The sequence below is a fragment of the Nonomuraea sp. 3-1Str genome, assembly GCF_031570565.1.
Taxonomy (GTDB): domain Bacteria; phylum Actinomycetota; class Actinomycetes; order Streptosporangiales; family Streptosporangiaceae; genus Nonomuraea.
Window position 1 is genome coordinate 1 of the sequence record NZ_JALHBK010000035.1, and the last position, 93,375, is coordinate 93,375.

At 72.3% G+C, this 93,375-nt stretch carries 84 protein-coding genes, 1 tRNA gene and 5 pseudogenes; 58 read left to right on the plus strand and 32 right to left on the minus strand.

Going from position 1 to position 93,375, the window contains the following annotated elements:
* From MTP10_RS36675 to MTP10_RS36685, 3 genes and pseudogenes are all read left to right on the plus strand, one after another.
* Window positions 1–104 (plus strand): annotated as a pseudogene (locus MTP10_RS36675) (IS5/IS1182 family transposase); the annotation flags it as partial.
* 460 nt (window positions 105–564) lie between these two features.
* Window positions 565–744, plus strand: a pseudogene (locus tag MTP10_RS36680) (glycosyl hydrolase-related protein); the annotation flags it as partial.
* Window positions 745–814: 70 nt separating this feature from the next.
* The gene (locus tag MTP10_RS36685) at window positions 815–1,438 is read left to right on the plus strand and encodes a hypothetical protein (RefSeq protein WP_310715789.1); all 624 of its coding nucleotides are present in this window, start codon (window positions 815–817) and stop codon (window positions 1,436–1,438) included.
* Window positions 1,439–1,534: 96 nt separating this feature from the next.
* On the opposite strand, the gene MTP10_RS36690 is transcribed toward MTP10_RS36685, so the two are convergent.
* Window positions 1,535–2,875 carry an OmpA family protein gene (locus MTP10_RS36690; protein ID WP_310715791.1) on the minus strand — a complete coding sequence of 447 codons (1,341 nt, stop codon included), beginning with the start codon at window positions 2,873–2,875 and terminating at the stop codon, window positions 1,535–1,537.
* Window positions 2,876–3,603: 728 nt separating this feature from the next.
* Between MTP10_RS36690 and MTP10_RS36695 the strand changes: the two genes are divergently transcribed.
* A complete protein-coding gene (locus MTP10_RS36695; RefSeq protein ID WP_310715792.1) occupies window positions 3,604–3,963 on the plus strand; it encodes a DoxX family protein in 360 nt (119 codons plus the stop codon).
* 264 nt (window positions 3,964–4,227) lie between these two features.
* On the opposite strand, the gene MTP10_RS36700 is transcribed toward MTP10_RS36695, so the two are convergent.
* On the minus strand, window positions 4,228–4,839 hold the full coding sequence (locus MTP10_RS36700; protein WP_310715795.1) for a TetR/AcrR family transcriptional regulator: 612 nt from the start codon (window positions 4,837–4,839) through the stop codon (window positions 4,228–4,230).
* Between the two features lie 101 nt (window positions 4,840–4,940).
* Here MTP10_RS36700 and MTP10_RS36705 point away from each other — a divergent pair, with 101 nt between their 5' ends.
* On the plus strand, window positions 4,941–6,473 hold the full coding sequence (locus tag MTP10_RS36705) for an FAD-dependent monooxygenase (protein WP_310715797.1): 1,533 nt from the start codon (window positions 4,941–4,943) through the stop codon (window positions 6,471–6,473).
* Between the two features lie 373 nt (window positions 6,474–6,846).
* On the opposite strand, the gene MTP10_RS36710 is transcribed toward MTP10_RS36705, so the two are convergent.
* Window positions 6,847–7,443, minus strand: a complete 597-nt coding sequence (locus MTP10_RS36710; RefSeq protein ID WP_310715799.1) for a helix-turn-helix domain-containing protein — start codon at window positions 7,441–7,443, stop codon at window positions 6,847–6,849.
* Window positions 7,444–7,538: 95 nt separating this feature from the next.
* Between MTP10_RS36710 and MTP10_RS36715 the strand changes: the two genes are divergently transcribed.
* The gene (locus MTP10_RS36715; RefSeq protein ID WP_310715801.1) at window positions 7,539–8,498 is read left to right on the plus strand and encodes an NADP-dependent oxidoreductase; all 960 of its coding nucleotides are present in this window, start codon (window positions 7,539–7,541) and stop codon (window positions 8,496–8,498) included.
* A gap of 139 nt (window positions 8,499–8,637) precedes the next feature.
* Here the strand turns inward: MTP10_RS36715 and MTP10_RS36720 are convergent.
* A pseudogene (locus MTP10_RS36720) lies at window positions 8,638–9,116 on the minus strand (hypothetical protein); the annotation flags it as partial.
* Window positions 9,117–9,206: 90 nt separating this feature from the next.
* Window positions 9,207–10,157: an SDR family NAD(P)-dependent oxidoreductase gene (locus MTP10_RS36725; protein WP_310715803.1), complete on the minus strand. Its 951-nt coding sequence runs from the start codon at window positions 10,155–10,157 to the stop codon at window positions 9,207–9,209.
* Between the two features lie 105 nt (window positions 10,158–10,262).
* Between MTP10_RS36725 and MTP10_RS36730 the strand changes: the two genes are divergently transcribed.
* From MTP10_RS36730 to MTP10_RS36740, 3 genes and pseudogenes are all read left to right on the plus strand, one after another.
* Window positions 10,263–10,928, plus strand: a complete 666-nt coding sequence (locus tag MTP10_RS36730; protein ID WP_310715805.1) for a TetR/AcrR family transcriptional regulator — start codon at window positions 10,263–10,265, stop codon at window positions 10,926–10,928.
* A 422-nt stretch (window positions 10,929–11,350) separates the two neighbouring features.
* Window positions 11,351–11,758 (plus strand): hypothetical protein, encoded by a 408-nt coding sequence (locus MTP10_RS36735; protein ID WP_310715807.1) that lies wholly within the window; start codon window positions 11,351–11,353, stop codon window positions 11,756–11,758.
* A gap of 608 nt (window positions 11,759–12,366) precedes the next feature.
* Window positions 12,367–12,489: pseudogene (locus tag MTP10_RS36740) on the plus strand (IS3 family transposase); the annotation flags it as partial.
* A gap of 47 nt (window positions 12,490–12,536) precedes the next feature.
* Here the strand turns inward: MTP10_RS36740 and MTP10_RS42160 are convergent.
* A pseudogene (locus MTP10_RS42160) lies at window positions 12,537–12,938 on the minus strand (Tn3 family transposase); the annotation flags it as partial.
* Window positions 12,939–13,077: 139 nt separating this feature from the next.
* Here MTP10_RS42160 and MTP10_RS36745 point away from each other — a divergent pair.
* On the plus strand, window positions 13,078–14,472 hold the full coding sequence (locus tag MTP10_RS36745) for an AMP-binding protein (protein WP_310715808.1): 1,395 nt from the start codon (window positions 13,078–13,080) through the stop codon (window positions 14,470–14,472).
* On the plus strand, window positions 14,472–15,443 hold the full coding sequence (locus MTP10_RS36750) for a hypothetical protein (RefSeq protein WP_310715809.1): 972 nt from the start codon (window positions 14,472–14,474) through the stop codon (window positions 15,441–15,443). Before MTP10_RS36745 ends, MTP10_RS36750 begins: the two co-directional genes overlap by 1 nt.
* Window positions 15,444–15,449: 6 nt before the next feature.
* On the opposite strand, the gene MTP10_RS36755 is transcribed toward MTP10_RS36750, so the two are convergent.
* Entirely contained in the window at window positions 15,450–18,638 is a 3,189-nt protein-coding gene (locus MTP10_RS36755; protein WP_310715811.1) for a BTAD domain-containing putative transcriptional regulator, read from the minus strand.
* Between the two features lie 552 nt (window positions 18,639–19,190).
* Here MTP10_RS36755 and MTP10_RS36760 point away from each other — a divergent pair.
* The 7 genes from MTP10_RS36760 to MTP10_RS36790 all read left to right on the plus strand — a co-directional run bounded on the left by MTP10_RS36760 (window position 19,191) and on the right by MTP10_RS36790 (window position 30,320).
* Window positions 19,191–21,998 (plus strand): AAA family ATPase, encoded by a 2,808-nt coding sequence (locus MTP10_RS36760; protein WP_310715813.1) that lies wholly within the window; start codon window positions 19,191–19,193, stop codon window positions 21,996–21,998.
* 49 nt (window positions 21,999–22,047) lie between these two features.
* Window positions 22,048–22,173, plus strand: a complete 126-nt coding sequence (locus MTP10_RS36765; protein WP_310715815.1) for a hypothetical protein — start codon at window positions 22,048–22,050, stop codon at window positions 22,171–22,173.
* Entirely contained in the window at window positions 22,170–24,422 is a 2,253-nt protein-coding gene (locus tag MTP10_RS36770; RefSeq protein WP_310715817.1) for a hypothetical protein, read from the plus strand. The genes MTP10_RS36765 and MTP10_RS36770 overlap by 4 nt, the downstream gene beginning before the upstream one ends.
* On the plus strand, window positions 24,419–25,546 hold the full coding sequence (locus MTP10_RS36775) for a hypothetical protein (protein ID WP_310715819.1): 1,128 nt from the start codon (window positions 24,419–24,421) through the stop codon (window positions 25,544–25,546). The genes MTP10_RS36770 and MTP10_RS36775 overlap by 4 nt, the downstream gene beginning before the upstream one ends.
* 9 nt (window positions 25,547–25,555) lie before the next feature.
* On the plus strand, window positions 25,556–26,746 hold the full coding sequence (locus tag MTP10_RS36780) for a hypothetical protein (RefSeq protein WP_310715821.1): 1,191 nt from the start codon (window positions 25,556–25,558) through the stop codon (window positions 26,744–26,746).
* Between the two features lies 1 nt (window position 26,747).
* Window positions 26,748–29,477 (plus strand): S8 family serine peptidase, encoded by a 2,730-nt coding sequence (locus MTP10_RS36785; protein ID WP_310715824.1) that lies wholly within the window; start codon window positions 26,748–26,750, stop codon window positions 29,475–29,477.
* 126 nt (window positions 29,478–29,603) lie between these two features.
* The gene (locus tag MTP10_RS36790; protein ID WP_310715826.1) at window positions 29,604–30,320 is read left to right on the plus strand and encodes a nuclear transport factor 2 family protein; all 717 of its coding nucleotides are present in this window, start codon (window positions 29,604–29,606) and stop codon (window positions 30,318–30,320) included.
* A gap of 438 nt (window positions 30,321–30,758) precedes the next feature.
* Here the strand turns inward: MTP10_RS36790 and MTP10_RS36795 are convergent, their stop codons facing one another.
* Window positions 30,759–31,502, minus strand: a complete 744-nt coding sequence (locus tag MTP10_RS36795; protein WP_310715828.1) for a TetR/AcrR family transcriptional regulator — start codon at window positions 31,500–31,502, stop codon at window positions 30,759–30,761.
* A gap of 85 nt (window positions 31,503–31,587) precedes the next feature.
* Between MTP10_RS36795 and MTP10_RS36800 the strand changes: the two genes are divergently transcribed.
* Genes MTP10_RS36800 through MTP10_RS36825 form a run of 6 tightly spaced genes read left to right on the plus strand, consistent with a single transcriptional unit; the run spans window position 31,588 to window position 35,855 of the window.
* Window positions 31,588–33,081, plus strand: a complete 1,494-nt coding sequence (locus tag MTP10_RS36800) for an MFS transporter (RefSeq protein WP_310715830.1) — start codon at window positions 31,588–31,590, stop codon at window positions 33,079–33,081.
* 22 nt (window positions 33,082–33,103) lie between these two features.
* Entirely contained in the window at window positions 33,104–33,718 is a 615-nt protein-coding gene (locus MTP10_RS36805; protein WP_310715832.1) for a DsbA family oxidoreductase, read from the plus strand.
* Complete coding sequence (locus MTP10_RS36810; RefSeq protein WP_310715834.1) at window positions 33,715–34,302, plus strand: NAD(P)H-dependent oxidoreductase; 588 nt, start codon at window positions 33,715–33,717, stop codon at window positions 34,300–34,302. Before MTP10_RS36805 ends, MTP10_RS36810 begins: the two co-directional genes overlap by 4 nt.
* A gap of 18 nt (window positions 34,303–34,320) precedes the next feature.
* Window positions 34,321–34,815 carry an SDR family NAD(P)-dependent oxidoreductase gene (locus MTP10_RS36815; protein ID WP_310715835.1) on the plus strand — a complete coding sequence of 165 codons (495 nt, stop codon included), beginning with the start codon at window positions 34,321–34,323 and terminating at the stop codon, window positions 34,813–34,815.
* Window positions 34,788–35,066, plus strand: coding sequence for an SDR family oxidoreductase (locus tag MTP10_RS36820; protein ID WP_310715836.1), 279 nt, complete (start codon window positions 34,788–34,790; stop codon window positions 35,064–35,066). The genes MTP10_RS36815 and MTP10_RS36820 overlap by 28 nt, the downstream gene beginning before the upstream one ends.
* Window positions 35,067–35,117: 51 nt before the next feature.
* A complete protein-coding gene (locus MTP10_RS36825) occupies window positions 35,118–35,855 on the plus strand; it encodes a site-specific integrase (RefSeq protein ID WP_310715838.1) in 738 nt (245 codons plus the stop codon).
* A gap of 457 nt (window positions 35,856–36,312) precedes the next feature.
* On the opposite strand, the gene MTP10_RS36830 is transcribed toward MTP10_RS36825, so the two are convergent.
* Together MTP10_RS36830 and MTP10_RS36835 are read right to left on the minus strand one after the other, a co-directional pair.
* Window positions 36,313–36,386: transfer RNA gene (locus MTP10_RS36830), tRNA-Ile, on the minus strand.
* 285 nt (window positions 36,387–36,671) lie between these two features.
* Window positions 36,672–37,604, minus strand: coding sequence for a LysR family transcriptional regulator (locus MTP10_RS36835; RefSeq protein ID WP_310715841.1), 933 nt, complete (start codon window positions 37,602–37,604; stop codon window positions 36,672–36,674).
* A gap of 96 nt (window positions 37,605–37,700) precedes the next feature.
* Between MTP10_RS36835 and MTP10_RS36840 the strand changes: the two genes are divergently transcribed.
* The 3 genes from MTP10_RS36840 to MTP10_RS36850 all read left to right on the plus strand — a co-directional run bounded on the left by MTP10_RS36840 (window position 37,701) and on the right by MTP10_RS36850 (window position 39,030).
* Window positions 37,701–37,925 (plus strand): DUF6158 family protein, encoded by a 225-nt coding sequence (locus tag MTP10_RS36840; RefSeq protein WP_310715843.1) that lies wholly within the window; start codon window positions 37,701–37,703, stop codon window positions 37,923–37,925.
* Window positions 37,925–38,161, plus strand: coding sequence for a hypothetical protein (locus MTP10_RS36845; protein ID WP_310715845.1), 237 nt, complete (start codon window positions 37,925–37,927; stop codon window positions 38,159–38,161). Before MTP10_RS36840 ends, MTP10_RS36845 begins: the two co-directional genes overlap by 1 nt.
* 89 nt (window positions 38,162–38,250) lie before the next feature.
* A complete protein-coding gene (locus MTP10_RS36850) occupies window positions 38,251–39,030 on the plus strand; it encodes a putative hydro-lyase (protein ID WP_310715847.1) in 780 nt (259 codons plus the stop codon).
* Here MTP10_RS36850 and MTP10_RS36855 read toward each other — a convergent pair.
* The gene (locus tag MTP10_RS36855) at window positions 38,993–41,212 is read right to left on the minus strand and encodes an excinuclease ABC subunit UvrA (protein WP_310715849.1); all 2,220 of its coding nucleotides are present in this window, start codon (window positions 41,210–41,212) and stop codon (window positions 38,993–38,995) included. The two genes, MTP10_RS36850 and MTP10_RS36855, sit on opposite strands and share 38 nt — an antisense overlap.
* Window positions 41,213–41,260: 48 nt before the next feature.
* Here MTP10_RS36855 and MTP10_RS36860 point away from each other — a divergent pair, with 48 nt between their 5' ends.
* Both MTP10_RS36860 and secY read left to right on the plus strand, forming a co-directional pair.
* Window positions 41,261–41,881: a TetR/AcrR family transcriptional regulator gene (locus MTP10_RS36860; protein WP_310715851.1), complete on the plus strand. Its 621-nt coding sequence runs from the start codon at window positions 41,261–41,263 to the stop codon at window positions 41,879–41,881.
* A gap of 95 nt (window positions 41,882–41,976) precedes the next feature.
* Window positions 41,977–43,266 carry a preprotein translocase subunit SecY gene (gene secY, locus MTP10_RS36865; RefSeq protein WP_310715853.1) on the plus strand — a complete coding sequence of 430 codons (1,290 nt, stop codon included), beginning with the start codon at window positions 41,977–41,979 and terminating at the stop codon, window positions 43,264–43,266.
* 12 nt (window positions 43,267–43,278) lie between these two features.
* On the opposite strand, the gene MTP10_RS36870 is transcribed toward secY, so the two are convergent.
* From MTP10_RS36870 to MTP10_RS36880, 3 genes are all read right to left on the minus strand, one after another.
* Window positions 43,279–43,935 carry a response regulator transcription factor gene (locus MTP10_RS36870; RefSeq protein ID WP_310715855.1) on the minus strand — a complete coding sequence of 219 codons (657 nt, stop codon included), beginning with the start codon at window positions 43,933–43,935 and terminating at the stop codon, window positions 43,279–43,281.
* The gene (locus tag MTP10_RS36875) at window positions 43,932–44,900 is read right to left on the minus strand and encodes a histidine kinase (protein ID WP_310715857.1); all 969 of its coding nucleotides are present in this window, start codon (window positions 44,898–44,900) and stop codon (window positions 43,932–43,934) included. Before MTP10_RS36875 ends, MTP10_RS36870 begins: the two co-directional genes overlap by 4 nt.
* Window positions 44,901–44,998: 98 nt before the next feature.
* On the minus strand, window positions 44,999–45,895 hold the full coding sequence (locus MTP10_RS36880) for an aryldialkylphosphatase (protein ID WP_310715859.1): 897 nt from the start codon (window positions 45,893–45,895) through the stop codon (window positions 44,999–45,001).
* Window positions 45,896–46,055: 160 nt separating this feature from the next.
* Here MTP10_RS36880 and MTP10_RS36885 point away from each other — a divergent pair, with 160 nt between their 5' ends.
* Together MTP10_RS36885 and MTP10_RS36890 are read left to right on the plus strand one after the other, a co-directional pair.
* Window positions 46,056–46,511: a TIGR02611 family protein gene (locus MTP10_RS36885; protein WP_310715861.1), complete on the plus strand. Its 456-nt coding sequence runs from the start codon at window positions 46,056–46,058 to the stop codon at window positions 46,509–46,511.
* 78 nt (window positions 46,512–46,589) lie between these two features.
* Window positions 46,590–47,663: a hypothetical protein gene (locus MTP10_RS36890; RefSeq protein WP_310715863.1), complete on the plus strand. Its 1,074-nt coding sequence runs from the start codon at window positions 46,590–46,592 to the stop codon at window positions 47,661–47,663.
* A 48-nt stretch (window positions 47,664–47,711) separates the two neighbouring features.
* On the opposite strand, the gene MTP10_RS36895 is transcribed toward MTP10_RS36890, so the two are convergent.
* Window positions 47,712–48,032, minus strand: a complete 321-nt coding sequence (locus MTP10_RS36895) for a co-chaperone GroES (protein WP_310715865.1) — start codon at window positions 48,030–48,032, stop codon at window positions 47,712–47,714.
* 83 nt (window positions 48,033–48,115) lie between these two features.
* Between MTP10_RS36895 and MTP10_RS36900 the strand changes: the two genes are divergently transcribed.
* On the plus strand, window positions 48,116–49,369 hold the full coding sequence (locus MTP10_RS36900) for an ArgE/DapE family deacylase (protein WP_310715867.1): 1,254 nt from the start codon (window positions 48,116–48,118) through the stop codon (window positions 49,367–49,369).
* Here the strand turns inward: MTP10_RS36900 and MTP10_RS36905 are convergent.
* The 3 genes from MTP10_RS36905 to MTP10_RS36915 all read right to left on the minus strand — a co-directional run bounded on the left by MTP10_RS36905 (window position 49,366) and on the right by MTP10_RS36915 (window position 52,550).
* The gene (locus tag MTP10_RS36905) at window positions 49,366–50,283 is read right to left on the minus strand and encodes an ABC transporter ATP-binding protein (RefSeq protein WP_310715869.1); all 918 of its coding nucleotides are present in this window, start codon (window positions 50,281–50,283) and stop codon (window positions 49,366–49,368) included. The genes MTP10_RS36900 and MTP10_RS36905 overlap by 4 nt on opposite strands.
* Window positions 50,284–50,384: 101 nt before the next feature.
* Complete coding sequence (locus MTP10_RS36910; RefSeq protein ID WP_310715871.1) at window positions 50,385–51,425, minus strand: iron chelate uptake ABC transporter family permease subunit; 1,041 nt, start codon at window positions 51,423–51,425, stop codon at window positions 50,385–50,387.
* 42 nt (window positions 51,426–51,467) lie between these two features.
* On the minus strand, window positions 51,468–52,550 hold the full coding sequence (locus tag MTP10_RS36915) for an iron chelate uptake ABC transporter family permease subunit (RefSeq protein ID WP_310715873.1): 1,083 nt from the start codon (window positions 52,548–52,550) through the stop codon (window positions 51,468–51,470).
* Window positions 52,551–52,635: 85 nt separating this feature from the next.
* On the opposite strand from MTP10_RS36915, the gene MTP10_RS36920 reads away from it, so the two are divergent.
* Window positions 52,636–53,655 carry an ABC transporter substrate-binding protein gene (locus tag MTP10_RS36920; protein ID WP_310715875.1) on the plus strand — a complete coding sequence of 340 codons (1,020 nt, stop codon included), beginning with the start codon at window positions 52,636–52,638 and terminating at the stop codon, window positions 53,653–53,655.
* Here the strand turns inward: MTP10_RS36920 and MTP10_RS36925 are convergent.
* A complete protein-coding gene (locus MTP10_RS36925) occupies window positions 53,639–56,077 on the minus strand; it encodes a helicase-associated domain-containing protein (protein WP_310715877.1) in 2,439 nt (812 codons plus the stop codon). The two genes, MTP10_RS36920 and MTP10_RS36925, sit on opposite strands and share 17 nt — an antisense overlap.
* A gap of 77 nt (window positions 56,078–56,154) precedes the next feature.
* Window positions 56,155–56,658, minus strand: coding sequence for an ATP-binding protein (locus MTP10_RS36930; protein ID WP_310715879.1), 504 nt, complete (start codon window positions 56,656–56,658; stop codon window positions 56,155–56,157).
* A 223-nt stretch (window positions 56,659–56,881) separates the two neighbouring features.
* Here MTP10_RS36930 and MTP10_RS36935 point away from each other — a divergent pair, with 223 nt between their 5' ends.
* From MTP10_RS36935 to MTP10_RS36950, 4 genes are all read left to right on the plus strand, one after another.
* Window positions 56,882–57,703 carry a helix-turn-helix transcriptional regulator gene (locus MTP10_RS36935; RefSeq protein ID WP_310715943.1) on the plus strand — a complete coding sequence of 274 codons (822 nt, stop codon included), beginning with the start codon at window positions 56,882–56,884 and terminating at the stop codon, window positions 57,701–57,703.
* Window positions 57,704–57,940, plus strand: a complete 237-nt coding sequence (locus MTP10_RS36940; RefSeq protein ID WP_113703532.1) for a DUF397 domain-containing protein — start codon at window positions 57,704–57,706, stop codon at window positions 57,938–57,940.
* A 170-nt stretch (window positions 57,941–58,110) separates the two neighbouring features.
* Window positions 58,111–58,365: a hypothetical protein gene (locus tag MTP10_RS36945; protein ID WP_310715881.1), complete on the plus strand. Its 255-nt coding sequence runs from the start codon at window positions 58,111–58,113 to the stop codon at window positions 58,363–58,365.
* 82 nt (window positions 58,366–58,447) lie between these two features.
* The gene (locus MTP10_RS36950; RefSeq protein ID WP_310715883.1) at window positions 58,448–59,191 is read left to right on the plus strand and encodes a hypothetical protein; all 744 of its coding nucleotides are present in this window, start codon (window positions 58,448–58,450) and stop codon (window positions 59,189–59,191) included.
* Between the two features lie 7 nt (window positions 59,192–59,198).
* Here MTP10_RS36950 and MTP10_RS36955 read toward each other — a convergent pair whose 3' ends face one another.
* Window positions 59,199–59,789, minus strand: coding sequence for a histidine phosphatase family protein (locus MTP10_RS36955; protein WP_310715885.1), 591 nt, complete (start codon window positions 59,787–59,789; stop codon window positions 59,199–59,201).
* 58 nt (window positions 59,790–59,847) lie between these two features.
* Between MTP10_RS36955 and MTP10_RS36960 the strand changes: the two genes are divergently transcribed.
* Complete coding sequence (locus MTP10_RS36960; protein ID WP_310715886.1) at window positions 59,848–60,816, plus strand: zinc-binding dehydrogenase; 969 nt, start codon at window positions 59,848–59,850, stop codon at window positions 60,814–60,816.
* A 68-nt stretch (window positions 60,817–60,884) separates the two neighbouring features.
* Here the strand turns inward: MTP10_RS36960 and MTP10_RS36965 are convergent, their stop codons facing one another.
* On the minus strand, window positions 60,885–61,796 hold the full coding sequence (locus MTP10_RS36965) for a TIGR03621 family F420-dependent LLM class oxidoreductase (protein ID WP_310715888.1): 912 nt from the start codon (window positions 61,794–61,796) through the stop codon (window positions 60,885–60,887).
* A 111-nt stretch (window positions 61,797–61,907) separates the two neighbouring features.
* Here MTP10_RS36965 and MTP10_RS36970 point away from each other — a divergent pair, with 111 nt between their 5' ends.
* The 10 genes from MTP10_RS36970 (at window position 61,908) to MTP10_RS37015 (ending at window position 70,761) form a co-directional block, all read left to right on the plus strand.
* Window positions 61,908–62,675, plus strand: a complete 768-nt coding sequence (locus MTP10_RS36970) for a phytanoyl-CoA dioxygenase family protein (RefSeq protein WP_310715889.1) — start codon at window positions 61,908–61,910, stop codon at window positions 62,673–62,675.
* Window positions 62,660–63,616, plus strand: a complete 957-nt coding sequence (locus MTP10_RS36975; protein ID WP_310715891.1) for a phosphotriesterase-related protein — start codon at window positions 62,660–62,662, stop codon at window positions 63,614–63,616. Before MTP10_RS36970 ends, MTP10_RS36975 begins: the two co-directional genes overlap by 16 nt.
* Entirely contained in the window at window positions 63,613–64,806 is a 1,194-nt protein-coding gene (locus MTP10_RS36980) for a cytochrome P450 (RefSeq protein ID WP_310715894.1), read from the plus strand. Before MTP10_RS36975 ends, MTP10_RS36980 begins: the two co-directional genes overlap by 4 nt.
* A complete protein-coding gene (locus tag MTP10_RS36985) occupies window positions 64,803–65,588 on the plus strand; it encodes an SDR family oxidoreductase (protein ID WP_310715896.1) in 786 nt (261 codons plus the stop codon). Before MTP10_RS36980 ends, MTP10_RS36985 begins: the two co-directional genes overlap by 4 nt.
* A 66-nt stretch (window positions 65,589–65,654) precedes the next feature.
* On the plus strand, window positions 65,655–66,500 hold the full coding sequence (locus MTP10_RS36990; protein WP_310715898.1) for a Gfo/Idh/MocA family oxidoreductase: 846 nt from the start codon (window positions 65,655–65,657) through the stop codon (window positions 66,498–66,500).
* 199 nt (window positions 66,501–66,699) lie between these two features.
* Window positions 66,700–67,662 carry an ABC transporter substrate-binding protein gene (locus tag MTP10_RS36995; RefSeq protein ID WP_310715899.1) on the plus strand — a complete coding sequence of 321 codons (963 nt, stop codon included), beginning with the start codon at window positions 66,700–66,702 and terminating at the stop codon, window positions 67,660–67,662.
* A gap of 80 nt (window positions 67,663–67,742) precedes the next feature.
* The gene (locus MTP10_RS37000) at window positions 67,743–68,741 is read left to right on the plus strand and encodes an iron ABC transporter permease (RefSeq protein ID WP_310715945.1); all 999 of its coding nucleotides are present in this window, start codon (window positions 67,743–67,745) and stop codon (window positions 68,739–68,741) included.
* A 5-nt stretch (window positions 68,742–68,746) separates the two neighbouring features.
* Window positions 68,747–69,616: an ABC transporter ATP-binding protein gene (locus tag MTP10_RS37005; protein WP_310715901.1), complete on the plus strand. Its 870-nt coding sequence runs from the start codon at window positions 68,747–68,749 to the stop codon at window positions 69,614–69,616.
* Window positions 69,613–70,299, plus strand: a complete 687-nt coding sequence (locus tag MTP10_RS37010) for an adenosylcobinamide amidohydrolase (RefSeq protein WP_310715903.1) — start codon at window positions 69,613–69,615, stop codon at window positions 70,297–70,299. The genes MTP10_RS37005 and MTP10_RS37010 overlap by 4 nt, the downstream gene beginning before the upstream one ends.
* Before the next feature lie 126 nt (window positions 70,300–70,425).
* Entirely contained in the window at window positions 70,426–70,761 is a 336-nt protein-coding gene (locus MTP10_RS37015; protein WP_310715904.1) for a Uma2 family endonuclease, read from the plus strand.
* Here MTP10_RS37015 and MTP10_RS37020 read toward each other — a convergent pair.
* Window positions 70,745–72,451 (minus strand): hydantoinase B/oxoprolinase family protein, encoded by a 1,707-nt coding sequence (locus MTP10_RS37020; protein WP_310715905.1) that lies wholly within the window; start codon window positions 72,449–72,451, stop codon window positions 70,745–70,747. The genes MTP10_RS37015 and MTP10_RS37020 overlap by 17 nt on opposite strands.
* Window positions 72,444–74,480 carry a hydantoinase/oxoprolinase family protein gene (locus MTP10_RS37025; protein ID WP_310715907.1) on the minus strand — a complete coding sequence of 679 codons (2,037 nt, stop codon included), beginning with the start codon at window positions 74,478–74,480 and terminating at the stop codon, window positions 72,444–72,446. Before MTP10_RS37025 ends, MTP10_RS37020 begins: the two co-directional genes overlap by 8 nt.
* A gap of 103 nt (window positions 74,481–74,583) precedes the next feature.
* On the opposite strand from MTP10_RS37025, the gene MTP10_RS37030 reads away from it, so the two are divergent.
* From MTP10_RS37030 to MTP10_RS37055, 6 genes are all read left to right on the plus strand, one after another.
* On the plus strand, window positions 74,584–76,074 hold the full coding sequence (locus MTP10_RS37030) for a hypothetical protein (protein ID WP_310715909.1): 1,491 nt from the start codon (window positions 74,584–74,586) through the stop codon (window positions 76,072–76,074).
* A complete protein-coding gene (locus MTP10_RS37035; RefSeq protein ID WP_310715911.1) occupies window positions 76,074–77,624 on the plus strand; it encodes a serine/threonine-protein kinase in 1,551 nt (516 codons plus the stop codon). Before MTP10_RS37030 ends, MTP10_RS37035 begins: the two co-directional genes overlap by 1 nt.
* 88 nt (window positions 77,625–77,712) lie before the next feature.
* Complete coding sequence (locus MTP10_RS37040) at window positions 77,713–78,369, plus strand: response regulator transcription factor (protein ID WP_310715913.1); 657 nt, start codon at window positions 77,713–77,715, stop codon at window positions 78,367–78,369.
* Window positions 78,370–78,456: 87 nt separating this feature from the next.
* Window positions 78,457–80,520 (plus strand): DUF6421 family protein, encoded by a 2,064-nt coding sequence (locus MTP10_RS37045; protein WP_310715915.1) that lies wholly within the window; start codon window positions 78,457–78,459, stop codon window positions 80,518–80,520.
* Window positions 80,517–81,146, plus strand: a complete 630-nt coding sequence (locus tag MTP10_RS37050) for an SDR family NAD(P)-dependent oxidoreductase (RefSeq protein ID WP_310715917.1) — start codon at window positions 80,517–80,519, stop codon at window positions 81,144–81,146. Before MTP10_RS37045 ends, MTP10_RS37050 begins: the two co-directional genes overlap by 4 nt.
* Window positions 81,143–82,219, plus strand: a complete 1,077-nt coding sequence (locus MTP10_RS37055; RefSeq protein ID WP_310715919.1) for a low specificity L-threonine aldolase — start codon at window positions 81,143–81,145, stop codon at window positions 82,217–82,219. The genes MTP10_RS37050 and MTP10_RS37055 overlap by 4 nt, the downstream gene beginning before the upstream one ends.
* On the opposite strand, the gene MTP10_RS37060 is transcribed toward MTP10_RS37055, so the two are convergent.
* Window positions 82,216–83,652 carry an NAD(P)/FAD-dependent oxidoreductase gene (locus tag MTP10_RS37060; protein WP_310715921.1) on the minus strand — a complete coding sequence of 479 codons (1,437 nt, stop codon included), beginning with the start codon at window positions 83,650–83,652 and terminating at the stop codon, window positions 82,216–82,218. The two genes, MTP10_RS37055 and MTP10_RS37060, sit on opposite strands and share 4 nt — an antisense overlap.
* A gap of 28 nt (window positions 83,653–83,680) precedes the next feature.
* Window positions 83,681–84,340: a DUF305 domain-containing protein gene (locus tag MTP10_RS37065; protein ID WP_310715923.1), complete on the minus strand. Its 660-nt coding sequence runs from the start codon at window positions 84,338–84,340 to the stop codon at window positions 83,681–83,683.
* A 149-nt stretch (window positions 84,341–84,489) separates the two neighbouring features.
* On the opposite strand from MTP10_RS37065, the gene MTP10_RS37070 reads away from it, so the two are divergent.
* Window positions 84,490–85,203, plus strand: a complete 714-nt coding sequence (locus MTP10_RS37070) for a DUF3105 domain-containing protein (RefSeq protein WP_310715925.1) — start codon at window positions 84,490–84,492, stop codon at window positions 85,201–85,203.
* A gap of 15 nt (window positions 85,204–85,218) precedes the next feature.
* On the opposite strand, the gene MTP10_RS37075 is transcribed toward MTP10_RS37070, so the two are convergent.
* Window positions 85,219–85,947 (minus strand): amino acid racemase, encoded by a 729-nt coding sequence (locus MTP10_RS37075; RefSeq protein ID WP_310715927.1) that lies wholly within the window; start codon window positions 85,945–85,947, stop codon window positions 85,219–85,221.
* Window positions 85,948–86,062: 115 nt separating this feature from the next.
* Here MTP10_RS37075 and MTP10_RS37080 point away from each other — a divergent pair, with 115 nt between their 5' ends.
* The gene (locus tag MTP10_RS37080; RefSeq protein WP_310715928.1) at window positions 86,063–86,632 is read left to right on the plus strand and encodes a helix-turn-helix domain-containing protein; all 570 of its coding nucleotides are present in this window, start codon (window positions 86,063–86,065) and stop codon (window positions 86,630–86,632) included.
* Window positions 86,633–86,644: 12 nt separating this feature from the next.
* On the opposite strand, the gene ald is transcribed toward MTP10_RS37080, so the two are convergent.
* Both ald and MTP10_RS37090 read right to left on the minus strand, forming a co-directional pair.
* Window positions 86,645–87,769: an alanine dehydrogenase gene (gene ald, locus MTP10_RS37085; RefSeq protein WP_310715930.1), complete on the minus strand. Its 1,125-nt coding sequence runs from the start codon at window positions 87,767–87,769 to the stop codon at window positions 86,645–86,647.
* 42 nt (window positions 87,770–87,811) lie between these two features.
* Window positions 87,812–88,009, minus strand: coding sequence for a hypothetical protein (locus tag MTP10_RS37090; protein WP_310715932.1), 198 nt, complete (start codon window positions 88,007–88,009; stop codon window positions 87,812–87,814).
* Window position 88,010: 1 nt separating this feature from the next.
* On the opposite strand from MTP10_RS37090, the gene MTP10_RS37095 reads away from it, so the two are divergent.
* Window positions 88,011–88,922, plus strand: coding sequence for an excalibur calcium-binding domain-containing protein (locus MTP10_RS37095; RefSeq protein WP_310715933.1), 912 nt, complete (start codon window positions 88,011–88,013; stop codon window positions 88,920–88,922).
* Here the strand turns inward: MTP10_RS37095 and MTP10_RS37100 are convergent.
* The 3 genes from MTP10_RS37100 to MTP10_RS37110 all read right to left on the minus strand — a co-directional run bounded on the left by MTP10_RS37100 (window position 88,919) and on the right by MTP10_RS37110 (window position 92,878).
* Complete coding sequence (locus MTP10_RS37100) at window positions 88,919–90,298, minus strand: NCS2 family permease (RefSeq protein WP_310715934.1); 1,380 nt, start codon at window positions 90,296–90,298, stop codon at window positions 88,919–88,921. The genes MTP10_RS37095 and MTP10_RS37100 overlap by 4 nt on opposite strands.
* 59 nt (window positions 90,299–90,357) lie before the next feature.
* A complete protein-coding gene (locus tag MTP10_RS37105) occupies window positions 90,358–90,591 on the minus strand; it encodes an EF-hand domain-containing protein (protein WP_310715935.1) in 234 nt (77 codons plus the stop codon).
* A 70-nt stretch (window positions 90,592–90,661) separates the two neighbouring features.
* Window positions 90,662–92,878, minus strand: coding sequence for a molybdopterin cofactor-binding domain-containing protein (locus MTP10_RS37110; RefSeq protein WP_310715937.1), 2,217 nt, complete (start codon window positions 92,876–92,878; stop codon window positions 90,662–90,664).
* A gap of 95 nt (window positions 92,879–92,973) precedes the next feature.
* Between MTP10_RS37110 and MTP10_RS37115 the strand changes: the two genes are divergently transcribed.
* Window positions 92,974–93,375, plus strand: a 402-nt coding sequence (locus MTP10_RS37115) for a PucR family transcriptional regulator ligand-binding domain-containing protein (RefSeq protein ID WP_310715938.1), incomplete at its 3' end; no start/stop codon positions are given.

Consider the following 93,375-nt stretch of genomic DNA (forward strand, 5'->3'; position numbering starts at 1 on the left):
ACCGGCTCAAACAGTTCAGAGGCATCGCCACCCGCTACGACAAGCTCGCCGTTCACTACCAGGCAGGTGTCACCATCGCCTGCCTGCTGCTATGGCTCTTATGAGATCCACAAAACAGGCCCTAGCGCCTGTACGGACTTCGGATCTTCAGATGGGTTGAAGGCTTCGGATCCAGCCGGGAAGGATCAGGGGGCGCGGCGCGCCGCGGCGCCGCCTACCGCGGCGAGCACGGACCTCGCCGCCTGATTGCCTTGGCCCACCCAGTGCGGGTCAAATCTAGCGCCCTGCTCGATCGACCAGTACCACGACACCTCAGCCAACAGCGCGCCGCGGGCCGCGACGACCGTCGCTCGCCCGGCTGTAGCCGAAGGCGATCAGCAGAAGGAGGGCTGCCGCCGCCGGTCCGAGCCGTTTGACGCGATCCATATCGGTAGGACGTGACAAGAGTCCGTCCAGGTTCGATCAACTTCGTGCCCTACTGGGACCGGCGAGCACCAGCAGGCGAATCCGTAAACGCATGATCCGAACTCAGAACAGGCCTTAGCTGGCACGGAGGCTCACGGCGGCCGGGCCGCGGCCACCCTGACCGCGCGCTTCCCGGTCAGCCAGGTCACGATGACCGACCTGCTCGAACGGCCTCTGACCGAGGCCCCGCGAGTGGGCGGCGTCACGTGGCGCGAGGGCGGCACGGTCGCGCTGAGCCTGCGGCCGTTCGAGCTGGTGACGCTGCGGCTGCGCCGCTGACCAGCTACTCGGCCAGGGTCCTGGCCGCCTTCTTCAGGGAGGCGGCCTTGGCCTTGGCGCTGATGTGTGGGTGGTCTGCGACGCGTGCGAGGGCCGGCGCCACCAGCCGGAGGCCTCGGAGATCAGGTATCAAGGGCTGGCCATCGATCAGGTGCTGGAGCTGACCGTCGCTGAGGCCGTGGAGCGGTTCTCCGAGCCCCGACAACTCGCGGAAACCCTGGGAGCCTCGGACATCCAACTCGGCCAGAGCGCCACAGAGTTGTCCGGCGGCGAGGCGCAGCGGCTGAAACTCGCGTCGGCGATCCAGCGCGGTGCTGCGAGCCGCAGGGCCGGTCTTGTCGTTCTCGACGAACCCGTCTCGGGCCTGCACCCGTCTGACATCCAGCGGGTGGTGGATGCGTTCGATGTGTTGCTCGACTCGGGCAACACCGTCGTCGTGGCCGAGCATGACATCCTCGTCGCCGCGTCCGCGGACTGGGTGATCGACCTGGGGCCCGGAGCCGGTCCGGACGGGGGCGCGGTGGTCGCGGAGGGCACCCCGGACACCGTCGCGGCCGCGGACACCCCGACCGCGGCTTTCCTTCGGCGGTACGCGGCGGGCCTGCCGCTCCTGGGAACGTGGGAAGACGCGCGCAGATGTAGGGCCGGGAGCGCGTCTGGCGTGTGTCCGCCGGCTACGTCAAACGACCTCTGAGGTCTGGGAAGGCGCTCCCATCGTGGGGCGGTCCTTGGGATCGGCTGCCGGACCTCCATGAGCGAGGGATGGCCTGGCTCTAATCTCCGGATGCCGTCACTGGATGGGGACCTGGAGGTCGCGGAACGGGCCGATCTGGACCTTGACAGTGTCGGCGGTGTCGGGCAGAGCGAAGAGGCTCCAGAACTCGCGGGTCTGGCCGGGTGCGAACTTCTCGGTGCTGATGCGGACGCCGGAGACGTCCGTGCATGCGCAGTAGAAGTCCACGCCGTCGTCGGTGGGGACGTCCAGGCGGCCGGGCAGGTACTGGCGGCCGGCGGCGACGTCGGTCACCCGGACGTTGCTTGCGGCCTGGTACTTGTACGCCTCCCAGTCCTGGGCGTGGTGAAGGTCCCTGAACCAGGTCTCGGCCGGTCCCTCATTGGTGATCTTGTAGGTGAGCAGCCCGAGGCCGCCGGGCAGTCGGCGCAGGCCGGCGATCTCCATGGCGATGGGCCGGCCGTCCGCCTTGGTGGTGGCGGTCAGGCCGGTCGCGCCGGGAGCGGTCGTGGCCGCCGGCTCCTGGGCAGCGGGCTGAGGTTTGGGGAAGGTCACGGTGACGCGGCGGTTGCGGCGTTTGCCCTCGTCGCTGTCGTTGTCGTACAGCGGGCGGCGCGAGCCGTACCCCTTGGCCTGGAAGCGGACCCCGCCCCTGGGCAGCAGTGCCGACAAGGCGCGCTGTACCGCCTGAGCACGGCGCAGTGACAGCGGGTCGTTGATGGCGTCGTTGCCGGAGGAGTCGGCGTGGCCCGCCACCGTCACCACTGCGGCGGGGGAGGCGTCGATGAGCTTGGCCGTGCGGGCCATGATCGACTTGGCATCGGGGGTGAGGGTGGCCTTGTCCACCGCGAACAGCATGTCGGAGGAGAGGTTGACCTGCAGGTCCTTGCCGTCGTCGGCGGTCTCCTCCGATTTGTCCAGGGACTCGGAGGGGAGGATGAGGCGGCGGGTGACCGGGGTGACGGGTTCGGCATCGGGGTCGGGAAAGTCGCCGGGCGAGGCTTCGTCGCTGATGGGCACGTTGAGCATCGGGGGGCCCACGGGGGTGACGACGGTGGTCGTCGCAGGATTGCCCGACGGTGCGGGCAGCACCGCGTAGACGGTGATCGACCGGCCAGGGTCGATGAAGCGGCCGAGGCCGTCGCGGTCGAGGTCGCTGCAGAGGCAGGGGGAGCCGGCGGGTTTGTACGGCAGGATCCAGGTGCGGGCTTGCGCGTCGAGGACGCCGATGCCGGAGGCCCACTTGATCGCGCCGAGGGGGCGGGTGCGGTCACCCATCTCGCCGGGCCAGGACAGGTGCTTGTCGGTGCCGGTGTTGGACAGCCGGATCTGGGCGATGAGGTGCTTGCCCTTGACGCGGTTGAGGCCGACGACCTCGACCTTGAGGTTCTCGGTCATGGTGCTGCGGGTTTCGGCCAGGGCCGGTCGGGTGTCTTGATCCGATGCCGTGGCGGTGGCGGGTGGAGCGCTGGTGGCCGGGGGACTCGACGTCGGTGCGGTGGTGGTGGGCGGGGGCGCGGCTTCCTTCGTCGGCAGCCCCCTGCACCCGGCCGTGGCCAGCGTGAGTACGGCGGTCAGGGCCAGGATCCGATGAGGAATGGGGGAGAATACATCCCGTCCGACATGTTGGCGCTCAGGCCGCGTGAGAGCGATGCGCACACCCCGGTCTGAGGTGTGCCGTCCGTCAGCCGCGCTCATGCGACACCACCAGGAACGAGCCCGGAGCTACCACGTCCATCACCGGCTTGACGATCGCGTGCGGGCCATACGCCCGCGCGCTGGAGCCGGTAGGGATTGCACCGGCGAGGCCTACGGCAACTCCTGCAGTCCGTAGTTTTCTTTGCATGAGAGACCCCTTCTCGGATGGCCTTGGGTAATACGTGCAGGGTGGCCGCCGGCGAGTTGCGGTCTTTCGATCGCGGTCCTTACTTGCTCAACGCGAGCCCGTGGCAACCATGCGGGGCTGTCCCAGGCGCACGTGTAGCCGATGACGACTCCAGCACCCGTCCTGCCGCCCACACGCTGAGGCAGGATCGCCCACGCCGGCTCCGGCAGAGCCAGGACCATACTATACCGTATAGTACGGAACTAGCTCGTCGTGATCAATCCACTGCCTGGAGAGAGACGTGTCAGCATTGCCCGATCCGGTTTGGCCGGGCGTCGTCCTAGCGATCATCCAGGCCGGTGACGCCGTCATGTGCATCAAGCCCGTTCCGTTCATCGCCCAGTGCTTCGAAGACGTGAAGTGGCCGCGGCGTTACTGGTGGATCATGCCGCCGCTGAAGTTCGCCGCCGCGGCCGGTCTGATCCTGGGCATCTGGCTGCCGTATCTCGGTGCCGTGACCTGTGCCGCGCTCGTCCTCTACTTCATGGTCGCCATCGTGATGCACATCGCGGCACGAGGCTTCGGCCGCAACCTCTTCCTCAACGCCACCGCCATGCTGCTGATCTGCATCGCAGTCGGCGTCTACAGCTTCATGGCATGAAGCTCGCATGTGCCTCGGCGAGCGCGGAACACCTGCTCGCCTTCATCGGCCCGGAGTACCGGCGACGCACGGCTTGCTCCGCATGAGCAGAAGAGGGCAGCTTGGTCGGCGTTGGCATGGATCACTGCGCTGGTCGTTGTCGGCGTTCTCGTCCGGCCGCGCCGGTCCGGGGCGTGGGCCTGGCTTGAACGGCCCGCGTCGGCGAGGAGTCAGGCCCCAGTGGTTCGGAGCACCACAGTGAGAGTCACTGAAGCCGCCTCATGATCACTCACCGGTCCCCAGACAGAGCGGAAGCGCCTGGATGATCAGCTTGCTCGTCGCTTCGACGGAGGAGTCGTCGATGGTCCGGCCGGTGTTGAGGACACGCCACTGCGTGAGCCCGACCAGTAGATCAAGGGCCAGGTCAAGGTCCAGGTCGGCGGGCAACTGACCACGCTCCACCGCGCTCCTCAGAAACCGCTCGCACGCGATCCTGCGCGGCTGCCGGATCGCGGTGTCGAATGCCGCGGAAAGCCCGGGATTGCGAGCGGCCTCGGCTGTCAGATCGAGCACGATGCGCATGACCACGGGATCCGACAGCGTATCCGCCACCGCTCGGACGTAGGCGCGCACGTCGCTACTCAGGTCACCAGCCCCGCCTGCCGGGACCTGCCGGGACGCGATGACGTCGATGAGGTCGACCACCATCGCCTCTTTCGAGGGCCACCGCCGGTAGAGCGCGGCCTTTCCCGTACCGGCCCGCCGGGCCACCGCGCCCATTGACATGCCGGCGTAACCTGCCTCCGCCAGCTCGGCGACCGCCGCCGCGACGATGGTGTCGGTGACTGTCTGGCGCAGCACGGCGGCGCCACGACCACGCGGGTGGATCTCAGTCATATCGGCGATAGTACCCGAGACGGAACGGTTGCGTCTCGACTTCATGGCCGCCTATCCTCCAAATGGAACGGATTGGTTCCGTCCTGAATTGAGGGAAGACATTGACCGACGTAGAGGTCCTGATCGTCGGAGGCGGACCGACCGGGCTGACGCTGGCTTGCGAGCTGGCCCGGCGCGGCGTCACCTTCCGAGTGATCGACAAATCTCCCGAATTCCACCGCCAGTCTCGGGGTAAGGGCATACAGCCACGCAGCCTGGAGGTGTTCGACGATCTCGGCGTGGTCCAGGACTTCCTGGAGGCGGGGACGTCCGAGATGCCGGCGCGGATTTACATGGACCGCCGGTTCGTCGCGGAGCTACACCTCCTGGCCGGTGTCCACTCGCGGCCGGATGTGCCGTACCCGACGCTCGTCCTGCTGCCGCAGTGGCGCACCGAGCAGATACTCCGCGCCCGCCTGACCGAGCTGGGCGGTCACGTGGAGCGCGGCCTGCAACTGGCCGACCTCAAGCAGTCCGACAGCCAGGTCGTCGCGCAGCTCACCACGGGTGAGGTGATCCACGCCTCCTACCTCGTAGGCTGCGACGGCGGAAGCAGCGCCGTGCGCGAGGCCGCCGGGATCACCTTCCCCGGGCTGGTATCGGAGACCGAGCACTATCTGCTCGGCGACGTGGAGGTGGACGGCCTGCCGCGCGACGGCTCCTATGTCTGGTACGCGGCGGATGAGTCCTCCGTGGGCCTCGCGTTGCTGCCCGGTACGCAGTCGTGGCAGTTCGGCCTCACCGTACGCCCCGGCGAGGAGGGCGCCGGTCAGGAACCCTCACTCGAGCTTTTCCAGCGCCTGTTCGCGCAGCGAACCGGCCGGACGGATGTGCGCCTGCACAACGCCACCTGGCTGTCGCGCTTCAGCTACAAGGTACGGCTCGCCGACCGCTACCGTGCCGGCCGCGTCTTCATCGCCGGAGACGCCGCCCACGTCCACCCGATCGCGGGCGGTCTCGGCATGAACACCGGCATCCAGGACGCCTACAACCTGGGCTGGAAGCTGGCCCTCGCGGTACGCGGCCAAGCCCCCGACAGCCTGCTCGACACGTATGAGCGGGAGCGCCGCCCGGTGGCCGAATCCGTGCTCAAGACCAGCGGCGCCGGCATGACCGCGCTGTTCTCCACCAAGCCTCTGATGACCTTCCTTCGCGACCGGATCATCCTGCCGCTGATGCGCAGCCCCGCGGCGACCAAGGCGATCGTCGGCAAGACCTCTCAGCTCAGCGTGAACTACCGCGACTCCGAGCTGTCGGTCGGCGACAAGGGCAAGGTCCGTCCCGGCGACCGGGCACCCGACTCGCCGTGCCGGCATCCAGTGACCGGCGAGCAGTCGCGGCTGTTCGACCTCTTCCGCGGCCCTCAATTCACGCTGCTCCAGTTCGGCGCGGTGGTGCCAGGTCTGGCCGAGCGCCTGGACGCCCTCTACGGCAACGACATCCGCGTCTACCATCTGGAGCCAGGGCCCCCGAGCAAGCGCTATGGCGCCAACAAGGGGACGCTCGTCCTCGTCCGGCCCGACGGCTATGTGGCCGTACGGACCCGGTCAGGCGACGCAGTGGTCGACTACCTGAGGACAATCTCAGTCACCTGAATCGGGACGAGCCGCTGCCAGATCCGCTCGAGTCCAGCTCTGCAGGAGCGCCTGCAGAAGTGCGCTACAGGCGGTCAGCTCCGCGGCGAGCCGGCGGGTGTTGTGATGGAACTGGTCGTGGGTCAGCCGGGCCACGATGGTGGCGGTGTCGCCGATGCCGGTGCTCCACTGCGCGAGCAGCGTGTTGTGGGCACGGTCGATGGCAGACCGCTGCGCCAGGACGGGTCAGAAGTCGTCGCGGGACGCTTGGCCTGCTGGTGGACCTGATGCAGCGGACGTGCCGACGATCCGGCGGCACGACCTGCGCCACGGAGCAGTCACGAAAGCGTTGGCGTCGCGTACCGAGCTCAAGATGGTGCCGCGATCTTCACTCTCACTCAGCCGCCTTGGGTTGGCCGCAAGCGCAAGGCCGGAGTCCGTCCATCAGGAGGTCCAGCAGGCGAGCCGCCATCGCTTCGTGCTCGGGCGGGCCAGCCACGGTGAAGATACCGATGAGAGCGGCAGCGATGTCTTCGGCGGGGACGTCGGCGCGGAGTTCCGCGCTCGTGCGGCCGGCTTGGAGGATGTCGTCGATGGCTCCGAGCAGCTCGGTCCGGGTGTGGGCATGGGCGATCTCGCCCGATTCGACCATCGCGAGCAGCGTGTCGAGCATCCCGTTCTTGGTTGCGATCCACTCCCCGAACAGGTCCATCCAGCGTCGCAGTGCCGCGGGCGGATCGAGCTGGGTGAGTAGCTCACGGGCACCGGCGGTGAGCCGCGAGACCTGGTCGCGGTAGACCGCGTCGACCAGCGCCTCGCGGGTGGGAAAGTGCCGGTAGAGAGTGGCGATGCCGACCCCGGCTTCGTTGGCGATCGCGCGCATCGACGGCTCGGCCTCGGCTGAAGCGAACAAGCGGGTCGCCACGGCCAGCAGCTGTTCGCGGTTGCGGGTCGCGTCGGCTCGCGGTCTACGGATCTCTGCGGCGGCCAAAACGGATCACGCTCCATTTGTGCTAACTTGGGTCACTCAAACGGAGCATAATCCGTTTACGTTGCTTCACGAGCCGCTCCAGGGGACAGGTGAGCATGAAAGAACCGAGCCTCAACACGTCGGCGACCACAAGCCGGGCGGTCCAGTTCGAGTCGTTCGGCGGACCGGACGCCTTGAGCGTCCGCGAGGTACCCGTGCCGCGCGCAGGCTCGGGGCAGATCCGCGTGCGGGTCACCGCGGCGGGTCTGAACCCGATGGACTGGTTCATGACCTCTGATGCAGTGACCGCCGCGCGATTCGGCTTGAGCCTGCCGTGCGGGTTCGGCACCGACTATGCCGGGGTGGTGGATGAGGTCGGTGACGGCGTGAGCGAGTTCGTGGTCGGTGACCGAGTGTTCGGTGGCGCCCTGTCCCGCGCGGTCGCCGACTATGTCGTCGTGGACGAGGCGGGGACCATCGCGGTGGGCGGCCAGGCGCACCGTACCCCTGACGGCGTCGACGACCCCACCGCTGCCACTCTTGCCATTGCGGGCTGCACGGCGGCCGCGGCTCTGGCCGTGGTCAACCCGGGCCCGGGCGACACGGTGCTCATCGGCGGCGCGGGAGGCGGCGTGGGCGTGTTCGCTGTTCAGCTCGCGCGCCTCGCGGGCGCGCGAGTGATCGGGACCGGATCGGCGACCTCGGCCGATGCCCTGCGAGCCCTGGGGGCCGAGCCGGTCGCCTATGGCGATGGTCTGGTCGACCGGGTCCGTGCGCTGGCTCCCACTGGCGTCACTGCTGCCATGGACCTGCACGGGACGGACACGGCGCAGGCGGCACGCGAACTTGGCGTGCCTGACGAGCGCATCACCACCATTGCCGCCCAGGTCGACGGGATCATGCCGGCGAACGGCGCCAACGCGGCCCCGGGTGCCATCGAGGAGATCGCCGGCCTGGTTGCGGCGGGTCAGCTTCGGGTGCCGATCGCGGCACGTTTTCCGGTCGAGCGGATCCGTGCTGCGGTCGAGCTCCAGGCGGGGCGGCACGTGCACGGGAAGGTCGTCATCGACCTCTAGGAGCAACGCCGTTCAGTTAGGGCTTGCAGATCATTAACACGCAGCTTTGATCGTCGATGGCGGGGTGGCAGGGCCGGGCCAGGTCGGGGCTTGGCTGGTCGAACGGGTCCGGGACATCGTTGACCTGGGTGTATGCCTGTGGGCGCAGCGTGTGGTTCCAGTCGCCGTGCCAGTCGTGAAGCTGCAACGGTAGGGCGTCCATCCGCCTGTCGCTGACGGTGATGCCGGTCGGGTAGATGCTGGTGTCGAGGTGGGCGTGCACCCGAAGCCCGGTGCGGGTGGTGGTGGGCACGATGGTCTGCACGGTGACCTCGTGGCTGCTCAGCGGCCGGCTCGCCGGTCGGTCGCCAGATCCGTCCCGCGTTTTCGAACTCCCCGACGAGTTCCTTCTTCTTGGTGTCCACGCTGGTCACCGGATCATCGGTGTGCTGATAGCTCGTGATCTGCTCGTTGATATAGCGGAACTGGCCATCGCGGTCTGAATGCTGCTTGCGTTCGATGGTCCTGGCGTTGGCCTGCAGGCTGAATCCTTCCTCTCGCAGCAGGTCCTGCGACGACATCGGCGCTGACCCGATGACCTTGCCGAGTCAGCCCGGTGGCCAATCGTCCCGAACTTCGCCCTCAGCCTCTCCACCGTCTCCTGCGTCACGCTCACACCATCTCAACGAACGCGAACCTGGCAAGCTACGGCTTATTTCTCTGCGAGCCCTAACCGAACGGCGTTGCCTCTGGAGAGGAGAGCGAGGTCCGCCTGGACTGAACGACGGGGAACGTCACCCCGGTGAGGTCTTCGGACGCGGCCCACAGCCGCTGCTGGACGGCCATCTCATAGGATTCCGGGCTGGAGGGAACGAGCCGGGGATGACCCATGATCTCGTTGCGTCCGCCGGGACCGTAGTACTGACCGCCGAGAATGGCGGGGTCGGTAGCGGCGCGCAAGGTTGGCAGCGCGCCCATCGCGGGCGTCTGGGTGATCAGCGGCGCGAGCCACGTGAGCGGAAGCCGGAGGGCCGCGGGGGTGTTGCGGGCGAGCTCGGTGCTGGACATGCCGGGGTGCGCGGCCACCGAGACGGTGGTGCCGTGTGGGGCGAGCCGGCGCTGCAGCTCGTACGTGAACATGAGGTTGGCCAGCTTCGACTGGCCATAAGCGGCGACCCGGCTGTACGACCGCTCCCACTGCAGGTCGTCGAAATGGATCGCGGCCCGGATGCGGTGGCCGGTGCTGCTGACCGTCACCACGCGCGAGCCGGGCACCGGCAGCATCAGGTCCAGCAGCAGCCCGGTGAGCGCGAAGTGGCCGAGGTGATTGGTGCCGAGCTGCATCTCGAAGCCGTCGCGGGTGGTCTGCTTCGGGGTGTACATAACGCCGGCGTTGTTGATCAACAGGTCGATGCGGTCGAGCCGGGACCGCAGCGTCGCCGCGGCGGCGCGGACGGAGTCGAGCGAGGTCAGGTCCAGCGCCTGTACGCTCACGTGCCCGGTCATGCGGGCCGCGGCCTGCTCGCCTTTGCCGACGTCGCGCACGGCGAGGACCACGGACGCCCCGCGCTCGGCCAGCGCCTTGGCGGTCTCGTATCCCAGTCCGGTGTTGGCTCCGGTCACCACGGCCACCCGCCCGCGCTGGTCCGGAATGTTCGCCGTCGTCCACTTCTCGCCCATGCCGGGCTCCCATCTAACGTACCGAAGGTATCTTCTGTCCGCAACGGTAAGGTGCTCGCGGTACATTGTCAACGTACCGCGGGTACTTAAGTTAGGCTGGCGATCGTGAGTTTCCAGCGGGCGCGAACCGAAGAGCAGCGGGAGATCCGCCGTCGGGCGATCCTCGACATGGCGTCGGCGATGCTGGACGAGATGCCTGTGGCCGCGGTCACCCTGAACGAGCTGAGCCGCCGGGTGGGCCTGGCGAAGCCGAATGTGCTGCGCTACTTCGAGTCCCGGGAGGCGGTGCTGCTGGAACTCCTGGATCGCTTCCTGCGGGAGTGGCTGGCGGAGCTGGCGGGCGAGCTGGCCGCCGGGGGCGACGAAGATCTGCCCATGGCCGAGCGGGCGGCAGCGGTGGCCGAGATCCTCAGCCGCTCGCTCTCGGGCCGCATGGTGCTGTGCGACCTCTTCGGCGCGCAGGGCAGCGTCCTGGAACGCAATGTCTCCGTTGAGGCCGTGGCGCGCTACAAGCGCGCCTCCCTGCAGCGCCTGGCGACCATGGCCGCCCTGATCCAGACGTACCTGCCGGAGCTGGGCGAGAACGCGACGCTGTTCAGTCTGCAGACCATGGTCCTGGCCGGCGCGCTGTCGGCGTACAGCACGCCTCCGCCCAGCCTGCAGGCGGCCTACCAGGCCGAGCCCGATCTGGCCCGCTTCCACTTGGAGCTGAAGGACAGCTTGAAGCTGGCCCTGACCGCGACCCTCTTGGGCGTACTGCCCCGCCCCTGACCTGCATTGCGCCGGGCAGGCGCAAACCTCTGGTTTCTCGCGCTCGGCGCTGGAGGGACCGGGGCGTCCAAGCTCTGGCGGCCGGCCCTGTCCTGCTGGTTCGGTGGCCAGGCGAGGGGTCGGCCTGCACGTGGGCCCGGCGCGGCAACGGCATCACTTGTGTCACTAAGACATCATCAATGTCGTAAGGGATAGGGGCGGCCCGCTACCGGAGACCTGCTCCATCAGGTGATCAGGCGCCTGTGGCCGCCGTACTGATCGGTGGTGCGAGCCTGGAGCGGGACCTGGACGGCACGGGCGTCGCTGCGGCGTAACACGCCGTCCTGGCCGCGCTCGCAGCCGCAGGGTGTACGACTCTGCTGGTTAACTCCCGCGGTGTCGGTTGGTTCGTGATCAGATGGCCTCTGCCCTTGCTCATGTCCGTGGAAGCAGTCGTCGTCATTGCCCTGGCTGCGGGATGGATAGAGGTGGCCATGTCAATGCAGCCGATGCCGTGGCCGGAGCCGGTGCCTGAGGTCGCCGTGGCGATCCGGGCCATCTACCGGGGCAAGCGGCAGGTGCCGTTGCCGGTGCGGGCGCATGATGAATGGGGTGATGTGTTCGCTGATGAGGTGTTCGCGGGCGCATTCGGCAAGGAGGGCAGGCCGGACTGGTCAGCTGAACACCACCGCGGCGGTCAAGGCCCGCTGAGTCCCGCCTCCGCAGGAGCGGGCTGCCGAAGGGGAGCGCGCGGACGTGGTAACCCACTGCCGCCGATCGCCGCGCACTTCGCGTCCTCGGCATCGCGTATTGCGCGAGCGGTATCGAGGATCGTCTCAGCCACTTGCTGATGTTGCCCGGCCGCAGCCAGGCGTCGAAGGACGCGGAGATCATAGTGTTGCGTCACGAGGTGACGGTGTTGCAGCGTCAGGTCGGACGGCCGAAGCCGGATTGGGTCGATCGGGCCGTTCTCACGGCGTCGGCCCGACGACTGCGGGCGGTACTGCGCGCTCACTGGCTTTGGTCTTTTGTTGGTCGTCTGTGGAGTCTGAGTTGCGGGTGCGCGCCTAAACGATCTACCGCGATACACGATCCGTATACAAGAGTAAACCGCCGAGCAACCAAACATGATCAACAGCATGACCCGAGGGTGGCGACAACCAAGAAACCCCGTCGGACGCGGCATTGAAGAGTAGGGCGGGTGGGACTTGAACCCACGACCCACGGATTATGAGTGGGCTTGGGTCACGTCCACGGACGTGGTGTATGAATCGATCTTCGCCTGATCCTGTTTCTGCAGGTTAAGCGGTAAGTGTCTGCGGGAGGGGCTGCGGGGCCGGTGTGTCGCTCGCCACGAGACGGACGCGGGCTTTGGCCAGGATGTCCAGGCCTATGTAGCGGCGGGCTTCGGTCCATTCGTCGGTCTGTCCGCTTCACCGCCCATCTGATGAGCGCGGGCATCGACGCCTCCATCGGCACGGTCGGGGACGCGCTGGACAATGCGCTGATGGAATCGCAGATCGGCCTGTTCAAGACCGAGCTGATCAAACCCCGCGGGCCCTGGCACAGCCTGGCCGAAGTCCACCGATCGGCCGGCAGCGGCCCGGCGTGGGGATAGAGCGTGTCGGTGGCGGTCGGGTTGTCGACCCGCAGCATCGTGATCCTTCCCAGGTCGCGGATCCGGGGCGTCAGGGCTTTGCCGACGAGGTCGAACAGCCCGACGTTCACCGAGGTGGCGCCGTGGGTGTCGGTGGCGTGCTCGTGGATCGGCAGGTCGGTCCCGTTACCGAGGAGCTCGTCCAAGGTGTAGTTGGCCTCGCGGGCGGTGGGGATGATCTGCTTGGTGCCGTAGATCGACCACTGGTCGGACACAGGCTGTAGGCCGCAGGCGTTGTAGCGCGGACGGGACCCGCCACCAGCTGTTTGTACTGACTGTGTAGCCCCTGTGTAGTGGATCTCTGGCAGCGGCTCCCACTCTTGATCGCAGAGGGCGCGATCGGTGCGCCCCCTGAGGAACTGGGAGTTCGTCATGGTCAAGACCGCCCGTCGTTACGCGAAGTACGCCGTCAGCACCCTGTCCAGCGCCATCTTCGGGCTGCAGGTCTGACGAACAGCGAGTGATCCCCCGGGAGCCCTCTCCCGGGGGACACCACGACGGGAGGAATGCGGCGTGTTCGGCACCGCGGTACGCCAGCTCGGCTACGCCTGGTCGATGATGTCGGGGCGCAGGTTCCGGCTGCGGGACGTCTACACGCTGGTCGACGACATGCGCGAGACGCTGGAGACGTTCGGCTCGCCCGGCGAGGGCGCCGACGACCTGATCGCGGGCAACGACCCCGAGCTCCAGGAGGACCTCACCCGGCGGCGGCTGCGGCGCACGGTGGCCCACGCGGCGGCGGAGAGCCCTTACTACCGGCGGTGGTTCGCGGAGCACGGCGTGGACCCGGCCTCGATCACCCCGCAAACCCTGTCCTCGATCGCCCCCACCTCCAAGGCCGACCTGCGCGGCAGGCCGGCGGCGTTCGTCTCCGACCGGGCCAAGCCATCCGTGCTCGCGCACACGACGGGCACGACGGGCACGCCCACGCTCGTGTGGTTCTCCGCCTACGAGATCGAGCTGCTGTCGTGCCTGTCGGCGCTCTCGCTCATGATGTCCGGGAACGTGCGCACGGACGACGTGTGGGCCAACGCGAGCAGCTCGCGGTCCGTCGCGCAGATCCTCACCGAACGGGCCGTCACCCGTACCGGGGCCGTGTTCGCCCACCTGGGCACCATCGACCCGGCCGCCACGCTCGACCGGCTGGCCACTCCGCTGCACGTTCCGGGCAAGCGCGCGCAGATGTCTCACCTCAACGTGCCGGCCTCCCACCTCGCGGCGCTCGTGCAGGAGGCCGAGCGGGGCGGCTGGCGGGCCGCCGACTTCGCACTGACCACCATCTGGTCCGGCGGCGAGGTCCTCACCGACGCGCTGCGCGAGCGGGCGGAGCACGCGTTCGGGGCCGAGGTCCGCGACGGGTACGGCATGACCGAGATCGCCCCGGTGTCCGGCCGCGTCTGCCCCGACGGTCATCTGCACCTGTCCGCTGACCAGGGCCTGGTCGAGATACTCGACCCCGAGACCCTGGCCACCGCCGCTCCTGGCGAGATCGGCACGATCGTCGTGACGCCGTACTCCGCGTTTCGCGACACCACGCTCCTGCTCAGGTACGTCACCGGCGACCTCGTCCAGGTTCTGGCCGAGCCCCCGACATGCGCCCTCGCCGCCCTGCCCGCCACCTCGCGGGTGCTCGGCCGCAGGTCACCCGGCGGGCTGACCACGCGTGACGTGCTGGACCTGTTGCAGGCCGAGCACGCGCTGCCGCTGCCCACCCGGTACGCCCTGGAGGGCACCATCCTGTACGTCGTCGCGGGCAAGGCCGAGCAGGGCCTGCTCGGCCGGCTGGAGGAGCGCGCCCACGGGCTGCCCCTGACCGGCATCGTTCTGGTCGAGACCGCCGAGGACCTGCCCACGCCCTGCCGGCTGCGCACGGACCTGCTGGAGATCAGCTTCGAGCGAGGACTGTGATGACCCCGTACGTGCTCGCCCTGTACGCCCTCGTCGCTCTGGCCGTCGCGCTCACCGCCGCGTACCTGCGCCGTTACGTCATGCCCAGACCGCCGGTCGGCCGGATGGTGGGCGCGGACATCGCGGTCATGGTGGTGACGCTGGTCGTGATGCCGTTCGCGTACCTGCACCTGCCCACGGGCGTCGTCGTGTCGATCTTCGGGCTCGTGGTCCTGACGTTGACCCAGCTCACCCTCGCCCCCGTGCTGGGCGGCCGGTGGGGCATGATCGCCGCCCTGCTCCTGTGCGCCGCCGACGTCACCGCCTTCGCGCTGGGATGGCCGGCCGCGCTCCTTGTGATCAACGACGCCCTGCTGATCCTGCTCGTCGTCGGCGTGGTGAACATGTGGGTGCAGGCGGCGATCACCCCTGCGCAGGTGGCCGCCCTGGCCGCCGCCCTCACCCTGTACGACACGCTGGCCACCGGGCTGACGTCGCTCACCGCCGACTTCGTCCAGCGGATGCAGGGGCTGCCGTTCGCGCCCGTGCTGGCCTCCTCCTATGGCGACGATCCCGCCCTCATCGGGCTCGGCGACTGCCTGATGTTGTCGATCTGGCCGGTGGTGGCGCTGCGGGCGTTCGGGAAGGCGGCCGCGTGGTGTGCCGCCGGTCTGGAGGCCGTCCTGCTGGCTCTGTCCATCGGCTTCGTGCTGTCCCATGGCCGGCTGCTGCCGCTGCTGACCGTGCTCGGGCCGCTGATCGTCGTGCAGTGGCTGTACTGGCGGCGGTGGCAGGCCCGCCGGACGCCCGCCCCGGCCCGGCCGGAGGTGAACCGGGCGCTGGAGGTGGCCGACGCGCCCGCCGGGATGTGGGCCGCCCTGTCGCCTGAGGGCGTGCTGGTCGCCGAGGGCGCCACCCCGGGGCTGGCGCGCAAGGAGGCCAGGCTGGCGGGAACGCAGGGTGTGCCGGTCGTATGGCGGCTCGGCGAATAGCGTCGGTCAGGGCGCCAGGAACGCGGCCACCTCCCGTCCCTCCGCCGCGTCGCCGAACAGGGCGAGGGAGCCGCGCCACGCCGCCGCCGACTCCTCGTGCCGCCCCAGCAGGGCGTAGGCCCGGCCCAGCTCCCTGAGAACGCGGGCTCGCCACACCGAAGGCCCGTCGCCGCCGAGCCGTTCCAGCGCGGCCCGCAGGTCCGCCACCGCCCGGCGGGGCTCGCCCTGGCGCAGGTGCACGACGCCGAGCGTGTGCCCGGCCAGCGCCTCGCCCAGGGTGTCGCCGCTTTCCACGAACAGCCGCAGGCTCGCCGCCAGTGTCTCGGCCGCCTCGTCGAATCGGCCCAGCGCACCCAGTGCCTCCCCCAGCCGGCGCAGCGCCTTGCTCGTCTCGGCGCGATCGCCGAGCGCCTGCGCCGTCAGCAGGCCCTCCCGGTAGCGGACGACGGCCTCCGCAGTCTCGCCCCGGTGGTACAGGGCGGTGCCGAGGCCGCGCAGCAGGTTGCCGCGGATGGCGTAGTCGTCCTTCTCGGTCACCTCCAGCCGCGCTCTGGCGATCTCCACGGCCCGCCCGTGCTCACCGCGCTCGACGTGGATCCAGACAGGCCAGGTCCACGCGTACGCCAGCCCGGCGGCGTCACCGTGAGCCGCCATCAGGTCGAGGCAGGCGTACGCGTCGGCCAGCGCCTCGTCCAAATGGCCCATGCCATGCCGCGCGGCGGCCCTGACGATCAGCGCGTACGCCGCTCCGTGCCTGTCGCCGGCGCGGTCGAACTCCGCCAGCAGCACGCCGCACATGGTCTCGGCCGATGGGAACCGACCCCATTCGATCTCCACCGTGGCCAGCAGCAGCCGGGCCCGCAACGCGGCGCGCCCATCGCCCAGCCCGATCACGATCCGCTGGACCCGCTCGGCGTCGGCCAGGAACCGATCCATGATCAAATAGCTGGTGAGGTGGTGACCCAGCTCGGCCGCCGCGTCGTTCAGGCCCAGCTCGGCGGCGGTGCTGAGGGCGAGCATCAGCGTACGCCGCTCGGCCGCCAGCCACATCTCGCTCACCCGTACGTCGGGCGCCTCCCCCTCCTCCGGCTCGCACTCGTACGGCGGGGCCAGCAGGATCGGCAGGCGGCGCGTGGCGGCCCGGGTACGCCGCAGGCATTCCAGCACGTGGCAGGTGAGCGCCGCACGCCGACCCTCGGGGGTCTCCTCCGCCTGCGCCCGTTCCCGCGCGTACACCCGCAGCAGGTCGTGCAGCCGGTAGCGGGGCTGTCCGGCCCCGTCCACCTCGGTCGAGGTGAGCATGCCCCGCGCGACCAGCGTCTCCAGCGCCGCATCCGCCTCCAGCGTGGCCGTCCCCAGCTTGTCCGCATCCCCGTCTGAGCCAGGCGGTCTGGCGGTCGCCGCGTCCGTTTCCGTGGCGGGTGGTCTGAGGAGGGCCGCGACCGACCACTCCGCCACGCTGTCCAGCCCGGCCAGGCCCAGCAGCCGGAACGCGCGCCTGGCCGGGTCCGGCAGCGCCGCGTAGCTCGGCTCGAACGTCGCGCGCACGTCCAGCCCGCCGACGACCAGCTCGTCCAGGCCCCGTCCGGCCAGCCGGGTGGCGAACTCGCTGACCGGCCAGACCGGCCGGGTGGCCAGGCGGGCTCCCGCGACCCGGATGGCCAGCGGCAACCGGCCGCAGGAACGCAGGATCTGCTCGGCCGCGCCGGGCGCTGAACCGATGCGGTCCGGGCCCGCCACGCGTTCCAGCAGGAGCCTGGCGTCCTTCTCGTCAGGGACGTCGAGCCTGAGCCGTACGGCACCTTCCAGGGCGGGCAGCGGAGAGCGGGAGGCCACCAGGACGGCGCCGCGTGCGGTGCCCGGCAGCAGGTGGCGGACCTGGTCCTCCTCGACGGCGTCGTCCAGCACGAGGAGCACCGCCCGGTCGGCCAGCCGCTGACGCAGCAGTCCCGCGCGTTCCTCGACCGGGATGGGGATGAGCGCGCCGTCGAGGCCGAGCGAGCGCAGCAGCACGTCCAGCAGCTCGCCGGGCTCCCGGGGGCCGCGCGCGTCCCGTCCGAGCCGGACGAAGAGCTGCCCGTCGGGATAGTCGGCTCGCAACAGGTGCGCCAGTCGTACGGCGAGCGTGGTCTTGCCCACGCCGGGCAGACCGGACACGACCACGATGGGCGGACCGAGCCGATCCGCGCCCGCCCGCAGCAGCCCCAGCAGCTCGGCGATCTCTCCCTCACGCCCGACGAAGTCCGCGGTATCGCCGGGTAACTGGCACAGCCCCCGGAACGCCATCGGCCGAGCGCCCGCTTCGGCGTCCGCGGACGGCGGCATGCCGTGCGGGTCGGCGTCTGCGGCCGGGGGCGGCGGCGAATGACGACCGCCCTCTCCTGTCGGTGACGGCGAGTGGCGCCCGGCCTCTCCGGCTGATGGCGAGTGATGATCGGTCTCGCCGGGGAGCAGCGGCGAACGGCGATCGGCGTCGCCGGAGAGCAGCGCGGCGTGCAGGCGGCGCAGTTCCGGGCCCGGCTCGATGCCCAGCTCGGCCACCAGCAGCTCACGCGCCTCGCGGAAGGCGTCGAGGGCCTCGTCCCGCCGCCCGCTGCGGTGCAGGGCGACCACGAGCTGCTCTCGCAGCCGCTCACGCAGCGGGTGGGCGGCGACGAGAGTACGCAGTTCGGCGGCGAGGCCGTCGTGGCCGAGCGCGAGCCGTACGTCGATCCACTCCGATCTGGCCACCGCCAGCTGCTCCTCCAGCTCGGTGATCCGCGGCGCCACGGCCCCGCTGAGCGGTACGTCCTCGGCCGGGGTTCCGCGCCACAACGCGACTGCGGCCGCGTACTCCCGCTCGGCCGCCACCAGGTCGCCGTTCGCCCGTTCCCTGCGCGCCCGGCGTACGCCCTCCTCGAACACCAGCAGGTCCAGACGCTCCGGCGGGACCTCGCAGGCGTACCCCGACCCCTCGGTCCCCAGCCACAGGCCGCTGCCTTCCAGGGAGCGGCGGAGCTGATGGACGTAGGTCTGGACGTTGGACAGTGCCGAGCGGGGCGGGTCGTCCCAGAGGGCGCCGATCAGGCGTTCGGTGGAAACGGTCACGTTCGGGTGGAGCAGCAGGACCCCGATCACGGCCCGCTGCTTGCGGCTGAGACGGATCCGGCCGCCGGGTCCATTGAGGCGAATGGTGCCCAGGATCGCGAAGTCCACCGGTCCTCCCTCGTGCGTGATCGGATGATCAGCTTTCCGGAAGGCAGTACACCTCTGGTGACGCCCATTTGACAAACGCGGCAAGCCGGACGATCAGCGATGGCCGGTGTCGGGCGCCGGTAGCCGTGATCGGCCCCGGGAGGCTGTCGCAATCGGTGCGCGGCGGGTAGCCCACCGCCACCTCCAGCCGGGCACCCCGCTCGGCTCTCCTCCAGTTGAGAAGTTGAGGCTCACAGGTGGTCACGGAGGTCAGAGCCTGCGGGAATTCCTGCACTTTGGGCTGCCGCGGCCACCGGACACGCGGATGCGTGTCCAAGGGCTTCAGCTCGGCCATGGCGCGCCCGGCCGCTGGTCCCCGGCGTCACCGGTCATTGTGCGAGACATCGGCGCCGTGGATCACCGGCGCCGCTTCGGCCAGCCACCCGCTTCGTCCTCGGCCTCGGCCGCCGGAAGCCGTCCGTCGTCGAGGAGAAGTCCGAGAAAGGGACGGGCCGGAAAGGGGAGTTTGTGGTATTTGTGTGATCTAGGCATTGGGTCGAGCAGGGAACAGACGTGATCCATAAGCGGCTGATGATCTCGCCGACACTCGTCGGCCGCGCCGGTGAGCTGGCCCAGCTGACCGAGACCGTCTCCAACACCCCAGCGGTCGCCGTGGTCGAGGGCGAGGCGGGCATCGGCAAGACCCGCCTGGTGGCCGAGCTGTCCCGGACCGGTCTCCGTATTTTGACCGGCGGCTGCGCCAGGATCAGGGAGCCGTTCCCCCTCGGCCCGATCGTCGAGGCGCTGCGCGAGGTGCCCGATGACCTGACCGGCCTGTCAGCGGTCGCGGGCGCGCTGCGCCCGCTCCTGCCCGAGCTGGCCGAACGCCTGCCGGAGCCCCCCGAGCCCCTGGACGACCGCGCGGGCGAGCGCCACCGGGTGTTCCGCGGCCTGAGTGAGCTCCTGCGCGCGCTGGGCCAGGCCGTGCTGGTCGTGGAGGACTTGCACTGGGCCGACGAGCAGACCGTGGAGTTCCTCGGCTACCTGCTGTCCGACCCGCCCCGGGACCTGGCCGTGGTGCTGACCTACCGCGCCGATGAGGCCTCCGCCGACCTGCGTGCGGTGACGGCCCGCCTGCCGCGCGCCGTCGCCCACGCCCGCGTACGACTGGCGCCCATGGACGTGGCGCAGACCAGGGAGCTGGCGGCGGCGATCCTGGGCACCGAGGAGATCTCGCTCGACTTCGCCGAGCACCTGTGCGAGCGGGCCTCCGGCGTTCCGCTGGCGGTGCAGGAGCTGGTGGCGCTGCTGCGCCAGCGCGGGACGCTCATGCACCGGGGCGGAGAGTGGGCGCGCAGGACCATCGCCAGGCTGGACGTGCCGGCGGGCGTGCGCGACCCGGTGCTGGAGCGGGTGGGCCGCCTGTCGCCGCAGGCCGAGGCGGTGGTCAGGGCGGCCTCGGTGCTGCAGGAGCCGATGCCGGTCGAGGTGCTGGCGGCCACCGCCCGCCTGCCGTATGAGAGCGCGCTGGACGGGCTGGACGAGGCGGTGGAGCACGGCCTGCTGACCGCGCGCGGTGAGACGGCGGCGTTCCGGCACGTGCTCGCGGCGCAGGCGGTGTACGAGGACATTCCGGCGGCCAGGCGGCGCGACCTGCACGCCAGGGCCGCCGCCGCGGTGGAGGCGATGCCGTCGGTGCCGCTGGGGCAACTGGCCCACCACCACCGGCGCGCCGGGCACATGGCGGCCTGGGTGGAGGCCGCCGAACGAGCCGCCGACCAGGCGCTGCGGCTGGGCGACGACGCCGAGGTGGTCAGGATCCTGGAGGCGGTCCTGCGGCACGCTCCGCTGGAGGCGGAGCACCGCGGGCGGCTGACGGTCAGGCTCGGCTGGGCGGCCGAGGGGCTGCTGCACATTCCCGACGTCATCGACCTGCTGGCCCTGGCATTGGACCAGGGCCCCTCGCCGGTGCTGCGCGCCGAGCTGACCCTGCTGTTGCTCTATCTGAAGGATGCGACCGGACAGGGGCCCGGCCCCTGGTTCGAGGCGCTGACCTCGGCCGTGGCGGACCTGGACATCGAGGCCCAGCCCGAGCTGGCGGTGCGGATGATGACCGTCCTGAGCATGGGGCGGGATGCCAGAACCGCCGACCGGCACTGGATGGACAGGACGCTGGCCGTCCTGCCCGCGGTCAAGAACGCGCCCCTGCAGATCTTCGTGCTCGGCAAGATCACAAGCAGTATGGTGCTGATGGGCGACCCGCGCTGGGCCGAGCTGATCGAGGAGGTGCGCGGGAGCCTCGGGCACCGGTCCTGGCACCGGGCGAAGGTCAACGCCTACTACTCGATCGGCTCGGCGCTGGCCTTCGTCGGTGACCACGTCCAGGCGCAGACGATATTACGGGTGGCCCTGGAGGGCGCGGCCCCCCTGGTCGAGGTGAGCGGCGGGGACATGATCGACCGGTGCCGTTCCGCGCTGGCGGTGGCCGACTACTGCGCGGGTTCCTGGGACGGGCTGACCACCGAGACGGCCATGCTGGCCGAGCGGCTCAGCGAGCGGCCCAAGGACAGGTACGCGGCGGCGACCGTGACCGCCTGCCTGGCGCTGGCCCGCACCGACGCGGCTGGCGCCGAGTTCGGGATCCGCCAGGTGATGACCGAGGTCCCGGGCACCATGGACGAGACGGCGCTGCTGATCACCGCGCTGCTGCGCCAGGCCGTCGCGCGCGGCGAGCCGGACCGGGCGGTGGCGGAGGTCCTGCCGCTGATCGAGTCGTGGTTCGAGCGCGGCCTGCGGCCCTCGGAGGTGCGGACCGTGCCCGCCCTGGTCGAGGCGATGGTGGCGGCCGGGCGCGCCGCGGAGGCCGCGGACCTGGTGAACCGCTCCGAACGGGCGATGGCGGGCCTGCACGCGCCGCTTGCTCCCGCCGCGCTGCGCCACGCCCGCGGCGTCCTGGACCCCTCCGGCGGTCACTTCACCGCCGCGGCCGAGCTCTACGAGGCCATCCAGTGCCCGTACGAGGCGGCCCAGGCCAGGGAGCAGGCCGGGACCGATGAGCAGCTCAGGCGGGCCATCGAGACCTACGAGGCGCTCGGCGCCCGCTGGGACCTGGACCGCGCGGCCCGCCTGGCGCGCGAGCGCGGCCTGTCGCTGCCCGCCAGGCACCGGGGCGGCACCCGCGGCTACGGCGACGCCCTGTCACCCCGCGAGCGGGACGTCGCGCGGCTGGCCGCCTCCGGGCTGACCAACAAGGAGATCGCGCAGGAGCTGTTCCTGTCGGCCAAGACGGTGGAGCGGCATCTCAGCGCCGTCCTGCGCAAGCTGAACCTGCGCTCGCGGATCGAGCTGGCCCTCATGGGGGACGCCGCCACGGCGGAATGAGGGATCTCCCGCATAGCTAGCTGAATGTCCCATTCGTCACGCTCTTCGCATGTCCGACGTACACGAGGCCGAGGACGAGGCCGTCGAGGACGAGCTCACCGAGGACGAAGGCGCGGAGATCGCGCCTGAAGAAGGCGGAAGCGAAGACGACAAGGACGGCTGGGTCAAGGCATGAACAAGTTAACCTCCCGGCTGGGCGCGGCCTGCCTCGCGCTCACGCTGGTCACCGGGCTCGGCACCGCCGAGGCCACGACAGGACCCCCGCCGAAAGCCGCGACCGGGCCCGGCGCCACGGTCACGCTGGTGACCGGTGACAAGGTGCAGGTGGACCTCACCGGCAGCGCCACCGTCATCGACCCGGGCAATGGCGTGTTCGCCCAGCTCACCCTGAACGGCGACGAGTACGTCATTCCCGCCGAGGCCGCCCCGTTCCTGGGCACCACGCTGGACGTCCGCCTGTTCAACGTCAGTTACCTGGTGCGCGCCGGGCTGGACGACGCGCACGCCGACGCCCTGCCGGTCAAGGTCGAGTCGGGCGGCGTGGCCACGCTCGGCCCGCAGTCCAGGACCCTGGCCAAGAAGGACGCCGAAGGCTTCGGCCAGGAGCTGGCCGGCAAGTGGAAGGCCGGGCAGAAGCCGGGCACCGGCCGCATCACGCTGGCCCAGCCCGAAGGCGCCCCGGCCCTGCCCGCCGATCCGATGGCGGCGCCGGCCGACTATCCCGAGTACCACACGGTCACCGTCGACTCCATCGACCGCACCGGCAAGCCCGGCGTCATGCTCGGCTCCATCCACAGCCTGGACGACCCGACGTTCACGCTGTTCCAGGTGGGCGACGGCGTGGAGGGCACCTCCCAGGCCGTCTTCAGCGTGCCGGCGGGCCACTACAGCATCGAGGCCAGTGTCCTGACCGGACCGGTCCTGGACATGGGCTCCACCGGCGCCCTGGTGATCGAGCCGGAGTTCTCCGTCACCGAGGACATGTCGCTCACGCTGGACGCGCGCAAGGCCGTGCCGTACGAGACGACGATCGAGGGCGTGCCCGAGACCGCCGACACGCAGTACGACCTCATCACCTACAACCGCACCACCGTCCAGGGCGACCAGGTCGGCAACCCGCCCTTCGGCAACTCGGTCACGGCGCTGTTCCTCATGCGCCTGGTCTCCGGAGGGGACTTCGGGGTCCACACCCTGTACGCCACGCCGACCAGGCGCGTGACCAAGGGCAGCCTGGACTTCCTGGCCATGACCTCGATCGGCGGTCCCACCGGGGCCGATCCCACGTACAAGGTGGCCTTCCACGAGCCCGGCGGCGTGCCGGCCTCACTCACCCGCACGGTCAGGCGCTCGGACCTGACGACCGTGGACTCCACGATCCACAACACTCCGGGAGCCACCTCCCAGCACCCGGAGCTCCTGAGCACGGTCTACCTGCCGTGGACGCAGACCACCTTCGGCGTCACCGCCCCCCTGTACGGCGGCAAGCGCACCGACTACTGGTACAGCAACGCCCCCGGCAAGGTCTCCTGGGAGCCCATCTTGCGACCGGACCTGGGGCTGCGCCTGTTGGGGGAGCGCCGGCTGATCCGGCCGGGCCAGCACCTCACCGAGACCTGGAACAAGGGACCGCAGGTGCCCTCCAGCAGTGCACCGTACGTGCAGGAGGCCCTGATCGGGGTCCAGAACACCCCTGACACGAACGTCACCAGCGCGCTGCAGCAGGTGTGCGTGGCCTGCCGGCAGGACGATCTGGGCCTGCTGTACCTCAACCCGTACGCCGACTCCACCGCCGGCCACTACCGCTCGGCCCTCGACGGACTCGCGAAGGTGGAGTTCTACCGCGACGGAGCGCTCGCCTTCACCTCGGCGACCCGGGGCGACGGCACACGCCTCACGCAGCTGCTGGACCTGCCGCTGCTGCCGCAGCCCGCCGAATACCGGCTGAAGGTGACCGGCGACAACCCTGGTGTGGAGGACGCCACCAGCACCACCGACTGGACCTTCCGCACCACGAACCGCGACCGGTCGGCCGATCTGCCCGACCAGGCGATGTGCGCGCCCGACCCCACCCGCCGCTGCTCGTTCCTGCCCCTGCTGTTCGTACGGCCCGACCTGCCGCTGGACATCGACAACGCCACCCCCGCCGGCGAGCCGTTCGAGGTGGCCTTCACGGTGCGGCACCAGCAGTACCAGGACGACCCCAGCAGGGTGAACGCCACCGTCTCCGTCTCCTACGACGGCGGCACGACGTGGTCGGAGCCCCAGACCGCGAACCGGGGACGCGACGGCCGCTTCACCACGACCCTCACCAGCCCCAGCAGCGGCGAGTACGCCGCCCTGCGGATCAAGGCCGTGGACCGCGACGGCAACGCCGTCGAGCAGACCAACCTCCGCGCCTACCGGCTCGCACCGAAGGACCAGTGACCGTGATCATCTCCCGGCTGCTCCCCGCGATCGTGCTCGGCCTGACCCTGCTGGTGCCGGCGTCGGCTCAGGCCGCCGGCGACTGCTCCACCCCCGACTGCCTGCTGAAGGTCACCTCCAAGTCCGACGCGAACGTCAGCGACGGGCTCAAGGCGGCCGACCTGCAGGACGCCTACAAGCTGCCTTCGTCCTGGCTGGGCGGTGGCCAGACCCTCGCGGTCGTGGTCCCGTACGGCCATCCCAGCGCCGAGCGCGACCTGAACGAGTATCGCAAGGGCAACGACCTGCCGCTGTGCGATGAGATGTTCCCCTGCTTCCGTCACGTGGACCAGCGCGGCGGCACCACCAGGCCACCGACCCACAACGGCTACGCGCTGCACACCGCGGCCGGGCTCGACCTGGGCTCGGCCGCCTGCCCCAACTGCAAGCTGCTGCTGGTCGAGGCCGACGACGAGACGCCGGCCAGCATAGGCGCCGCGGTCGACCAGGCGGTAGTCCAGGGCGCCGACGCGGTCTCGGTGATGACCGGCTTCTACGAGTACGCCGGCCAGCGGGCCGACGCGGTGCACTACGACCACCCCGGTGTCCCGATCGTCGCGGGCGGCGGCAGCGGGTTCGGCAACGGCGTGGGCAGGCAGATGGTCCCGGCCGCCTACGGATCGGTGATCGCGGTGGGCGCGACCATCCTGTGGCGTGACCCGGGCAACGCGCGCGGCTGGAGCGAGATGGCCTCCTCGGGGTCCGGCTCGGGCTGCTCGGTGTACGAGGCGCGCCCGGCCTGGCAGCCGAAGGGGCAGTGCGGCGCCAAGCGCACGGTCGCCGACGTGGCCGCGGTGGGCGATGCCCGCTCGCCCGTGCAGCTCTACGAGAGCACCACCTGGGGCGGTTGGATCGGCGTCAGCGGCACCCCGATCAGCGTCGCGCTGATCGGCGGCGTGTACGCGCTGGGCGACAACGGCCAGAAGATCGTGCCCGGCCAGAAGCTCTACGGCTCCGGCCAGTACCTGTTCGACATCACCACCGGCGCCAACGGGTCCTGCGGCGGCTCGCCGCTGTGCACCGCCAGGCGCGGATACGACGGGCCCACCGGCATGGGCGTACCCAACGGCATCGGCGCCTTCTGAGGAGCATTCGTGCGCAGCATACGCAGAACCGCGGTCGCCCTGGCGGCGACGGCATTGACCACCGCGCTCACGACCGGCGCGGCGACGGCGGCCTCGGCCGCCGCCTGCACCCCCACCTGGAAGTTGCTCGACGTGCCCGCCATCCCCGACGGCGGCGTCTCGGTGGCCCACGCGTCGTCCGTCTCATCCAAGCAGGCGGTGTTCACCACCGAGGGTGACCGCACCTCCGCCACCCTGACCTCGGACGGCAGGTCGGTCAAGCTCCTGCCCAAGCAGATCCCGCACGCGGCCATGGCCACTGGCGGCGCCTGGGAGACGACCTTCGACTCGACGTCCAGCGGGTGGGCGCGCTACCAGTTCCGCTACGGCGACACCTACGGCAGCGGCGTCCCGGTCTTCGCGCGCCTGAACGGCGGGCGGTGGGCCTTCGTGCCCACCGCGATCTCCCCCGACCCCACCGCGACCAGGCCCACCCTTCAGTCCATCGACTCGGTCTCACCCTCGGTCGCCTGGACCGTCGGTGAGTACACCACACAGAGCGCGGACTCCGCCGGCGCCGCCATCCAGCAATGGAACGGCAGAGTCTGGAAGAACGTCGACCACCCGGCGATGACCCGGGCGAACGCAACCCTGCGCGCTGTGCACGCGCGGTCCCGTGACGACGTCTGGGCGGTCGGCAGGCAGTACACCGACCCCGCGCGGATCGAGTCGCTGATCCTGCACTACGACGGGAAGGCGTGGAGGGAGATGCCCGGCGTGCCCGGGCTGCTCGCCGAGCTCCTCTCCGTCAGCGCTCGTGCCTCCGACGACGTCTGGGCGGTCGGCTTTGAGCGGAAGCCGGGCACCTTCGCCCCCGTGGCGCTGCACTGGGACGGCAAGTCCTGGAGTGCCGCGCCCACGCCGTCGGCGGCCTGGACCTCGCCCTTCTCCGTCTACGCCGCGGGCCCCAACGACGTGTGGATCACCGCGACGTCGCCGGCCGACGGCTCGTCGCAACCCCCGCTGCAGCACTGGGACGGCAAGTCCTGGACGGACGTGCGGCCCGAGGGCGTCCAGGCGCCCGGCTCGGCGTACATCTACAGCGCGCTGACCGGCTCCGGGCCCAAGGACGTCTGGGCGAGCGGCCAGATTCTCAACGGCACTGGCTGGGAGACCACTTCACAGCCACTCGTCGCGCACCTGAGCTGCGAAGGACGCTGACATGAAAATCATCACTTTAGCGGTGGGCGCGCTCATGGCCGCCTCCCTCCTGGCCCCCGCCCCGGCGGCGGCCGCAGCGCCGGCTGATCCGCGTCCGCTGGGCGGGGAAGTGCTCGCGGCCTACGCCGCCAAGGACCGCACCGACCTGTGGGTGCTGCTGTCCGACAAGGCCGACACCAAGAGCGCCGAGCGGGCCAGGACCCGCACCGCGCGCGGCGAGCAGGTCGTGCGCGCCCTGCGCGACACAGCCGACCGCTCGCAGGCCCCGCTGCGCAAGCTGCTGAAGGCCGAGAGCCGCAAGAGCGAGACGTTCTGGGCGGCCAACGCCGTGTACGTCCGCGACGTGCCCCTGAAGCTGGCCGAAAAGCTGGCGAAGATGGACGGGGTGAGCGAGGTCCGGGCGCCCAAAACCTACCCGGTGGCCCTGCCGGTGGAGACCAAGGCCGCCGCCGCGACGGCCGCCGCCGTGGCGTGGGGCATCGCCGACATCAAGGCCGACCAGGTGTGGCAGCAGTACGGCGTGCGCGGCGAGGACATCGTCGTGGCCAACGTCGACACCGGCGTGGAGTACACCCACCCGGCGTTGATCGGCTCCTACCGGGGCAACAACGGCGACGGCACCTTCACCCACGACTACAACTGGTACGACGCGGCCGGGAACTGCGACGAGCCCGGCCCGTGCGACGGCCACAACCACGGCTCGCACACCATGGGCACCATGGTGGGCGACGACGGCAAGGGCGACCAGATCGGCGTCGCGCCCAAGGCCAAGTGGATCGCCGCCAGCGGCTGCCAGGCCGGCGGCTGCAGCGACCTGGACCTGATGCGGGCCAGCCAGTGGATGCTGGCGCCCACCGACGCGGCCGGGCAGAACCCCGACCCGGCCAAGCGCCCGCACATCGTCAACAACTCCTGGGGCAGCGGCCTGCCCTCCAACGAGCCGATGTTCGAGGAGGTCCAGGCGGCCTGGGCGGCGTCCGGCATCTTCGGCATGTGGGCCAACGGCAACGAAGGGCCCGAGTGCCGGACCTCGGGCACCCCGGGCAGCCGTACGCTCAACTACTCCGTGGGCGCCTACGACAGCAACAACAAGATCGCCAGCTTCTCCAGCCGGGGAGACGGCCAGGACGGGCAGATCAAGCCCGACATCTCGGCTCCCGGCGTGGACGTCCGCTCCTCCGTCAAGGGCGGAGGCTACCTCTTGATGTCGGGCACCTCGATGGCCACGCCGCACGCGTCGGGCGCGGTGGCCCTGCTCTGGTCGGCCAACCCGTCGCTGGCCCGCGACATCGAGGGCACCCGCACGCTGCTGGACCTGACCGCCATCGACACCGCCGACCCGCAGTGCGGCGGCGACGCGGCCAACAACAACGTCTACGGCGAGGGCCGCCTGGACGCGCTGGCGCTGGTGCAGGCGGGCGCCCAGGGCCTGGGCACGCTTTCGGGCACCGTCACCGACGCCGCCACCGGCGAGCCGCTCAAGGACGCCACCGTGTCGCTGAGCGGGCAGCTCAACCGCCAGTCCACCTCCGGCGAGGACGGCGCGTACACCTTCAAGCTGCTGGCCGGTGACTACCAGCTCAAGGTGAGCGCCTACGGCTACCAGGACGCCACCGTGGCGGTCAAGGTGACCAAGGACGGCTCGATCAAGCAGGACGTCCCGCTCACCCCGACCCAGCGCAAGACCCTGTCCGGCACGCTCACCGACGGCTCCGGCCACGGCTGGCCGCTGGGCGCCAAGGTGACCGCCGACGACGGCAAGGGCCACACGTGGGACGCCACCGCCGACGCGATCACCGGCCGCTTCTCCCTGTCCCTGCTGCCCGCCACCGACTACACGCTGCGCATCACCCCGGGCGCGCCCGGCTACGACCCGGTCAGCAGGAAGGTCAGTCTGGGGGCGGAGGACCAGACCGTGGACGCCGCCCTGCCCGCCGCCCTGGCGTGCGTGGCCCCCGGCTACCAGGCGAGCAGGGCGGGCACGCCCGAGCCGTTCAGCTCGGGCAAGCCCACCGGGTGGCAGGTCACCAACGTCGATCCCGGCTTCCCCGGGTTCGACTACCAGCCCGGCTGGGTCTTCGACAACCCCGGCGCCCGGGAGAACCGGACCGGCGGGAGCGGCAGGTTCGCCATCGTCGACTCCGACCACTCCGGCAAGGGGCATGTCCAGGACACCTACCTGACCAGCCCCGTGCTGAACCTGGCCAAGCACACCAGCCCGGTGCTGGAGTTCGCGGGCGACCTCAAGCCCGGCGTGAACGCCATCGCCTGGGCCGACCTCAGCCTGGACGGCGGGCGTACCTGGACGACGGTGTGGACCCGTAAGGGCTTCCCCGGCGCTTCCGGCCCGGCCGCGCAGGTGGTGGCGATGCCGCAGGCGGCGGGCAAGACCAAGGCCCAGGTCCGCTTCCACTACCGGGGCAACCGCTCGGGCTGGTGGGCGATCGACGACGTCTACGTCGGTGACCGCACCTGCCAGAAGGTCGAGGGCGGCCTGGTGACCGGCACGGTCACCGATGCCGCCACCGGCAAGCCCGTGCAGGGGGCGGCGGTCGCCTCCGGCGGGCGCACGGCCACCACCGACGTCTCCGGCGCCTACTGGCTGTTTTCCCCCCAGACCGGCGATCGGGAGGTGACGGTCACCAAGAGCGGCTACGCCGCCACGACCGCCACCGCCGCCGTCGCCACCGACCGGATCACCGGGCTCGATGTGAAGCTCGCGTCATCCTGATCCCCCGCGCCCCTGGCAGCCCGCTGCCGGGGGCGCGGCACGTCTGCGCCCTGGCCGTGACCTGCTCACGTCGGCCACGCAAGGACCCGCCACTGGACGCTGTGGGGCGAGGCCCGGCAGCTGGTGATGGAGATGATCCTGCCGGTGCTGGCCGACCCGTCGATCCCCGACGATGAGGTGGGCGGGATGCCGTGCGAGCGGATCGGCCTGCAGCGGCCGCAGGAGATCACCTCCGATGCGTGGAAGCCGCTGCCTCGGGATCACGGCCGGCTGTCGGAGCTGAGGCCGCTCTACATGCGTGACGACTACGGGTCCGATTTCCGCCGGATGCATCCTGTCCGGGGCGGAGATGACGAGCGCATGATGGCAGAAGCAATGACGAATGACGGTCCGGCTTCGGGAGGCGACGAGGGCAGGAGCTCACTCGCCGTGCTGGAGAGGTTCTACCGGGCGGAAGTCGCCTATATCGCCGCAGGGGGCCTCGGCAAGGCCGACTTCGGTCAGCTTGCCCAGTGCCTGGACCCAGAGGTCGTGATGTACCAGGCGGACTCCCTGCCCTACGGGGGCATCTGGCGCGGGCCGAGCGGCATCGAGCAGTTCATGGCCGCCATGAGCGAGGCATGGCAGTCCCTGGAGTTCTTGGAGCAGAAGTATGTGGTCGACGGCGGCAGTGTCGTGGTCTGGAACCGCGGGATCCTGCGCGCCCGCGCCACCGGCCGGGCCTTGGAGACCTCGGTGATGCAGCTGATCACGATCAAGAATGAACGCATCACCGAGATACACCCGTTCTACCTGGACACTTCTGCGGTCCTGCACGCCCTACGCCCGGACGACGACGTCTAGCCCGGCTGCAGAGCGAGCAGCACGACCAGCGCAGATTGGGAAAGCGGGGGGCCAGAGCAGCGGTTTCGGCGGCGGGCCGCCGTGACGAATCCAGCGCCCGCATCGCCGTCGATGAGGTGACGGCAGAGTGATCACCACGATCGGCGGCATCAACGCCAACAGCCCCGCCGAGCCGGCCGCACTACGCCGTCTGATCGACGAGGGTGTCTGCGTCACGGAGGCTGCCTGCACCCTAGAAGTCGAAGCCTTCTTCCCCCTGGTGGGACTTGGGCCAGTTCGCTGGCGGCGTGCAGCCATGGCCGGCTGTCGTCATGGTGGCGGACGAACTTGTCGTCATAGCGTGCCGGCCGGTGTCCATACTGGGCATGACGGCCAGCGGCATCCAGATCGCCTTCGCCGCGGACTGCTCCTTCGCGGGAGCGTTGCCGACTTGGCTGCTCAACGACGACGGAGCGATGGGATGAGCGCGGCGATGGCGTCGAGGATGCGGTCGAGTCCGTGGTGGAAGCGTTCCTCGGGGGCGAGGTGGGCGGTGCGGGAGTCGAGGACCGATCGGTTGAACAGGGGGAAGGCGCCGGATTCGACGACCTGGCGGACGTACGGCCCCATGTAGTCCCGCTTCCAGCGCTCGGGGTCCAGGCCGGTACGGCGGGCCTCCTCCAGCCAGCCGATCTCGCGGCGGATCGCGCTGTGTATGTAGTCGTTCAGCATGCCGACGAAGCCGGTCATGTCGTCGATGTCGAGCCCGGTTCCGTTGAAGGCGCTGAGTGCGAACTCGTGCACGCGCAGCAGCTGGGGGCCCAGCGTGGGCCGGCTGGTGAGCAGCGCGATCAGCCAGGGATGACGTAGGCCGGCCGCGCGGATCTGGCGGGCCAGCAGCGTCAGGTCGCCGCGCCAGTCACCGGACGGGCCGTCGGGGAGCTCGATCTCTGCCGTCGCCAGGTCGATCATGAGGTCGAACAGGTCGTCGCGCCGGGGGACGTAGCGGTAGAGCGACATGGCGCCGGTGCCCAACTCGCCCGCGATCCGCCGCATGGTCGCGGCCTCGACTCCTTCGGCATCGGCGATCCGTACGGCCGTTCGGGTGATCTGCTCGCGGCTGTAGCCGGGGCGCCGTCCCGGGCCGGTGCGCTCGTGCTCCTCCGGCTGCATCCAGATGCTGGTCGCTTCCTCGTCGGCCATCCGCCCACCCTTCCGTCATTTGCGTACATGGTACCCGAATGGCTATGGTCCGTTTCACGTACGGAGTACGCGAATTGGAGGAAGCATGGATGGATCTCTTCGCGTGGGCGTCATCGGCGTGCTGCTGGGCATGATCACAGCCCCGTTGGACGGCATGATGCTGGGGCCCGCGTTGCCGGCGATCGTGAAAGATCTCGGCGGTCTCGACTACTTCTCCTGGGTGGCGACGGCCTATCTGATCTGCATGGCCGCCTCGACCCCGATCTGGGGCAAACTCGGCGACCTGTACGGCCGCAAGGCGGTCTACATGGCCGCGATCGCGGTGTTCCTGCTGGGATCCGGGCTGTCGGGAGCCGCGCAGGACATGATCCAGCTCGTCGGTTGCCGGATGGTGCAGGGACTGGGCGCGGGCGGACTGATGACCGGGGCCCTGGCGCTGATCGGCGAGCTGGTGCCACCCCGGCACAGCGGCAAGCTCATGGGACTGTTCGGGGTGATGATGCCGATCGCGTTCATCGCCGGGCCGTTGCTCGGTGGCCTGTTCGCCGATGTCGGCTGGCGGTGGGCGTTCTTCGTCAACCTGCCGATCGGCGGGGCCGCCCTGCTGCTCATCGGTGCGGCCGTCCGGCTGGAGCGGCGCCGGGTCAGAGCCAGGATCGACTATCTCGGGGCGCTGCTGCTGACGGTGGTCCTGGTCGCGCTGAGCCTGGTCGCCGGCTGGGGCGGTACCAGGTACGCCTGGAGTTCGCCCGCGATCCTGGCCCTGATCGTGATCGGGCTGGCGGCGGCGGGCGTCCTGCTGCTCGTGGAGAGGCGCGCGGCCGAGCCGATCGTGCCGCTGCGCCTGTTCGCCGACCGCAACTTCACCCTCGCCCAGGTCATCCGCTTCCTCGGCGGAGTCGGCATGGTGGTGGCCGCCACCTTCCTGCCCCAGTACATGCAACTCGTCCACGGCGCCTCGCCGATCGCCAGCGGCCTGCTGATCCTGCCCGCGATGCTCGGCATGGTCGCCGTACTGATCGGCACCGGCCGGCTGATCAGCCGCAACGGCCGCTACCGGATCTACCCGATCCTGGGCGGCGCCACCGTGACGGCCGGCATGCTCGCGCTGCTCCTGCTGCGCCCCGGCGTCAACCTGACGCTCGCCTCCGCCCTGACGCTGATCGGCGGCCTCGGGGTGGGCCTGCTCATGCAGTCCACCACGATCATCACCATCAACAGCGCCGAGCCGCGCGACATGGGGGCGGCCAGCGGCTCGGTCACCCTCTGGCACACGATGGGCGCCTCACTGGGCGTGGCCGCCCTGGGCGCCCTGTACACCGGACGCCTCCAGGAGACCCTCATCGACCGCCTCGGCGCGCAGAGCGCCACCCGGATCGCCCTCACGCCCGAGGCGCTCGTCCGGCTCACCCCCGCCGCGCGGGACGCGGTTCGCCTCGCCGTCACCGACGGCATCCACGTCATGGCCCTCGGCGCCGCCGCGCTGGGCGTCCTCGCCTTCGTGCTGGCCTGGTTCATCCGCGAGGTCCCCTTGCGTGATGGCACCCCGTCGCCCCAGCCCGCCACTGCGGCCGCGTGAGGGCGCGGCCATGCCACAGAGGGTGAAAGTCCAGCTCGTGATGGACGTCATCTGCGTACACTCCTACGTCGGTTACACCCGCTTCGCCCGTGCCGCGGACCGGCTCAGGGCCGAGGGCCTGCCGGTGACGGTGGAATTCCTGCCCTTCGAGCTGGCCCCGGGCGCCCCGGCCGACGGGCGTCCGGTGCTGGAGGTCCTGGAACAGACCTTCGGCCCGCAAGCGGCCGCCGGCGCGCTCGCCTACGCCCGACACGCGGCCGGCGAGGGCCTGCGGCTTGAGTACGGCAAGGCGATCGCCACCGGCACCTTCGACGCCCACCGCCTCATCGCCGACGCCGCGCGCCAGGGCAAAGCCGAGCTCATGACAGAACGCCTGTTTCGCGCCCACTTCACCGACGGGCTGCACATCGGCGACCCCGCCACGCTCGCCAGGCTGGCCGCCGAGCTCGGCGTCACCACTGGCCACGTGCCTTCCACCGAGGTACGCGCCCGGCTCGACCGGGTGCGCAGCCTCGGCATCACCGGCGTGCCGGTCTTCCTCATCGAGGACCTGCCCCCGCTCACCGGATCCCAGACCGAGACAACCTTGTCGGCGGCCCTGCGACAGGCCGCCGGGACGAAGGGAGAACACAAGTGATCACTGATCCGCTGAGGCTGGCCGTCATTGTCGGCAGCGTCCGCGACGGCCGCTTCGGCCCGACCGTGGCTGGCTGGTTCGCCGGCCAGGCCGCGTCCCGCCCGGACCTGGACGTCGACGTGATCGACCTGGCCGAGGTGCCGATCGGCGGGGCGGCCCCGTCGATGTCCGCGCCTACGCCGGTGCTGGAAGCCTTGGGCGGGCTGACGCCGCGGCTGACCGCCGCCGACGCGTTCGTGGTGGTCACCCCCGAGTACAACCACAGCTACCCGGCCGGGCTGAAGAACGTCATCGACTGGCACAACCAGCAGTTCCACGCCAAACCGGTGGCGTTCGTCTCCTACGGCGGCATCTCCGGCGGCCTGCGCGCGGTGGAGCACCTGCGTGCCGTCTTCGCCGAGCTGCACGCCGTCACTACGCGCGACACCGTCAGCTTCCACGGCGCCTGGGAGTGCTTTGACGGCGACGGGCAGCCGAAGGACCCGGTCGGCCCGGCCGCGGCCGCCAAGACCCTGCTGGACCAGGTGACCTGGTGGGCGCGCGTCCTGCGCGACGCCAAGGCCACCACCCCCTACACCGCATGAAGCAAGAAAGGCATGATCATGACGACATTGACCGGTAAGACGGCGCTGGTGACCGGCGCGAGCCGGGGCATCGGCCGCGCGATCGCCACCCGGCTGGCCCACGAAGGCACCCGGGTCGCCGTGCACTACGGCGGCAACCACGCCGCCGCCGAGGACACCGTCGCCGCCATCGAAGCGTCCGGCGGGCGGGCCTTCGCCGTCCAGGCCGAGCTGGGCGCGCCCGGTGACGCAGAAGCTCTGTGGACCGCCTTCGACGCGCACGCTGACGGACTGGACGTCCTGGTCAACAACGCGGGCATCCTCGGAGGCCAGAGCGAGATCGACGGCGTCACCCGGGAGGGCCTTGAGCTGCTGTTCGCGGTCAACACCACCGCCCCGTTCTTCATCACCCAGCAAGCCCCGCCACGGCTGCGGGACGGTGGGCGGATCATCACCGTGGGCACCATGCTGACCCGCGGGGCGGCCATGCCCAGGGCGACTACGCCATGTCCAAGGCCGCACTCGACGTCATGACCGTGGCCCTGGCCAAGCAGCTCGGGCCGCGCGGCATCACGGTCAACCTCGTGGCACCCGGCGTCATCGACACCGACATGCACCAAGGACGCCTGGTCGGCGAAGCCCTGGCCTGGCTGTCGGCACAGACGCCCCTCGGCCGGCTCGGCACGCCGGCCGACGTGGCCGACACCGTCGCCTTCCTGGCCTCCGGCGACAGCCGCTACATCACCGGCCACCGGCTCGACGTCTCGGGCGGAACGACCATGTAGACCCACGCCACCGCGCGACCCCACGCTCGTCTGCTCGCTCGGCTCGGCGCGATGCTGAGCCGCGCTGGCATGGTCAGCGTCTATGTGGGCACGCCGAGGCCGTCGCCGGTGATGGTGTGGACGCCCGCGCACACGTTCGCCTTCCTCGCCCGGGCGGCCGCCCACCGGTTGTTCGCGTTGTGTCGGCTGATCGCGCTGCGCGGGTTGCGCCGGGGTGAGGCCGTCGGGTTGCGCTGGAAGGACGTTGACCTGGACGCGGGGACGGCGGGGGTGCATTGGCAGATCACCCAGCTGGGCTGGGAGCCGGTGCAGGGCAGGCCGAAGACCGAGGCCAGCGACCGCACCATCGCCTTGGATGAGGACACTGTCACCGCGCTGCGCGCGCACCGCAAACGGCACGCGGCTGAGCGGCTGGCTGCGGGTGAAGATTGGGTGGACAGCGGCTTCGTGTTCACCGACGAGATCGGCCGACCGCTGCATCCGCAGCAGGTCAGCGACCAGTTCTACCTACTGGCCTTCGAGGTCGGGCTGCCGCCGGTGCGGCTGGATGACCTGCGCCACGGAGCCGCCTCGCTCATGCTCACCGCCGGGGTCGATCTGAAGATCGTGCAGGAGACGCTGGGACACGTCTCGTCCACCTTCACCCGCGACACCTACACCAGCGTCTACCCGGAGGTGGCCCGCGCCGCCGCGGAATCCACCGCGGCCCTCGTCAACACCGCAGCAGCTGGTGCCCAGACGGCACGGCTGATCACCCTGCCGACCCATACCGGCGAGGCCACCACCTGAACCACCGAACCTGGGCAGGCCCGTCGCACCTCCGGCGGGCCTGCTCTTTTGTCGTCAGCCGTCAGCCGTCATCGCACAGGTCGTGCAGCCGATCGATCCCCTACCTGCGCCGTGAAAAGGGGCGAGCAGATCGCTACGAGAAGCAGCGGATCTTTTATCTGCTGGTCACCAACGGCCTGGTTGGCAGAACGAGCGACCTGGCCGGCGTGACGAGCCGGCTTGGCCGAGGCTTGACCACACCTGGGGTCGCCGCTTGACGGGCGAGCCCAGGGGGCGTTCTGGCTTGATCTTCTAGTGGTCGTCTTTGGGGTCTGAGTTGGCGGTGGGCGTCTAAATGATCTACCGCGTTACATGGTCCGTACACAAGAGCAACCAGCGAGCAACCAGCCATGATCAAAAACGAGATCCGAGGCTGGCGATAACCGAGATATCCCAGGTCGGACGCGGTTTTGAAGAGTAGGGCGGGTGGGACTTGAACCCACGACCCACGGATTATGAGTCCGATGCTCTGACCGGCTGAGCTACCGCCCCTGGATTCAGTTGTCTCGCGCCCCTCTACCCCGCGGGCGCAGGCTAAGGGTAGAGCATGGACCGCCTCGCCGGGTGGATGGTTCGCCGCCAGCACATCATTCCACGCCCGCGCGTGTTGATCGAGCGGCCGTCGGGCTGGGGGGTGGCACGGGCGCACGGTGCTCGTCATCGCGCACTCCGGCGACCGGCGGCCTGCCTGACCGCGCTGGAGCAGTTGGTGGCCGCGCCGTTCAGGTGGTGGCCGAGGTGGGAGTTCGGGGTCGCCACGTGGCCGGTCCGGCACGGTCAAGGGGCGGTGCCGAAGGACGGGTTGCGGACGAGCCAGTCGCTGTAGATGGGGCTGCCGCGTACCGAGTCGAGGTGGGCCTGTTTGGCGTGGGCCAGGACCCAGGTGGCGTCCGGCGCGGCGGGGCGGCGGCCGAGGAGCTGGCGCCAGCGCAGCGGCGCCCCCGCGAGCGGGACCATCGCCAGCCCCGGCTGCGGCGGGTGGGTGGCCTGGCAGAGCGCCACCGCGCGTCCCACCCGCGCGAGGTGGGCGCAGGTGGTGACGTCGGTCTCGTAGATCGTGCCGGGGGTGAACCCGGCGCGGGCGCAGGCCGTCGCGAAGCAGTCGGCGAAGCAGGCGTCGCCCGGCATGACGGCCCACTGCTCGCCCGCCAGGTCGGCGAGCTCCACCTCCTTCTCGCCGGCGGCCGGATGCCGCTCGCCGACGAGGACGAAGATCGGGTCCAGGCTGATCGAGTCCCACAGCAGCGCGCCGGCCGGGGCGCCGCTGTCGCCGCAGGTGCCGACGAGCGCGTAGTCCAGGCGGCCCACCTCCACCATGGAGGCGAGCTCGCGCCCCGACCAGCTCGTGTACGTGCTGACGGTGTGCTCCTCCGCCAGCCGATCCACCAGGCCGCCGAGTACGGGCCCGTTGGTGGCGCCTATGCGGAACCCGGGGGAGGGTCTGGTGACGAACCGGGCCGCCTCGTCCTGCAGCTCCTGGGCCGCCGGGAGGAGGACGCGGGCGCGGGCGAGAACCAGCTCGCCGAGGCGGGTGGGCCTGGCTCCGAGCCTGTCGCGTTCGAACAGGGTGCCGCCCAGCGCTCGCTCGATGCGCTTGAGCTGGGCGGACAGGGCCGGCTGCGCCAGCCCCAGCAGTGACGCGGCCTTGCTCACGCTTCCCGCGTCGGCGACCGCTCGGACGATCCTGAGGTGCCGGAGCTCAAGGTCCATAACGGGAAGGTAAGGCTCACTTCCACGCTCGGCAATGCCCAGATGTCAGGAAATATGACAGATATTGTCGAGGTCATTCCGGGTAGGGGGCACCCCATGACGACCATGGGTATCGATCCGAGACAGCTCGGCGACGATGATCTGCTGCGTGAGCTGCGGCAACTGCACGCCACGCGGACGGACGCCTTCTTGCACGCCTCCGACGACGCGCTCGCCCGCCACACCTCGCGGACGAACGAGCTGGAGAGCGAGTATCTGCGCCGCTACCCCGAGCGGGACGTGGACCCGGAGCGGCTGCGGGAGGGAGCGAGGGAGCGGTGATGGCTCGCGACCACGATGTGCAGGCGCTTTCGGACGTGGACGTCCATGTCTACGAGGCGGTCGCCGCACAGGCCCAGGGCGGTGGACGCGTGGACGTCGACGCGCTGTGCCGCACCACGGGCCTGGAGGAGGAGAGCGTACGGCGGAGCCTGGCGGCCCTGGTCGCCCAGGGATACGTGGTGCCCCGGGGAGACAAGGTGGGCCTCGGGCCGCACACGTTCGGAGTCGATCGGTAAGGCCGCCGGTCAGCAGTCGAGGTAAGGCGGCCGATCGGTAAGTCAGTCGACCAGTGAGGCAGCCGTCCGCCGCGGCGTAGTGTCGAAGCGTGGATGTCGCAGACCTGACGCCCGCGCAGGCGCGCGAGCGGTTCCGCGCGGGTGAGCGGGCGCCGACCGCGGGCTGGTGCAAGGGCTGGACGCAGGCCAACCTGATCGCGGTGCCCAGGCCGCTGGCGTACGAGCTGCTGCTGTTCGCCCACCGCAACGCGCAGGCGTGCCCGGTCCTGGACGTGGGGGAGCCGGGGTCGTACTCCAGCGCCCTGTTCCGCGGAGACCTGCGCACCGACCTGCCGGGCTACCGCGTCTACCGGGACGGCCGGCCGGTCGCCGACGCCGGTGACGTGGTGGCGGAGTGGCGGGCGGACCTGGTGCCGTTCCTCATCGGGTGCAGCTTCACCTTCGAGGGGGCGCTGCTCGGGGCCGGTGTGCCGGTGCGGCATCTGGAGCTGGGGACGAACGTGCCGATGTACCGGACGAGCGTGGCGTGCGAGCCGACGGCGACGCTGTCCGGGCCGCTCGTGGTGTCGATGCGGCCGGTGCCCGAGGAGCTGGTGGAGACCGCGGCCGAGGTGAGCGGCAGGTACCCGATGGTGCACGGCGCGCCGGTCCACGTGGGCGACCCGGCCGCGATCGGCATCGCCGACCTCGCCCGCCCCGACTTCGGCGACCCGGTGGAGGTGCGGGCGGGCGAGGTGCCGGTGTTCTGGGCGTGCGGAGTGACGCCGCAGGCGGCGGTCATGGCGAGCGGGGTGGAGTTCGCGATCGGCCACCTGCCGGGTCACATGGCGATCATGGACGTGCGGGACGAGGATTATCGAGTGACCTAGCGAGGTGCTTCGCCGTATGGGTGGACGCCTGGCTGAGGTCGGCCGGGGTGCCCTCGAACACCACCTCACCGCCGTGCCGACCGGCCTCCGGGCCCAGGTCGATCACCCAGTCGGCGTGCTTGACCACGTCCAGGTCGTGCTCGACGACGACGACCGTGCCGCCCGCGTCCACCAGCCGGTCGAGCAGCGCCAGCAGCGTTCCGACGTCGGCCATGTGCAGGCCGGTCGTGGGCTCGTCGAAGACATGGACGTGACCGCTCCCGCCCAGCCGGTGCGCCAGCTTCAGCCGCTGCCGCTCGCCGCCCGACAGGGTGTTCAGCGCCCGTCCGAGTGTCAGGTGGCCGAGCCCCAGCTCGCCGAGCCTCGCGGGGCCCAGCAGGTCGTACGCGCCGGCCGCCTCGTCGGCCGTCAGCGCCAGCACCTCGGCGATCGTCCGGCCGCCGACCCGGTGGGAGAGCGCCTCGGGGTTGAAGCGGGTGCCGCCGCAGGCGTCGCAGACGCGGGTCACCGGGTCCATGAACGCCAGGTCCGTGGTGATCTCGCCGCGTCCCCCGCACGCCGGGCAGGCGCCCGCCGAGTTGGCGCTGAACAGCGCCGGCCGCGCGCCGCTCGCCCGCGCGAACATCCTGCGCAGCGGGTCCATCGCGTTCAGGTACGTCGCGACGGTCGAGCGCGGCGAGGCGGCGATGGCCGACTGGTCGATGAGGATCGCGCCGGGATGCTGGGCGGGCAGGTCCACGGTGGCCAGCGTGCTCTTGCCCGACCCGGCCACGCCGGTGACCGCCGTCAGCACGCCCAGCGGCACGCGGACCGTCACGTTCCTGAGGTTGTGCGTGCGGGCGTCACGCACGGTCAGCCAGCCGGTCGGCGCGCGCAGGGACTCCTTGAGCCCTGTCGCCCGGCCGAGCGCGCGGCCGGTCGGCGTGCCGCTCGCGCGCAGCCCCGCGACCGTCCCCTCGTACACGACCCGCCCGCCGTCGGCGCCCGCGCCCGGCCCGAGGTCCACCACGTGGTCGGCGAGCTCGATCAGGTCGCGGTCGTGCTCGACCACCAGCACGGTGTTGCCCTTGTCGCGCAGCTCCAGCAGCAGGTCGCCGAGGCGGTGCACGTCACGCGGGTGCAGGCCGACGCTGGGCTCGTCGAAGACGTACGTCAGGCCGGTGAGGCTGCTGCCGAGGTGGCGCACGGTCTTCAGCCGCTGTGCCTCCCCGCCCGACAGGGTGGGTGTCTCGCGGTCGAGGCTCAGGTAGCCGAGGCCGATCGCGTCGATGCGGCGCAGCGACTCCACCGCCTCCTCCGCGATGGGGTCGTCCAGCTCGTCCAGCGCGTCGACGAGGTCGGCGATCTCCAGGGCGCACAGGTCGGCGAGGTTGCGTCCGCCGATGCGGGAGGCCAGCGCGGCCGCGTTGAGCCGGGCGCCGTCGCACGCCGGGCAGCGGCCCTCGCGGACGACGCTCCGCGCCGCCTCGTCGAGGGCGTCGACCGCGCGGTTGAGGTGCAGCCGGTTGAAACGGGTGATCACGCCCTCGTAGGTGTTCTCGTAGCGGCCCCGGCCCACCTTGAAGCCGCCGCCGTGGAGCAGCAGGTCGAGCTCCTCGCCGGTGAAGTCGCGCAGCGGCTTGGCCGGGTCGAACAGGCCGCTGCGCGCGTAGAGCTGCCAGGCGTACGAGCCGACGGGGAAGAGGCGGACGGCGCCCTCATCCAGCGACAGGTCCCGGTCCAGCAGGAGGTCGAGGTCCACCTCTGTCTTACGGCCCATGCCGTGGCACTCGGGGCACATGCCCTGGGGGTCGTTGAACGAGTAGGCCGTCGCCGGGCCCGCCGACGGCTCGCCCCGGCGCGAGAACAGCACGCGCAGCATCGGCTGGATGTCGGTCATCGTGCCGACCGTGGAGCGGGCGTTGCCGCCGACCGGCCGCTGGTCCACCACGACGGCGGTGGTGAGCCCGGACAGCCGCTCGGCGCGCGGGCGCTCGTGGGTGGGCAGCCGGTTGCGGATGAAAGCGCTGAAGGTGGCGTTGAGCTGGCGCTGCGACTCGGCCGCGATCGTCCCGAACGCGATCGAGGACTTGCCCGAGCCCGACACCCCCGTGAACACCGTCAGCCGCTCCTTCGGCAGCCGGAGCGAGACGTCCTTGAGGTTGTTCTGCCGCAGGCCGGTGAGCACGATGTCGTGCGACATGCGATCCTCCGTAGCTTTAGCTAACACTATTAGTCTAAGCTACATGCCGTGACTGACATTCCGGATCGCCGGGCGCGACGCAGGGCGGAGACGCGGGAGGAGATCCTCGGGCTGGCGCTCGACGTGATGGCCGAGGAGGGCGTCGCCGGGCTGAGCCTCGCGACCGTCGCCCGGCGGCTCGGCGTCCGGCCGCCGTCGCTGTACCGGTACTTCCCGTCGCGCGGCGCGGTGTACGACGCGCTGTTCGAGCGCGGCCAGCGGGAGTACCTCGACGCGGTCCGCGGGCCGGCCGGCTCACGATCGCCGGGGCTCGACGCCCTCGGCGCCTCCTACGAGGCGGGCGCCCGGTGGATCATGGCCAACCCGGTGCTCGCGCAGCTCCTGTTCTGGCGGCCGGTGCCCGGCTTCACGCCGTCCCCGGAGGCGTACGCGCCCGCCCTGGCCATCCAGGACCACTTCGCCGGCCTGATCCGGGCCGCGGTGGAGCGCGGCGAGCTGCACCCGGACGCGGCGGGCGACGACGGGCTCGCGCTGGCGTCGAGCCTGATCGCCGGCCTGGTGTCGCAGCAGCTCGCCAACCAGCCGGACGCGGGCTACGAGGACGGCCGCTTCACCCGCCTGGTGCCCCGGCTGCCGGCCGTCCTCGCGGCCGTCTACCCGCCGCGCTGATCGGCCCCGGCGCACTCGTCTACGCGGATTCGCGTACACGGGTGCATCGGTTGAGCGGACGACCGCGGCGGGGCGCGCGGCCAGACTCGGGTGCCATGCTCACTGTGCTGGTCAGGGCGTTCCGGGTGCCGGAGCTCCGCAGGAAACTGCTGTTCACGCTGGGTCTGCTGGCGCTGTTCCGGCTCGGGCAGCTCCTGCCCGCGCCCGGTGTGGACGTGGTCGCGGTCCGGCGGTGCCTCGGCACGGCCAAGGGCGGGCTCGTCGACATGGTGCAACTGCTCAGCGGGGGCGCGATGCTGAAGCTGTCGGTGTTCGCGCTGGGGGTCATGCCGTACATCACCGCGGGCATCGTCATGCAGCTGTTCGTGGTGCTGGTGCCGAGGCTGGCGGCGCTGCGCAAGCAGGGGCAGAACGGGCAGGCCCGGATCACCCAGTACACCCGCTACCTCACCGTCGGCCTGGCCGTGCTCAACGCCACCACCGTCACCGCGCTGGCCCGCTCGGGGAACCTGCTGCCGGGCTGCACGACGCCGCTGCTGTACGGCCAGAGCCTGCCGGCCGTCGCCGTCCTTGTGGTGACCATGGTCGCGGGGGCCTGCCTCGTCATGTGGCTCGGCGAGCTGATCACCGACCGGGGGATCGGCAACGGGATGTCGCTGCTGATGTTCACGCAGGTCGTGGCCGTCTTCCCGTCGTACCTGTCGACGATCTTCCTGGTGAGCCCGTTCTCGTTCGCGGTGATGCTGGTGACGGGGGTGTTCCTCGTCGCCGGCGTCGTGTACGTCGAGCAGGCGCAGCGCCGCCTGCCCGTGCAGTACGCCAAGCGCATGGTCGGGCGCCGCATGTACGGCGGGACCAGCACCTACATCCCGCTCAAGGTCAACCAGGCGGGCATCGTGCCGGTCATCTTCACCTCGTCGCTGCTCTACCTGCCCACGCTGGCCGCGCCGCTGCTGGGCGACGGGGCCGGCGGGTGGCTGGCGCGCGTGCTCGCCTCGGGGACGCACCCGCTCTACCTGGCCACGTACGTCCTGCTGATCGTCGGGTTCGCGTACTTCTACGTGTCGATCACGTTCAACCCCATGGAGGTGGCGGACAACATGCGACGGTACGGGGGCTTCGTGCCCGGGATCAGGCCGGGCGGTCCCACGGCCGGTTACCTGTCGTACGTGCTGTCGCGCCTGACCGCCGCCGGGGCGGCCTACCTCGGGGTGCTGGCGCTGCTGCCGATGCTCGCGTTCATGATCCTCAGGGATCCGGGGACGCAGCAGAACTTCCCGCTCGGCGGGACCAGCGTGCTGATCATGGTGGGAGTGGGGCTGGAGACCGTCAAGCAGATCGAGGCGCAGCTCCAGCAGCGCAACTACGAGGGCTTCCTGCGCTAGCCGCGAATCGCCCTAGGTCTGTCCGGGGACGGCCAGGCCCGCGCGCATGGCGAACACGACGAGCTGGGCCCGATCACGCGCCCCCAGCTTGACCATGGCCCGGCTCACGTGCGTCCGCACGGTGTCGGGGCTGATCACCAGCTCTCCGGCGATCTCCTCGTTGGACCGGCCGGTCGCCACCCACGCCACCATCTCCCGCTCGCGCGGGGTCAGCGTGTCCAGCCCCCGCACGGGCGCGACACCGGTCCCGCCGAACAGGGAGATGACCCTCCTGGTGATCGACGGGGACAGCAGGGCCTCGCCCGCCGCCACCACCCGGACCGCGCTCACCAGCTCGTCCGGGGCGCTGTCCTTGAGCAGGAAGCCACTGGCGCCGGCCTGGAGGGCGGCGAACACGTACTCGTCCTCGGCGAACGTCGTCACCACCACGATCCGGGTGCCCGCCAGGCCGGGATCGCCGGCGACGGCGCGCAGCGTCGCCAGGCCGTCCATGCCGGGCATCCGGATGTCGAGCAGCAGCACGTCGGGGCGGGTACGGCGGAGCAGGTCGAGCGCGGCGGCGCCGTCGGCCGCCTCACCGGCGCACTCCATGTCGGGCTCGCGCTCCAGCAGCGCCCGCAGGCCCATGCGTACGACGGCCTGGTCGTCGGCGACGACCACGCGGATCACGCGTCCTCCCCGGGACGACCCGTGACCGGGAAGCGGGCGAGGACGCGGAAGCCGCCGTCCGGTCGCGGGCCGGCGTTGAGGTGGCCGCCGAGGGCCGCCACCCGGACGCGCATCCCGTCCAGCCCGCGCCCGCCCGCGCCGGGCTCGCCGGCCCGTCCCGGGGTGCCGGCCGGGTGGTTGACGATCTCCACGATGTACGCGTCCGGCTCGGCGGCCAGCCGGACCCGGGTGGCGGCGGAGGGGCCGGCGTGGCGCAGGACGTTGGTGAGGGACTCGCGGACGACGCGGTAGACGGCGTCGTGCAGGCGAGCGGGCACGGCCGGATCGTCCGGCTGGACCTTCACGCGCAGGCCCGTGGCGCGCACTCCGTCGACGAGCGCCCGCAACCCACCGTCCGTGGGCCGCGTGTCCCACGTGCTCTCCGAGGGGCGGGGATCCAGGCGGTCGAGGGCGGTACGGAGCTGCGCCAGGGCGGTCAGGCTCGTCTCGCGGATGGCCCGTAACGAGGCGCGCGCCTGCTCGGGATCGTCGTCCAGCGTGACCAGGGCGACCCCGGCCTGCATGGCGATGGCCGCAAGCCCGTGACCGGCCGCGTCGTGGACCTCGCCGGCGATCCACGCCCGCTGCGCCGCGAACGCGTCCCGTGAGGTCTGGTGGGTCTGGTGGGTCTCCCCGGCGGGGAGGACGGTGGCGGCGGGCCGGGCCGGCGCCGGCAGACCCCATGCCTTGGCCGGCGCGGGGGGAGGGGATGGGAGAGCGGCCTCGGCGGCGGGCGGAGGGGGTGGGAGAGCGGCTTCGGCGGCGGCCGCGCGGGCCTGCGCGAGGCCGCTGAACGACCACGGGACGGCGAGCCAGCCGGCCCACACCAGCATCATCACGACCGGCACGTCGCCCAGCCGCGTCAGGCGTGCCAGCCGCCCGAACCGGCCGCGCGACCGATCGCCGCTGCGCGTGTCCTCGCTCACCGTCCCCCATCCGGCCAGGCCCGTATCGCACCGATCCTAGCCAGTTCGCGCACTCCCGGTGCTCCGGCGAGCGCGGCCCCGGGAGAAGGCGCGGACGGTCAGGCGGCGCCGGCCGTGAGCCAGCGGAGGGGGTTGTCGCGGGTGACCAGCCGGATCGTGTCCTCGTCCACCCCGGCCTCACGCAGGCGCGGCAGCACCGCCTGGAACACATGGGCGTACCCCGGCCCGCCGTACCTGCCGGTCTGCGCCACCCGGCTCGTCCCGGTGCTGACCAGCAGCCGCTCCGCGTGTCCCTCCTCGATGAGGCCGAGCGCGACCCGTACCGCGGCGTCCACGCCGTTGCCCAGCGCCGTCACGCTCACGTACGCGCCCGACTCGGCGATCTTGCGGGCGACGGGCAGGTCCGAGCCCGCGTACCCGACGCCGACGCGAGCCGCGGGCAGTCCCTGGGCGAGCAGGATCTCCAGCACGCCGAGAGAGTCGCGGCCGTGCGTGGCGACCGGCAGGCGGGTGGCGACGGAGGCGTGGGCGGCGGCGATGAGAGCGCGTTCCTCGGCGGGCGTGGGCTCGGCGCCCCAGCAGCCGACCTCGCCGATCACCCCCGGGAACACCCCCGTCCCGTCGAGCCCGTTCGAGATCTCGTCCATGAGCAGCCGGGTGAGCGTGGGCACGTCCGCGTCGCGCGCCGGCGAGAACGGCTCGCTGAACACGCCGGTCGAGGCGATCACCGGCACCCGGGAGGCGGCGGCGACGCGGGCCAGGGCGGCGGCGTCGCGGCCCATGCCGAGGCAGGTGAGATCGATGACGAGGTTCAGCCCGTCGGACAGGCGCAGGTCCCGGAGCTCGTCGACGACGGTGTGCTCCTCGTCGAGCCACCGGTACGGGTCGGACTCGATGCCGACCGCCCACCGCATGTCGGTGCGCAGGTGCTCGTGCGGGAGTACGGCGCCGTCCACCGAGGCAGCGCGGATGGGGCCGGTGACGGTGCGAAGCATGACCTCGGGCATAGCAGACATTAACCGATATTTGCTAAGTAGTGCCGCTTCGGCGAGAGATTTTACTTTAGGTCGGGTTTATAGATCATTATGCTTACGGTCGCATATGCCCTAGGCGTCGGCCGTATCCTTGGAGCACGACCGACTGTCCGGGGGGGCTGTGCCGATCCACGACTCAGAGACGGGGGGCGCCGACGCGGTGAAGGACGAGGCCGCACGCGCCTCCGACATGCCCGCGCGCCGCGGCGGCCTGAACGGCTGGCTGGACGGCGTCCGCTCCACCCGCACCGGCGCCCTCACCCTCAAGATCGTCATCGGCGTGATCGGCGCCGTCATGGTCATCGGGGGGCTGATCATGGTGCCGTTCCCCGGGCCGGGCTGGCTCGTGGTGTTCGCGGGGCTGGCCGTGCTCGCCACCGAGTTCCACTGGGCGCGGCGGGTGCTGGAGTTCGGCAAGCGCACCCTGCACGCCTGGACCGAGTGGTACAAGCGGCAGGGCTGGCCCCTCCGCATCGTCGTGCTGCTCGTCACGGTGGCCGTCGCGGCCACGATCGTGTACTTCGGCATGAAGGCCGTCGGCATCGACCTGCTCCTGCTGAGCCGGCGCTTCTTCTGATCTACCGAGACCGGCCCGATCCATACCGGGCCGCTATCGCGCGGGATATCGCGGCGAACGGTGTCTAGTGTGCGGGGCGTGTCCGCCTCCGCCGCCGCCGTGCTCACCCTGACGCTCCTCGCCGCGCCCGCCGCCCCGACGGTGCCCGCCGCCCTGACGGTGCCCACAGCTCCGACGGTGCCCACGGCTCCCGCCGCGCCCGTCGCGCCCACCGCGTCGCCTGCGCCGACCGCGCCCTCCCGGCGGGCCGCCGCGCTGCCGCTCCCCGGCGTGAACGTGACGTACCAGCAGCAGACCGGCGATCCCGTACGCCTCAGCGCGTACGGGCTCGGCACGAAGGCCACGTACGTGCGCGCGCGCACCGGCGACGCGTTCACCGCGCGGGCGGCCGTGTCCGAGGCCGTGGTCTCGCCCGACGGGCGCATCCTCGCGGCCGTGCCCACGGCCTACCGGGCGGGCAAGGACGCACTCCTCCTCACCGACCGGGCCACCGGCGCGCTGCGTCGCGTCCCCACCGTCGCCAAGCCGCTGACCGCCTCGTCGATCTCGTGGTCCCGGGACGGCAGGCGGGTGGCCCTGACCGTCGAGCGGAAGACCGGCGGCTCCTGGCGCACCGCCGGCTTCACCGTCGTGGACGTGGCGGCCGGCACCGCCCGCACGGTCGCGGTCGCCGGCGTGGACGCGCGGGCCGCCTTCGCGTGGACGCCCGCGGGCGACCTGATCGCCAGGCACGGCGACGGGCTGCGCGCCTACCGGGCCGCCGACGGCGCCGTTCTCAGCACGCACACCACGCTCGGCCGCCCGACCGGCCCCGAGGACCCGTACTCGCCCTCCGGCCGCCGCCTGGCGCTGTGGTGCCCGCCGCGCTCCGCCGAGCGCCTCTGCGTCGCCGACCCCGCCACCGGGCAGATCATCAAGCCGGTCGCGGTACGGCCGACCGCCCTGTTCGGCTGGTGGGACGAGGACCACGTCATCGCGGTCATGCCGCAGGGCGGCGCCTACCGGCTGACCGTCGTGGGCCTGGACGGCAGGGCCTCGCGGGTGCTGGCCGCCGTCCCGGCCCGCACGTGGACCGCCAAGCTCTGGCTGACCTTCAACCGCGCGGCGACCGGCGGCACCGCCGCCACCGGCGCGCTTCCCGGCGGCGTCTGAGCCGGACAGGCCCGTCCGGTCGCGTGCGCGGCCGGACGGGCCGGGTGCTCAGAGGTAGAGCCCCGTGCCGTGGTCGGTCTCCTGCGTCGCCACCGCGTGCAGGTCGCGCTCCCGCATCACCAGGTAGACCTGCGCGTGCAACTCCACCTCGAACTGCTCCTCGGGGTTGAGCAGGACCTTGTCGCCCACCTTGACCGAGCGCACGTTGGACCCGACACCGCAGACCTCTCCCCAGGCGAGCCGGTTGGCCAGCTTGACGGTGGCCGGGATGACGATCCCCGAGCCGCTCCGCCGTTCCTCGGCGTTCTGCTCCAGCCGGATCATCACCCGGTCGTGCAGCATCTGAATCTCGAACTTGGGCTCTGCCACGGGCCAAGTTTACGGGCGATCGCGGCACGGGGATCAGGGCAGGGCCGGTTCGGCCAGGACGGCGGCGTGACTAGGGTTGCCTCATGCGCGAGGTGGAAGCCCGGGTCCTGGATGCCGTCGACGACCCCGGCACGGTGAGCCTGCTGGCCGAGACGGTCAGGGTGCCCAGTATCACGGGGACCGACGCCGAGTCGGAGCTCCAGCACCGCTTCGCCCGTCTCCTCACCGAGGCCGGCCTCGACGTGGACGTGTGGAAGGTCGACATCGAGGGGCTGCGGGCCCGCGACGGCTTCCCCGGCACCGAGGCGCCCCGCTCCGAGGCGTACGGCGTGGTCGGGGTGACCGGCGGCGAGGGCGCGCCCGCGCTGGCGCTCCAGGGCCACGTCGACGTCGTGCCCACCGGCGACCTGGCCAAGTGGGAGGGCAACGACCCGTTCGCCGCGCGGGTCGTCGGCGACACCCTGCACGGCAGGGGCGCCTGCGACATGAAGGCCGGCCTGGTGGCCAACCTCGCCGTCGTCCGCGCCCTGCGCGCGGCCGGGGTGCGGCTGGTCCGGCCGCTCGCCGTGCACTGCGTGGTGAGTGAGGAGGACGGCGGGCTGGGGGCGTTCGCGACGCTGGCCCGGGGCCACACCGCCGAGGCGGCCGTCCTCACCGAGCCCACGAGCGGCACGGTCATCACGGCCAACGCCGGGGCGTTGACGTTCCGGCTGGAGGTCTCCGGCCGGGCCGCGCACGGCGGCGCCCGGACGGAGGGCGTCAGCGCGATCGAGGTGTTCTGGCCGGTGTTCGAGGCCATCCGGCGGGTGGAGGCCGAGCGCAACCGCGACGTGCCGCCCCTGTACGGGGACAACGCGCTGCCGTACCCGATCGAGATCGGCACCGTGCGGGCCGGCGACTGGGCGAGCACGGTGCCGGACCTGCTGGTCGCCGAGGGGCGGCTCGGCGTGCGGCTCGACGAGGACCCGGCCGACGCGCGCGCCGCCCTGGAGGAGGCGGTGCTGGGCGCGGCGAGCCCGTGGCTGCGCGAGAACCCGCCTGTGGTGACGTGGCCGGGCGGCCAGTTCGCCAGCGGGCGGCTGCCCGAGGGGCATCCGCTGCTGGGGGAGGTGAACCGGGCGGTCGCCGACGTATCGGGCGCCTGGCCGCGCGAGGCCGCCGCGCCGTACGGGAGCGACCTGCGGCTGTACGCGGCGGGCGGCATCCCGTCGCTGCACTACGGCCCTGGTGACGTGCGGTTCGCGCACGCCCCGAGGGAGCAGGTGGAGCTGTCGGAGCTGCGCGAGGTGACCCGCGCCCTCGCCCTCCTCGCGCTCCGCGTCTGCGGCGTCCGCTAGGACCGGCGCCGCGACGCCCCGGACACGGACGCCCGCTCCGGCGACCTGGAGGCCTGCTCCGGCGACGTGGAGGCCTGCTCCGGCGGCACGGACGCCCGCTCCGGCGACTCCGGGGCGCGGCGGCGGGACTCCGGGATGACGAGCGGCGTCCCCGACTGCGGGTCGGTGATGATCTCGCAGCGCAGGTCGAACACCCGCGCCACCAGCTCCGGCGTCAAGATCGCCGCCGGGTCCCCCTCGGCGACGATCCGGCCGTCGCGCATGACGACGAGGTGCGTGGCGTAGCGGCACGCCTGGTTCAGGTCGTGCAGCACCGCCACCATCGTGCGGCCGGCCTCGTGCAGGTCGGCGCACAGGTCCAGCACCTCGATCTGGTGCGAGATGTCGAGGAACGTCGTCGGCTCGTCCAGCAGCAGGATCGGCGTCTCCTGGGCCAGCGCCATCGCCAGCCACACCCGCTGCCGCTGCCCGCCGGACAGCTCGTCCACGATCCGCTCGGCCAGCCCCGTCACGTCGGTGGCGCGCATGGCCTCGGCCACGGCGGCCTCGTCCGCGCGCGACCACTGCCGCATGAGCCGCTGGTGCGGGTACCGCCCCCGGGCCACCAGGTCGGCCACCGTGATGCCGTCGGGCACGATCGAGCTCTGCGGCAGCAGGCCGAGCCGGCGGGCCACCTCCTTGGACGGCAGCGAGGTGATCACGCTGCCGTCGAGGTGGACGGCGCCCTTCTTCGGCTTCAGCATGCGGGCGAGGGCGCGCAGGAGCGTGGACTTGCCGCAGGCGTTGGGGCCGATGATCACGGTGAACGACTCGTCGGGGATCGTCACGTCCAGGCCCTCGGCGACCACCCGCTGGTCGTAGGCGAGCGTCAGGCCGGACCCCGAGAGCCGGGCGGCGGGCGTGGACGGGAGCATCAGCGGCGGTCCTTTCCCGGCGGGAGCATCAGTGACGGTCCTTTCGCAGCGCGGGCATCAGTGACGGTCCTTTCGCGGCGCGAGCATCGGTGGCGCCGGCATCAGTGGCGGTCCTTGCGGAGCAGGAGGGCGAGGGAGACGCCGCCGATCGCGGCGGTGAGGACGCCCACGGGCAGCTGGGCGGGCGCGATGACCCGCTGCGCAGCCAGGTCGGCCGCCGTCAGGAGCACGGCGCCGGTGAGCGCCGAGGCGGTCATGGTGACGCCGGAGGAGCGGGTCAGCCGCCGGGCGAGCTGCGGCGCGGCGAGGGCCACGAAGACGACCGGCCCGGCGGCGGCCGTGGCCACACCGCACAGCAGCACCCCGGCGACGACGGCCGCCGCCCGCACGGTCTCCACCCTGATCCCCATCGAGCGGGCCGCGTCGTCGCCCATCTCCATCATCCGCATCGGCCGGGACACGTACGCGCAGACCGGCAGCAGGACGGCCACCGCCGCGCCGACCGGGATCGCGTGCTCCCAGCCGCGCCCGCCGAGGCTGCCGGTGAGCCAGGCGCCGGCGGTGGCGGCGTCGTTGATGTTGGCGCGGGTCAGCAGGTACGAGTTGACGGAGACGAGCAGCGCGTTCGCGCCGATGCCGACGAGCACGAGCCGGTAGCCCTGCACCCCGCGCCGGAACGCCAGCCCGTACACCAGGGCGGCCGTCACCACGCAGCCCGCCAGCGAGCCGCCCGCGATGTGCAGCGCGGTGCCGCCGGCGACGACGGCGAGGATGCCGCCCGTAGAGGCGCCGGCGGTGAAGCCGATGAAGTCGGGGCTGCCGAGCGGGTTGCGGGTGAGGCTCTGGAAGATCGCGCCGCTCATCCCGAAGGCCGCGCCGACCAGCAGGCCGGTGACGACCCTGGGGGCGCGCAGCTTGGACACGATGAGCTCGGCGACGGGCGTGCCCTGCCCGAACACCGCCTTCAGCACGTCGGGCACGGGCACGGTGAACTCGCCGGTGGAGATGGCCAGCACGGCCACGACGAACCCGGCGACGACGAGCCCGAGGCAGGCCGACAGCGCCCGGGGCGCCGGCCGTACCGACCAGGACCCGAGACGCGCCACCCGCCGGGGGCGGGCAGGGGAGGGGGAGAGGGTCACGAAAGAGCTCCAGCGCGGGACGGGGGGAGAGTCATGGGGGCGTCACAGGGCGGCGAGCCGCCTGCGCCGGGCCATCAGGATGAAGACCGGGGCGCCCAGCAGCGCGCACATGATGCCGACCTGCACCTCTCCGGGCCGCGCGATGAGCCGTCCGACCACGTCGGCCGCCAGCAGCAGCGCCGGAGCGGTGAGCACCGTGTACGGCAGCACCCACCGCTGGTCCCCGCCCACCACCGCGCGCACGGCGTGCGGCACCGCGAGGCCCACGAACCACAGGGGCCCGGCCGCCGCGGTCGCCGACCCGCACAGCAGGGTCACGGCCACGCCCGCGAGCAGGCGGGTCCGGCCCACGGCCACGCCGAGGGCCCGGCCGGTGTCGTCGCCGAGCGACAGCAGGTTGAGCGGCCGGGCCAGCAGCAGCCCGATGACGATGCCCGCGACCATGAACGGCGCCAGGCGCACCAGCGTGGCCGCGTCCTGACCGGCCAGCGACCCGGTCAGCCAGAACCGCATCCGGTCGAACGTCTTGGCGTCGATCCGCAGGAGCGCCGAGCACGCGGCGGTGAGCGCCATGCCCACGGCGACGCCCGCCAGCGCGAGCCGCACCGGGGCGGAGCCGGAGCGGCCCGCCGAGCCCAGCGCGTAGACGAGGACGGAGGCCACCGCCGCGCCCCCGAAGGCGAACCACACGTACACGGCCGGGTCCGAGAGCCCGAGCAGGGCGAGCGCCACGGTGACGCCCAGGGCGGCGCCCTGGTTGACGCCGAGCAAGCCGGGGTCGGCCAGCGGGTTGCGGGTGAGGCTCTGCATGATCGCGCCGGCCAGGCCGAGCGCCGCGCCCACGCCGATGCCGAGCAGCGCGCGCGGCACCCGCAGCTCGCGGATCACGGTGTGGTCGCTGGAGGCGCCGGGGGCGAGGAAGGCGTCGATCACCGTGGACAGCGGCACGGAGCGGGCGCCCAGCGCCACGCTGGCCAGCGCGACGAGCACCAGCACGCCGAGGGCGGCCACCAGGCCGGCGGTCAGGACCGCCGTCCGGCCGCGCCCCGTCGCCCCCGTCGGAGGGCTCTCCGCCGGCCGGCCGGGCATCGCGGGCGGCGATTCGATCTGATGGGCCGGGCGCACCCACCCCCCTCTCCTGGCGGTCAAACTTAGGTAAGGCTAATCTCATCACGCACGATGAAGGCAAGCCTAACCTTAGGAGTGGGAAATGTCCGAACCGGTACTGGCCCGCAGGGGCTTCCTCGTGGCGGCCGCGGGCCTGGCGGCGACGCTGACCCTGGCGGCGTGCGGGTCCGGCACCGGAACGGGGACCGCGGCGCCGAGCGGTTCCGCCGTACCGAGCGGGTCCGCCGGAGGGCCCTGGACGTTCACCGACGACCGCGGCCGCAAGCTGGAGCGACCGCGGCGCCCGGCGCGCATCGTGGCCCAGGTCGGCTCGGCCGCCGCGCTGTGGGACTTCGGGGTGCGGCCGGTGGCGGTGTTCGGCCCGCACAAGCTCAAGGACGGCAGCAGGGACCCGCAGGTCGGCAACGTCGACATCACCAAGGTCGAGGGCCTGGGCAACGTGTGGGACGAGTTCAACGTCGAGAAGTACATCTCGCTCCAGCCCGACCTGCTGGTCAGCAACATGTACGAGAAGGACACCCTCTGGTACGTCCCGGAGAAGTCCAAGGACACCATCGAGCAGGTCGCCCCCACGGCCGGCATCATGCTCACCGGCGCGAGCGCCACCGACGTGATCGGCCGCTACGAGGAGCTGGCCACCTCCCTCGGCGCCGGCATGCAGGGCGTCCCCGAGGCCAAGGCCCGGCTGGAGGCCGCCACGAAGGAGCTGGCCGCGTTCAAGGACCTGAAGATCCTCATGCTGTCGGGCGGCGCCGACGCGCTGTGGATCGTCAACCCGCCGGAGTACCCCGACATCGTCCACCTGACCCGCAACGGCCTGAACGTCGTGACCCCGTCCAAGGTGGACGAGGGCGGCTTCTTCCAGACGCTGAGCTGGGAGAACGCCGACACCTACGACGCCGACGTCATCCTGTACGACACCCGCAGCCAGGCGCTCCAGCCCGCCGAGATGATGAGGAAGCCGACCTTCGCCAAGCTCCCGGCGGTCAAGGCCGGGCAGCTCTACCCGTGGCGGGCCGAGACGCCCTTCAGCTACCAGGGCTACGCGGCCTTCGTCGAGGGGCTCGTGGCCGACCTGAAGAAGGCTAGTAAGCTGCCCTGACCTCGACGATCTCCGCCAGCGGGAACTCGAGGTAGTCGCCGGCCTCCTCGCACCAGGCGTCGAGCGCGGCGCCCTTGAGCTCGCCGTGGCTGATGGTGGCGGTCAGCCCGCCGGTCAGCGTGATGCCGGCCCGCACCCCGCGGTCCACCACGAACCCGAGCAGCGACTGCTGCGCGGTGGGCAGCCGGCTCGCCATCCGCCCGATGACGGCCCAGGTGCGGCCGGCCGGCTGCGCGCTCTGGCCGGCCGCGACCAGCCGGCGCGCGTGCTCGTACGGGTCGGGTGTGGGGTCGGCGACGATGTGCGCGAGGCCGTCGGGCCCGGCCAGCGCGGCGGCGCCGGACGGGACGGGCCGCTCGGGCAGCTCGGCCACCTGGCCGCCGGGCAGCAGGACCAGCTTGCCGCCCGCCGGCGGCTCCTCGGGCCGGACCCGCCGGATGGTGATCTCGCCGGTGTCGGCGACGGGCACCGGGGCGTAGCCGTTGTCGCGCAGCACGGCGAGCGTGCGTTCGGCGTCGGCCGAGCCGACCAGCACCGTGGGGGCCAGCAGGCGCAGCCCGAGGCGGGTCAGCCGCCGGTTGGCGGCGATCTCGGCGAGCAGCGCCGGGTCGGACGCCTGCACCACGCAGCCGACCGTGGTCACGGTCACCTCGCCGTGGCGGCGGGCCACGTCGCGCACGAGGTAGTCGAGCGGCTGCGGCACGGTGCCGACGGCGGCCAGCTCGTCCAGCAGCTCGTCGGCGTCGTGGCCGTGGTCGAGCGCGCCGCGCACGCTCTCGGGCGTGAACCGCCACACCGAGGCCGACCCCCGCGACTCCCGCTCGGCCACCCGGTCGAGCAGCGCGGCCAGCTCGGCCGCGGGCGGCCCGGTGACCACCGCGGTCAGGTCGGGGCCGAACAAGGCGCTCCTGCGCACGCTGGCCAGCGCCCGGGTGGACGCCTCCACCAGCATCGGGTCGTGCTCGACGAGGGGGACGGCCTCGTCGTTCTCGTCGCCCGCGCGCGCGGCCAGCCCGGCCAGGGCCCGGCCGAGGTCGGTGAGCGAGTCGTTGGCGATCAGGCCGAGCAGCCGCGCCTCCTCCAGCGCCGCCGAGGCGCACTCGCCGAGCATCTCCCGGTCGAGCAGCGGAGCGTGCCAGTGCACGTTGGCGATCAGGCCGGCGCGGTCGGCGAAGGCGGTGCCCGACGGCAGGTGGGCCAGCACGGGCAGCACCGCCCGGCGGATGCGGGCCACGGCCGGGCCGGACCGGTCGTCGCCGAGCAGGGTGCCGTACCTGCCGTCGAGGCGGCGCAGCGACGAGCGCTCCATCCGCCACCACGCCGACAGCAGCACCCGCAGCCGCGCCGCGCCCTCGTCGAGCCGCCACCGGTCGAACCGCTCGGTCGGCACCATGCCGCCCGCCTGCTCGTCCCAGGCCAGCAGCCGGGCCACCGCGCAGATCTCCAGCAGCAGCCGGGTCTCGTCCTCGTCGCAGCCGGTCTCCTTGGCCACGCGCCGCACCTCCCGCACGCCCACGCCGCCGGTCTTGAGCAGCGGCAGCGGCGTCTTGGAGATGTTGTCGAGCAGGGCCGCGCACCGCTCCACCACGTGCGGCGCGGCCAGCGTCATCAGGTGGTCGACCTCTTCGGGGTCGATGGGGATCGTGGCCACCTCGGGCGGCTCGGGTGTGAACGGCGGACGATGGCCGGGGCCGCGCAGGCACAGCGCCACCTCGCGCGGCATCTCGGCGACGTGCCAGCTCGGCCGGTAGAGCAGGCCGTGGTCGGCGCTCCACTTCTCGGGGGTGCCGGGCGTGACGAACCTGCCGCCGTCCACGTCGCGGACGGGGCCGCTCCAGGCGAACTCGTCCAGCAGCTCGCGCGTGCCCTCGGGGGCGTGGCGCAGCAGCGCCGCCAGGTGCGCCGGGTCGGCGAGCACCTCGCTGACCCGGGCGATCGCGCGGCGCTTGTGGCCGCCCGAGGGCAGGCCGAGGCGGCGGGCCAGGGCGCGCAGGGTGTCGAGGCTGATCGTCCAGGAGTTGAGGTAGTGGTCGAGGGGCTCGCCGAGGCCCAGCGGGGTGGGCCACCAGCGCGCGACCGCCTCGGCCAGGTGGATCGCGCCTTCGGCGTCGGGCCAGGCCAGCGCGTGGTCCTGCAGCCGGTCGAGCCAGGGAGTCAGCTCCCCGAGCGGCACGCCGAGGAACTCCGCCACCCGCTCCGGCGTGGCATGGCGGACCACGAGGGACGCCTGGGCGAGCTCCAGGCAGGGCAGCGGCAGGCCGCGCAGCGCCTCCATGACGGCGAAGCCGTTGGACAGCCGCTGGGCGAGCGTGTCGAGCCGCCGCGGCCAGGGCGCGGCGATGGCGTCGGGCCGGTTGGAGAGAATGCGGCCGAGCCGGTCTTCGTCGAGTGTCCGCAGCCAGCCGAGCAGGTGATCATCCATCGGTCAGCACTCTCAGGGGTCGCGCGCGGGACTCACCGTGAGCCATGAGCATCCACGGTAGTGCAGATCACCCCCGGTCAGGTGAGGACTGCCCAGACGATCTTCCCTTGTGGTGCGAGCGCCGACCAGCCCCAGCGCAGGCTCAGGGATTCGACGATGTGCAGCCCCAGCCCGCCGGCGTCGAGGGGGCCGGGATAGCGCAGCACCGGCACCTCGGAGGCCGGGTCGGTGAACGCGCTGGTGACCAGTGACCCCCGGCGTACCAGTGACATGTGCACGGGCGGGCAGGAGCCGGGATCGGAGACGTGCAGGCCGTGGCGGAGCGCGTTGGTCGCCAGCTCGGAGACGACCAGCTCCATGTTCTCGGTGAGCTCCTCCAGCTTCCAGCCGCTCAGCGCCCCCATGGCGAAGGCGCGTGCCGCGTGCACGGAGGAGGGGGTGGGGGGAAGGACGAACGTGGCGCTCGCGGACGGCCCGGGGGCCAGCAGATCGCGCGCCGCCTCGGGCCACCAACCGACGGGGGGCCACCAGTCGAACGTGGTCCATTGGCCGGAAGCCAGGGTGGGTTGCACATAGATCATTCTGCGGCAAACTCTCGTGCAGGTGCAAGGGCGAATGCACGTGCAGAGGGTGCGTGCAGGCGCTACGGTTTCCCTCAAATGGTCAAACCGGCGGGAAAGGGGATCTTGGCCGCGGTTGATGATCTTTCGACCGTGAAGTGACAGACTAGGTGTCAAGGAAACGACCAAGGAGCAGCGCGTGTCCATTGATCCGCCGGGTTCTGGTTCGACCGTCAGGCGCATCATGCTCGGGGCGAGTCTCAGGCGCCTGCGCGAGGCCAGCGAGCTCACCCGCGACCAGGCCGGATTCCACATCCGGGCGTCCGAGTCCAAGATCAGCCGGATGGAGCTCGGTCGCGTCGGATTCAAGACACGTGATGTCGAGGACCTGCTCACCCTGTACGGCGTCGTCGACGACGCCGAACGCCGTGCTCTGCTGGAGATGGTCCGCGAGGCCAACACCCCCGGGTGGTGGCACAAGTACTCGGCCGTGCTGCCCTCGTGGTTCACCACCTACGTCGGGCTGGAGGAGGCCGCGAGCGTGATCCGCACCTATGAGGTGCAGTTCGTGCCCGGCCTGCTGCAGACGGCCGCCTACGCGCGCGCGGTCTTCCAGCTCGGCAACCCCGATGCCGGCCCCGCGGAGATAGAACGCCGCGTGCATCTGCGCATGCAGCGGCAGGAGCGCTTCACCCAGAAGGACGGGCCGCGCCTGTGGGCCGTCATCGACGAGGCGACGCTCAAGCGGACCATCGGCGGGCGGGACGTCATGGCCGAGCAGCTCCAGCACCTGCTGGAAGTCGCCGCACTGCCCAACATCACCCTCCAGGTGATGCCCTTCAGGTACGGCATGCACGCCGCTGAAGGGGGCGCGTTCAGCATCTTGCGGTTTCCCGAGTCCGATTTGTCGGACGTTGTCTATGTCGAGCAGCTCTGGGGTGCCCTATACCTGGACAAACGTGAGGACATCGACCCGTACCTCACGGCCATGGAGCAGTTATGCGTGGAGAGCACCACGCCCGGGGGCACCGTCGAGCTCGTCGGCGGTCTTCTCAGAAAGATGTAGATGAAGCAGACCTACAACGGCATGCCCGCGACCGACCTGAAGCAGGTCGCCTGGCGTAAGAGCCGCTACAGCAACTCGCAGGGCAACTGCGTGGAGCTCGCCCAGCTTCCTGACGGCGGCGTCGCGGTGCGCAACTCGCGTTTCCCCGACGGTCCGGCCCTGATCTACACCCGTGACGAGATCCGGGCCCTCGTGCTCGGGGTCAAGGACGGGGAGTTCGACGGGCTCCTGGTCTGAGGGGGGCGATCCGAGGGCCGGTCTGAGGGGGCCGGTCCGATGTGTCCGGTCCGACGGGACCGTTCTGATGGGGGTGGCGTAACCGCGTGTTAACCTCCGGCGCGCCCGCTTAACGGCGGCGCGCCGGGGGCGTAACGGTCCCGCCCCGCGGACCGGACAGGATGCGGTCCATGCTCGACCAGATGACCCTCTATCCGATCGCCGACGACGTGCTCTTCGCACCGGGCGGCAAGGTCGTGATCCGCACGTACGGCGTGGCGCCGGCGGAGTCCGGAACCGTCTCCTACCGCACGTGGGTGACCGGCATCCGCGACCAGCCCCGCTACTGGCACTGGGGCCACTTCGAGGACGCGGCGTCCGGCCACCGCCGGGTGCTGGAGTGGCTGACGGGCAGGGGGCCGCAGCCCGCCCAGTCGCTCTCCTGACCCTGCCCGCGTCTCCTCCGGCCGTGTTACGCTCACGCCTGAGCCGAGCAATCGCTTGGTCACGTGAGGTCGAGGAGGCGTGGTGCGCCGGGCCATCTACCTGATCGAAGAGGTCGACTTCCGCCCCATGAACTCCCGGCGGCCCCTGGAGTACCTCACCTGGCTCACCCGCTACAAACGCGAGGACGAGTCCCTCGAACGCCCCACCCTGACCACCGGGACGTCCATCAGGTCCCGCGACATCGACCTCGCGGGCGCCTTCTACGCGGTCGGCATCACCGGCCACCCCCAGTTCAAGGCCGTCACGCTGTGGGAGTGCCACGGCGGCTGGGACGGCGGCTGGCGGCAGATGATGAACATCTACCGCGGCGTGGACGACCGCCTCTTCCTGTCGGACATCGACGACCTGCGCTTCTCCGCCTTCTCCCGCCCGCTCGGCGCCGTGCCGGGCACGCCGTCGCTCGCCGGCGTGGGGCGCGCCGAGTTCTACCTGTTCGAGAGCGCCCGCGTACGGCCCGGCGCCGCGCTCGACTACCTGGAGGCGGTGCGCACCGAGCGGGCGCCCCTGATGGCCGAGCACGGGCACGAGCTGGTCGGCCTGTACGAGGTGCTGTTCTGCGACACCGAGGCGGTCACGATCTGGGGCGTCTCCCTGGACGACCACCTGCGCACGCAGCGCGCCCGCGACGCCGCGCTCGGCCTCGACGACGAGGCGGAGCCCGACGACCGGCTGCTGACCTGGGCCAAGAGGGCCCGCGACCACCTGGACGGGCCGTGGCGCGAGACCCTCCTCGCCCCGTTCCCCGGCAGCCGCCTGGCCCCCTGACGAAGGCTCAGGCCGGGGTGACGGGAGCGTTCCAGGTGACGACGACCGGCTCGCCGTGCTCGAAGCCGAGCCGCGAGTAGGTTCCGGTCTCCAGCTTGAACAGCCGCCCGTCCTCCGGCGGCAGCCGCAGCCACCGGGCCGCGATCACCCTCAGCATGTGACCGTGGGCCACCAGCGCCACCCGGCCCTCCGCGGCCAGGGCCCGGGCGATCACGCGGTCGGCCCGCGCGCCCACCTCGGCCACCGTCTCGCCGGGATGCTCCGCGTCGCCCGGTGTCACGCCGTCACGCCACAGGTACCAGCCGGGCCGCGTCTCGCGGATGGTCGGCGTGGTCACGCCCTCATAGCCGCCGTAGTCCCACTCCCACAGATCCGGGTCCACCTCGTACGAACCGAGCCCGGCCAGCTCGGCGGTGCGCCGGGCGCGTCCCGCCGGCGAGGTGAGCACCAGGTCGAACACGCACTCCTTGACCAGGGGGGCGAGCGCCCGCGCCTGCTCCTCGCCGTTCGGCGTCAGCGGCACGTCGGTACGCCCCGTATGCCTGCCGGTCCGGCTCCACTCGGTCTCACCATGCCTGAGCAGCAACATCTCATCCATGCCTCCCATCATCCGGCACGCTTGACCTCAACTTCACTTGAGGGACCAGTCTGGGGCCATGGACGCGATCACTCTTGCCGCCTACGGTCCCCCCGAGAACCTCCGCCTCGTCACCCAGCCCGACCCCGAGCCCGGCCCCGGCCAGGCGCGCGTGGCGGTGCGCGCCGCGGGCGTGCACTTCATCGAGACCCTGCTGCGGCGCGGCGTGCCGGTCGGCCCGCACCCCGCGCCGGCGCTGCCGGTCGTCCTCGGTGGCGAGGTGGCGGGCGTGGTCGACGCGGTGGGGGAGGGCGTCGATCCGGCCCTGCTGGGCGCCCGCGTGGTGACCGGCGACCTGGAGTCCGGCGGCTACGCGTCATTGGCGGTGGTGGAGGCGGCCTCGCTCCTGCGGCTCCCCGCGCACGTGTCGTACGGGGCGGCGGTGGCCATGGTCACGACCGGCACGACCACGATGGGCCTGCTGGAGCTGGCGCCGGTGACGGAGACGGACGTGGTGCTCGTCATGGCGGCGGCGGGCGGCGTGGGGACGCTGCTCGTGCGGCACGCCCGTCAGGCCGGGGCGGCGGTCGTGGGGGCGGCGGGCGGACCGGCCAAGGCCGAGCGGGGCGCAGCGCTGGGCGCCGCGCTCGCGGTGGACTACCGCGAGCCCGGCTGGGCCGACGTCGTACGGGAGCGGGCCGGCGAAGTGACGGTCGTGTTCGACGGCGTGGGCGGGCGGCTGGGCGAGGAGGCGTTCGGCCTGCTCGCGAAGGGCGGGCGGCACGTGGTGTACGGGCAGGCGGCGGGGGAGTGGTTCCGGCCGGCGGAGGAGGAGCTGGCGGCCCGCGGCGTCACCTCCCACGACGGGATCGGCCACCTGCTGTCCCGGCCGGGCGGCCTCGGCGACCTCGTGGAGTCGGCGCTCGCGGAGGCGGCCGCGGGGCGGCTGGAGCCGGCCGTCCAGGAGTTCCCGCTGCGGGAGGCGGCCGCCGCCCACCGCGCCCTGGAGGAGCGGCGCACGATGGGCAAGGTCGTCCTCACGGTGTGACGCGGCGGTCCGCGGCGCTCACGTCCCGGCGAGCCGGTCGTCACGGGGCGGGGACGTGCCGGACGCGCTCACGTCCCGGCGAGCTCCTCCGCGACGGGGGTGAGGACGCCGAGGTCGCGCTCGTGGTGGACGACGAAGTAGGACAGGTCGTGCTCGTCGCGCCAGTGGCGGAGCCGGTCGGCGATGTCGCGCCGCGTCCCCAGCAGCACCTGCGGCGTCCCCTCCAGTCGCGAGCTGTCGGCGGCGCTCCACGCCTCCTCCGCCCTGCGCTCGCCGGCCTGGAGCACGCTGGTCCCCAGCTCCAGCCGGTCGTAGCGCTCGCCCGCCGCCTCCCGCACGGTCCGCAGCTTGGCGAGGTACGCCTCCGGGCCCCCGTCGCGCTCGTCGGGCCCGCTGCCGTCGCCGCGCACCCGCGTCGTCAGGTGGACGACGTCCGCCTCGCGGGCCGCGAGCCGCAGCATCCGCCGCCCGCCCGCGCCGAGCAGCAACGGCGGGTGCGGGCGGCTGACCGGCTTGGGCCACTGGTCGAGGTCCCGGACGCGGTAGTGGGCGCCGTCGAAGGAGAACGGACCCTCGCCCCACAGCCCCTTCAGTACGGCCAGCGCCTCGGCCAGCCGCTCCACCCGGACCCCGGGCGGCTCCAGCGCCATCCCGGCCGAGGCGTAGTCGCCGGCCATCCAGCCGGTGCCGAGCCCGACCTCCAGCCGGCCGTCCGACAGCAGGTCCAGCGTCGCCGTCTCCTTGGCCAGCACGGCAGGGTGCCGGAAGTCGTTGGCGAGGACCAGCGTCCCCACGCGCAGCCGGCTCGTCGCGCATGCCGCCGCGGTCAGGGCGGCCACGGGGGCGAAGCGGGGGCCGAGCAGGTGGTCGGGCACCAGGAGCACGTCGAACCCCGAGCCCTCCAGCCGCCTGGCCTTCTCGGCCCACTCCTTGCCGGACCCGGCCTGCCGTATCACGGCACCGAACCTGAATCGCCGCACGGTGGGCCTCCCCTCTCGTACCAAGCGCTTGGTGCAGGAGTGTACGCCGCGCGCCCGGGAATCGCCTCCGGCTACTTACCAAGCGCTTGCTTCTGGTGCGAGACTGGCCGCATGGACATCCCGGTGCGCCAAGCGACGGACGACGAGGTGAGGTTCTTCCACCGGCACGGCTGGGTCCGGCTCCCCCGGCTGGTGCCCCCGGACACCGTGGCGGCCCTGCGCGAGCGGGCGGCCGGCTACCTGGAGGCCCGCCGGAGGGAGCACGCCACGCTGGTCGACCAGGCGTTCGGCCAGTCACGCGACATCGCCGAGAGCGACGAGGCGTTCCGCGCGCTCGCCCTCGCCCCGGTGATGGGCCGCAACGCCACCCGCCTGCTCCACGGGGTGCGCGACGTCCGCGTCCAGGTGACCAACCTGCTCGTCAAGGAGCCGGGGGAGCACGGCGCGACCGAGTTCCACCAGGACTTCCCGTGGATGCCGATGGACCGCTCGGCCATGCTCACCGTCTGGCTCGCCCTGGCCGACGTGCCCGCCGACATGGGTTCGCTGCGCTTCTACGCCGGCTCCCACCGGCACGGCGTGCTCGGCCGCAGCTTCACCCGGACCGGCGACGACCAGCTCACCCAGCACCCGTGGCTGAAGGACCTGGAGCTGTCGCCCCCGCTCGACCTCCAGGCGGGGGACGCCACCGTCCACCACGCCCTGACCGTGCACGGGGCGCCCGCCAACCGGCGCGAGAGGGCCCGGCTGTCGTTCACGGTCACGTACTTCGACGCCGACGCCCTCTACACCGGCACGCCGTACCGGCAGACCGACGGGCTCGGCCTGGAGGTCAACCGGCCGTTCGACCATCCGAGGTTCCCGTGCCCGAGACCGTGAGAGGACCCGTCGCCAATCTCGGGGCGACGCTCATGCACGAGCACGTCTTCGGGCTCAGCCCCGAGATCCTCTGGAACTGGCCGGACATCCCCGAGGGCTGGGACCTGGAGACGCGCGCCCGGGAGGCCGCGGCCAAGCTGGACGCCGCCGGGGCCGAGGGCATCGACACGATCGTGGACCTCACCGTGGTCGGGCTCGGCCGGCACGTCCCGGCCGTCCAGCGGGTCGCCGAGCTGACCCGGGTGAACATCGTGGCCGCCACCGGCCTCTACACCTACGACGCGCTGCCGCCGTACTTCGGCAACCGCGGCCCCGGCACGCTGTTCGGCGGGCCCGACCGGCTGGCGGAGTTCTTCGTCCGCGACCTCACCGAAGGCATCGGGCGTACCGGGGTGAAGGCCGCGATCCTCAAGTGCGCCACCGATCAGCCGGGCATGACCAAGGGCTGCGAGCGGGTCTTCCGCGCGGTGGCCGAGGCGCACCTGGAGACGGGCGCGCCCATCACCACGCACTCCCACAGCCCGAGCCGGGGCGGCCTGGAGCAGCAGCGGCTGCTCGCCTCGCTCGGCGTGGACCTCGGCCGGGTCGTCATCGGCCACGCGGGCGACTCCACCGACGTGGCCTACCTTGAGGAGCTGGTCGCGAACGGCTCCTTCATCGGCATGGACCGCTTCGGCATCGGCACCATCAGCCCGTTCGCGGACCGCGTCGCGGTCGTGGCCGCCCTGTGCGGGCGGGGGCACGCGGGCCGCATGGTGCTCGGCCACGACTCGTACTGCTTCAACGACCGCTTCGACGCCGAGGTCGTACGCCGGCGCCACCCCGACTACCACCTGCTGCACGTCTCCCGTGACGTCCTGCCCGAGCTGCGCAGGCGCGGCGTCACCGAGGAGCAGATCCACCAGATGCTCGTCGACAACCCGCGGAGGATCTTCGGATGATCGAGGACTTCGACGTCGCCTCGGACTGGCACGTCGCCTCGCCGTACGCGTTCCTGGCCAGCCTGCGCCGGGAGCGGCCGGTGTTCCACAGCGGGCACCTCGGCGCGTACGTGCTCACCCGCCACGCCGACGTGCGCGCCGCGTACGGCGACCCGCGGCGCTTCTCCTCCAAGGGCTCGCTCACGATCTCCCGCAGCCTCACCCGGGAGACCCGCGAGAAGCTGGGCGAGCACGGCTCGTTCCTGTCGAGCTTCGTGGCCAACGTCGACCCGCCCGACCACACCCGGTTGCGCCGATCGGTGTCGCGGGCGTTCACGCCGCGCGCCGTGTCGGCGATGGAGGAGACGTTCCGGCGGCTGAACGAGGAGCTGGTCGACCGGATCGAGCCCCGGGGCCGCGCCGACTTCGTGACCGACCTCGCGCACGAGCCGTCGATCAAGCTGACCGCCCGCTTCATCGGCGTGCCCGAGGCGGACGAGGCGTTCGTGCAGGCGCACGTGAAGGACTGGTTCCAGCTCTTCCTGTCGCCGCAGCCGCCGGAGCGGCAGCTCGAACTGGCCGACAGCTTCCTCACCTACCTCGGCTACGTGGACCGCCTGGTCGCCGCCCGCGCCGGGCAGCCGCGCGACGACTTCACCTCGCTGATGACCTCGCTCATCGGCACCGAGCTGACCCACCGCGAGGTGGTGGAGCTGATCTCCACGATCCTGCTCGGCGGCAACGACACCGTCCCCAACCAGCTCGGCAACTCCGTCCTGCGGCTGCTGCGCGAGAAGGCGTGGCCGGTCCGGCCCGCCCTGATCCAGAACGCGGCCGAGGAGTGCATGCGGATCGACGGCGCCTCCCTCGGTTCGTTCCGGTACGCCACGACCGACGTCGTCCTGCACGGGGAGACGATCCCGGCCGGGTCGCTGGTGCTGCTGTCGACCGATTCGGCGGCCCACGACGAGACGGTGTTCGCCGACCCGGAGCGGTTCGTGATCGACCGGCCCAACGCGGACGCGCACATGGTGTTCGGGTACGGGATCCACTTCTGCGTCGGGGCCGCGCTCGGCCGGCTCCAGCTCCGCACGGCGCTGGAGGTGCTCGGACGGCGCCTGCCGGGGCTTCGGCTCGCCGCCGGTCAGGAGATCGCCTACCGCCGCTCCATCGTCGGGCGCGGGCTGCCGTCGCTGCTGGTGGAGTGGTGACGGCGGGCCGGCCCCTCGACGGGCCGCGCGGGCCCGGCGGGCGCTTCGACGGGCGGGTGGCGTTGGTGACCGGCGCGGGCTCCGGCATCGGCGCGGCGTGCGCCGCGCGCCTGGCCGCCGCCATCCGGAGCGGTGGCGGCACAGCCACGGCCCTGACCTGCGACGTGTCGGACGAGGAGCAGGTCGCCGCCGCCCTGGCCGAGCTGCTCGCCTCGTACGGGCGGCTGGACGTCGTCCACTCCAACGCGGCGGCGCTCGGCCGGGACGTGTACGGCCGCGACCAGCACCTGGAGACCCTCGACGCGGACGTGTGGGACCGGACCATGGCGGTGAACCTGCGCGGCCCGATGCTGCTGGTCAAGCACGCCGGGCCGCGCATGGCCGACGGGGGCGCCTTCGTCCTCACCTCGTCGGTGTCGGGGCTGACGGGCGACCTGGACCACGCCGCGTACGGGACGTCGAAGGCGGCGCTGAACGGCTTCGTCCGCTACGTGGCCACGACGTACGGGCCGCGCGGCATCCGCTGCAACGCGGTCGCCCCGGCGCTGGTGCTCACGGACGCCGCCCGGCTCGCCCTCGGCCCGGACCGGATGGCCGACAAGGCGGCGGAGCGGCTGCTGCCGTGGGCCTGCACGCCGGGGGACGTGGCGGACCTGGTGGCGTTCCTCGCCTCGGACGAGGCGCGGTGCGTCACGGGCCAGACGGTCGTGATCGACTGCGGGACCCTGGCCCACCGGCCGGAGCACGCCGTCCACCAGTGGCGGCTGGGCGGCGCCCCATGAAGACGCGAAATATCCCATAGGGTCGTGAAATAGGCGACCTTGGGAGGATTTATGGAGCCGGTGGCGGTGGGACTCATCGGGGCCGGGCCCTGGGCGGAGCAGGCGCACGCCCCCATGCTGGCCCGCGGCCCGCACACCCGGCTGGCGGGCGTCTGGGCCCGCCGCCCGGAGGCCGCCGCGCGGCTCGGCGCGCCCGTGTTCGAGCGGGTCGAGGAGCTGTTCGACGCCTGCGAGGCCGTGGCGTTCTGCGTGCCGCCCGCCGTACAGGCCGAGCTGGGGATCAGGGCCGCCAAGGCGGGCAAGGCGCTGCTGCTGGAGAAGCCGCTCGCCGACTCCCTCGACGCCGCCGAGCGGCTGGCCGCCGCCATCGCCGAGACCGGCGTGGCCTCCCAGATGGTGCTGACCCTGCGCTACGCCGCCCGTACCCGGGAGTTCCTGGCCCGCTGCGCCGAGATCGAGCCGTTCGGCGGGCACGCCGCGAACATCTCCGGCGCCCTGCTCGGCGACCACCCGTTCGCGACCCCCTGGCGGCTGGAGCGCGGGGCGCTGCTCGACGTGGGCCCGCACATGGTCGACCTGCTCGACGCCGCGCTCGGCCCCGTCACCGGCGTGCGCGCCCACGGGGACCCGCTCCGCTGGACCGGCCTGCTGCTGGAGCACGAGGGCGGCGCCGTCAGCGAGGCGTCGCTGTGCATGGCCGCCCCCGGCGACACCCCGCCCTCCTCCGTCGCCGTCTACGGCCGCCGGGGCAGCGCGGTCCTGGTGCCGGACGACGGCGACGCCCTGGCCGTCGTCGCCGAGGAGTTCGCCCGGACCGTGCGGCGGGGCGGCGGCCACCCGCTCGACGCCGCCCGCGGCCTGCGGCTCCAGCGGATCATCGCCGAGGCGGAGGCGCAACTACCCGCCCCTTGACTTCGGCTTCATCCGGAGCATTGATAGCGTTTGTCCGACGCGCAGTGTTGCAGCGAAGTCCGGTGCGAGTCCGGCGCTGTCCCGCAACTGTCATAGCCAGGTCGCCTGCCTCTGCGCTGACGTCATCAACCCTCGTGGAAAAGGGTGATCCGTCGCACATCGCGGGTCTCTCGGTTCCGACAGTGTGAAAGGACTACTCGTGAGGCCCGTACGCACGGCCTTCGCGGGCGCGCTGCTGGGAACGCTCGTCCTGGCCGCCTGCGGCCAGACCGCCCCCAACGCCCCCTCGTCCACGCCTCCTACCCAGGCGCCCCCCACCATGGGGACCACCACGGCCGCCTCCTTCCCGGTCACGGTGGAAGCGGCCAACGGCAAGGTCACCCTCGCCAAGAGGCCCGAGCGCATCGTCTCGCTCTCCGCCGCGCACACCGAGACCCTGTACGCCATCGGCGCGGGCCCGCAGGTGATCGCGGTCGACGACCAGTCCGACTTCCCGGCGCAGGCGCCCCGCACCGCTCTGTCCGGGTTCAAGCCGAACGTCGAGGCGATCGCCGCGCAGAAGCCCGACCTCGTCATCGTCTCCAACGACATCGACAAGGTCGTCTCCGAGCTGGGCAAGCTGAACGTCCCCGTCCTGCTGGAGCCCGCCGCCACCAAGCTGGACGAGGCGTACGACGAGATCGCCGACCTCGGCGCCGCCACCGGCAACCAGGAGAAGGCCGACGAGGTGGTCACCGGGATCAAGGCGTCGCTGGACAAGCTCGCCGCGAACGCCCCCAAGGACCACAAGCTCACCTACTACCACGAGCTCGACCAGACGCCCTACGCGGCGACGTCCAGCACGTTCATCGGCCAGATCTACGGCCTGTTCGGCCTGGTCAACATCGCCGACAAGGCGCCCGGCGCGGCCGGCGGCTACCCCAAGCTGTCGAAGGAGTTCGTCGCCCAGGCCGACCCGGACCTGATCTTCCTGGCGGACGTGAAGTGCTGCGGGCAGAGCAAGGACGCCCTGGCCAAGAGGCCCGGCTGGAAGAACCTGTCGGCCATCAAGAACGACCAGGTCGTCCCGCTCGACGACGACGTGGCCTCCCGGTGGGGACCGCGCATCGTGGACCTCGCCGAGACGATCGGCGCCGCGGTGTCCAAGGCGGCCGGCTCGTAGTGTCCCGGCCAGCGCCGCCCCGCCCGCCCGCCGCCCGGCCGCGGCCACCCGGCCCCGCCGCCCCGTCCCGGGCCAGACCGCTGTGGCTGGCCGGGGCGGCGGCGGTGCTGGCCGCATCCATGATCGCCGGGCTGCTCGGCGGGGCCGCCGACATCTCGCCCGGACAGGTGGCGCTCCAGGCGCTCGACTGGCTGCCGCTGGTCCACGTCGACTCCGGCCTCGCCCCCGTCGAGCAGGGCCTGCTGTACGAGATCCGGCTGCCCCGCGTCCTGCTGGCGGGCATCGTGGGCGGGCTGCTGGCCGTGGCCGGCGCCGGCTACCAGGGCGTCTTCCGCAACCCGCTGGCCGACCCGTACCTGCTCGGCGCCGCCGCCGGCGCCGGGCTGACGGCGACGGTCGTGATCGTGCTGTTCCCCACCGGCGCCGGCGCCGTGCCGGTGGCGGCCTTCGCCGGGGCCGTCGGCGGCGTGGTCCTCGCGTACGCGCTGGGCAACACCGCCGGGCGCTCCGGCGGCACCGCGACGCTCGTGCTGGCCGGGGTGGCGGTCACGTCGTTCCTGACCGCGATCCAGACGTTCGTCCAGCAGTTCAAGGTCGAGGAGCTCCAGCGGATCTACTCCTGGATCATGGGCGACGTGGGCGGCGGGTGGGAGCAGGTCCGCCTCGTCCTGCCGTACGCCGCCGTCTCCTCCGTCCTGCTGCTCCTGCACGGGCGGATGCTCGACGTGCTGTCCGTCGGCGACGAGGAGGCGACCAGCCTCGGGGTGCGGGCCGGGCGGGTACGGCTCGCGGTGCTGCTGGCCGCGTCCCTGGCCACGGCGGCGGCCGTCGCGGTGAGCGGGCTGATCGGGTTCGTCGGGATCGTCATCCCGCACGTGGCCCGGCGGCTCGCGGGCGGCTCCTACCGGATCGTGCTGCCCCTGTCGCTGCTGGGCGGCGCCGCGTTCCTCGTGCTCGCCGACGTGGTCGCGCGCACCGTCATCGCCCCGGCCGAGCTGCCCATCGGGGTGGTCACGATGTTCGTGGGCGCGCCGTTCTTCGTCGGCGTGCTGCGCCTGACCCGGCGGGCCGCCACATGACCCGCATGGAGCCCGCCCCTGCCACCGGCCCGGCGCCCGTCCCGGCGACAGGGACGGAGACAGGCCCGGAGACAGGCCCGGCGACGGGGACGGTGATCGGCACGGCCGGGGTGTCGGTGCGGCTCGGCGGCCGGCCGGTCCTCGACCACGTGGACCTGTCCGTACGGCCGGGCGAGTGGCTGGCCGTCGTCGGCCCGAACGGGGCCGGCAAGTCCACCCTGCTCAAGGCCGTCATGGGCCTGCTGCCGCACGAGGGCGAGATCACGCTCGGCGGCAGGCCGTCGCGCGCCCTCCGCCCCCGGGACCGGGCCCGTCTCGTGGCCTACGCCCCCCAGACCCCCGCGCTGCCGCCCGACATGACCGTGTTCGACTACGCCCTGCTGGGCCGCACCCCGTACATCCCGTATCTGGGCCGCGAGAGCCGCCACGACAGGGAGGTCACCGCGTCGGTGCTCGACCGGCTGGACCTGGCCGACTTCGCCGGCCGTCGCGCCGGCGAGCTGTCGGGCGGCGAGCGGCAGCGCGTCGTGCTGGCCCGCGCGCTCGCCCAGGAGGCGCCCGTCCTCCTGCTCGACGAGCCCACCACCGCGCTCGACCTCGGCCACCAGCAGCAGGTGCTGGAGCTGGTGGACCGGCTCCGGCTCGCCGACGGTCTCACCGTCGTCACCACGCTGCACGACCTGACCCTCGCCGGGCAGTACGCCGACACCCTGCTCCTGCTCGCCGGCGGCCGGGTCGCGGCGGCCGGCGGGCCGGCCGAGGTGCTCACCGAGGACCTCGTCGGCCGGCACTTCGGCGCGACCGTGCAGATCCGGCCGGGCCCCGGCGGGCGGCCCGTCGTCCACCTCGTCCGAGGAGGCCGGGAGGCGACGTGAACCTCACCTACCGTGACGAGGACGGGGCGCGGCTGGGGACGCTGCTGTGGGAGTTCGGGCCGGGCTGGCGGATGATCTCCTCGGCGGTGCTCGGCGGGGGCATCGGCCCGCGCTCCTGGGTGCTGAACGCCCAGGTGGTGGCGGGCTACTCCGGCATGGACCCGGCCGGCCACCTGGCCGCGCTCGCGCCCCCCGGGCCCGGGGTGGGCATGATGACGGCCGCCTCGGTCGACCGCCGCGTCACGGCCTCGGACGGCGGGGTCCTGGCGGTGGCCACGGTCGGGCTGCGCGTCCCCACCTGGGCCGCCGCCCCGGAGGGCGCCGCGGACCCCGAGCTGGCCCCGATGCTCACGCGCCCGCCGGTCGGGACGATCAACATCGTGGCCGCGTTACCGGTGGCCATGACGGACGCGGCCCTGGTCAACGCCGTCATGACGGTGACGGAGGCGAAGACGCAGGCCCTCGTGGAGGCGGGCTTCGCGGGCACGGGCACGGCCTCGGACGCGGTGTGCGTCGCCGTACGGGAGGAGGGCCCGGCGGAGCCCTTCGGCGGCCCCCGCTCCACCTGGGGCGCCCGCCTCGCCCGCGCCGTCCACCAGGCGGTCCGGACGGGCGCCGAAGCGTGGCGGCCGCATGACGGAGAGTCGTGGGATTCGGCGAAGGAGCATCCGACCCGTCGCTGATTCGCGACACTGAGCGTATGACGGAGATTGCGACGACCGAAGCGAGTGCCGGGCGCATGATCCTTCCAGGCGTGCCGCCCCTCGCCGTCGACGACGTGCTGCAGTTCCCGGACGACGGAAACCGCCATGAGCTCTTCGGATCTCAGGATCCTGGACGTAGCTGTCGTGTCCGCGGACGCGACGGAAACGGCCTCCGTGACGTTCTCCCCGCGCGAAGTCCGGCTCGCCGTGGACTTGATCAGTCCGAACAACGGGGTGCTCAAGGGGGAGGCCTACGCCGCGGCGGGCATCCCCGTCTATTGGCGCGTCGAGATGAACGACGGCCCCACCGTCTACGTCCACGAGCTGGACGGCAGGACGTACGGGCCGCCGGTGGCGCACAAGGCGGGCACCGTCGCCGAGCTGCACGCCCCGTTCCCCGTCAGCTTCGACCCGGCGGACCTGCTCAGTCGCCGCGGCTGAGCGTGCCGTCAGGGGCGACAAGCACGCCGTAGTCCTCGGCGGCGCCGCCCAAGGACACGCGGCCCGCCCTCAGGTCCTCCTCCACGGCCGTGAGCTCCCGCTCCAGCGGCGGGCCGATCCCGCCGCCCCCCGTCGTCTCCACCACGAACGCCTCCCCGGCGCCGAACCGGACGTTGTTCACCTTCGACGCCAGCCGCTCCAGCGTCCCGTCCAGGTGGCGCTTGTAGAAGCCCCCGACGCGCCCCGGCAGCCCGCCGTCCCGGCCCGGCGGGGCGAGGCGGAGCCGGTCGCCGCGGGTCGTCACGTGGCAGTCCGCCAGGAACCGGTACACCGTGCGCGACCCCAGCCCGCCCCTGAACCGGCCGGGCCCGCCCGAGTCGGGGATGGTCTCGATCGACTCCACCACCAGCGGGCAGCGGCTCTCCACCGGCTCCACCTGGGGCACCGAGTTGCGGCCGATCCCGAAGTGCACGCCCGTCGCGTCCGGCCCGTCGAGCCCCCGCCGCGCGCCGACCCCGCCGAAGTCGTAGGCCAGGTGGATCCAGTACGGCGCCCCCACGGCCGCGATCGAGAACGGCTGCAGGATCCCGCTCGCCGCGATCGCCCGCTCCGGCACCGCGTCGGAAAGCGCCTGGAAGACGGCCTCCATGGCGGCGTAGATGGGCACGTACCGGCCGCCGCACGGGTACGGGGCGCGGGCGTCGAGCAGCGAGCCGGGCGGCAACCGCACGTCGACGGCGCGCAGGCAGCCGTCGTTCATGGGGATGGCCGGGTCCAGGAAGCAGCGCACCGCGAAGACGGCGGCGGCGAGCGACTGCGAGGCGGACGCGTTGATCGCGGCCGGCACCTGCGGGTCCGTCCCCGCGAAGTCCACCACCGCGCCCGCGCCGGCTCCCCCTGACGGGTGGAGGGTGAGGGCGACCCGGATGTGGTGCGGGGTGAGGGTGTCGATGCCGTCGTCGTCGATCGGGTACGACGCCGCGAACCGGCCCGCCGGCAGCTCCGCCAGCGCCGCGCGGGTGCGGGCCTCGGTGTGGTCGAGGTACGCGTCGACGCCCTCGGCCAGGCCCGTCTCGCCGTACTCCTCGACGAGCGCGCCGAGCCGGGCGGCGGCCACCGTCGTGCCGGCGATCAGCGCCCGCACGTCCCCCATGACCTTGTCCGGGGTACGGCTGTTGGCGCGCAGGATCGCCTCGACCGTGGGCTCGATCCCGGCGGCGGTCGCCAGGCGGACGGGCGGGAGCTGGAGCCCTTCGAGGAAGATGTCGGTGGCCAGCGGCGCCATGCCGCCCGCCGACAGCCCGCCCAGGTCCGAGACGTGGATCATGGCGGCGGTGAAGTACGCGGGCCGGCCGCCGACGAAGACGGGCCGGTAGACCAGCAGGTCGTTGGTGTGGACGCCGCCCCGGTAGGCGTCGTTGAGCACGTACACGTCGCCGGGCCGCATCGCGGCGAGCGGGACGTCCGCGACCAGCTCGGGCAGGGCGACCTTGAGCGCCATGCTGTTCATGAGGGTCGTGGCCATGGACTGGGCGATCAGCCGCCCGCCGGCGTCCAGGAGGGCGGCGGAGGCGTCGGAGCCCTCGACGATGAACGTCGAGTAGGCCGAGCGGACCACGACGATGCTCGCCTCCTCGGCGGCCACCACGAGGGCGTTGCGCAGGACGTCCGCGGTGAGCGTGTCAGGCACCCGGAGCCTCCTCGGACGCGGCGACGAGGTGGACGGCCCGGCCGGGGCCGAGCAGGGCGGTCCAGCCGGGCGGCACGACGATGGTGGACTCGGCGTCCTCGACGATCGCCGGGCCGGGCAGGCGGGGGAGGAGGCCGAGGGTGGCGCGCGTGTGCACGGGCGTGCCGGCGTAGCCGCCCAGCTCGGCGAAGTACGCGAGCCTGCTCCGCGGCGATCCCCCGGGCGGGGGTTCGGCGGGCGGCTCCGCGGGCGGCTCCGGCGGGGCCGCGAGCGTGACGCGGACCCGGTAGCCGACCAGCTCGACCTCCCCGCGCTGCTCGATCCCGTACACCTGGGCGTACCGGGAGAAGAAGCGGGCCTCCACCGCCTCCCGCGACGGCTCCCACGCGACCGTCAGGTCGTGCGACTGCCCGAGGAAGCGCGCGTCCACCGACCGCTCGACCCGCACGCCCGGCTCGCCCGGCGACACGCCGAGGTCGGCCGCCGCCGCGGAGGCCAGCGCGGCGAGGATCGCCTCCGGGTCCCCGGCGTCGAGCCGCGTCAGCACCCGGTCGGTCGACAGCTCGCCCCGCAGCAGTCCCGCGGCCGAGGCGACCCCGCAGTGCTCGGGCACCACGACCCGCCCGATCCCGAACCGCCCGGCCACCCGCGCCGCGTGCATCGGCCCGGCGCCGCCGAAGGCCACCAGCGCGAACCCGCGCGGGTCGATCCCCCTCTGCACGGTCACCACGTGCACGGCCGCGGCCATGGCGGCGCTGACGATCGCGTGCACGGCGTGGGCGGCCTCGGCCCGCGACACGCCGAGGGGCTCGGCGAGCCGGTCGAGGGCCTTGCCGGCGAGCGGCGGCGACAGGGGGATGGAGGCGGAGCCCAGGTAGCCGAGGACGAGGTTCGCGTCGGTGACGGTCGGCTCGCCGCCGCCGAGGCCGTAGCAGGCGGGACCGGGGGAGGAGCCCGCCGAGTGGGGGCCGACGCGCAGCGCTCCGGCGGCGTCGATCCAGGCGACGCTGCCGCCGCCCGCCCCGACCTCGGCCAGGTCGATGGCGGGCGTCCTGATCGGCACGCCGGTCCCGGCGCGCCGCCCGCCGAAGCTGCCCTTGCCGCCGACGTGGAACTCGTGGGTGATCTCCGGCCGGCCGCCGCGCACGACGCATGCCTTGGCGGTGGTGCCGCCCATGTCGAACGAGATCACGTCGGCGATGCCGGTGGACCTGCCCGTGGAGGCGGCGGCGAGCACCCCGGCGGCGGGACCGGACTCGATGGTGGCCACGGCCCGCCGGGCGGCCAGGCGGGCCGACATGACGCCGCCGCCCGACTCCATGACGTGGACGGGCGCGCGCACGCCCAGCGCGGCCAGGGCGTCCTCCAGCCGGGACAGGTACGACGCCATAAACGGCCCGACATAGGCCGACATGATGGTCGTCGTGGCCCGTTCGTACTCGCGGATCTCCGGCCACACCTCCGAGGAGGCCACCACGTTCGGCACCAGCTCGCGCAGGATCGCCGCCACGCGCCGCTCGTGGGCGGGCTCGGCGTAGGAGTGCAGCAGGCACACGGCGGCCGAGGTGATGCCCCGGCGGGCGATCTCCGCGGCGGCCAGCCGCACGGAGCCCTCGTCGAGCGGGGTCAGCACCTGTCCCCGCGCGGAGATCCGCTCGGTCACCTCGAAGCAGTCGCCGGGCTCGACGGGCGGCGGAGGGGGTGTGAACCGCAGGTCGTACCGGTCCTCCTCGACCCGGGCGTAGCGGCCGAGCGGCACGACCGAGCGGAACCCCCGGGTGGTGACGAAGGCGACCCGCACGCCCTTGCGCTCCAGCACCGCGTTGGTGGCCAGGGTGGTCGCGTGGACCACGCGCGTCACGAGCGCCGGGTCGAGGCCGGAGAGCACGCGCGTAACGCCGGTGACGATCCCCGCGATGGGGTCGTCGTGGGTGCTCAAACACTTGGCCACCGTGACCGTGCCAGAGGGACGGCGCAGCACCACGTCGGTGAAGGTGCCACCGACGTCCACGCCGATCGCGAAGCCCATCCCGGTACGGTAGACAACAAGCAAGCGCTTGTCTATCCGCGGCCCTCTTGACTTACGGCAGGTGATTGGGACGCTGTTTACAATCCTGCGAAACGGAGCGGCGATGGCTCGTCTCACAGCTCTGGCCGGCGGCGCCGCTGTGGCGCTGACGGCGCTGTTCCTCCCGCTTTCCCCTCTCTCCCTCCCGGCCGCGGCGCACGAGCATCCCAGCGGCGTCACCGACCTCGTCACCCCCGCCGTGGTCCGCGTCGAGGCCACCGCGCACATCGACATAACGCTCCTCGACCACATACGGGACCTGGTCCACGTGGAACGGTCCTACAAGGTCCCCATCGGCGTGGGCACCGGAACCGTGGTCAACCCCGAGGGGGCCATCGTCACGCTCACCCGCGTGGTCAAGAGCGAGCAGGACCTCGCGGTCTACGCGGCCAACAAGATCTTCGCCGAGCACCACAAGGTGAAGATCCCGGCCGACTTCGAGCGCCACAAGCTCAAGGACGACGTGCTCGACCACCACCTCCAGCAGTGCTACCCGCCGCTGACCTCCAAGGCCACCTGCATCTTCGCCATCAGGACCGACATCACGGTCTTCCCGAACGTCTCCCCGGCCGACCCCAAGGGGCTCAAGGCGGACCTGGTCAGGGCGGGCTCCGGCCCCGACACCCCGGCCGTGCTCCAGACGTCCGGCAGGGTCGTGGGCAGCGTCGGCCTGCCCACCGCGCCGCTCGCCGACCGGGTGCCCGAGTCGGCGGGCTCGCCCACCAACGTGGCCGGCTTCCTCGGCCGCCCCGGCCCCACCGTGCAGAACACCGTCGAGATCGCCCACCTGGCCAAGGGCGGCGGCGCGGGCGAGAACGGCAGGCCGTTCGCCGACCCGGAGAAGAAGGTGGACGAGCCGGTGAAGCTGGCCGGCCTGGCCGACCGCGGGCTGCGCGGCGCGCCCGTCATCGGCGACAAGGACGGCCACGTCGTCGGCCTGCTCATCGGCGGCGGCAACGCGGCCAGGATGATCGGCATCAGGGAGGTCACGGCGGCCCTGGCCAAGGCGGGGGTCGCCCCGCGCCGGGGTGCGATCGACTCGACGTTCGAGGCGGCGCTGACCCGCTACCACACCAAGTACTACACGGAGGCCGCGCCCGGCTTCCAGCGCGTGCTGGAGCTCTACCCGGGCAACGTGGTGGCCGCCGCGCTGCTCAAGGACTCCCTGGCCAAACGGGGCGGGCCCGAGGACCGCGGCGTCAGGCCGGTCGCCGTGCCGCCGCGCGCCTCCACCCCGCTGTGGCCGTTCATCGTGGCCGCCGCGGTGCTGTTCCTGGCCGCGGCGACCGGGGCGTTCCTGCTGTGGCGGCGCCGCCGCGCGCCCGAGCCGAAACCCGAGCCGCCGCCGCTGGTCACCGCGCCCGCACAGCCGCTGGACGAGGGCGCCAGCCAGACCGTGGTCGTCCGGCGCTCGCAGCCGTTCGCGGTGATCCCGCAGCAGAAGCAGGTGCTGACCGCGCAGGAGCCGTCCGTCAAGTACTGCACGGCCTGCGGGATGCGGCTGGGCGCCGCCCACCGGTTCTGCGGCTACTGCGGTCACCCCAGCGAGACGTGATGCAGGTGAACGACAGATCACTCATCGGCCAGGAGGTGGCCGGGTACTACATCGAGGACATCGTCGGCAAGGGCGGCATGGCCGTCGTCTACCTGGCCCTGGACCCCCGGCTGAGCCGGCGCGTGGCGCTCAAGATCCTCAACCCGGTGCTGAGCGTCGACGACCGCTTCCGCCAGCGCTTCATCCTGGAGTCCAGGACGGTCGCCAGCATCGAGCACCCCAACATCATCCCCATCTACGAGGCCAACGCCGACGCCGACGGCGTGCTGTACATCTCGATGCGCTACGTCGACGGGCTCGACCTGCGCCGCCTCATCTACGACCGGGGACCGCTGCCGCTCGCCCAGGCCAGCCAGATCTTCGCGCAGGTGGCCGCCGCGCTCGACGCCGCGCACGCCCACGACCTCATCCACCGCGACGTCAAGCCGGCCAACATCCTGCTGGCCGGCGACCACGTCTACCTGACCGACTTCGGCATCACCAAGCACCGCACGTCGATCTCCGGGCTGACGCAGACCGACCAGTTCATCGGCACCCCCCGGTACATGTCGCCCGAGCAGATCAACAAGGAGCACATCGACGGCAGGTGCGACCAGTACGCGCTGGCCTGCGTCGTGTACGAGGCGCTGTCGGGGCGGCTGCCGTTCCAGCGCGACAACGACATCGCGCTGCTGTGGGCGCACCTGGCCGAGCAGCCCACGCCGCTGGCCCAGGTACGGCCCGAGCTGCCGCCCGAGGTCGACGCCGTGATGGCGCGGGCACTGGCCAAGTCGCCCGAGCAGCGCTACCCGTCCTGCGGGGCGTTCGTGGCCGCGCTGCGCGACGCGATGAGCGGCCACCTGGACGCCCAGCCGCTCGCCCAGTCGCTCGTCCAGCCGCCGGCCGGCCCCGTCCCGGTACGGCGGAGGGAGCCGGCCGCCCAGGGCGGGACGGGCCGGATCGGGAAGCCGGGCCGGCTGCCGATCATCGCGGCCGCGCTCACGGCGGCCGTCGCGGCGCTCGTCCTCGTCGTGCTGCTCGTGGTGAGCCAGCGGGGCGAGTCGTGGGCCCGCTACCGGCCCACCACGGCCGCGCCGGTGAGCTTCGAGTACCCGGCCGACTGGACGGTCCGCACCCACGAGGACCTGTTCGCGGTGGTCTCGCCGCACGCGACGGAGTTCGAGTCGATGTTCGTCTCGGGAGCCGGGGCGGACTGGGCGCCGGTCACCCCGCTCATCACCGAGGAGCCCGACAGCGCCGCCGGCGTGTACGTCCAGGTCTCCGACACCCTCAGCACCACGGCCACCGACACGCAGATGAAGGCCATGCTCGAAGGGCTGCTGCCCGGGAAGATCGACGTGAGCGGGCCGGTCACCGAGCAGGCCGGCACCAGCCCCGCCACCCGCTACACGGGGTCGCTGACCGACCGCGACAGCGGCGTCCGGCTCGGCTTCGTCGGCTACGTCGTCGACCGCAAGCCCAAGCCGATGCTCCTGCTGTACTTCTGCGCCCGCAACACCTGTGACGACGCCGTGCAGGCGCGCGTCCGCCAGAGCGTCCGCCTCTCCTGACCCGCTCCGAACCTGTGATCTTGGAAGCCACTTGCGCGCGGCTTGACCTGGGTGTCCCATCAGCCCGTGGCCGTCTAGTCTCCCGCGTGTGAGCATACGCATCGTCATCGCGGACGACCAGGCGATGATCAGGGCCGGCCTCCGCATGATCCTGGAGGCCGAGCCCGGCATGGACGTGGTGGGCGAGGCCGCCGACGGCCGGGAGGCCGTCGCCGTGGCCCGGCGCACCCGTCCCGACATCGTCCTGATGGACATCTCCATGCCCCGCCTCGACGGGCTGTCGGCGGCCAGGGAGTTGCTCGAAACGCCGTCGCCCCCCAAGATCATCACGTTGACCACCTTCGACAGCGACGAGAACCTGTACGCCGCGCTGCAGGCCGGCACCAGCGGCTTCCTGCTGAAGGTCTCGCCTCCCGAGCAGCTCCTGGAGGCCATCCGCGTCGTCCACGCCGGCGACGCGCTGCTCGACCCCGCGGTGACGAGCCGGGTGATCGCCTCCTTCGCCGGCCGCCGCGAGCCGACGCCCTCGCCGCGGCTGGGCGAGCTGACCCCGCGCGAGCTGGAGGTGCTGCGGCTGCTGGCCCGCGGCATCACCAACGCCGAGATCGCCAGGGAGCTGTTCGTGGGCGAGGCCACGGTCAAGACGCACGTGGCGCGGGTGCTCATGAAGCTGCACCTGCGTGACCGGGCGCAGGCGGTCGTCTTCGCGTACGAGTCGGGGGTGGTGCGTCCGGGAGCCTCCTGAGTCTCAGCATCCGGAAGCCTTTTGTGATGCTTCGGGGGTCTGTGTGTATATTTTCCGTTTGAAAGCGGGAGTTACAGGAGATCTTTCATGCAGGCTTTCCCCAGGGTGCTGTTCGACGAGGCCCACAGCGAGTCGTGGTCCATCCGCCGCGACGTTGCCGAGACCATCAACCCCGCCCATCCCGACGACAGCAGCTACGCCCGCGCGGCCGACCTGCTGCGGCACCTGGGGCACACGGTGACGGCCCACACCGGCGGCCCGCTGACGGCTGGAGCGCTCCAGGACCAGGACGTGCTGGTCATCGCGCATCCGGCGGACGAGCGGTGGGAGCGCACCACCGGCCTCGGCTCCCCGGTGTTCGCCGAGGCCGAGCTCGACGCCGTGCGTGACTTCGTCGCCGGCGGCGGCGGCCTCGTCGTGCTCGCCGAGGAGGAGCAGGACAAGTACGGCAGCAACCTCGCCGACCTGCTCGCCCGCTTCGGCGTCGGGGTCGGTCACACCACCGTGCGCGACCCGAGGAACGCCCACCGCGGCGTGGCCACCTGGGTCGTCGCCGCCCCGGCCACCGGCGACGGCCTGCTCGCCGGCGTCAAGAGCGCCTGCTTCTACCGCTCCGGCGTCCTCACCGCCGATCCGGACGCCACCGTCCTGTTCGCCACCTCGCCGGACGCCGCCCCCGCCGAAGCCCCGCTCGCCGTCGCCCTGACCCACGGCGAGGGCCGCGTGGTCGTCTTCGCCGACTCCGACCTGTTCGGCGACGACTCCCTCGACGACCACGACCACCGGCGGCTCTGGAGCAACGTCGTCACCTGGGCCGCCCGCGTCCCCGCCGGCGCTTCCTCGGCCGCCGGCCGCGACGAGGTCAAGGCCGGGCTGTTCGCCGGGCTGAAGGCCGCCGTCGAGGAGCTGCGGCCCCTCCAGGTGAAGGACGGCTCGGTCCCGGAGGACAAGGAGCGGGCCAAGGAGCTGGTCGGCGTCATCGCCGCCCGCGTGGCCGAGCTCGCCCCGCACTTCCCGCACGACGCCGCCTACCTCCAGGCCGTCCAGGACGACCTGGCCGCCTGGTCCCGCCAGGACCTCGGGGTCCCCGACTTCCTCGCCTCGCTGGAGCTCTTCCACCCCGACACCCAGCGGACCGACGGCCTGGAGCACCTCGTGGTGTTCCCCATGTACACCCAGAACGGCAACCCGAACCGCAACCTCGAAGCGGTCTGGCTGCGCACCATCTGGCCCGGCTGGCTGGCCGAGCTGGAGGCCGGCGGCTACGACAACCCGATGTTCGTGCCCATCGCCTTCGAGGACTTCACCTCCGGCTACGACACCCACTCGGCCGTGCTCTTCCCCGAGACCGTCGCCGTGCGGCAGGCCCCGGCCCGCTTCACCTGGGGCGGCATCTTCGCCGACCGCGAGGCCGCCCGGTTCCGGCGCGTGTCGGGCGCGGCGACCACCACGCTCCGGCTCGACCTGCCGCCGGACGCCGCCCGGCTGCTCGCCTCGCAGCAGCTCGCCCAGGACACCTTCGTCATGTGGGACCTCATCCACGACCGCACCCACAGCCACGGCGACCTGCCGTTCGACCCCTTCATGATCAAGCAGCGCATGCCGTACTGGCTGTACTCGCTGGAGGAGCTGCGCTGCGACCTGACCGCGTTCGGCGAGGCGGTCAAGCTGGAGGCGCGGGGCGTGCCGCACGCCCGCTACGTCCAGCACGCCATCCTGTTCGACCGGCTCTTCCGCTTCCCGATCACCGGCGAACGGGTGCGCAACTACGACGGGCTCGGCGGCCAGCTCCTGTTCGCCTACCTGCACCGCAACGACATCGTCCGCTGGACCGACAACCGGCTCACCGTCGACTGGGACCGGGTCGCCGACGGCGTCGCCGACCTGCGCGGCGAGGTCGAGAAGCTCTACCGCGACAGCATCGACCGCTCCAAGCTGGCCCACTGGCTGGCCGCCTACGAGCTGGTCAGCGCCTACGTCGAGCCGCACCCCGCCTCGACCTGGGCCAAGGGCGTCCAGGCCCTGCCCGAGGAGCAGAAGGCCAAGGTGGACGCGGTGCTGCCCGACGAGTTCCCCCTGAGCATGTTCTACGAGGCGCTGCGCCGTAAGCTGACCGACGTGGTCGAGTCGACGAAGGGGATCCGGGGATGATCGTCGTGGTGACCGGGGCCGGCGGCCCCACCGGTCAGGCCGTGGCCGGCCACTTCCGCGCCGGCGGGCACACCGTGATCGCCGTGGACCGCGACGAGGTCGACCTGCTCGACCGCGACGCCGTCCACGCCTTCGCGGCGCGCGTGGAGAAGGAGCACGGCCTCGTCGACGGCGTCGTCCACCTCGTCGGCGGCTGGCGCGGCTCCAAGAGCTTCGCCGAGACCGACCTCGGCGACTGGGACGCCCTGCACGATCTGCTGATCCGCACGCTCCAGCACGTCTCGCTGGCGTTCGAGCCGCTGCTGCGCAGGAGCGCCAACGGCCGGTTCGTGGTCGTCTCCGCCCAGGCGGCGCAGCGGCCCACCGCGGGCGGCGCCGCCTACGCCGCGGCCAAGGCCGCCGCCGAGGCGTGGACCCTCTCCCTGGCCGACGCGCTGCGCGACACCCGCTCCGCGGCCGTCATCCTCGTCGTCAAGGCGCTGGTCAACGACGCCATGCGCGCGGCCAAGCCGGAGGCGCGCTTCGCCGGGTTCACCGACGTGCGCGACCTCGCCCAGGCCGTCGACGGGCTCTACGACCGGCCCGCCACGGAGATCAACGGAACCCGACAGGACCTCACGACGTGACACCACGGCACGACCCCTCGCTCAAGGGCTTCGCCAGCGACAACTACGCCGGCGTCCACCCCGAGATCCTCCAGGCCATCGCCGAGGCCAACGGCGGTCACCAGATCTCCTACGGCGACGACGTCTACACCGAGGCGCTGGGCCAGGTCTTCCGCCGGCACTTCGGCGAGACAGCCCGCGCGTGGCCGGTCTTCAACGGCACCGCCGCCAACGTCGTCTCGCTGCGCTCCATGCTCGCCCCCTGGGAGGCGGTCGTCTGCGCCGAGACGGCCCACATCAACACCGACGAGGGCGGCGCCCCCGAGGTGGTCGCGGGCATCAAACTGCTCACGGTCCCCACGCCCGACGGCAAGCTCACGCCCGAGCTGATCGACCGGCAGGCGTGGGGCTTCGGCGACGTCCACCGCGCCCAGCCACGCGTGGTGTCCATCTCCAACACCACGGAGCTGGGCACCGTCTACACGCCGCAGGAGATCGCCGCGATCTGCGCCCACGCCCACGAGCGCGGCCTGCTCGTCCACCTCGACGGCTCCCGCCTGACGAACGCCGCCGCCGCGCTCGACGTGCCCATGCGGGCGCTGACCACCGACGCGGGCGTCGACGTGCTCTCCTTCGGCGGCACCAAGATCGGCATGCTGTACGGCGAGGCTGTCGTGGTGCTCGATCCCGAGGCGGCCCGGGGCGTCGACTACCTGCGCAAGACGCTCATGCAGCTGTCGTCGAAGATGCGGTTCGTCTCCGCCCAGTTCGAGGCGCTGCTGTCGGGCGACCTGTGGCTGCGCAACGCCCGCCAGGCCAACGCCATGGGCCGGCGGCTGGACGAGGCGGTCCGCGGCCTGCCGGGCGTGCGGGTGCCGCGGCCCGTCGAGGCCAACGCCGTCTTCGCGATCCTGCCCCGCGACGTCACCGAGCGCCTGCAGAAGCGCTTCCGCTTCTACACCTGGAACGAGGCGACGGGCGAGGTGCGCTGGATGTGCGCCTTCGACACCACCGAGGCCGACGTGGACGCCTTCGCGGCGGCCCTTGCCGAGGAGCTCGGCGTCGGGCCCGGCGAGGAACCCGGCGAGGGCTAGCGCGCGCGGAGGGCGAGGCGGGCGGCCTGCCAGCCGCCCATCCCGTGGGTGCCCGCCCCCGGCGGTGTCGCCGCCGAGCACAGGAACACCCCCGGCAGCGGGGTGCGCCACGGCGCCGGCGACCAGACCGGCCGCCGGGCGAACTGGCCGAGGCTCGCCAGTCCGCCGCCGATGTCGCCGCCCACCAGGTTGGCGTCGAACGACTCCAGCGCCGCCGGCCCCATGGCGTGCCGGGCCAGCACCCGGTCCCGGAACCCCGGGGCGTACCTCTCGATCTGCGCCTCGATCGCGGCCGTCATGTCCACGGCCGAGCCGTTGGGCACGTGGCAGTAACCCCACAGCGTGTGGCCGCCGCGGGTGGGGTCGGCCGCGTACGGCTGGACGAGCAGCACGTACGGGCGCGGCGAGTGGCGTCCGCGCGCCGTCTCGGCCTCGCTCAGCGTGATCTCCTCCAGCGTGCCGCCCAGGTGGACGGTGCCGGCCGAGGCGACGGCCGGGTCGCGCCACGGCACCGGCCCGTCGAGCGCCCAGTCCAGCTTGAACACCCCCGGCCCGTAGCGGTAGCGCCGCAGCCGCCGCCGGTAGGCCGGGGGCAGCTCCGCCATCTCCAGGAACTGCCGGGGCGTCACGTCGAGCACGACCGTCTCGGCGTCGAGCTCCGCGAGCTCGCCCGGGTGGCGTCCCCGATGCCCGGCGCCCGCCTCCCCGCCCAGCTCGCGCAGTCTGGCCACCAGGGCGTCGGCCAGCGCCTGCGACCCGCCCCTGACCAGCGGCCAGCCCACCGTGTGCGCCAGCGCGCCGAGCATCAGGCCGTACGCGCCGCTGAGCGGCGCGCGCAGGTCCAGCAGCGAGTGCGCGGCCATCCCGGCGAACACGGCCCGGCCCTCGGTGGTGCGGAACCCCCGCCGCGCGAACGCCGTGGCGGGCGTCAGGCCGGCGAGCCCGAACCCGGCCGCCGACGCGAACGCCCGGGGACCGCCGCGCCACGGCCCGAGCGGCCTCAGCAGCAGGTCGGTGAGCGGCAGGCCGGCGCGCGCGACCGCGCCCACGCTCGCCCGCCAGGCCGCGCCGTCCACGCCCAGCCCTTCGGCGGTGCGGCGGGCGTCGCGGTGCACCAGCACCGCGGGCCGGTCGTCGAGGGGGTGGGCGGCGGCCACGGGCGGGTGCGCGAACTCCACCATCCGCTCCACGCCCAGCTCCCGGAACGCGGGCGAGGCCAGGGCCAGCGCCATGACCGTCGCCCCCACGTCGTGGACGCGGCCCGGCAGCGTCAGCTCCTCCGAGCGCAGCCCGCCGCCGAACCGCTCGGCCGCCTCCAGCAGCACCACCTCGCGCCCGGCCGCGGCGAGCATGACGGCCGCTACGAGCCCGTTGGGACCCGACCCGACGACGACCGCCCGGCCGCTCACCCGAGCCCGCTCACGTCGCGGCATCCGGGACCCGCCCCGGCCGGCCGGGGGATCACTTGAGGATGCTGGGGAGGGGCTGGGCGCCGCGGGCCCTGAGCAGGTCGGTCATGAGCTTGATCTCGCCCGTCTGACCCTTGACGATCTTGTCGGCCATGCCGGCGACCTCCTCCCGGTCGGACAGCCGCAGCAGCCCCTGGGCCATCTGCACGCCGCCCTCGTGGTGGCGGATCATGAGCTGGAGGAACTGCACCTCGGCCTCCTTGCCCCGGAGGGACTTGAGCCGGGTCAGCTCCTCGGGGGTGGCCATCCCGGGCATCACGCCGGGCTGGGCCGCCGTGCCGCCGCCGTGGCCGTGGCCGTTCATCCACGCCATCGGCCGCAGGTCGGTGGCCTGGTCGAGCCCCCACTGCTGGAGCCAGCCGAGGAACATCCCCCGCTGGTTGGACTGGGTGGTGATGATGTCGTAGGCCAGGTTGCGGATCTCCCGCGACTGGCTCTCGTCCCTGATCGTGAAGGCCATGTCGACGGCCTGCGCGTGGTGGGCGGCCATGTCGCGGGCGAACCCGGCCTCGGGGGAGGCGTCGGCCGGCGCGCCGCCCCGGCCGACCAGGAGGAAGAGCGCAGCGACGGCGACGATCAGGACGGCGCAGCCGGCGAGCAGGGTGCTCCGCGCGGACCGGGCGGGCCTTGCTGGGGTTTCGGGGTTGTCCATGGCGTGTCCAGCGTACCCATCCCGGCGGCCTGATCCCCGCCTTCCGGCCGCACGTGCACCGGGCGTCAGGTGGCTTAAGTCCGCCTTATTCTCCCCATACGATTCCAGGGCATAGGGTGGCCCGGAGTTGGCACGCCGATGGAGGACGGATGAAGGAGAAGGCGCAGGCCCGGCGCGAGCATCTGGAGAAGATGCGCGCCGAGCAGAAGCGCAAGGAGCGGCGCGCGGCGTTCCTCATGTGGGGCGCGGGCGGGCTCGTCGTCGTGCTGCTCGTGGGCGTCGTCGGCTTCTACCTGGTCAAGCAGGCCAAGGAGACCTCGCTCGACGCGGTGTCCAACTACTCCTACGAGGCGGGCCAGCACGTGTGGACCCCGGTGACGTACAAGGAGACCCCGCCCGTCGGTGGCCAGCACAACAACTACTGGCAGGCGTGCGACATCTACGACAAGCCCATCCACAGTGAGCACGCCGTCCACTCGATGGAGCACGGCGCCGTGTGGATCACCTACCGGCCGGACCTGCCCAAGCAGCAGGTGGACAAGCTCCGCGGCGTGGCCTCCAGCACGGGCCAGAAGGACTTCATGCTGGTGAGCCCGTACCCCAACCTGCCGTCGCCGATCGTGGCGTCCTCCTGGGGCCACCAGCTCAAGCTGGACAACCCCGACGACCCGAAGCTGCCCGCGTTCATCAAGAAGTTCCAGAACGGCAAGGACACCCCGGAGCCGGGCGCCATCTGCGGCGGCCCCGACGCGATCACCTCGACGGCCGACCAGGCCCCGCTGCCGCCGGAGCCGAAGGGCGACCAGCAGCAGCCGATGGAGACCCTCGCCCCGACCGCCAGCCCCACCCAGAGCGGCAAGTAGCGGCCCGGCGCCCGCTCACGACGTGAGCGGGCCGCCGCGCCATGTGGGCGGCGGCCGCTCGCCCACGGCCACCTCGTAGGCGGCCCGCGCGAGCAGGCGGGTGGAGTCGAGCGTCGGCAGCGGGGAGACGTCCGGCGTCACGAGCAGCGGGATCTCCGTGCAGACCAGCGCGACCGCGTCGCAGCCTCTCGCGGCGAGCCGCTCGACGACCCGGACGTACTCCCGGCGGGAGGCGTCCGTGAAGATTCCGTTGACCAGCTCCTCGAAGATGATCCGGTTCACCGTCTCGCGGTCGGCGGGACCGGGGACCTCGGCGGTGAGGCCGCGGGCGGCCAGCGCCCGCGGGTAGACGGTCCCGTCCATGGTGTACCTGGTGCCGAGCACGCCCACGCGTCGCCGCCCCTCCGCGGCGGCCCGGTCCGCCACGATCTCGGCGATGTGCAGGCCGGGCAGCGCCAGGTCCGGGCCCGGGTGTTCGAGGGCCAGATGGGCGGTGTTGTCCGGGCAGGCGAAGAAGGCGGCGCCCGCCCTGGCGAGGCGGTCCACGCTCACGGCCAGGGTCCGGCGGACGGCCGCGTGGTCGCCGGCGTCCCAGGCGGGCATGCTGCGGCCCATGGCGATGTAGTCGAGGGTCACGTCCGGGTGCTCGTTGCGCCCGGTGCGGCGGAAGCCCTCCTGACAGTACTCCAGGAAGCAGAGCGCCGCGCCCTCCGTGCTGTGCGCGAGGATGCCGGCATGGGGCATGCTGATCCCTCCAGGTGTTCGGTGTGCCGAACGGTTGTATCGTCAGAGTGGACCAGCCGTCCGGCGTTCGTCAAACCGAACGACCGTCCTGGAGGAGCGAACGGAGCGAACGACTGTGGGAAGCGGCACCGCCGGTGAGCCCGGCCTGATCGCGGTGATCGCCGCCTCGCTCCGCCGCGAGCGCGAGCGGGCCGGCCTGTCCCTGAGCGAGCTGGCCAAGCGGGCCGGCGTCGCCAAGTCCACCCTGTCGCAGATCGAGTCCGGCGCGGGCAACCCCGGCGTCGAGACGCTCTGGGCGCTGGCCACCGCGCTCGGCGTGCCGTTCAGCCGGCTCGTCGACCCGCCCCGGCCCGCCACCCGCGTGGTCAGGGCGGGGGAGGGGCCCGCCACCCACTCCGAGGTCGCCGGCTACGCGGCCACCCTGCTCGCCTCCTGCCCGCCGAACGCCCGCCGCGACCTGTACCGGGTCGTGGCCCGGCCGGGGGAGCCCCGCCTGTCCACGCCGCACCCGCCCGGCACGGTCGAGCACGTGGTCCTGGCCGCCGGCCGGGCTCTGGCCGGCCCGGCGGAGGAGCCGGTGGAGCTGCGGCCGGGCGACTACGTGACCTACCCGGGCGACGTGCCCCACATCTTCGACGCCCTCGCCCCGGACACCAGCGCGGTCTTCGTCATGGAGCACATCTGAATCCCCGGCGGGCTAGGCGGGACGGCCGAGGACGTCCTCCGGCGGCGTCCACGCCAGGCCGTGGGCCTCGGCGACCGGGCGGCTCGTCAGGTGACCGTCATGGGTGCTCAGCCCGCGCCCCAGCTCCGCGTCCAGGCGCATGGCCTGCCGCCAGCCCAGGTCGGCGATGGCCAGCGCGTACGGCAGCGTCACGTTCGTCAGCGCGTACGTCGAGGTGTGCGGCACGGCGCCCGGCATGTTGGCCACGCAGTAGAACACCGACTCGTGCACCCGGTACGTCGGGTCGGCGTGCGTGGTGGGGCGCGAGTCCTCGAAGCAGCCGCCCTGGTCGATGGAGACGTCCACCAGCACCGAGCCCGGCTTCATGCGGCTGACCAGGTCGTTGGTCACCAGCTTGGGCGCCCGCGCCCCCGGCACCAGCACCGCGCCGATGACGAGGTCCGCCTCCAGGACCGCGCGCTCGACCTCCAGCGTGTTGGAGGCGATCGTCTGGCAGTGACCCTGGTAGATGAGGTCCGCCTGGCGCAGCTTGTCGATGTTGCGGTCGAGCAGCACGACCTCGGCCTGCATGCCGAGCGCGATGGCCGCCGCGTTCATGCCGGACACCCCGGCGCCGATCACGACGACGTTCGCGGCGCGCACACCGGACACGCCGCCCATGAGCACGCCCCGCCCGCCGCCGCTGCGCATCAGGTGGTAGGCGCCCACCTGCGGCGCGAGCCGGCCCGCCACCTCGGACATGGGCGCGAGCAGCGGCAGCGCCCCGCCCGTCGTCTGCACGGTCTCGTACGCCACCCCGGTGACGCCCGAGTCGAGCATCGCCGTGGTGCAGTCGTGCGAGGCCGCCAGGTGCAGGTACGTGAACAGCACCTGCCCCTTGCGCATCCGGTGGTACTCCTCGGCCACCGGCTCCTTCACCTTGAGCACGAGGTCACCCTCGTCCCACACCTCGTCCGCCGTGTCGACGATCACGGCCCCCGCCGCCTTGAAGTACATGTCCGGGATGGCGGAGCCGACGCCCGCCTCCCGCTCGACGAAGACCTGATGGCCGTTGCGCACCAGCTCGTGGACGCCCGCCGGGGTGAGCGCCACGCGGTACTCGTTGTCCTTGACCTCGCGGGGAACGCCGACCTTCATGACCCCACCCTCGTTTCGTCAGCCGGGCTGAATCGCTACCATTCACTCCTTATTCCTCCATTTCTCCGCTTCTCTCAGGACGGCGTGGAGGAATATCCGGTTGATTACCTTGGTGCCGCTCCTCCTCGATAGGCTCACCGGCAGCCCGTACGTCAGGATGGGGTCGTCGAGGATGGACAAGCCGGAGGAGCCGCCACCAGCGGCCCCGGAGGAGCCACAGGCCAGCAGGCTCACCACCATCGTGTTGATCGTCTCGCTCGTCCTCGTGGTGGTGATCGCGGGCGTGCTCGGCACCGTGGCCGTCCTCATGACGAGGAGCCCCGACGCGCCGCTGCTCGGCGGCGTGCCGCCCCAGCGCCTGCCGACGCCCATCCACTTCGCCCCGATCCGTGAGCAGAAGCCCGCGCCGTGCCCCGGCGCGGAGGCCGCGCTCGACGAGCGGCAGACCACGTGCTACCTGCTGGAGGACGGCGTCACGGTCGAGGCCGTGCAGCGGATCGAGCCGGTGCGGGAGAAGGACGGCACGTACTCCGTGCGCGTGGCGATCGCCCCGAAGTACAAGGAGAAGGTGGTCGCGCTCATCGACGAGATGGTGCCCGACCAGCGGCAGATCGCCGTCGTGCTGGTGCCCCGGACCGTCGTGGCCGCGCCCGTCGTCACCCAGAGCATGGACGGTGACAGCCTGAGCATCGCGGGCTTCACCAAGGAGGAGGCCGAGGCCCTGGCCACCCGCCTGCTCGGCAGCCCGCCCGCGACGGGCCAGCCCTCACCGGGTCAGCCGGACATGGGCCAGCCGGGCACCGGCCAGCCGGGGACCGATCAGCCGGGGACAGGGCAGCAGCCGGGGACCGGAGAGCAGCCGGGCACCGGACAGCAGACGGGAACGGGCCAGCCGCTGCCCGGCGCCACGAACCCGGTCACCCAGGGCACCTCCGGCACCGGACTCACCGACACCACGGGCACCCAGACCACGGGCACCCGGACCACGGGCACCCAGACCGGCCGCCGCGCTCCCGACCGCAGGTACACCAGTTGCAAGGAGGCCGTGGCCGCCGGCCGCGGCCCGTACACCAAGGGCACGCACGAGGAGTACTCCTGGTACGTCGACGTGGACGGCAACGGCGTGGCCTGCAACTCCGGCGACATCCGCTAGGCCGCCCACCCCCGCAGGGCCTCGATCGCGTAGTACGCCAGGAAGATCACCGACACCACCCACAGCAGCCACGGGATCTCCGCGAACTTCCCGCGCGCCGCCTTGATCAGCGTGTACGAGATCACCCCCGCGCCCACCCCGTTCGTGATCGAGTACGTGAACGGCATCAGCGCGATCGTCAGGAACGCCGGGATGGCCATCTCCAAGTCGTCCCACGGCACGTTCTTGCTCTGCATCATCATCAGCGCCCCGACCAGCACCAGCGCCGGGGCCGCCGCCGCCGCGGGCACCACCCCGGCCAGCGGCGTGAACAGCAGCGTCAGCCCCATCAGCGCCCCGGTCACCACGGCGGCCAGGCCGGTCCGCGCGCCCTCGCCCACACCGGCCGCCGACTCGACGAACACCGTGTTGGCCGACGAGCTCGTCGCCCCGCCGATCACGCCGGCGATCCCGTCCACCGTGAGGATCCGCCCGAGCCTCGGCACCCGCCCCTGCTCGTCCACCATCCCGGCCTCGTCGCTCACGCCGATGATCGTGCCCATCGCGTCGAAGAACCCCGACAGCACCAGCGTGAACAGCACCACGGCCGCCGTCAGCACCCCCGCGCGGGCGAACCCGCCGAACACGTCCACCTGCCCGACCAGCCCGAAGTCGGGCGGCGCGACCAGCCTCTCGGGCACCCGCGGCTGCACCACGCCCCACGAGCGGGGCTCCACCCGGGCCACCGCGTCCACGATCACCGCCAGGACCGCGGTGACGACGATGCTGATGAGGATCGCCGCCGGCATCCTGCGGACATACAGGACGATCATCAGCAGCAGCCCGAAGGAGAACAGCGTGACCGGCCACCCCGTCAGGTGACCGGTCGAGCCGAGCTGCACCGGCGTCCCCGAGCCCGCTGTCACGAAGCCCGCGTCCACCAGCCCGATCAGCGCGATGAACATCCCGATCCCCACGCTGATCGCGTGCTTGAGCGCGAGCGGGATGGCGTTCATGATGAGCGCGCGCAGGCCCGTGACCGCCATCACGATGATGATCACGCCTTCGAGCACCACCAGGCCCATGGCCTGCGCCCACGTCATGTACGGCGCGGCCTGGTAGGCCACGACCGCGTTCAGCCCGAGCCCGGCGGCCAGGCCGAACGGGGCGTTGCCGACGAAGGCCATCAGCAGCGTGCTGAGGGCTGACGCCAGCGCGGTGGCCGTGGTGAGCTGCACGATCGTCAGCTTCGCGCCGGTCACGTCATGGGCGCCGGCGAGGATGATGGGGTTGAGCAGGACGATGTACGCCATCGCCATGAACGTCGTGAGACCGCCGCGCACCTCACGCCCGACGGTCGTCTCCCGTCCCGTCAGCTCGAACACCCTGTCGAGCACGGACCTCCCCCTTCGCCATGAGGGGGACTGCCGGTGCCCTTACCCGGCGAAAGAGCCGATCATGCCTGCTCGTGCCGGCCGCCGCCCACCAGGGCGACGAACTCCTCCAGCCCGATCCGGCCGTCGCCGTCGCTGTCGGCCGCGGCGATGAACGCCTCGACCTCCTCATCGGTCACGCCCTGACCGCCCAGCGCCTGGTTGACCTGCCGGATCTCGGCCGCGGTCAGCAGTCCGTCGCCGTCGCTGTCGAACCGCTCGAACTCCGCCTTGGCCGCTTCACGCGCGTCCGCCATCGGATACCCTCCCCGTCGTCGGCCCCCTGACCCCGGCGGGAGTCGCCTTGCCGCCGGTGGGAGCCTGTCGTCAGACCGCGTCGTCGGACCGGTCCCAGAACAAGGCGATATCTTCGGGTCTGATTGGAACACGCGTCAACTTTCGCCCCGTCGCCGCGCGCACCGCCGCGGCGACGGCGGGCGTGGACGACAGCGTCGGAGGCTCGCCCGCGCCGCGCAGCCCGTACGGCGCCGCCGGGTCCGGGTTCTCCAGCACGCGCAGCCGCATGGGCGGCATGTCCAGGATCGTGGGGATGAGGTAGTCGGTGAACGACGGGTTCAGCACCCGGCCGTCGCGCACCTGGATCTCCTCCATCAGCGCCAGCCCGAGCCCCTGCGCCGAGCCGCCGTGGATCTGGCCCTCCAGCGCCTGCGGGTTGAGGACGCGGCCCACGTCCTGCACGGCCGCCAGCTCGACCACCTTGACCAGGCCCAGCTCCACGTCCACGTCCACGACGGCCCGGTGGACGCACAGCGCGAGCTGCGTGTGCGAGTCGCCCTGTCCCGTCTCCGGGTGCATCGGGTACGTCGGCCGGTGCCGGTACTCGCGGGTCTCCTCGATGGGGCCGAACTTCTCCAGCGCCTCCCGCGCGGGCAGCCCCTCGAACCGGGCGCGCACGGCCTCGCACGCGGCCTTGACCGCGCCGCCCGTCACGTACGACTGGCGGGAGGCCGACGACGAGCCGGCCGAGCCCACCGTGGTGTCGGCCGTCGCCACGGTCACGTGCTCGACGCCCAGCTCGGTCCGCGCGATCTGGGACTGGATCGTCACCAGTCCCTGGCCGACCTCGGCGGCGGCGGTGTGCACGGTCACGTGCGGCTCCCCGCCGACCAGCTCGGCCCGCACCCGGGCCGTCGAGTAGTCGTCGAAGCCCTCGGAGAAGCAGATGTTCTTGATGCCGACGCCGTAGCCGATGCCTCGCCGTACCGACTCGCCGTGGGTGGTCTGGGAGACGCCGCCCGGCAGCATCCGCAGGTCGGAACCGGAGCGCTCCGGTGGGAGGGGCCCGGGGAGGGGCATCGCCTCCAGCTCGCGCAGCATCTCGGCCAGCGGCGCCGGCGAGTCGATCACCTGCCCGGTGATGAGCGACGACCCCTGGGAGACCGCGTTGCGCACCCGGATCTCCACCGGCGACAGGCCGCACGCCTCGGCCAGCCGGTCCATCTGCGACTCGTACGCGTAACACGCCTGCACCGCGCCGAACCCGCGCATCGCTCCGCACGGCGGGTTGTTGGTGTAGACGCCCGTCGCGTCCACCCGCACGTTCGGCACCTCGTACGGCCCGGCGCCCAGCGAGGCGGCGTTGCCCACGACGGCGGGGGAGGAGGAGCAGTAGGCGCCCCCGTCGAGCAGGATGTCGGCCTTGACGTAGACCAGGCGGCCGTCGCGGGTGGCGCCGTGCTCGTAGCGCAGGCGGGCGGGATGCCGGTGGACGTGGCCGAAGAACGACTCCTCCCGCCCGTACACGATCTTGACGGGCCGGTCCAGCCGCAGCGCCAGCATGCAGGCGTGGACCTGCATCGACAGGTCCTCGCGGGCCCCGAACGCGCCGCCGACCCCCGACAGCGTCAGCCGCACCTTCTCCGGCGGCAGGCCGAGACAGGGCGCGAGCTGGTCGCGGTCCACGTGCAGCCACTGGGTGGCGATGTAGAGGTCGACGCCCCCGTCCTCGGCCGGCACCGCCAGCCCCGACTCCGGGCCCAGGAACGCCTGGTCCTGCATGCCGACCTCGTACTCGCCGGTCACCACGACCTCGGCCTCGAAGGTGTCGCCCACCCGCACCGGCTGGTGCCGTACGACGTCGCGGGACTCGCGCGGGTCCGTCACCGCGGGCCGCACCTCGTAGTCGACCACGATGGCCGCCGCGGCCCGCCGGGCGGTCTCCGGATGGTCGGCCGCCACCAGCGCCACCGGCTCACCCTGGTAGCGCACCTGGTCGACGGCCAGCACCGGCTGGTCCTTGACGTCGAGGCCGTAGAACTTCTCGCCCGGCACGTCCTCGTGGGTGAGCGCGGCCAGCACGCCCGGCATCGCCAGTGCCGGGCCCACGTCGATCGACCGGATCCACGCCGACGGGTGCGGGCTGCGCAGCGTCACGCCCCACACCATGCCGTCGATCCACAGGTCGGAGGCGTAGGCGAACTCGCCCGTCACCTTCAGCGTCGCGTCGGGACGCGGAGCGCTGGCGCCGACGCCCCCGGTCCGGGGGCCGGCCAGGGTTCCGGCTCGCGTCTCCGTCTCGGTCATCCTTCGAGTAGAGCACCGCCGCCGCGGCTCCTCCAATGCGCGGCGAGTGAAATCCCGGTCCGCATGCCACGGTGCGGACTTGTATATTCCTCCAAGTGCGCATCGGTGAGCTGCTGGCGGCGGAGGAGCTGCGGCTCCGGCTGCTCACCGGCGACCCCGGCGTCGAGTTCCGCGGCGTGCACATCACCGACCTGCCCGCGCCGGGCCGCTACCTGTCGGGCGGCGAGCTGGTGCTGACCGGGCTCATGTGGCGGCGCGGCCCCGCCGACTCGGCGCGGTTCGTCGCGGCGCTGGTGGCGGCCGGGGCGGCGGCCCTCGGCGCGGGCCTGGCCCGGCTCGGCCACGTCCCCGACGACGTGGTGGCCGCCTGCGCCGTCTACGTGTACGGCCGGCTCCAGGTGGCCATCGCCAACATGAAGGACTGCGGGCGCAAGGTGCCGGGCGAGATCTCCCAGCGGGCCGACGCCCTGAAGGACTTCATCGCCCACTCCACCATG

Bases quoted from the DNA above. Each gene is read 5' to 3' on its own strand.
- MTP10_RS36690 (WP_310715791.1), bottom strand. From the start codon at position 2,875: ATGACCGAGAACCTCAAGGTCGAGGTCGTCGGCCTCAACCGCGTCAAG.
- MTP10_RS36700 (WP_310715795.1), bottom strand. From the start codon at position 4,839: ATGACTGAGATCCACCCGCGTGGTCGTGGCGCCGCCGTGCTGCGCCAG.
- MTP10_RS36715 (WP_310715801.1), top strand. From the start codon at position 7,539: ATGAAAGAACCGAGCCTCAACACGTCGGCGACCACAAGCCGGGCGGTC.
- MTP10_RS36725 (WP_310715803.1), bottom strand. From the start codon at position 10,157: ATGGGCGAGAAGTGGACGACGGCGAACATTCCGGACCAGCGCGGGCGG.
- MTP10_RS36750 (WP_310715809.1), top strand. From the start codon at position 14,472: ATGACCCCGTACGTGCTCGCCCTGTACGCCCTCGTCGCTCTGGCCGTC.
- MTP10_RS36765 (WP_310715815.1), top strand. From the start codon at position 22,048: ATGTCCGACGTACACGAGGCCGAGGACGAGGCCGTCGAGGACGAGCTC.
- MTP10_RS36770 (WP_310715817.1), top strand. From the start codon at position 22,170: ATGAACAAGTTAACCTCCCGGCTGGGCGCGGCCTGCCTCGCGCTCACG.
- MTP10_RS36785 (WP_310715824.1), top strand. From the start codon at position 26,748: ATGAAAATCATCACTTTAGCGGTGGGCGCGCTCATGGCCGCCTCCCTC.
- MTP10_RS36790 (WP_310715826.1), top strand. From the start codon at position 29,604: ATGGAGATGATCCTGCCGGTGCTGGCCGACCCGTCGATCCCCGACGAT.
- MTP10_RS36795 (WP_310715828.1), bottom strand. From the start codon at position 31,502: ATGGCCGACGAGGAAGCGACCAGCATCTGGATGCAGCCGGAGGAGCAC.
- MTP10_RS36800 (WP_310715830.1), top strand. From the start codon at position 31,588: ATGGATGGATCTCTTCGCGTGGGCGTCATCGGCGTGCTGCTGGGCATG.
- MTP10_RS36815 (WP_310715835.1), top strand. From the start codon at position 34,321: ATGACGACATTGACCGGTAAGACGGCGCTGGTGACCGGCGCGAGCCGG.
- MTP10_RS36820 (WP_310715836.1), top strand. From the start codon at position 34,788: ATGTCCAAGGCCGCACTCGACGTCATGACCGTGGCCCTGGCCAAGCAG.
- MTP10_RS36825 (WP_310715838.1), top strand. From the start codon at position 35,118: ATGCTGAGCCGCGCTGGCATGGTCAGCGTCTATGTGGGCACGCCGAGG.
- MTP10_RS36835 (WP_310715841.1), bottom strand. From the start codon at position 37,604: ATGGACCTTGAGCTCCGGCACCTCAGGATCGTCCGAGCGGTCGCCGAC.
- MTP10_RS36840 (WP_310715843.1), top strand. From the start codon at position 37,701: ATGACGACCATGGGTATCGATCCGAGACAGCTCGGCGACGATGATCTG.
- MTP10_RS36845 (WP_310715845.1), top strand. From the start codon at position 37,925: ATGGCTCGCGACCACGATGTGCAGGCGCTTTCGGACGTGGACGTCCAT.
- MTP10_RS36855 (WP_310715849.1), bottom strand. From the start codon at position 41,212: ATGTCGCACGACATCGTGCTCACCGGCCTGCGGCAGAACAACCTCAAG.
- secY (WP_310715853.1), top strand. From the start codon at position 41,977: ATGCTCACTGTGCTGGTCAGGGCGTTCCGGGTGCCGGAGCTCCGCAGG.
- MTP10_RS36880 (WP_310715859.1), bottom strand. From the start codon at position 45,895: ATGCTTCGCACCGTCACCGGCCCCATCCGCGCTGCCTCGGTGGACGGC.
- MTP10_RS36900 (WP_310715867.1), top strand. From the start codon at position 48,116: ATGCGCGAGGTGGAAGCCCGGGTCCTGGATGCCGTCGACGACCCCGGC.
- MTP10_RS36905 (WP_310715869.1), bottom strand. From the start codon at position 50,283: ATGCTCCCGTCCACGCCCGCCGCCCGGCTCTCGGGGTCCGGCCTGACG.
- MTP10_RS36920 (WP_310715875.1), top strand. From the start codon at position 52,636: ATGTCCGAACCGGTACTGGCCCGCAGGGGCTTCCTCGTGGCGGCCGCG.
- MTP10_RS36925 (WP_310715877.1), bottom strand. From the start codon at position 56,077: ATGGATGATCACCTGCTCGGCTGGCTGCGGACACTCGACGAAGACCGG.
- MTP10_RS36930 (WP_310715879.1), bottom strand. From the start codon at position 56,658: ATGATCTATGTGCAACCCACCCTGGCTTCCGGCCAATGGACCACGTTC.
- MTP10_RS36935 (WP_310715943.1), top strand. From the start codon at position 56,882: ATGCTCGGGGCGAGTCTCAGGCGCCTGCGCGAGGCCAGCGAGCTCACC.
- MTP10_RS36940 (WP_113703532.1), top strand. From the start codon at position 57,704: ATGAAGCAGACCTACAACGGCATGCCCGCGACCGACCTGAAGCAGGTC.
- MTP10_RS36945 (WP_310715881.1), top strand. From the start codon at position 58,111: ATGCTCGACCAGATGACCCTCTATCCGATCGCCGACGACGTGCTCTTC.
- MTP10_RS36955 (WP_310715885.1), bottom strand. From the start codon at position 59,789: ATGGATGAGATGTTGCTGCTCAGGCATGGTGAGACCGAGTGGAGCCGG.
- MTP10_RS36960 (WP_310715886.1), top strand. From the start codon at position 59,848: ATGGACGCGATCACTCTTGCCGCCTACGGTCCCCCCGAGAACCTCCGC.
- MTP10_RS36970 (WP_310715889.1), top strand. From the start codon at position 61,908: ATGGACATCCCGGTGCGCCAAGCGACGGACGACGAGGTGAGGTTCTTC.
- MTP10_RS36980 (WP_310715894.1), top strand. From the start codon at position 63,613: ATGATCGAGGACTTCGACGTCGCCTCGGACTGGCACGTCGCCTCGCCG.
- MTP10_RS37005 (WP_310715901.1), top strand. From the start codon at position 68,747: ATGGAGCCCGCCCCTGCCACCGGCCCGGCGCCCGTCCCGGCGACAGGG.
- MTP10_RS37015 (WP_310715904.1), top strand. From the start codon at position 70,426: ATGAGCTCTTCGGATCTCAGGATCCTGGACGTAGCTGTCGTGTCCGCG.
- MTP10_RS37025 (WP_310715907.1), bottom strand. From the start codon at position 74,480: ATGGGCTTCGCGATCGGCGTGGACGTCGGTGGCACCTTCACCGACGTG.
- MTP10_RS37030 (WP_310715909.1), top strand. From the start codon at position 74,584: ATGGCTCGTCTCACAGCTCTGGCCGGCGGCGCCGCTGTGGCGCTGACG.
- MTP10_RS37035 (WP_310715911.1), top strand. From the start codon at position 76,074: ATGCAGGTGAACGACAGATCACTCATCGGCCAGGAGGTGGCCGGGTAC.
- MTP10_RS37045 (WP_310715915.1), top strand. From the start codon at position 78,457: ATGCAGGCTTTCCCCAGGGTGCTGTTCGACGAGGCCCACAGCGAGTCG.
- MTP10_RS37050 (WP_310715917.1), top strand. From the start codon at position 80,517: ATGATCGTCGTGGTGACCGGGGCCGGCGGCCCCACCGGTCAGGCCGTG.
- MTP10_RS37060 (WP_310715921.1), bottom strand. From the start codon at position 83,652: ATGCCGCGACGTGAGCGGGCTCGGGTGAGCGGCCGGGCGGTCGTCGTC.
- MTP10_RS37065 (WP_310715923.1), bottom strand. From the start codon at position 84,340: ATGGACAACCCCGAAACCCCAGCAAGGCCCGCCCGGTCCGCGCGGAGC.
- MTP10_RS37070 (WP_310715925.1), top strand. From the start codon at position 84,490: ATGAAGGAGAAGGCGCAGGCCCGGCGCGAGCATCTGGAGAAGATGCGC.
- MTP10_RS37075 (WP_310715927.1), bottom strand. From the start codon at position 85,947: ATGCCCCATGCCGGCATCCTCGCGCACAGCACGGAGGGCGCGGCGCTC.
- ald (WP_310715930.1), bottom strand. From the start codon at position 87,769: ATGAAGGTCGGCGTTCCCCGCGAGGTCAAGGACAACGAGTACCGCGTG.
- MTP10_RS37090 (WP_310715932.1), bottom strand. From the start codon at position 88,009: ATGGTGGTGAGCCTGCTGGCCTGTGGCTCCTCCGGGGCCGCTGGTGGC.
- MTP10_RS37105 (WP_310715935.1), bottom strand. From the start codon at position 90,591: ATGGCGGACGCGCGTGAAGCGGCCAAGGCGGAGTTCGAGCGGTTCGAC.
- MTP10_RS37110 (WP_310715937.1), bottom strand. From the start codon at position 92,878: ATGACCGAGACGGAGACGCGAGCCGGAACCCTGGCCGGCCCCCGGACC.